The organism is Rhodanobacter sp. Root480 (assembly GCF_001426645.1).
Lineage (GTDB): Bacteria > Pseudomonadota > Gammaproteobacteria > Xanthomonadales > Rhodanobacteraceae > Rhodanobacter > Rhodanobacter ginsenosidimutans.
The window spans coordinates 1-112332 of sequence record NZ_LMEX01000001.1 but is presented as its reverse complement, the minus strand read 5'-3'; the positions used below and the strand labels follow the sequence as shown (position 1 = coordinate 112332).

Here is a 112332-nt window from a genome sequence, read left to right as displayed (position 1 = left end):
GTGGTGACCGCCACGCCAAACAGCATGGCCGCCGTGGCCGGCGTGCAGCCGGGCGATCGCATCCTGGCGGTCGATGGCGAGCCGGTGTCGACCTGGAGCGATTCCATGGCGGCGGTGGCCAACGCGCTGCTGGGCCGCCAACCGCTGCCGCTGACCGTACGCGACGCCGATGGTGCGCAACGCCAGCTGGTGTTGCCGCTCAATCAATTGCCCGCCGGGCAGGACGTGGGCCATTACCTCGACACGCTGGGCCTGAAACTGGCGCCGCCGCCGGCCATCGCCGCCACCGTGATGGCGGGCCAGCCGGCCGCGCTGGCAGGCATGCAGGGGGGTGACCGCATCGTCAGCGTCAACGGCAAGGCGGCAACGGATTTTTTGGCGTTCGGTGAGCTGGTGCAGAAGGAGGCGGCAACATCGCCCACGCTTGCGCTGGTGGTCAACCGGAACGGCCAACCGCTGAAGCTGGATGTCACCACCCGCTTCGAATCGCTGCAGGGCCAGCCGGCGCGCTGGGTGATGGGCGTGGGCTCGCCGGTAACCGAACTGGCCACCCTGCATTACGGCCCGCTGCGCGCGCTGGGTGCTTCGCTGGAAACCACCTGGCGCAACACCACGCAGACGTTCAGCATGCTGGGCAAGATGCTCACCGGCGAGGCGTCGACGAAGAACCTTTCCGGCGTGATCGGCATCGCCGAGGTGGCCAATGCATCGGCCAGCATGGGCCTGCCGTGGTTCCTGCAATTCCTGGCATTGGTGTCGCTGAGCCTGGCCATTCTCAACCTGCTGCCGATCCCGGTCTTGGACGGCGGCCACCTGCTGTATTACCTTGTCGAGTTGGTCAAAGGCAGTCCGGTCAGCGAACAGGTCATGATCGTCGGTCAGTACATCGGCCTGGCGCTGCTGTTCACCCTGATGGGGCTGGCGTTCTACAACGATATTCACCGCATGCTGCTGTCGTGACGCCAGCGCTTCACGACAAGCTCATGACCGCGGCACGCCACTGTGCGTGGCATCGCGACGGCGGACCTCGCGATGCACCACGGCCACGTGTCAGTACTTTCTCGAAGCGGGATTCGTCCTTAGCTTCACTGTTGATCGAGGTGGCCGCGCAGGCTGCCTCATCCAAATAACCCATCGGAATCGACGATGAAGCGTGTCGCCGCCCTGCTCCTGCTTGCCTCCCTCTCCGCCAACGCGTTCGCGTTCGCGCCCTTCGTGGTGTCGGACATCCGCATCGACGGGCTCAGCCGCATCGCGGCCGGCACGGTCTACAACTACCTGCCGGTGGACAAGGGCGACCAGATGACCAATGCGCAGGCCCAGCGGGCCATCCGCGCGTTGTACGACACCAAGTTCTTCACCGACGTGGAGCTCAGCCGCGAAGGCAACATTTTGGTGATCAAGGTGGTCGAACGGCCGTCGATCAGCAAGCTCACCTTGCGCGGCAACAAGGACATCAAGTCCGAAGACCTGAAGAAAGGCCTGAAGGAAATCGGCCTGGCCGAAGGCGAGACCTTCGATCGCCTGGCGCTGGACCGGGTCCGGCAGGAACTGATCCACCAGTACTACAACCGCGGCAAGTACAACGTGTCGGTGGAGCCGCATGTCACCCACCTGGATCGCAACCGGGTGGCGGTGGAAATCGAGATTCGCGAAGGCAAGGTGTCGAAGATCAAGGAAATCAACATCCTCGGCAACCACGCCTTTACCGACAAGGAAATCCGCAGCGACTTCGAATCGGGCACCACCAACTGGACGTCCTGGTATTCGAAGAATGACCAGTACTCGCGCGAAAAACTTTCCGGCGACATGGAAAAGCTGCAGTCCTATTACATGAACCGCGGCTACGCCGACTTCGGCATCGACTCCACCCAGGTGACGATCGCACCGGACAAACGCACGATGTACGTGGCCGCCGACGTGAAGGAAGGCGAGATCTACAAGGTCACCGCCGTGAAGCTGCTGGGCGACCTGATCCTGCCGGAATCCACGCTGCGCCACCTGGTCATCGTGGAACCGGGCGACACCTTCAACCGGGCCTTGGTGGAAGCCAGTACCGACGGCATCAAGGCACTGCTGGCCAACCTCGGCTACGCCTTCGCCAAGGTCACCTCGATTCCCAAGCTGGACAAGGAAAAGCGCACGGTCGACCTCACGCTGTACGTCGAACCGGGCCAGCGCGTGTACGTGCGCCGCGTGGTCTTCCAGGGCAATACCCGCACCGAAGACGGCGTGCTGCGCCGCGAGATGCGCCAGCTTGAAGGGACGTTCTATTCGCAGGCCGCCGTCGACCGCTCCAAGATCCGTCTGCAGCGGCTGGGCTATTTCAAGAAGGTGGACATCGACAAGAAGCTGGTCCCCGGCACCCAGGACAAGGTCGACGTGACGGTCAAGGTCGAGGAGCAGTCGGCCGGCAGCATGCAGTTCGGCGTGGGCTATTCGCAGTATTCGGGCATGATCCTGTCGGCCTCGGTGTCGCAGAACAACCTGTTCGGCAGCGGCGACAGCTTTGCGATCAGCGGTGAGCGCAGCAGCTACTACACCCGTTTCAACCTCAACTACTACAACCCGTACCTCACCGACAACGGTATTGGCATCGGCTACAACGCCACCTATTCCAAGACCGATTACGGCAATACCGAACTGGCCAACTACGAGACGAGCACCAAGGCGTTCTCCTCCTACCTGGGCGTGCCGCTCGGCGAAACCGACAGCTTGCGCCTGGGTCTTGGCATCAGCAGCAACCGCATCGTCACCAGCTTCTACAGCCCGCCGCAGTTCGTGGCATACCAGGACCAGCTCGGAAATCGCACCGAGCACGCCTGGACCGGCACGGTCGGCTGGAACCACGACACCCGCAACGGTTACTGGGCACCCACCCGTGGTGGCCTGCTGGCGGCGTCGGTGGATGTCGCCCTGCCCGGTTCGACCGCGAAGTACTGGAAGTTCTTTGCGCAGGCCAACCACTACTGGCCGGTCGGCCTGGGCTTCGTGCTGTACCTGGATGGCCAGGTCGGTTACGGCCAGAGCTACGGCAGGAACGGCATCAGCGACGCGCAGTTCGAAGCACTGAAAGCTGCCAGCGAGAAGGAAGATCCCACCCACGTCCTGACCGACGTGCGCAATGACTTCCCGTTCTGGCAAAACTTCTACTCCGGCGGCGTGCGCGACGTGCGTGGATTCCAGGACAACACACTGGGTCCACGCTCCTGCGTGGGCCCCCGCGCCACACAGAACCCCGACGGCACCTGCACCGGCGGCTACTACTCCTACGCACAACCGATCGGCGGCGCGTTCAAGGTGCTCGGCACGGCGCAGGTGTTCATCCCGCTGCCGTTCCTCAAGGACATCAACACGGCCCGCGTGTCCTGGTTCATGGACGTCGGCAATGCGTACAAGGATTACCAGAGCTTCGACGCCAAGCAGTTGCGCGCATCGACCGGTTTGTCGCTGCAGTGGCAGGCGCCGATCGGCCCGCTGATCATCAGCCTGGCCGTACCGATCCGCTCGCAGAAAGAGGACCACCACTACGAGGAGCGGGTCCAGTTCACCTTCGGGAGCCAGTTCTGATACCGGACCTCCCGCAAACGCTGGAAAGGAGCGCGGCGATGCCGCGCTTTTCCGTTTCGCGTCCCTCGCGCCTTCGGAGATGACCGTGAGCACGACCCCCAGCTACACCCTGGCCGAACTGGCCGAGCGCTTCGGCCTCGTACCGCATGGCGACGCGAGCGTGCGTGTCGACGGGGTCGGCACCCTGGCGGCGGCGGGACCGAGCCAGCTCAGCTTCCTCGCCAACAGCAAGTACACCGCCAAGCTGGCTGCCAGTGGCGCCGGCATCGTGGTCGTCCGCGCGGAAAACCTGTCCGAGTGCCCGGGCGCCGCGCTGGTCGCGGCCGACCCGTACCTGGCCTACGCGAAAATCGCGGCGCTGTTCGAACGTTTGCCGTCGGCGCCAGTGGGCATCCATCCCAGCGCGGTGGTCGCGCCAACGGCACGGGTCAGCCAGAGCGCCAGCATCGGACCGTGCTGCGTGATCGGCGACGACGCCATGATCGGTGACGGCGCGGTGCTGGGACCGCATTGCATCATCGGCGACGGCTGCACCGTGGGCGCGCATTCACGCCTGGTGGCGCGGGTGACGCTGGTGGTTCGCGTAACGCTGGGCCAGCGCGTGCTGATCCATCCGGGCGCGGTGATCGGCTCGGACGGTTTCGGCCTGGCGTTCGACCGTGGCGGCCCTGGTCCGGCCCATTGGGTAAAAATGCCGCAACTGGGTGGCGTGCGCATCGGCGACGACTGCGAGATCGGCGCCAACACCACCATCGACCGCGGCGCGCTGGAAGACACCGTGCTTGAGGAAGACGTGCGGCTGGACAACCAGATCCAGATCGCCCACAACGTGCACGTGGGCGCGCACACCGCGATGGCCGGCTGCGCGGCGGTGGCCGGCAGCGCGAAGATCGGCCGCTATTGCATGATCGGCGGCAACGCCGGCGTGCTTGGCCATCTGGAACTGGCTGATCGGGTTACCATTACCGCCAAGAGCCTGGTCACCCATTCGATCCACGAGCCGGGCGAATATTCATCTGGGGTACCGTTGCAGGAAAGCCGCCCATGGCGGAAGAATGCCGCGCGCTTCAAACACCTGGACGCGTACGCGCGCCGCCTGGCGGCGCTGGAAAAGGACAAGAATCATGAGTGAGAACACCCCGGCGATCACCTTGCCGGTGACTGTGGAACAGATCCAGAAGCTGTTGCCACACCGCTATCCGTTCCTGCTGGTCGACCGGGTCATCGAGATCGTGCCGGAAACCAGCATCGTGGCGTTGAAGAACGTCACCATCAACGAGCCCTTCTTCAACGGCCATTTCCCGAACCACCCGGTGATGCCCGGCGTGCTCATCATCGAGGCGATGGCGCAGGCCGCCGGCCTGCTGACCCAGCTCAGCAACCGCTCCAAGGGCCTGATCGAGGCGCCGCTGTTCTACCTGGTGAAGGTCGACAACGCGCGCTTCACCGCACCGGTGGTGCCCGGCGACCAGTTGCGTTTCGAAGTGACGCAAAAGCGCGTGATGCGCGGCATGGGCCTGTTCCTTGCGCGCTCGGTGGTGGATGGCAAGGAGGTAGCCTGCTGCGAACTGATGTGTGCGGCGAGGGCGGAGAAATGACCCAGCCCGCCTCGATCCATCCCACCGCCCAGGTCGATCCGGCCGCCGTCATCGGCGCCAATGTCGGCATCGGTGCGTACAGCGTGATCGGCGCGGACGTGCACGTCGGCGAAGGCACCGTGATCGGGCCGCATGTGGTGATCGAGGGCCCCACTCGCATCGGCCGCGACAATCGCATCGCCCAGTTCGCCTCGCTGGGCGGCGACCCGCAGGACAAGAAATTCGGCGGCGAGCATACCGAGCTGGTGATCGGCGACCGCAACCTTATCCGCGAGTTCGTCACCATCAACCGCGGCACCGGCGACGGCGGCGGCTTCACCCGCCTCGGCAACGACAACTGGGTGCTGGCCTACGTGCATATCGCGCATGATTGCCAGATCGGCAACAACGTGGTGTTTTCCAACTACTCGGCACTGGCCGGGCACGTGGAAATCGGCGACTGGACGATTCTTTCCGGCTATTCGGGCGTGCACCAGTTCTGCAAGGTGGGCGCCCACGCGTTCATCGGCATGGGCTGCCTGGTCGGTCATGACGTGCCACCGTTCGTCACCATGGCCAACGAGCAGCAGGGCCGCCCGCGTGGCATCAACAGCGAGGGCCTGAAACGCCGCGGCTTCGACGCGCCACGGATCGCCGCGATCAAGCGCGCCTACCGCACGCTGTACATGGCCGGCCTGTCGCTGCCCGAAGCGCGCGAGCAACTGGCCACGCAGGCCCGCGAAAGCGACGACGTGCGCGCCATGCTCGACTTCATCGACCGCAGCGAGCGGGCGCTGGCGCGATAAGCGCATCGCGCTTGTCGCGAAATCAAACACGCGCTCTTGCTCTGATTTGGAGGGGCGAAAATGCAAAACATCGACGCCTCTGCCCCAACCTTCGCCATCATCGCCGGCGAAGACTCCGGCGACCAGCTCGGCGCCGACCTGATCGAGGCCCTGCGCCGACGCTACCCGCAAGCACGCTTCGTGGGCATCGGCGGCGCGCGCATGCAGGCGCAGGGTTTCGAGTCCTGGCACGACATCCGCGAGTTGTCGGTGATGGGTTTCGTGGAGGTGCTGAAGCATCTGCCGCGGCTGCTTCGCCTGCGCCGCACGCTGGTTGCCCGCTTGTTGAAGACGCGGCCCGATGTGGTGATCGGCATCGACGCCCCGGACTTCAACCTCGCCGTCGAGCGCCGCCTGAAAGAGGCCGGATTGCGCACGGTGCATTACGTCAGCCCGTCGGTATGGGCGTGGCGGGAAAAGCGCGCCGCCCGGATCGGCCGCAGTGCCGACCGCGTGCTGTGCCTGTTTCCGATGGAGCCGGCGATCTACGCCAAGCACGGTGTCGACGCCCGCTTCGTGGGCCATCCGCTGGCCGACCGTTTTCCACTGGTGGCCGATCGGGTGGCTGCACGCGAGGCACTGCAATTGCCGCAGGAAGCGCCCGTGCTGGCGTTGCTGCCCGGCAGCCGCCCTTCCGAGCTGTCGCGACTGGGCCAGCTTTTCATCGACGCCGCGCACCGCGTGGCGGCCGCGATCCCGGGATTGCGTGTGGTGATACCCGCCGCCAACCCGCAGGTGCACGCCATGCTGAAGACCATGCTGGCCAACGGCACGCGCGATGAAACCGCACCGCTGCTGCTCGAAGGCCACGCCCACGAGGCGATGATGGCCGCCGACATGGTCCTGCTGGCCTCCGGCACCGCCACGCTGGAGGCGATGCTGGCCAAGCGGCCGATGGTGGTGGGTTATCGCGTGGCGCCGATGAGCTACCGCATCGCCCGCGCGCTGAACATGTTGAAGACCGACATCTTCACCCTGCCCAATATCCTGGCGCGCGCCGAAGGCTTGCCCGGTCTGCCCGTGCCTGAATTGATGCAGGACGACTGCACCGCGGAGAAACTCGCCGACGCCACCCTGGCGCTGTTCCGCGACAGTGAACGTCGCGGCGCCGTGGTGGCCGCCTTCGAGCACCTGCACCAGGCCTTGCGCGGCGACGACGCCCACCACGCCGCCGACCGCGCCGCCACGGCCGTGGCCGAGCTGCTGGAGCACGCGCATGCCCGTGCTTGAACGCCCCGCGCGCACGCGTGCCGCCACCCCGTTCTCGCGCCGCAAGGGCTATATCGCAACTACCCCGGGCCTGCTGGTGGCCGGTGTCGACGAGGCCGGACGCGGACCGCTGGCCGGTCCGCTGGCGGTGGCGGCGGTCATCCTCGATCCGTCGCGACCCATCAAGGCGCTGGACGATTCAAAGAAACTCACCGAAGTGAAGCGCGAGGCCCTGTATCCGCAGATCATCGAACGCGCGCTGGCCTGGTGCGTGGTGATGATCGAGGTGGAAGAGATCGACCGCCTCAACATCTTCCACGCCACCATGGCCGGCATGAGCCGCGCCGTGGCCGGGCTGAGCGTGGTTGCGCAGGAAGCATTCATCGACGGCAACCAACTGCCCAAGGATCTGCCCTGCCCCGGCCGCGCCATCATCGGTGGCGACGCACGCGTGCCGGCGATCAGCGCCGCATCGATCCTGGCCAAGGTCAGCCGCGACCGCCTGATGGTGGCGATGGAAGACGACTATCCGGGCTACGGCTTCGCCACACACAAGGGCTACGGCACCCCGTTGCACCTGGCCTCGCTGCAACAGCTGGGCCCGTGCCGCCAGCACCGGCGCAGCTTTGCCCCGGTGGGTCGATTGCTGCAACAGCCACTGCTCTGAGGGCTGGCGCCAGCACGGGCGCCGTTTGGCGCAAACCGCGCACATGTCAATCTTGCCGATGCGCAGGGCGCCCGGTAGCCTGCATGGATTCAGCGCGTAAGACTGCATGACCGTCCGCTACACCCACCTGCACCTGCACAGCGAATATTCGCTGGTCGATTCGACCATCCGCATCAAGGCGCTGGTCGGCGCCTGCGTGCGCGACGGCATACCCGCGGTGGCGCTGACCGACGACAGCAACATGTTCGCGCTGGTGAAGTTCTACAAGGCGTGCAACGCGGCCGGCATCAAGCCGATCGGTGGCTGCGACCTGTGGATCAGCTCGCCGGACGATCCCCGCCCCTGGCGCCTCACGCTACTGTGCCAGCACCACGCCGGTTATCTGAACCTGTCGCGGCTGGTCTCGCGGGCCTGGCGCGATGGCCAGCACGGCGGCCGCGCCCTGGTCGACGCCGCCTGGCTTACCGCGGAAACCACCTCCGGCCTGATCGCCCTGCTCGGCCGCGACAGCGAAATCGGCCGCATCGCGCAGAACCAGGGCACGTCCGCGGCCCTGGAGAAACTGCGCCCGCTGGCGCAACTGTTTCCCGACCGGCTGTACCTGGAACTGACCCGCTGCGGTCGCGAGGGCGAGGAAAACTGGAACACGCAGGCGCTGGCTCTGGGCGCCGGACTCAACCTGCCGGTGCTGGCCAGCAACGACGTGCGCTTCCTGAAGCAGGACGACTTCGAGGCGCACGAGGCGCGCGTGTGCATCAACCAGGGCCGCGTGCTGGCCGACCCCAAACGCCCGCACGACTACAGCGACCAGCAATACCTGAAAACCCCGGAAGAAATGGCCGCGCTGTTCGCCGACCTGCCCGAGGCGCTGGAAAACACCGTCGAGCTGGCGAAACGCTGCAACCTGGAACTGAAATTCGGCACCTACTACCTGCCCGATTTCCCGGTGCCGGGCGACCACGACCTGGACAGCTACATCCGCGAACTCGCGCGCGAAGGCCTGCAGCAGCGCCTGGCGCTGGCGCCGCTGGCCAACAATCACACGCGCGAGGATTACGACCAGCGGCTTGAGCGCGAGCTGGACGTGATCGTGAAGATGGGCTTCCCCGGCTACTTCCTGATCGTTTCGGACTTCATCCGCTGGGGCAAGGACAACGGCATTCCCGTCGGCCCGGGCCGCGGTTCCGGTGCCGGCTCGCTGGTGGCGTGGGCGCTGAAGATCACCGACCTGGACCCGCTGCAGTTCGACCTGCTGTTCGAGCGCTTCCTGAACCCCGAACGCGTGTCGATGCCCGACTTCGACATCGACTTCTGCATGGATCGCCGCGACGAGGTGATCGACTACGTCTCGCGCAAATACGGCCGCGACCGCGTCAGCCAGATCATCACCTACGGCTCGATGGCGGCCAAGGCGGTGCTGCGCGATTCCGGCCGCGTGCTCAGCATGGGCTACGGCCAGGTCGACAAGCTGGCCAAGCTGATCCCGCCGCGCCCGCTCGACCTCACCCTGTCCGACGCGCTGAACCGCTCGGAGAAGGCGAAGAAGGAACCCGAGCGCGTGGTGCGCGAGTTCTGCGACATCTACGAACAGGACGAAGACGCCCGCGCCCTGATCGACCTGGCGCTGAAGCTGGAAAACCTCACCCGCAACGCCGGCAAGCACGCCGGCGGCGTGGTGATCGCGCCGACCCCGCTGACCGATTTCGCCCCGCTGTATTGCGAGCCGGGCGGCGGCGGCGTGGTGACGCAATTCGACAAGGACGACGTCGAAGCCGTGGGCCTGGTGAAGTTCGACTTCCTGGGCCTGCGCACGTTGACCATCATCGACTGGGCGGTGAAGGCGATCAACGCGCGCCGCGCCAGGACCGGTGAAGAACCGCTCGATATCGCGGCCCTGCCGCTGGACGATCCGGCGCCGTACGAGCTGCTGAAAAAGGCGCAGACCGTCGCCGTGTTCCAGCTCGAATCCTCCGGCATGCAGCGCATGTTGAAGGACGCGAAACCCGACCGCTTCGAGGACATCATCGCGCTGGTGGCGCTGTACCGCCCCGGCCCGATGGACCTGATCCCCAGCTTCGTGGCGCGCAAGCACGGCCGCGAGGACGTGGAATACCCCGACCCGCGCGTCGAGCCGATCCTGAAAGAGACCTACGGCATCATGGTCTACCAGGAGCAGGTGATGCAGATGGCGCAGATCGTGGGCGGCTACACGCTCGGCGGCGCCGACCTGCTGCGCCGCGCGATGGGCAAGAAGAAAGTCGAGGAGATGGTCAAGCACCGCGCGATCTTCCGCGAAGGTGCGGCCAAGGACGGGCTCAGCGGCGAAAAGGCCGACGCCATCTTCGATCTGATGGAGAAATTCGCGGGCTACGGTTTCAACAAATCCCACGCCGCCGCCTATGCGCTGGTGTCGTACCAGACGGCCTGGCTGAAGGCGCACTACCCGGCCGAATTCATGGCCGCCACGATCTCCTCGGACATGGACAACACCGACAAGGTGGTGACCTTCCTGGACGAATCGCGCGCCATCGGCATCGCCGTGCAACCGCCGGACGTGAACGCGTCCGAGTACATGTTCGTCGCGGTCGAGCCAAAGACGATCCAGTACGGCTTGGGCGCGATCAAGGGCGTGGGCCAGGGCGCCTGCGAGGCGATCGTGGCCGAACGCGCCAATGGCGCTTACACCGACCTGGCCGACTTCTGCCGCCGCGTCGACCCCACGCGGCTGAACCGGCGCGTGCTGGAAGCGCTGATCCTCTGCGGATCACTGGATGCCCTGGCGCCCACCCGCGCCAGCCTGATCGCGCAGTTGCCCAATGCCATGAAGGCGGCCGAGCAGCACCTGCGCGACAAGCAGTCGGGCCAGAACGACATGTTCGGCGCGGCCATGGGCAATGCCACGCCCGTGCTCAAGGTCGAGCTGCCCGTCGTGGCCGAGTGGCCGCTGGAGCAGAAGCTGCAGGGCGAGCGCGACACCCTGGGGCATTATCTCTCGGGCCATCCCACCGACCCCTGGAAGGATGAGCTGGCGCAGCTCTCCACCTGCCCGCTGGGCGAGATCGTGGACCGCTACCAGCCGCCCAAGCCGCGCCGCAACGACGATGGCGACGGCAACCGTTTCCGCCGTGGCCCGGACACCCCATGGACGATCGCCGGCATGGTCGCCGCCGTGCGCAAGCGCGGCGACAGCGATGCGTTCGTGCGCATCGAGGACGGCAGCGGCAGCATCGAGGTGAGTTTCTTCGGCGAGCTGTACCAGCAGATCGCACCGCTGCTCACCCGCGACCAGATCCTGATCGTGGAAGGTGGTTTGCGCATCGACGACTTCTCTGGCGGCGGCTTCCAGTTGCGCGCCCGCAGCGCGCTTTCGCTGGCCGAGGCCTGCCACAAACACGCCCGCCTGCTGCGCCTGAAGCTCGACGGCATCAGCCCCGATTTCCCCGCCCAGTTGCAGCGCGTGCTCACCGGCTACCGCGGCGGCCGTGCCACCGTGATCCTGCACAACTACCGCAACGGCGCTGCCCAGGCCGACCTGGAACTCGGCGACGAGTGGCGCGTGGACGCCGTCCCCGACCTGCTGCGCGCCGTACGCGCCATGCCCGGCATCGAAGCCGTCCGCCTGCGCATCGTCAAGCAGCAGGACTGAGCGGCAAGCACCCGATCCCGTGTTTTGCAGCGACGCTTCACTCCCTCCCCTGCTTGCAGGGGATGAGGAGGGGTTCGCTCTTGATCTGAAAGCCGAGCACCCCTCCTGACCTCCCCTGCTTCGCAGGGGAGGAACCGATACATCACTTCTTGCCGCGCTCCATCATCGCCTTCAGATCGGCAAACGGATTCCCCGTGGCCGCAGGCGCCTCATCGACCGCCATCACCCCGCCGCGCACGTGGTCGATGTGCCTCGAATGCTCGTTGTCGTGGCAGTACACGCACAGCAACTCCCAGTTGCTGCCATCGGGCGGGTTGAAATCGTGGTCGTGGTTGCGGTGGTGGACGGTCAGTTCCTGCAGGTTGGCACGGGTGAATTCGCGGGCGCAGCGGCCGCACACCCAGGGGTACATTTTCAGCGCCCGCTCGCGATAGCCCAGTTCGCGCTGTTCGGCGTTGCGGCGGGCCTCGGCCACGATGCGGTCGAGCTTGGCGTTGTCGATGGCCATAAGGATTCCGGGGCGAAAATCGGGGGCTCCGACGATAGCGCAAAACCGGGCCGTGCCAGCATGTTGCCGGGGGTTGGACGATGAACGACGCCATACGGTCGCGTTCCCGTGAAAAGCGGCCATGGCGGTATACTGCGAGGCTATCGTTCATGAATGAAAACGGATGAATCCCAACTTCCTCGACTTCGAACAACCCATCGCCGAACTGGACGCGAAAATTGAGGAGCTGCGCCACGCCAGCGATGGCCAGGCGTTCAATATCGACGAGGAAGTCGGCCGTCTGCGCGAGAAGCTGAAGATCAAGACGGCGGAGATTTTCCGCAACCTCAACTCCTGGCAGACCACCCAGCTGTCGCGCCACCCGGCGCGGCCGTACACGCTCGACTACATCGGCGTGATCTGCGAGGAATTCCACGAGCTGGCCGGCGACCGCATGTATGCCGACGACGGCGCCATCGTGGGCGGCCTGGGCCGCATCGACGGCCGGCCGGTAATGATCATCGGCCACCAGAAAGCCCGCGACACCAAGGGCAAGATCAAGCGCAACTTCGGCATGCCGAGGCCAGAGGGCTATCGCAAGGCGCTACGCCTGATGAAGATGGCCGAGCGCTTCCAGCTTCCGCTGTTTACCTTCATCGACACCATGGGCGCCTATCCCGGCATCGGTGCCGAGGAGCGCGGGCAAAGCGAGGCGATTGCCCGCAATCTGCTGGAAATGGCCGAGCTGAAGGTGCCGATCATCTGCACGGTGATTGGCGAAGGCGGTTCCGGCGGCGCGCTGGCCATCGGCGTCGGCGACCGCACGCTGATGTTGCAGTACTCGACCTATTCGGTGATCACCCCGGAGGGTTGCGCTTCGATTCTTTGGAAGAGCCCCGATAAAATCAAGGATGCCGCCGAGGCACTGGGCATGACCGCCCCGCGCCTGCTGGAACTGGGCCTGGTCGACAAGGTGGTGCGTGAACCGCTGGGCGGCGCCCATCGCAATCCTCGCTCGATGGCGATCCGGCTCAAGGCCGTACTGCTGAACCAGCTCGACCAGCTGCAGGCGATGCCGACGACCGACCTGTTGGAACAGCGCTACAAGCGCCTGCGCGGTTACGGCGCGTATCAGGAATAGCCGTTCCGGGAAAGCGTTGCTCACGGATTAACTCCCACGAGCAGTACTGGGCGGCGTTACCATCGGCGCATCCTTCGACGGAGAACGTCATGGCCCACGACGCCGCCAAACTTGCCGTACTGATCGACGCCGACAACGCCCAGCCATCGCTGGCGGAAGGGCTGCTGGCGGAGGTGGCCAAGTACGGCACCGCCCACGTCAAGCGCGCCTACGGCGACTGGACCAGCCCGCAATTGCGTGGCTGGAAGGACCAGTTGCTGACCCAGTCGATCCAGCCGATTCAGCAATTCGGATACACCAGCGGCAAGAACGCCACCGACTCGGCGATGATCATCGATGCGATGGACCTGCTCTACACCAACCGCTTCGACGGCTTCTGCATCGTCTCCAGCGACAGCGATTTCACCCGGTTGGCCGGGCGCATCAGGGAATCGGGCCTGTTCGTCTACGGCTTCGGCGAACGCAAGACGCCGACGCCGTTCGTGGCCGCCTGCGACAAGTTCATCTACACCGACGTGCTGGCCAGCAGCGCTTCCACCGAAACCGAGGCAGCGCCGAAGCAGCGCTCGTCCAAGGAATTGCGCGGCGATACGCGCCTGGTGAACCTGCTGCGCAATGCCATCGAAGCCACCTCCGACGACGACACGGGCTGGGCGCAACTCTCGCGTGTCGGCCAGAACATCAACAAGCAATCGCCGGAGTTCGACTCGCGCAACTACGGCTACGCCAAGCTGAGCGGGCTGATCGGCGCCATCGGCCTGTTCGACGCCGAGGAGCGGCAGGTCGGCAACGGCAAGCACATCTACGTGCGGTCGCACGCCAGGAAATGAGCGACCCCCTGCAGCAACATCTCGCCGCCAGCCTGGCGGCGACCGAACCGGTGCCGCTGTGCGTGGGCTTCAGTGGCGGTGCCGATTCCACCGCCCTGCTGCACGCGCTGGCACAACTGCCACAGGCGCGTGCGAACGGCCTGCGGGCCTTGCACGTCAACCACGGTTTGCAGCACGACAGCGAGGCCTGGGCCGCGCATTGCCAGCGGTTCGGCGAGGCATGGGGCGTGCCTTGCGAGGTGGTGCGCGTGCAGGTCGAGGACGGACGTGGTGACGGGTTGGAAGCGGCGGCCCGACGCGCCCGTCACCAGGCGTTCGACGCGCACCTGCGCGAGGGTGAACGGCTGGTGCTGGCCCACCATCGCGACGACCAGGTGGAAACCGTATTGCTGAAACTCCTGCGCGGCGCCGGCCCGGACGGGCTGGGCGCGATGCGCACGTTGCGGCCGCTGGGTCATGCCCAATTGTGGCGGCCGATGCTGGACGTGCCGCGGGCGTCGCTGCGCACTTACGTCGAGGCGCACAGGCTGGCGTTCATCGAGGACCCCAGCAACGCCGACATCCAGCTGGCGCGCAACTACCTGCGCCACGAGATCCTGCCGCGACTGCAAGGTCATTGGCCGCAGGCAGCCGATTCGATCCTGCACAGCGCCGCCCTGAGCCGCGCCGCCGCCGATGCCTTGCGCTCGCAATGGCTGGGGGCACTGGAACGCCTGCGCGATCCGGCCACCGACAGCCTCGACGGCCAGGCCTGGCTGGCGCTCGTACCGGCGCTGCGCGATCCGCTGCTCGATCACTGGCTGCATGCACGCGGCCTGACCGCGCCCACCACCGCCCAGCGCCAGCAGATCGAACGGCAATTGCGCGAATCGCGCCCCGGAAAACTGCCCTGCATCCGCTGGCCCGGCACGGAGCTGCATATCTGGCGGGGACGTCTCTGGAGCGTGCCGCCAGCCACAGCCATCGACCCGCAATGGCAAACCGAGTGGCGCGGCGAGCCCCTGCACCTGCCCGACGGCGGTGAGCTGCTCCTGCTACAAGGTGCGCAGCTCGACCCGCCGATCACCGTACGCCTGCGTCGCGGTGGCGAACGGATCAAACCGGCGGGCGATGCGCACACACGCGAGCTGCGCGACCTGTTCCAGCAGGACATGATGCCGCCTTGGCGACGCCCGGCCTGTCCGCTGCTGTATGCCGGCGACGAACTGGTGGCCGTCGCCGACCGCTGGGCCAGCGCCCGCGGCGCGGCACTTTTCCAGCAAGCCGGTGGCCGGCCGCAGTGGCGACCCGGCCGCTGAAAGCCCACACGCGCCTGCGGCACAACCTCACGCCGATTGATTCCCTGCAGTCACTGCGTTAGCGTTGCGGGCCATGGCCAAGACCGCTCCCGCACCCGAAACACCGCCCGCCGCCGACTTCGAGCATTCGCTGGACGAGCTGGAGCAACTGGTGGCACGGATGGAAGGTGGCGAACTGAGTCTGGACGAATCACTCACCTCCTTCGAGCGCGGCATCGGCCTGTACCGCCACTGCCAGCAGTCGCTGGAGCAAGCCGAGTTGCGCGTGCGCCTGCTGCTTGATCCCGATGCCCCCGACAACGCCCAGCCGTTTGAACCCGAATCTTGAAGCGCTGATCCTGCGCGCCGAACAGGCGCTGGATCACCGCCTTCCACCCGCCGACCAATCCCCCGCCGACCTGCACCGCGCGATGCGCTACGCCGTGCTCGGTGGCGGCAAACGGCTGCGCCCGCTGCTGGTGTACGCCGCCGCGCAGGCACTGGGCGAAGACGGCCCGCAACTCGATGCGGCCGCCTGCGCGGTCGAACTGATCCACGCCTATTCGCTGGTGCACGACGACCTTCCCGCGATGGACGACGACGCGCTGCGCCGCGGCCGCCCCACCTGCCACATCGTGTTCGGCGAGGCGATGGCCATCCTGGCTGGCGATGCGCTGCAGGCGCTGGCGTTCGAAATTCTGGCCGAGGACACCACCCGCCAGACCAGCCCCGAGACCGGCATGGCCATGCTGCGCACGCTGGGCCGCGCCTGCGGTGCCGAAGGCATGGCCGGCGGCCAGGCGCTGGACCTTGCCGCCGTGGGCCAGCCGCTGACGCTGGCCCAGCTGGAGCACATGCATGCCTGCAAGACCGGCGCGCTGATCCGCGCCTCAGTGCAACTGGGTGCGCTGGCCGCGGGCGGCGATGCCGACGAGCTGCTGGCACTGGATGAATACGCCAGCGCCGTGGGCCTGGCGTTCCAGGTGCGCGACGACATCCTGGACGTTGAAGGCGAATCCACCGTGATCGGCAAGACCGCCGGCAAGGACGCGGCCGCCGGCAAACCCACCTTCCCCTCGATCATCGGCCTCGACGCCTCGCGCGCACGGCTGGCCGAGCTGACCGACGTCGCACTGCATGCCATCGCGCCGCTGGGCGAACGCGGGGCGTTGCTGGAAGAGCTGGCCCGTTACGCCGCCGAGCGCGCCAACTGACCACCGCAACGCCATCGTTCCGGCAAGAAAAAAGGCAGCCGGATGGCTGCCTTTTTTGGTCACCGCAAGTCGATCAGTACCAGTCGATCAACACCGGCAGATCACTTGATCAGGCGCAGCGTGAACGGGTAACGATAGGCCACGCCTTCGTTCGCCTTGATCGCGGCGATGATGGTGAACACCAGCCACGCGACAGCCAGCACCCCCAACAGCAAAATACCTATCAGTACGAACATCAATATCCACGATATAGCCGCGGCAATCATCACGGTGATGTTGAAATTCAACGCCTCCTTCGCCTGATCCGCAGCGAACGGCATGGTGTCTTTCTTCACCAGCCAGATCACCAACGGGCCAAGGAAACACAACCAGCCCGCAGTGACCAAACCCAGCAACGCGGAAAGATGCCCGAACATCGCCCATTGGCGCTGCTCGGCCGATGGTGCACCGCCCAGCGGTGGCTCACCGGACGGCGGCGGGTTGTCGGGCGGCGGGGGTATGACGGACTCGGGTGGAACGCTCATTGCGCATCTCCTTGGCGTCGACAGCGCCGGCCAATTGCCGGTGCCTTGAATGCTAGCAAGCCTTGAGGGGCTGTGCAGACATGTCGCGACGCGCCACGCAAACCATTCGGCCTATTCCCCCGCCACCGTCATCCGCTCCAGCAGGATCGAGCCGGTGAGGATGTGCGAGCGCGGGTCCACATCCGTGCCCACCGCCACGATGCCGGCGAACATGTCGCGCAGGTTCGCGGCGATGGTGATCTCCTCCACCGGGTAGGCGATCACCCCGTTCTCGACCCAGAAGCCGGCCGCGCCGCGCGAATAATCACCGGTGATCGTGGAGACGCCCTGGCCCATCACCTCGGTCACCAGCAGACCGGTGCCCAGGCGCTGAAGCATGCCCGCGAAATCGTGGCGCGACTGATCGACACTGCCCGGCTCCACCACCAGGTTGTGGATGCCACCGGCATTGCCGGTGGAGGCCAGTCCCAGCTTGCGCGCCGAATAGCTGCCCAGCACGTAGCGCGCCAGCACGCCGCCTTCGACCAGCGCGCTGTCGCACGTGGCCACTCCCTCGGCATCGAAATTGGCCGAACCCTGGCCACGCGGCAGCCGCGGCCGCTCGTTGATATCGAGCCAGGCCGGCATCACCGGCTTGCCCACGTGATCGAGCAGGAAGCTGGCCTGGCGATACAACGCACCGCCGCTCACCGCGCTCAGCAGATGACCGATCAGCCCGCGCGCCAGCTCCGGCGCGAACAGCACCGGGCACTGCCGCGTCGACAGGCTGCGCGCACCCACCCGCGCCAACGTGCGTTGGGCGGCCTTGTCGCCCAGGGCCCTGGCGCTGATGAAATCGCCGGCCGCGCGCACGCTGTCGTACCAGTAATCGCGCTGCATGCCATCGTCGTCGCCGGCAATCAGCGACAGCGACAGCGAATGCCGGGTGCCGCGCTCGCGCCCCACGAAACCATGCGAGTTGGCGTACACCGAAAGCCCCTGCCCGGCCTGCACGCCGGCGCCGTCGGAGTTGGTGATGCCGGCGTGGGCGCGACCGGCTTCCTCGATCGCGATACCCAGCTCGATCGCCTGCGCGGTGTCGATGTCCCACGGATGCCACGTGTCCAGGTCGGGAAAGGCATCGGCCATGCGCGCGGGATCGGCCAGGCCGGCGGCGGGATCTTCCTCGGTATAGCGGGCGATGGCGCAAGCCTGGTCCAGCGTGGCCTGCAGCGAATCGGGATGCAGGTCGGCGGTGCTGGCCGAGCCCTTGCGCTGGCCGAAATACACGGTGAGCCCGAAGCCGCGGTCGCGCGTGTGCTCCACCGTTTCCACCTCGCCCAGGCGCACGTTCACGCTCAGGCCGGTATCGATGCTGGCGGCCACCTCGGCCTGGCTGGCGCCGGCGGCACGGGCGCGGCGGATCACGTCCCCGGCCAGTTCGGCCAGGCGGTCCAGATCCTGCTGGCTGCTGTCGCGGGTGCTGCGATCCTGGCTGGTAACTTCGCTCACATCGGTTTCCTGCAATTTGAAGAGGGTAGAATGCACGGTTCGCAACCGCTCGACAGCCCGACATGGGGTCGACGCGGTCAAATGAAAAGCGCGCCAGCCGAAAGCAGGACACCGCCATGACTGTAGTCGCCGGCGTCTACCGCCACTACAAGGGCCAGCCGTATCGCGTGCTGGGCACCGCCCGCCACAGCGAGACGATGGAACCGTTGGTCGTCTACCAGGCGCTCTACGGCGAGCGCGGCCTGTGGGTACGACCGGCCGCGATGTTCAGCGAAATCATCGAGGTGAACGGCGCGCCGGTGGCACGCTTCGCCCTCGAACAAGCCGACACCTGACCCACCACAGGAATACACCGTGAGCCCCAGCCGCAGCCGCAACCAGACCGAACTGTCCGACGAGGACTACGGCCCCAGCCGCACCCAGCAACGCCGCGAGGCGCTGGCCACGTTGACCCTGGCCAGGCAGCTGGTGGAGCTGCCGCCCACCCGGTTGGCCAAACTGCAGCTGCCCGACGATGTGCGCGACGAAGTGGCCACCACCCGCCGCATCACCGCCCACATCGCACACAAGCGGCAACTGGCCTACCTGGCCAAGATCATGCGTCGGCATGGCGACGAGGCGTTCGAATCGGTGCGCGCCGAACTGGGTGAAAACCGCGATCGCCAACGCCAGGAAAAAGCCGCCATGCACCGGCTGGAAGCGCTGCGCGAGCAGTTGCTGGGCGAGGACGAGGGCGCGCTGTCGGCGCTGATCACGGAGCATCCCGGGCTGGACCGGCAGCACCTGCGTTCGCTGATCCGTCAGGCCCGCAGCGAGCGCGACACCAACAAGCCACCACGCGCCTACCGCGAGATTTTCCAGTTGCTGAAGGAATTGACGGCTGACGGTGATAGCGATTCTGTGCCCGACGAAGCCCTGTAGACACAGACTTTGTAGGAGCGGCTTCAGCCGCGATGCTGTTGCCTTGGAACCGGGACAACAGCGTCGCGGCTGAAGCCGCTCCTACAGGTGCGCGGTCGCCGGCCAGAAACCGCCGATACCCGCCACACCCTGCGCACCCACTGAGCGCGCCTCGTCCGCCATCGAAGAATCCATGCCGCCCAACGCATAGACCGGCAACGCGGCCGCTTCAGCCAACACCTGGAACGCGGGCCAGCCCAGCGACGCGGCGCCCGGGTGGCTGGCGGTGGCAGTCACCGGCGACAGCGTGGCGAAATCCGCGCCCAGCGTCACGGCACGCGCCAATTGCGACGCATCGTGGCAGCTCGCGCCGACCACGTGATGCCACGGCAGCGGCCGCCCTGCCAATGCAGCCAATCGCGCTGATTTCAGGTGCACACCGACACCCAGCGCACGCGCGCCGTCGATATCCTCGTTCAACAACAGTTGGGTGCCGTACCGTTCGGCCAGCGGCAACAAGTCCGCTGCCAATTCCCGCACCTCATCGCGCGGCCACAGCGGCAGGCGAAGTTGCAGCAGGCGTTCGCCGTGCACGATGGCGGCGGCCAGCTGTTCGCGCCAATGGTCGCGCTGCACCAGCGGCGCATCGGCCGGCGTGATGGGATAACTCTTGGGCAACCGCAACGCCTGCAGCAGCGGGCGATCGGCCGGTGCCAGTTGCGCCTGGTCGACGTCGATCGGCAATTGCCAGCGCAACGCCTGGCCTTCCAGTGATCGCGGCTCGCCGCGCCAGCGGGTGACACGCCAGGCATCGAGCAACAGCTCGTGGTGGTTGTAGCGCCAGGGAATGCGGATGAGCGGCGTGGCCTGTTCCACGGCCACGCCCAGTTCCTCGTCGAGTTCGCGCGCCAGCGCCGCCAGCGGCGTCTCGCCCGCTTCGAGCTTGCCACCGGGGAATTCCCAGGCGCCGGCCAGGTGCTTGCCCGGCGGGCGCTGGGCCAGCAGCAGCCGGCCATCGGCATCGATCAGCGCGGCCGCGACCACGTGCACGGCGGCGGCCCGGCTCAGCTGTTGCGCAGGTATTCGACCATGTCGAAGGCGTAGGCGTGCTCCGCATCCGCCGCGTGGTGCACGCGCGACACCTCGGTCCACTCGCTGAAATGCACGCCGGGGAAAAACGTGTCGGCACCATCGATCGCCGCGCCGACCCAGGTGAGGTACATGCGGCGGGCCTTGGGCATCGCCTCGGAAAAGACCTGGCCGCCGCCGATCACCATCAACCCGGTGCCGCAAAGCGCCTGCGCCTCTTCCACCGAGCGCACGGTGATCTGGCCCGGAAACGGTGCCTCGTGCTTGCGCGACAACACCAGGTTGGTACGGTCCGGCAGCGCACGGCCGATCGATACGGCGGTGTTGTAACCCATCAACACATGCTTGCCCACGGTCAGCTGCTTGAACCAGCGCAGGTCGTCCGGCAGGTGCCACGGCAACTGGCCGTTGCGGCCAATGGCAAAGTTCTCGTCGAGTGCCGCAATCAGCGATATGGCCATGAAGAAACTCCAGGATGCAAAAGTTTGATGATCGGGCAGGAGCCTGCGGCGGACACGGCGCGTGGCATCACCATTCTAGCGATGAACACGGCCCCGGTGACGCCGCGCGCCGGCTCGAATCGCTATACCGCCACCGGCGCCTTGATCGCCGGATGCGATACGTAATCCTCGATGACGATGTCCTCGTAACGGAAATCGCCCAGCTCGCGCACGGCCGGGTTCAATGCCAGCCGCGGCAGCGCCAGCGGCTCGCGCGTCAGCTGCAGGCGCGCCTGTTCGAGGTGGTTGTTGTACAGGTGCGCGTCGCCCAGCGTATGGATGAAGTCGCCCACCTGCAGGCCGCACACCTGCGCCACCATGTGGGTGAGCAAGGCGTAGCTGGCGATGTTGAACGGCACGCCCAGGAAGATGTCGCCCGAGCGCTGGTACAGCTGGCAGCTGAGTTTGCCGTCGGCCACATAGAACTGGAACAGCGTGTGGCAGGGCATCAAGGCCATTTTCGGCAGTTCGCCCACGTTCCAGGCGCTGACGATCAGGCGGCGAGAATAGGGATTGCGGCGGATCTCGTCGACCACCCAGCGGATCTGGTCCACCGCCTCGCCGTCAGCGGTAGGCCACGCCCGCCACTGCCGGCCGTAGACCGGCCCCAGATTGCCCTCGGCATCGGCCCACTCATCCCAGATGCGCACGCCGTGTTCTTTCAGGTAGCCGATATTGGTGTCGCCGCGCAGGAACCAGATCAGCTCGTGCACGATCGATTTCAGGTGCAGTTTCTTGGTGGTGACCAGCGGAAAACCTTCCGCCAGGTTGAAGCGCATCTGCCAGCCGAACACGCTGCGCGTGCCGGTGCCGGTGCGATCACTTTTTTCGGTGCCATGGTCGAGGACGTGGCGGAGCAGGTCGAGATAGGCGCGCATCGGGCAAGTATAGGTGGCGGCGCCCCTTACGCGAACCGCACGACCGCCCCGCGCCATTCCCGCACGGTCCGAACCGGGCTTAGACTCGGGCTTTTCCAACGACGAGAGCGACGCCATGGCGCAGTGGTACTTCAGTTACGGCAAGAACACCGAGCGGCTGGGCCCGTTCGACGATACCGCGGCGAAGGCGCAGGCCCGGCGCCAGCCCGACGGCTACTGCTGGAGCGAGGGTTTTGCCGAATGGAAGCCGATCCGCAGCGTGGCCGCGCTGGCCGATGAAGTCACCCTCGTGCCGCCGCCGATGCCGCCATCGATGAGCGGCAGCCGCGCGGACGAGATCGACTACCGCATCGTGGGTACCGACATGCAGTTCGTGGAGATCGAGCTCGACCCTGGCGAAAGCGCCATCGCCGAGGCCGGCGCACTGATGTACAAGGAGTCGGCGGTGCAGATGGATACCGTGTTTGGCGACGGCGCCAGCAGTGGCCAGTCCGGCGGCGGCCTGATGGACAAGCTGCTCTCCGCCGGCAAGCGCGTGGTCACCGGCGAAAGCCTGTTCACCACCGTGTTCACCCATCGCGGCCAGGGCAAGGCCAAGGTGGCATTCGCCGCGCCCTACCCCGGCACAGTGATGGCGATGAAGCTGTCCGACCACGGTGGCCGGCTGATCTGCCAGAAAGACGCGTTCCTGGCCGGCGCCCGCGGCGTGCAGTTGGGCATCTTCTTCCAGCGCAAGATCCTCACCGGCCTGTTCGGCGGCGAGGGTTTCATCATGCAGAAACTCGAAGGCGACGGCTGGGTTTTCGTGCACGCCGGCGGCACCGTGATGCAGCGCGAACTGGCGGCGGGCGAGCGGCTGGATGTGGATACCGGCTGCGTGGTGGCGTTCCATGACGGCGTCAGCATGGACGTCCATCCGGTAGGCGGCATCAAGAGCATGCTGTTCGGCGGCGAAGGCATGTTCCTGGCCACGCTGACCGGCCCCGGCACGGTCTGGCTGCAATCGCTGCCGTTCTCGCGCATGGCCGGCCGCATGCTGGCGGCGGCGCCGCAGGGTGGCGGTCAGCGGCGTGGCGAAGGTTCCATCCTGGGCGGTCTGGGCGACATCCTGGGCGGCGACCGCAACTTCTGACGCCACCCCTGAATGGGCTGAATGTGGGAGCGACTTCAGTCGCGATGCTTCTGCTCTGGAGCTTCAAAGCGAGAGCATCGCGACTGAAGTCGCTCCTACAATATTTTTTTGCGGCGAATCGCCTGTCAGGCGTTCGCCAACGGCAGCGTCGGGGCGCGGCGCGACATCGCGATCAGCACCACGCCGATGACGATCAGCGGCAGCGACTGCATCTGCCCCATCGTCACCCACGACGTGCCGAACAGGTAGCCGAGCTGCGGATCGGGCACACGCACGAATTCCACCGCGAAGCGGAAGCAGCCGTAGAGCAGCGCAAACAGCCCGGAGACCAGATAACGCGGCCGCGGCTTCAACGACACCAGCCACACGATGACAAACATCGCCACGCCTTCCAGCAGCATCTCGTACAGCTGCGATGGATGTCGCGGCAGGCCACCGTATTGCTGCAAGGTGGGCCACAGCGCGGGATGGCTGGTTGCATAGGCCACATCCTCCGCATGCGCATTGGGGAAAATCATGGCCCACGACAGCGTCGTGGGCTTGCCCCACAGCTCGCCGTTGATGAAATTGCCCAGCCGGCCCAGCCCCAGGCCGATCGGCACCAGCGGCGCCACGAAATCGATGGTGTCGAAGAAATGCAGGCTCTGCCGCCGCGACCACCACCAGCCCGCGGCCAGCACGCCCAGCAGGCCGCCGTGGAAACTCATGCCGCCGTCCCACACCTTGAACAGCGCCAACGGATCGCGCCAGATCCAGCCGATGCCACCCTCGTAATAGAACAGCATGTACCACACGCGCCCGCCCACGATCACGCCCATCATGCCGTAGAAAAACAGGTCGCCCAGCGCGTCGCGGGTCACCGGCAAACGGCCGTGCCGGCGGCGATACTCGCCCAGCACCGCCACGAAGAAGAACCCGAGCAGATACATCAGCCCGTACCAGTGGACCTGGACCGGACCAAGCTGAAAGGCAACCGGGTCGAACGCGACGATGTGGGGCTGGGACATGGCGGCCAGGCTGGCAAACAATTGCCTAGTGTAGCGGGCCGCGAATAGGCGGACACCCACTTACGAACCCCTTTTCCCGTGGCTAGAATCCGCCGAAGCAGACCGGTTCCACCGGGGGTGGGACGGATGGCAGGTTTGCGAGTTGCACCTTCGACCGGATCGCCGCGCCTGTCGCGGCGAAAGCCTTCACACGGAACGTACCAGGGGAAAACCGATGTCTCATCGCGTCATGCGGACGGCACTGTCCGCGTTTTGCCTGCTGCTGCCTGCCGTCGCTGCAGCGACCGACCTGATCCCGGTCGAGAACTTCGCGCGTCACGCGTTGCTGTCCATGCCGACGCTCTCGCCAGACGGCAAGCACCTGGCGGTAAACATGAACGAAATCGACGGCGACTCGCACATGTTGGCGGTCTACGACCTGGACGACATGACCCGGCCGATAAGCATGCTGCGCCTGCCCAAGTACGAGCTCGCCACCGGCATCACGTGGGTCAGCAATACCCGGTTGGTGGTGGAAAAAGGCAAGCAATACGGTTCGATCGACAAGCCGGTAAGAACCGGCGAAATCCTCGCCACCGATATCGATGGCAAGCATCAGGACTACCTGTACGGTTTCGAGAGCAAGTTCGGCACGCGGGCGGCGACGCGCGGTACCGACCGCGGCTGGGGTTTCGTCGATGGATTGCCTACACCTGTCAATGGCCACTTCTACATGGCTACGCAGAACTGGGACAACAATGACTACAGCACCCTGTATGACGTCGACGCAAGCCGAAATACCCGGAAACTGATCGGCAAGATCGGCGTGGGTGGATTGAGTTTCATGGTGGACGCCGCTGGGCAGGCCGTCTATGCGTACGGCCGTGACGACAGCTGGAATTATGTCGTCTATCGCCAGGGACCCCATGGCTGGCTCCAGTTGAGCGCGGCCACGATCGGGGGCAGCTTTACCCCGCTATTTCCCACCCCCGACGGGAAGCGTATCTACGCCAAATACGACGCTGGCGGTGGGCCGCTTTCACTGGTGGAACAGGACGAGGACGGCGGCAACCGCAAGACGCTCGCCAGCGACGCTTTCAGCAGCATCGGAAATATCCAGTGGACGGCTTTGCCCTACCGGCCGTTTGCCACGACACCCGCCACCGGCCTGCCGATGGTCACCTACATTGACGCCACCTCGCCAGAAGGCAAATTGCACCAGGCTCTCAGCCTGAAGTTCCCCGGCAAGCTGGTCAATTTCATCAACTACAGCGAGGACGGCGGCAAGCTGTTGTTTTCGGTCAGCAGCGACCGCGACCCGGGAACCTATTTCCTGATCGACACGCACGTCTACAAGGTAACCAAGCTGTTCGCCGTGGCGCCGTGGATCGACCCGACGAAAATGGCCGAGCGACGGCCACTGCATTTCAGGACTGATGATGGCGTCGAACTGGACGCCATTCTGACGATTCCCAACGGTGTCAATCCGCGCAACCTGCCGATGGTCCTGCTGCCACACGGTGGCCCGGTCGGGGTGCAGGACGACTGGTTCTACGACACCGACGCACAGTTCCTGGCCAATCGCGGCTATCTGGTGCTGCAGGTGAACTATCGCAGTTCAGGCGGCCGTGGCGCGGATTTTCTGGAGGCCGGCTACCTGAAATGGGGCACCCGCATCCAGCAGGATCTGATCGATGGCGTGAAGTGGGCGATTGCCGAGAAATATGCCGACCCTCAGCGCATTTGCGTTTACGGCGGCAGTTTCGGCGGTTACTCGGCGATGATGACCACCATCCGCGCGCCAGGCATGTTCAAGTGCGCCGTCGGCTACGCCGGCATCTACGACCTGGCCATGATGTACAAGAAGGGCGACATCAAGAGCAACGAGTCCGGTCGCAGCTACCTCAAGACGGTGATCGGCAAGGACGATGCCGACCTTGCCGCCAACTCCCCCGACAAACTGGCCGACAAGATCGACGTACCGGTGCTGCTGATCCACGGCGAGGACGACAAGCGCGCACCGTTCGCGCAAGCCAAGGCGATGCGCGCCGCACTGGATGCCGCGCACAAACCCTACGAATGGCTGAGCAAGCCTGGCGAAGGCCACGGTTTCTACGACGAGAAGAACAACATCGAGTTCTACAACCGTCTGCAGGCCTTTCTGGAAAAGCACATCGGCAAGGGCGCATGACCGATACGCCAGTCAGGTAAACCCGCCATGCCGCCATGGAGGCGTCTTGCCGGAGTCCGGCTCAGAGCAATACGGGCCGGTCCGGCAACTCGTCGGGATTGGCGCGGTCGGTGCCGGGAAAATGCTGCGCCAGCAAGACATTGGCGCGAGCGATGCCTTCGAGGCTGCCCTCGCGCCATCGCCCGCCGGCGTAGTGCTGCTGAATGCGCGCGCAGATCGCATCCCACTCGTCGGCCGCCATTGTCGCGGCGATGCCACGGTCTACGACGATCTCGATGCGGTGCTCGGCCATCAGCACGTAGAACAGCACGCCTGTATTGAGCTCGGTGTCCCACACCCGCAACTGCGCGAACAGCTGCCGGGCACGCATCGCAGCGTCGAGGCCCGCCAACACATCCAGCGGCGCCAGTCGCGACTCCACCACGAAACGGATTTCGCCCAGGTGGGTACGTTCGCCCTCGGTGATCGCTGCGGCCATATCGTCCAGCAACGCAGCCGGGAAGCGTCGACGCAACTGGAACCAGCCGCCGCACAGGTTTGCCCATAACCGCCGCACGCGCCCCATTACCAGCTCCCCGAAGAACCGCCGCCGCCGAAGCTGCCGCCACCGCCGCTGAAACCACCGCCACCGCCGAAGCCACCGCCACCAAAGCCGCCGCCACCGCCGAACCCGCCCCAGCCACCGTGGCCGATCGAGCGGGCCGCGCCGCCGGGCAGCAGCATCAGCAGGCCGCCGACGATCGCGCCGACGATGCCGGCGCCGATCGAGATCAGCAGCCACAGCAACCCGCCGACCAGCACCGCGCCCACCGGCGCGCGCAGCCACGACGGCGCACGCGCCAGCAGGTTGCGCAGGAACAGAGCGGCAAACAGGCCGACCATCAGGCCGCCCTGCAGGCCGAGGCCGGGCCGCTCGCGCTCGGCGTTGCCCTGCACCGGCGGAGGCAAGGGTTCGCCATCGATCAACTGGGTCAGCGCGCCGACCGCATCGCCGATGCCGCCGAAATAGTCGCCGGTACGGAATTTCGGCGCGATGTATTCGCGGATGATCCGCGCCGTGGCGGCGTCGGGGATGGCGCCTTCCAGGCCGTAACCCACTTCGATGCGCACGTGGCGGTCGTCCTTGGCGACCAGCAGCAGCACGCCGTCATCGGTGCCCTTGCGGCCGATCTTGTTGGCTTCGGCCACCGCCAGCGAGTAGCTCTCGATGTCCTGCTCGCCGGTGCTGCGCACCATCAGCACGACCAGTTGCGCGCCCTTGCTGCGCTCCAGCGCCACCAGTTGCTGATCGAGCTGGTCGACCTGCGCGGCCGTGAGTGTTCCGCTCAGGTCGGTGACGTGGCGCTTCAGTTGCGGCACGCTGTCGGCTGCCTGCAGCAGGAACGGCCACAGCACCAGCAGCGCCAGCACGGCGCACCAGCGCGGCGTGCGCAGGAAACCCATCAACGGGTGGCGGCAGGTGCCGGCGCCGTAGTGCCGAAATCAACCGTGGGCGCGGTGGAGATCGCCTTCTCGTTGTCCACGCTGAAGTTGGGCTTCACCTTGTAGCCGAACATCTTGGCGGTGAGGTTGTTGGGGAAGGTGCGGATCATGCCGTTGTATTGCTGCACCGCCTGCACGTAGCGGTTGCGTGCCACGGTGACCCGGTTCTCGGTGCCTTCCAGTTGCGCCTGCAGGTTCTGGAACAGGCCGTTGGCCTTCAGCTCGGGATAGTTCTCGCTGACCACCATCAGGCGCGACAACGCGCTGCCCAGTTCGCCCTGTGCCGCCTGGAACTGCTGGATCTTCTGCGGGTCGTCCAGCGAATCGGCGTTGATCTGCAGGCTGCCGACCTTGGCGCGCGCCTGGGTCACCTCGACGAACACCTTCTCCTCGTGCTGCGCGTATCCCTTGACCGTGTTGACCAGGTTGGGCACCAGATCGGCGCGCCGCTGATACTGGTTGAGCACCTCGGACCAGGCGGCCTTGACCGCCTCATCCTGCTTCTGGATCGCGTTGTAGCCGCAACCGGTGAGGCTGAAGGCGAGCAGCAGCAACACGAGAGGGCGAAGAAGTTTCATGGGCGGCTCCGGTCGGTGGAGGCGCCATTGCAGCATTACCGCCCGGCCCGCGCAAATCGACGCCAGCCGGGCCTCGGCAAGCCGGCTGTCACATCACGGCTCCTGCGCGGCGGCTATCACAGCTTGGCCGGCAGCGCCCCGGTCGGCAATCGTGGACATGCGCAACCGACGCCGCGGCCAGCCGCCCGCATCGAGCGCCGGCCAGCTGCGCACGATCGTCCGGACATGCGCCCCCGACGCGGTGAGCTGCGCCTCGGCCCAGCCGCCGGTGGCGCTGGCACCGGGTACCAGCGCCGCGGCGCCCTCGGCCTTGTCGGTGATGCTCCAGTTGACGTTGCTGATGTGGTTGGCCTTGAGGAAGGCCATCCACGCGGCGGTCTCGCCCTCGGCCACCGCGCCATCACCATTGGCGTTGACCGTGCCCCATTCGGTCACGAACAGTGGCACCCCCTTGTCAAGCGCCACCTGTGCCTTGTTCCGCAGCGCCGGGCCATGTGTGCCGGCGTAAAAATGCAGGGCGTAGGCGATGTTGGCGTAGCCGGTGATCGGATCGCTGGCGGCCACGTCCACATCCTGCGACCAGTGCGGCGTGCCCACCACGATCAGGTTGTCCGGGTCGATCGCGCGGATGGCGCCGATCACGGCTTCGGCGTACGGCTTCAGCGCGTCGTGCCACGAAACGTCCAGCGGCTCGTTGTAGATCTCGTAGATCACGTTGTCGCGATGGCCGTACGTGCGCGCCATGTCCTGGAAAAAGGCGATCGCCTGCGCGCGGTACTGCTCGGCATGGTGCGAGTGCCAGTCGATGATCACGTACATGTCGTTGGCGATCGCGGCGTCCACCACGGTCGCCACGCGCTGCCTGTTCGAGGCATCGGCCAGATAGCCGCCAGGCGCATCCACGCCCATGGCGGCGCGCACGATGCCGGCGTTCCAGTCTTTTTTCAGCCAGGCCACGGCCTGGGCGTTGTAGAAGCGCTCACCGCCCCAGCCGGTGTTGCTCCAGAAAAAGCTGTTGCCCGACACGCTGCCCGGCTGGCCGCCGATCAGCACCTTGTTGCCGTGGGTGGACAACGGCGCCACGGCGCCCTGCGCGGCAGCGGAAAGCAGCCACAGGCTTGCGGCAAACGCGGCCAAGGCCCCACGCAGACAGGGTTTTTTGCAAGCCATGATTTGTCCCCCTGCAACACGGTGCAACGCGGTCCCGCCGCGTGTCACCGCCTGTGTCTCAGCCGAAAAAGCGCGGCCCGAGCACCAGTACCCAGCTCAATACCACCAGCATCATCAGCACGAACACGGCCGCCGAGCCCATGTCCTTGGCCCTGCCGGCCAGTTCATGGATCTCCGGGCAGACCTTGTCCACCACCGCCTCGATCGCCGAATTGAGCAACTCCGCCGACAGCACCAGCAGCGGCGGGCCGACCAGCGCCAGCTTCTCGAGCGGCCCATGCCCCAGCCACAAGCCCAGCGGCACCACCACGATCGCCAGGCAGGCCTCCAGCCGGAACGAGGCCTCGTGCCGCCAGGCGGCCTTCAGGCCTTTCATCGACCAGCGGAAGGCGTTCCAGACTTGCCGTGGCCCGCGAAAACCTTCAGCAGCCATGTACGGCGTCCCCACTGCGCGATCGACCATCGGAAAGCTGTGGCCGGAACGCGGCCTCGCTGCTGAAACCATGGGGCATGGCGGATGAAACTCTCGGTCAGGTGGCGATGGCGCCGAGCGTCGATGATGCCACAGCAGGCCTGGTGCAACATTGAAAACCAGGCCGGATCGTCCACGATTTGCCCACGCTGTCACGCCGCAGTGCAGCTAGCGCCTGCGCCGAAGTGGGGTACCCTCGCCCGGTTGTGGTGCAGTACGGCCGCGCATGTACCTGTGCCTGCCGCACTGTTGTTTTGAATCGTGTACGGAATCGTCAATGGCAACCCAGAACCCCCCGGTTTCACAAACCCGCTCGTTCAGCACCGTCTTCCTGATCGAGATGTGGGAGCGCTTCGGCTTCTACGGCATGCAGGTGCTGATGGTCACCTACATGGTGAAGCGGCTGGGCTTCGTCGACAGCAAGGCGAACCTGGTGTGGGGCGCGGCGGCGGCGTTGATCTACGCCACACCGGCGATCGGCGGCTGGGTCGGCGACAAGCTGATCGGCACCCGCCGCACCATGTTGCTGGGCGCGGTGGTGCTGGCGTTTGGCTACGCGATGTTGTGGATTCCCTCGAGCCACCCGTATCTGCTGTATTGCTCGCTGGGCGTGATCATCGTGGGCAACGGCTTCTTCAAGCCCAACGCCGGCAATCTGGTGCGCAAGATCTACGAGGGCGACGACACCAAGATCGACAGCGCATTCACCATCTACTACATGGCGGTGAACATCGGCTCGACCATCTCGATGCTGCTGACGCCGTGGATCCGTGACTACGTGGGCGCCAAATACGGCGACGCCTGGGGCTGGCATACCGCGTTCGGCGTGTGCGCGATCGGCCTGCTGCTGGGGCTGATCAATTACTCGCTGATGCATCGCACGCTGGCGCACGTGGGCGCGCCCGCGGATGGCGAGCCGGTGAACTTCAAACGCCTGGGCGGCGTGCTGGCCGCCGGCGCGGTGATGGTGTTCATTGCCGCCTTCATCCTGCAAAGCGAGACGGTGGCGCGCGTGTGCGTGTATGCGGCCGGCGTGGCGATCCTGGGCATCTTCATCCACCTGATCCGCAGTAGCCAGCAGCACGAACGTGCCGGCCTCGTCGCCGCGCTGGTGCTGACCGTGCAGACGATCTTCTTCTTCATCTTCTACCAGCAGATGTCCACCTCGCTGAACCTGTTTGCGCAGAAGAACGTCGACCTGTCTTTCGACGTGTTTGGCCTGCACCTGTTCAACTGGATTCCCGAGCAGTTCCAGTCGCTCAACGCGATCTGGATCGTGCTGCTGAGCCCGGTACTGGTGCTGATCTACAACGCGATGGGCAAGGTGGGCAAGAATCCCGCCGTGGCGGTGAAGTTCGCCTGGGGTTTCGCGGCGGTGGCCGCCGGCTTTTTCATGTATGGCGTGGGCGCGAAGTTCGCCGTCAACGGCCAGATCTCGTCGTGGTTCATGGTGGGTGGCTACGGGCTGTATTCGCTGGGCGAACTGCTGGTCAGCGGCCTGGGCCTGGCGATGATCGCCCGCTATGTGCCGGCGCGCATGGGCGGTTTCATGATGGGCGCGTATTACGTCGCCTCGGGCATCGCACAATATCTGGGCAGCGTGGTGGCGAACTTTGCCAGCATCCCGCAGCATGTGGTCGATCCGATGGCGTCGCTGCCGATCTATACCAAACTGTTCAACCAGCTCGGCGTGGCGGGCGTGATCTGCACCTTGATCGCCTTGGCGATGCTGCCGTTGATGAAGAAATTGTCCGCCAGCCATTCCGAGGCGGCCAACAACAACGATCCGCTGCCTCCGGTTCACAGCGAAACGATTCCGCCCTCCCCCTGACCCATCAGCGAGCGCGCCGACCCATGCATCGACTGACCCAACGCGTCGGACCGTTCGCCCTCACCCGCACGCTGGCGTGGCTGCGCCTGTGCGCCATCGCGGGGCAATGCGTGGCAGTGCTGGTATGCGCGTGGTGGATGCAGTTGTCGATCCCGCTGTTGCCGCTGCTGATCGGCATCGGGCTGCTGGCGGTGTTTGCGGTTTTCGCCGCTTGGCGGTTGCGTCAGCCATGGCCGGTGCGCCAGGCGGAAACCATCGGCCACATCGCCTTCGACACGCTGGTGCTGGGCTACCTGCTTTACTTCACCGGCGGCGCCAGCAACCCGTTCATCACCTTGCTGCTGGTGCCGATCGCGCTGTCCGCCGCCGCGTTGTCCGCGCGGGCGATCGCAATGGTCTCCACGCTCGCCGGTATCGCCTACCTGGTGCTGCTGTACTGGCACGTGCCGCTGCCGACGGCGATGCACGAAAACGCCAGCGGACGGTTTTCGCTGCATGTGGCGGGCATGGGCGTGAACTTCGTGATCAGTGCGCTGCTGCTGGGCTTCTTCATCAACCGGCTGGCGAACGTGCTGCGCCTGCAGCAGCAGGAAGTGCAGCGGGTGCGCGAGCGTGCCTTGCGCGACGAAGGCATCCTGGCCATTGCCACCCAGGCGGCTGGCGCCGCGCACGAGTTGAACACGCCGTTGTCGACCATGCGCACGCTGCTGCCGGAATTGCGCCGCGAACACGCCGCCGACACCCCGCTCACCGACGACCTGGCGCTGCTGGAAGGCCAGGTGGATCGCTGCCGCACGATCCTGCGCGAGATGGTAGCGTTCGGCCAGGCGCAGCTGTCGCAGGAACCCGAGCGGCTGAGCGTGGCGAAATTCATCCACGGCTGCCTGGAGCGCTTCCAGTTGCTGCGGCCCGAGGCGGAGCTCGCCGTGCAACTGAACCCCGCCACCGCCGCCATCGTGCTGCGCACGCCGCCGGGCCTGCGCCACGCCTTGCTGAACCTGCTCAACAACGCCGCCGACGCGTCCGCGGTGCGCGAATCGCACAAGGTGGAGCTGGACGTGCACCACGAAAACCAGTGGTTGCAACTGAGCGTGCGCGACCACGGCCCCGGGTTCGTGGCAGCCGGCCAGCAGATGGCGCTGGGCATCTCGCAGAAACAGACCGGCCTGGGCATCGGCCTGGCGCTGGCCGAAGCCACCGCCGAGCGGCTCAACGGCGAACTCATCGCGCGCAACAGCGGGAATGGCGCCGAGGTGTGCCTGCGCCTGCCGCTGGCGGTGATCGCTGAAACGCCGTGATCCGCTGACCCACGCCATCGCGTCGCGCATCATTCGGCACCGGCAACCCCTTCCCGCGCCACACTTGCGGCAAAATGGCGGTACTGAATGGAGAACATGATGACCGAATCACCGAGCCCGCTGTCCGGCCGTCCGTTGTTGCTGGTCGACGATGACACCACCTTCGTCCGCGTGCTGGCGCGTGCGCTGGGATCGCGTGGCTTCGAGGTCATCACCGCCACCAGCTTCGACGAGGCCCGCGCGCTGGCGCGTCGGCATCATCCACGCTATTGCGTGCTCGACCTGAAGCTGGGCGAGGACAACGGCCTGCGCCTGATCCCCGAACTGCACACGCTGGTGCCGGACATCCGAGTATTGCTGCTGACCGGTTACGCCTCGATCGCCACCGCGGTGGAGGCGATCAAGCGTGGTGCCCACGATTACCTGGCCAAGCCGGTGGACGCCGACGCGGTCGTACGCGCCCTGCTCGACGGCGACAACGAAAGCGACGACAGCGACTTGCCCGATACGCCCGAACAACCGCTGGCACTGCGCCGGCTGGAGTGGGAACACATCCAGCGCGTGCTGACCGAATGCGACGGCAACATCTCCGAAACCGCCCGCCGGCTCGGCATGCACCGCCGCACCTTGCAGCGCAAACTGAGCAAGCACCCCGTGCGCGAACGCCCCGACCGCGACGACTGATTGTGGGAGCGACTTCAGTCGCGATGCTCCTGCTCTGGAGCTCCAAGGCAAGAGCATCGCGGCTGAAGCCGCTCCTACAAAAATCCGCGGCGGGCACCTTTCGTCATGCCCGCGCATCCCATCAACGTCCGCACCCCACTGCGACAACGCGCCATCTTTTGCGCGCGCGCCATCGGACTATCCTGAAACCCTAGACCCCCATCCAGAGTCCCGCTTGAACGCCATCCCGCTCGGTCTGTGCGCAGCCGCACTCGCGATCTCCACCAGCCCGGTGATGGCCAGCGACACCGTCACCGCAGCCACCACGCTGACACCGGTCTCGGTACACGCCAGCGACACCCAGGTGATGAGCGCCGAAAGCGTGCAGGTGCGGGTCGACCGGGCCCAACTGCAGCGGCAGAACGTCAGCGACAGCGCCGACGCACTGAAATACGCGCCGAACATGATCGTGCGCAAACGCTATATCGGCGACCCCAACGCCGTCATCAGCGGTCGCAACACCGGCACCCTGCAAAGCGCGCGCAGCCTGCTCTACGCCGACGGCCTGCTGCTTTCCAACCTGATGACCAACGGCTGGGATGGCGCGCCGCGCTGGGGCATGGTGGCACCGCAGGAGATCGGCGCGGTCGACATCCTGTACGGCCCTTACTCCGCGCTGTACCCCGGCAACTCGCTGGGCACCACGGTACTGATCCACACCATCCTGCCGAACCGCCTGATGGCCAGCGCCAGTTCGCAATTCTTCAGCCAGGATTACCGCGACGCGTACGGCGCCGGCGGTCACTACAACGGCCACCAGCTTTCCGCCACGCTGGGCAACCAGCAAGGCCGCTGGAGCTGGCTGCTATCGGTGAACCGGCTCGACAACCACGGCCAACCCATGCAGTACGCCACCGCCCGCGCCGGTGGCGACGCCGCCGTCGCAGTGCCGGTGACAGGCGCCACGAACGACCGCAACCCCAACGGGTCGCCGCGACTGGTCTATGGCGCCAACACCATCGAGCACACGGTGCAGACGCAGGCCAAGCTGAAGCTGGGCGTGAAACTTGCCGAGCACGTCGATGCCCTGTTCACCCTCGGCTGGTGGCACAACCGCGCCGACGACCGCACGCGCAGCCTGATCCGCAATGCGGCCGGCGAACTTGTCGACGAAGGCGTCATCAGCGCCAACGGGAAGACCTGGACCTTGCCATCCAGCGGTCTGGCACCGTCCTCCGCCAACGACTCCCACGCGCTCTACGGCATCGAACTCAATGGCAAGTTCGACAACGACTGGCGCTGGACGGCCGTCGCCAGCCACTACGATTTCCTGCGTTCGCAAAGCCGCAATGCGCTGACGCCGACCGATGCCGCTGGCACCGTGGCGGACAAGGGCGGCTCGGGCTGGGACACCTTCGACCTGCGCAGCTCCGGACCGGTCGGCGACAGCCACATGCTCTATGCCGGCGTGCATGGCGATCGCTATCTGCTGGATTCACGCGTGCGCAACAGCAGCCAGTGGTGGGCGGGCGCAGCCGACGGCCCGCAGGTCAGCCACTTCGCCGGCCGCACCCAGACGCGCGCGGCCTACCTGCAGGATGTGTGGGCGTTTGCGCCAGCCTGGGCACTCACCGTGGGTGGGCGGCTGGAACAATGGCGCGCCTATGGCGGCGTGCTGGGCAATGCCGACGGCAGCCTGCGTTACGCCAACCGCCAGCGCACCGACTTCTCACCCAAGGCCTCGCTGGCCTGGGATTTCGCCAGCGACTGGCAGTTGCGGCTGGCCTACGGCAAGGCGGTGCGCTACCCCACCGTATCGGAGCTGTTCCAGGGTTCGATCTCGGCCAATGCCATCGTCAACAACAACCCGGCGCTGCGCCCCGAGCGCGACCAATCCGCCGACCTCACCCTCACCCACCAGCTGGACAAGGGCCACTGGCGCGTGTCGCTGTACCAGGATCGCATCGCCGATTCGCTGTATTCGCAAACCGACATCACCGTGACGCCTACCGTCACCAGCGTGCAGAATATCGACCTTGTACGCTCACGCGGCATCGAGGGAGAGCTGGTGCTGACGGACGTCTGGACGTCCGGACTCGACATCTCCGCCAGCCTCGCACTCAACGACGCGAAGACCTTGCGCGACCGCCAGTTCCCGCGGGCCGAGGGCAACGACTTCCCGCGCATCCCCAGGCTGCGCGCCAACCTGTTCGCCGATTACCGCTTCGCACCCGGCTGGGACGCCTCGCTGGGCGTGCGACGCTCCGGCCGCCAGTACGGCACGCTGGACAACAGCGATTTCGTCGACACCTACGGCGCCGTCAGTGCGTTCACCGTCGCCGACGCCAAGCTGCGCTGGGCCTTCGCGCCGCACTGGACCGCTTCACTGGGCGTGGACAATCTCACCGATACTCATTACTGGGTTTACCACCCCTACGCTGGCCGAACCTGGTTCGGCGAGGTGCGTTGGGAGTTGTGAACACCGCTTCTGCTCCTCCCCCTGCAAGGCAGGGGGAGGTTGGGAGGGGGTAACGCTTTTGCCTCAAGATCAAGAGCGTTACCCCTCCCCAACCCTCCCCTGCTTGCAGGGGAGGGAGCAAAGCTCACCGCGAGGAAATCTGATGCGCCATCTGCTAGCCATCCTGCTGTGCCTGCTCTCGCCGTTGGCCCTCGCACACGACATGGGCCAGATGGCGAAAGCGCCGGAGCTGGGCGCCAGCGCCGCCTTCGACAGCCACGGCCGGTTGTGGGTGGTGGATGCAGTCGATGGCCACGTGCGACTGCGCCATTCCGACGATGACGGCCATAGCCTGAGCGCACCGATACTGGTGAACGCCCAGGCCGAACGCATCTACGCCGAAGGCGAGAACCGCCCCAAGCTGGCGTTCGGCCCACATGACGAAATCTACGTGAGCTGGTCGCAGCCGCGCGCCAAGCCATGGACCGGCTTCGTGCGGTTTGCCCGCTCGCTGGATGGCGGCGCGCACTTCTCCACGCCCATCACCGTGCACCACGACCGCGCCGAAATCACCCACCGCTTCGACGCGCTGGCGGTCGACGGCAAGGGCCGTATCGTGATCGCCTGGATCGACAAGCGCGACCTGCTGGCCGCGGAAGCCGCAAAAAAACCGTACCTTGGGGCGGCGGTGTATTACAGCTGGTCCGACGACGGCGGTGTCACCTTCGTTCCCGAGCGCAAGCTGGTCGACCAGAGCTGCGAATGCTGCCGCATCGCCCTGGCAACAACGCCGCAAGGTGACGTCGCCGCCTTCTTCCGCAGCATCTACGGCGACAACATCCGCGACCACGCCTACGCCGTGCTGACCACGCAGGGGCAAGCCGCAACCGCCACACGCGCCACCTTCAGCGACTGGCATATCGCCGGCTGCCCGCATCACGGCCCGGGCCTGGCCATCGGCGCCGACGGCACCCGCCATGCCGTGTGGTACGAGGCGAAGACCCAGCCCACGATCTGGTATGGCCAGCTCGACCCCGGCCGCCCGCCACACCATCGATTGGCCATCGCCACCGCCGGCGCCAGCCATGCCGATGTGGCGGTGCACGGCCACGATGTCTGGGTGGTGTGGAACCAGGTCAGCGCCGCCGGCTACTCACTGATGCTGCGCCATTCCACCGATAACGGCACGCATTTCGGCCCCGCCCGCGACATCGCCCAGAGCACCGTCGCCGTTGGCTCGCCGCAACTGCTGCAGAAGAACGGGCACGTATTCGCGGCATGGAACACCGCCGATGGCTTCCGCCTGATCGCCACGGAGTCGACACCATGAAACGCCTGCTGGCCCTCTTACTGCTGGTGATCCCCACCCTCGCCAGCGCCGCCTCGTTGCAACCGCTGGCGGGCACCGACGTGCCGGCACTGCTGCAACCACCCGCCCACGGCGAGCGCATCATCGCGCTCTGGTCATTGGATTGCGCCTATTGCGAATCCAACCTGGAAGCGCTGGCCACCTTGCAGCGTGCGCATCCGAAGTCGATCGAACTGATCACGGTGACTACCGACGACATCACCGCCCAGCGCCCGGTGATCGAAGCACGCCTGCGCAAGATGAAGATGGCCACCTACCCCGCCCGCGCCTACGCCGAAGCCAGCCCGGAACGCATCAATTTCCTGCTCGATCCGAACTGGGGTGGGGAAACCCCGCGGGTATTGGTGATCCGCGCCGACGGCAGCCGCACCGGCATCAGTGGCGCGCTGACGCCTGCGCAGTTGCAAAAGATTCGGTAAGTCGCACTACGGACGGCTTCAGCCGCAATGCTCTCGATGTTTGTGGGAGCGACTTCAGTCGCGATACTTTTGGGTTTGGTATGGCTTCAGAGCAAAAGCATCGCGGCTGAAGCCGCTCCCACAAAGCCCGCCGAACCATTCCGTCGTATTCTTGGAGGACGACTCTTCCTGCAGGAATACGTGCAATGGACAAGGTTTATCCCAGCGCCACGCAAGCCCTCGACGGCCTGCTGTTCGATGGCATGACGATCGCGGCCGGTGGCTTTGGCTTGTGCGGCATCCCCGAAAACCTGATCGGCGCCTTGCTGGAGGCCGGCACCAGAGACCTGACCATCGTCGGCAACAACGCCGGTGTGGATGATTTCGGCATGGGCCCGTTGCTGAAGACCCATCAGGTGAAGCGCGTGTACGCGTCCTACGTGGGCGAGAACAAGGAATTCGAGCGGCAGACGCTGGCCGGCGAGCTGGAGCTGCACCTCACCCCGCAGGGCACGCTGGCCGAGAAACTGCGCGCCGGCGGCGCCGGCATCCCCGGTTTCTACACGCGCACTGCATTCGGCACCAAGCTGGCGGAGGGCAAGGAGACGAAGGTGTTCGGTGACAAGGAATACGTGCTGGAGGAAGCCATCCATGCCGACCTGTCGATCGTGAAGGCGTGGAAGGGCGACGCCCACGGCAACCTGGTGTTCCGCGAGACCGCGCGCAACTTCAACCCGATGATCGCCACCTGCGGCAAGGCCTGCGTGGCCGAGGTGGAGCATCTGGTGCCGGTGGGTGAGCTGGACCCGAACAACATCCACGTGCCGGGCATCTACGTCGACCGCATTGTGCAGGGCGAGAAATACGAGAAGCGGATCGAGTTCCGCACCATTGCGGGCGTCGTCGCCGGCAAGGAAAACCCCACCCGCGTGGCGATGGCCAGGCGCGCGGCGCAGGAGCTGCGCGACGGCTTCTACGTGAACCTCGGCATCGGCATTCCCACGATGGTGGCCAACCATATCCCGGAAGGCGTCAGCGTCACGCTGCAATCGGAGAACGGCCTACTCGGCATCGGCCCGTTCCCCACCGAAGACCAGCTCGACCCGGACCTGATCAACGCCGGCAAGCAAACCATCACCACCCTGCCTGGCTCCAGTTTCTTCTCCAGTGCCGATTCCTTCGCGATGATCCGCGGCGGCCATATCGACCTGTCGATCCTGGGCGGGCTGGAAGTTTCCGCGCACGGCGATCTGGCCAACTGGATGGTGCCGGGCAAGATGGTGAAGGGCCCCGGCGGCGCGATGGATCTGGTCAGTGGCGTGAAGCGCGTGGTGGTGCTGATGGAGCACTGCGCGAAGGACGGCAGCCCCAAGATCAAGGATCAATGCGACCTGCCACTCACCGGCAAACAGGTGGTGGATCTGATCATCACCGACCTGTGCGTGTTCGAGGTGGCCAAGGGCAACGGGCTGACGCTGATCGAGCTCAACGGCGGCGTCACGCTGGAAGACGTGAAGGCGAAGACGGGCTGCGCGTTTACTGTTTCGCCATCGCTCCAGCGCTGAGGGGACGCGACGTCTGCTGTCGGGCTAGCCCGGCAGCGGATGCGGGAAGCGGATGCGGGCGATGTTCTCGTGACCCGGATGGGTCTGCAGCTCCAGCGGCCAGTCGAAGCGGTCGCTGATGCGCTGGGCGATGGCCAGCTCGAAGCCATGGCGGTCGGCGCCGTGCATCCGCTTGGGGTGGGTGTCATCCACCAGCTGCACCGACTCGTGGTTGCTGACACTGACCACGCCGGGCGTCACGGTGATCATGACGCGACCCTGTTCGGTCTGCTGGCAGGCGTTGCGGATCAACTGCCAGCACAGGACCGAGAACGCTCGTGAGGAGCCTTCCAGCGCGAACCGTGCGGGTTCTTCCAGTTCCAGTTCGATCGGTCGGCCAATCAGCAGTTCGCGGGCCGATTGCAGCTCCTGCTGCAACACGTCGTTGACCACGAAGCGTTCGTTGTCGATGACGGTATCGGACTCGCGCGCCAGGATCAGCAGGGCCTCGACCAGCACTTCCATCTCGCGCGTGGCGCGGCGAATGCGGCTAACCGAGCGCTTGCCGAAATCAGTCATGCCATCCTCGTCGGCAAGCATGTCCACCGACATCTTGATCACGGTGAGCGGGCTGCGCAGTTCGTGGCTGGCGTCGCGGGTGAAGTTGCGCTCGCGCTGGTTGTAGCCGGCGATGCGGGTGGCGAACCCGTGCAGTCCGCGCGCCAACGACGCCACGTCGGCGTCGGTATGAGTGGACAGCTTGTGCAATTGCAGCGCATTCGGGTCCGGCTGCTTCCCGTCCCAGCCGGCCACCAGTCGGGCCAGCGCACGTACCGGCCGCCATTCGCGGCGGGTGGCAAACCAGCCCAGCACGGTGGTGATGACGATGACGGTGACGACGGCGAGCGTTGGCGCCACGTCGTAGATGCCCATGATGCAGATGATCACGACGGCCACGAATTGCAGGCCGAACACCCAGGCGATGCGCCGGCGGAAGGCGCCCACCCGGTAGGTGGGCGTCGTTTTCACCCTTTCGTCCATTGACTTCGCCGTGTCGGTATCAAGCCGTCTGGGCGGACAGCGCCACCTCCGAATCGAGATCCGCGAGGCGGTAGCCGGCCGAATGAATGGTATGTAACAGGGGCCGTGGGAAGGGCTTGTCAATGACGCGACGCAAATTGTACAGGTGCGAACGCAAGGTGTCGGAGTCGGGCAAGGTGTCGCCCCAGATCTCACGCTCGATATCGCGGCGACTGACCACGCGGGGTGATTCGCGCATCAGGATCGCCAGCAGCTTCAGCCCGATCGGGGACACCACCAGTTCCTGGCCATCGCGGGTCAGACGCAGCGTGGCGGTGTCCAGGGTCATGTCGCCCACGGTGAGCACCTCGGTGGATACCTGGCGACGATCACGGCGGATCAGGGCACGCAGGCGCGCTTCCAGCTCGCGCACCTCGAACGGCTTCACCAGGTAGTCGTCGGCGCCCGCTTCCAGGCCAACCAGCTTGTCGTCCAATGTGTCGCGCGCGGTGAGCATCAGCACCGGCGTCGATTTCTGTGCCTCCTTGCGCAGCTTGCGACAGACCTCCAGCCCATCCAGCCCCGGCAGCATCAGATCGAGCACGATCACGTCATAGCTGTTGGACACCGCCAGGTGCAGGCCGCTGACGCCATCGGCCGCGTAATCCACGGAGTAACCACGGCGTTCAAGGAATTCGCCCACCATCTCGGCGATCTGGCGATTGTCTTCGACCAACAGGATCAACCCGGCTTGCTCGTCGTGTACGGTCATATAGTCGTCCTCGCGCGTCAGTGGTTTCACAAATGTGAAGATCTAAACGGTTGCCGGGTGAGGGATGCGTGAAATGGCGGTGGACGGCTCGGGCGCCGTTCAGGAACGAGGGGAATGCGGCGGTTCCAGCAAGGGGCGCAGCCCTTCCCACACGGTTTCCAGCACGGTCGGTTCCGCCGCCGCGACGGGGTGCAGGCCATCGTTTTGCATCAAGGCGGGGTCCATCGCGACGCCTTTCAGCAGGAACGGCACCAACGCCAGTTTCCGTTTCGCTGCCAGATCCGCGTAGACCGCACGCAAGCCGTCACGGTAGCGGGACCCGTAATTCACCGGCAATTCGATGCCCACCAGCAAGACCCGGACATGGCTTTTTTGCGCCATGACGATCGTCGCGTCGAGGTTGTCGCGCAGCGCAGTCAACGGCAAACCGCGCAGCCCATCGTTGGCGCCTAGCTCGATCACCAGCACGTGCGGACGATATTTCTGCAGCAGCGCCGGCAGGCGGTTGCGGCCGCTGAGCGAGGTCTCGCCGCTGATGCTGGCATTGACCGCGTGCCATTCCGGCACCATCTTGCCCAGACGCGCGTCCAGCAAGTGCACCCAACCGGCTTCGACCGGAATGTTGTGCGCGGCGGACAGCGAGTCACCCAGCACCAATACCGTTTTCGGCGTGGCGGCCTGCGCGCTGCCAACACCGATGCAGCAAAGCAGCACCCATACGCTCCATATCCTCCAACCAGGGCTTCGATGCATGAGTGATTCTTCCCATCCGCTTGTCGTGGCCTGCGATGTTAGCAAGTCGGTCGTTGGCCCCGAGGGCGCACTGGACATCCTGCGCGGGGTGAACCTGCAGATCCTTGCCGGCGAAAGCTTCGCCATCGTGGGCGCGTCGGGTTCGGGCAAAACCACCCTGCTCGGCCTGCTGGCCGGGCTGGATACGTCCAGCAGCGGCAGCATCCATCTGGACGGCCATGCGCTGGAATCGCTGGATGAGGAAGCGCGCGCCGATCTGCGCCGACGACTGGTGGGTTTCGTGTTCCAGTCGTTCCACCTGCTGCCGGCGCTCACCGCCGAGGAAAACGTGATGTTGCCGCTGGAACTGGAAGGCGCCGGCGATGCGCGGTCGCGCGCGCGTCAGGCGCTGGACGCGGTGGGGCTGACGTCGCGGCGGCGGCACTATCCGGCGCAGCTTTCCGGTGGCGAGCAACAACGCGTGGCGATCGCCCGCGCCTTCGTGCACGGCCCGCGCGTACTGTTTGCCGACGAGCCCACCGGCAACCTCGACCAGCGCACCGGCCACCACATCTGCGACCTGCTGTTTGCGCTGAACCGCGATCACCACACCACCCTCGTGCTGGTGACCCACGACGCCGAACTGGCAGCGCGCTGTGACCGCCGGATCGAACTCGAAGAAGGTCGCGTCGTGGCCGCAGGCGCCCACTCATGAGAATGCTGTGGCTGGCCTTGCGCAGCTTGCGACGGGAATGGCATTTGCCGGAATTGCGCACGCTGGCCGCGTCGCTGGTGCTGGCGGTGGTGGCGCTGGGCGTGGTGGCCACGCTGGCCGCACGGATCGAGCGCGGCATGCTGGCAGGCGCGGCCGAACTGATCGGTGGCGACATCGGGCTGTCCTCACCGCAGGCGTTGCCCCACAGCTATGCCGACGCGGCGCGCCAGCGCGGCCTGCAGGTCGCACACAGCGCCAGTTTCCCCAGCGTGGCGTTTGCCGGTGAGCAGACCCAACTGCTCGACGTGCTGGCAGCCGGGCCGCGATACCCGCTCCGCGGCACGCTGCAACTCGGCGATGCGGCGGGCCGCAGTCATGTAGGCCAGGCGCCTGCCCCGGGCCAGGTCTATCTCGATCACCGCGCGCTGGTGGCGCTCAACCTGAAAGTGGGGCAGCCACTGCAACTGGGCGGACGCGAGTTGACCATCGCCGCGGAACTCCAGCGTCAACCCGATGGCGGCCAGCTGCTGGCGTTGGCGCCACGGGCGCTGATGAATCTGGCCGATGCGCGCCAGGCCGGCCTGCTCGCTCCCGGCAGCCGCGCCCGCCACCGATTGTTGCTGGCGGGTGAACCAGGCGCGGTGGATGCTTGGCGCCAGCAAGTGCAGGCCTCCGCGCTGCCGCAAGGCGCCCAGCTGATCACGCCGGAGCAGACGCAGGAGCGCATGCGCACCTCGTTCGATCGCGCCGGAGCCTTCCTGCGCCTCACCGCCTTGCTGTCGGCGCTGCTGGCCGGCATCGCCATCGCGCTGTCGGCGCAACGCTATGCGCGGCGCAAGACCGCCGAAGTTGCCCTGCTGCGCGCCCTGGGTACGCCGCGCCTGCAGGTGATGGGTTTGTTGCTGGGCACCCTGGGTGCGCTGGCCATTCCGGCCACCGTGCTGGGGGCGGTGCTGGCTCTTGGTTTGTCGCAATTGGCGTGGCTGTTCGCCAGCACGCTGTTCGGTTCGGCGCCCACCTCATTGCCGCTGGCGCCGTCGTTCGCGGCAGCCGCCATGGGCCTGGCGGTGCTGGCAGGTTTTGCTCTGCCACCGCTGGCGCGTCTGGCCGAGGTGCCGCCGGTGGCCGTGTTTCGCCAGAGCGCCACGCGGAAAACGCGACGCTTCGATGCGCTGTACCTGATACCCGTGGTGGTAGCGCTGGGCCTGATCTGGGCGCAGAGCCAGTCGCTGACGCTGGCCGGCATCCTCGCCGCCAGCCTGCTCGGCGTGGCCGTGGTTGCCGCGCTGCTGGCGGCGTTGATGCTGTGGCTGGCGCGGCGCGTGGCGCCGGGCGCGCATCCGGGCCTGCGGCTGGGGCTGGCGGCATTGGCGCGGCGACGCACGCTGAGCCTGATCCAGGCCACCGCGCTCAGCCTCGGCATGTGCGCGCTACTGTTGCTGGCGATCGTGGCGCCGTCTTTGTTGCAGGGCTGGCGCCAGGAGCTGCCTGCCGACACACCGAACTGGTTCGCCATGAACCTGCAAGACGATCAGCGCGAGGGTTTTGCCCAGGCGCTGGAGAAGATCGGCGGCGAGAAGCTCAACATGATGCCGCTGGCCGTGGGCAAGCTCACCGCGATCAATGGCCGGCCGATCGATCAGGTGCACTTCGAGGACGAACGCGCCGACGACCGCGCGGATCGCCAGCTGCGGCTGTCATGGGCCGATGCCCTGCCGCCCAGCAACCAGGTGATCGCCGGACAGTGGCCGGGGCCGCATCCGGCGCAGGCCGAGGTGTCGGTCGATACGACGTGGCGCGACATGTTTGCGCTGAAGCTGGGCGATACGCTGCGCTTCGACATCGGCGAGGGCAGCATCGACGCGACGATAACCAGCATCCGCAAGGTCGACTGGAGTTCGTTCCGGGTCAACTTCTTCCTGATGCTGGATCCGGCCCACGCCGGCGATCTGCCGCATACCTGGCTGGCCAGCTTCTACCTGCCACCCGGCCACGCCGACGGACTGGCGAAACTGTCGCGCGATTACGGCAACCTCAGCCTGATCGACGTGGATTCGTTGCTCGACCGGGTGCGCGAGATCGTCGATCGCGTGGGCAATGCGGTGCGCTGGATTCTCGGTTTCAGCCTGCTGGCCGGCGCCCTGGTCCTGGCCGCCGCACTCGCCGCCAGCGCGGCGGAGCGCCAGCACGAAGCCGCGCTGTTGCGCACGCTGGGTGCCCGCCGCGCGCAGTTGCGGGTGGCGGCGGCCTGCGAATTCGCGCTGCTCGGGCTGATCGCCGGCCTCACCGCCGCGCTGGGCGCCGCCGGTGCGGGCTGGTGGCTGGGCCGCGCGGTGTTTCATATCGAGCACTTCACGCCGCCGCTGGCACCGCTGGCGCTGGCCGCCATCGTCGCGGCCGTAGTCGTGATGGCGCTGGGGCTGGTTGGCACGCGCAAGGTCAGTCGCACGCCACCGATGCGCTTGTTGCGGGAGGGGTGAGGTTTCCTCCCGCCCATGACACGCCCATCCACGGTCGCCGTTCGCCATGACGCCTGACGCTTCGCCACGACAATCGTGGCGCACTTGGTTGCGCGACGAATGGCTGTTGCTGCTGTTCGCTGTTTTCGCTGGCGCCCTGGCGCTGCTCGACCCTCGGCCTACCACCGACTACCAGCACTGGCTGCAGTGGCCCACGCTGACCGGGCTCGCGGGGTTGCTGCTGGCGATCCAGGGCATTCGCGACAGCGGTCTGGTGCAGCATGCCGCCGCGGCGGTGATGGCGCGGGCGCACTCGCTGCGCGGGCTTGGCCTGGGGTTGGTGGCCGCCACCGCCGTGTTGTCGATGGTGCTGACCAACGACGTGAGCCTGTTCCTGGTGGTGCCGCTGACGCTGGCGATCGGCACGATGTCGAACCTGCCCGTGCTGCGCATGGTGGTGCTGGAGGCGCTGGCGGTGAATGCGGGCTCCGCGCTGAGCCCGATCGGCAACCCGCAAAACCTGCTGCTGTGGCAGCACTCGGCGCTGAGCTTCGCGCAGTTCATCGCGGCGATGTTGCCGGCCGCCGCCGTGATGCTGGCGATGGTGGCATTGCTCACCGTGTTCTGGTTGCCACGCGGCCGGGTGGCGCTGACCACCGACCGACTCGACCGCACCCCGATTTCCGTCCGCCTCGGCGTGTGCTCCGCGCTGGCGCTGACCGGCATGGTGGTGCTGATGGAGCACGGCCACGCCCCGCTGGGCGCCGCCATTCTGCTGCTGTTGTTTGTGCTGGGCGCGCGCGCAAGCCTGCGGCGGATGGACTGGTTGCTGCTGCTGACGTTCGCGGCCATTTTCCTGGGACTGGGGCATTTCGCCGAATTGCCGTGGGTGCGCGGTGCCCTGCAAACCATGGATTTCAACCAGCCATTGACGGTTTACCTCGGCGCCATCGTGGCATCCCAGGCGATCAGCAACGTGCCGGCCACGGTCCTGTTGCTCGATCGCGCGCCGGATGCCATGGCCTTGGCGGTGGCGGTCAACGTGGGTGGCTTCGGCCTGGTGACCGGCTCGCTCGCCAACCTTATCGCGCTGCGCCTGGCGCGACAGCCGCACGGCCTGCGGCTGCTGCATGCGGTGTCGATTCCGTTCCTGCTGGTGGCGGCGCCGCTGGTGTATCTGACGTGGCACTGGCTGGGCTAGTCGGTGGCGAAACTGAGCGGCGCTTGAATGCACCTGTCAACGCGCATGGCGACCGCACGTTTTTTCTCCCCACCTACCGACGGAGATCCACCATGCATCGCAAGACACTGCTCGCTTCCGCGCTGACCCTGCTGATGGCCGGTTCCGCGTCGTTCGCCATCGCGCAAAACGCCCCAGCCACGACGCCTCCCGCTGCGACGACGCAGGGCACCACCGGTCACGGGCATGGCGTCCAGGCCATGCGCGACCATGGCAAGTATCGCCACGGCATGCAGCGCCATGGCTTCAACAAGGATCGCGGCGGCGTGATCGGCGACCTGCGCCAATTGGAGCGTTTGTACATGGAGTCCGGGCGCAGCAAGGAGCTGACCGCGGTGTACAACGACGTGCTGGCCAGGTCGCAGAACCCGCGCGTGCGCAATTACGTCTATCACCACCTGGCCCGCTTGCAGGCGCGTCCCGCCAACGTGGATCAGGCGATCACTACCTTGCGCAAGGGGCTGGACGAGAGCCTCGCCAACGAGGCGAAGATGCAGGCGACGAAGGAAAAAATGCGCGCCGAGTGGCAGTCGCGTCGCGCCCAGGGTGCCACGGCTCCGGCAACCGCCAAGTAACCCAAGACGACACCTGTCGTGAAACGCAACGCGCGAAGGGCAACCTTCGCGCGTTTTTTCATGATTGCCGTTCCGCCTATTTCGCGCGTTGCCACAGCTGCTCCTGCTCGGCCAGGCTGCACCTCGCAAACTCGACGCCATCGTCGGCCGCGAGTTGTTCCATCTGCCGGAACCGGCGCTCGAACTTGGCATTGGCGTGGCGCAACGCGCGCGGAAAATCCACGCCGGCGTGGCGCGCCAGGTTCACCATCACGAACAGCACATCGCCAATCTCGTCTTCCAGTCGCGCCGGGTCGGCGCCAGCGATGAACTCGGCGCGCACTTCCTCGATCTCTTCGCGCAGCTTGTCCAGCACCGGTTGCGGATCGGTCCATTCGAAGCCAGTGGCGGCCGCACGCTGCTGCAGCCGCTCTGCGCGTTTCCACGCGGGCAAGCCGTGCGGTATGCCGGCCAGCGCACTCGGATCGGAGGCGCGCCGGGTCACCCCATCAATCCCGTGTGGCGGCTTGCAGGCGCGCTGACCAGTCGACCGAACCATCGCCGACCGCCAGGAATTCCGGATTCAGCAGTGATTCGCCGCGGTTGTAGCGGAACGGCGCACCGGCCAGATCAAGCACCGCACCACCCGCCTCCTCCAGCACGCATTGCGCGGCGGCGGTGTCCCACTCGCTGGTGAGTCCAAGCCGCAGATAGACGTCCGCAGCACCCCGCGCCATCAGGCAGAACTTCAGCGAAGAGCCCATCGGCAGGCGTTCGTAATCGTCGCCCACCAACTGGCTCAGCAAGGCGTGCTCGGGGCCACCGTGCGAACGGCTGCCGGCAGCGGTGGCCGGCTGTGCCAAGGAGCGGGCGTGGATCGGTTGCCACGGTCCGTCGGCCTTCTGCTGCAGCCAGGCACCGGCGCCCCGCGCGGCCACGTAGAGATCACCGGTGACCGGCGCCAGCACCGCGCCCAGCACGCTCTGGTGGTTGTCGATCAGGGCGATGTTGACGGTGAACTCGCCGTTGCGCTTGACGAACTCGCGCGTGCCATCGAGCGGATCGACCAGCCAGTAACGCGACCATTGCCGGCGCTGCGACCAATCCGCCGCACGGGCTTCTTCGGACACGATGGGAAGCGGCAGATCGAGCTCGGCCAGCGCCGTGGCAATCACCTGCTGGGCGGCCAGGTCGGCGGCGGTGAGCGGCGACGCATCGGCCTTGGTCTGCACCGCGAAATCGCCGCTGTAAATCGCCATGATGGCGTCGCCGGCAGCGCGCGTGATGGCACCGACTTTCTGCGCCAACGAAAGCGCGATCATGACCGCTTGAACCGGCCAGCCAGGTACTCGTGCGCCATGTAGAGCGCGGCGATCGAACGCCCCTCGGTGACGTCGTCGCGACCGAGCAGGGTGTGCAATTCAGACATTTTCCAGGGCACCACTTCAGGCGGCTCGGGCTCGTCGCCAGGCAGCCGCTCGGGGTAAAGATCCTGCGCCAGCACCACATGCGCCATGTGCGTCATGTACGAGGGGGACAACGACAGGTTGTGCAGTATTTTCAGCTTGCGCGCGCCGTAACCGACCTCTTCCTTCAGCTCGCGGTTGGCGCCCTGCTCGGCGGTCTCGTCCTGGTCGAGGCGGCCTTTCGGCAGACCCAGTTCGTAACGGCCCACGCCGCCGCCGTATTCGCGGATCAGCAGCACGGTGTCGTCGTCCAGCATCGGCACGATGATCACCGCGCCCAGGCCGCCCCCTTTCAGGCGCTCGTAGGTGCGCCGCACGCCGTTGGAAAATTCCAGGTCGACTTGTTCGACCTGAAAACGGCCGTGGGTGACATCGCGCGTGGCGTGGATGATCGGCAGTTTCGGCATCCGCCCATTCTAGAAGCCCGCACCGCAGAAATCGAACGCCGCGCGACGTCAGCCGACGCGATTCAGAGGCGCAGCCGCTGCAGCGCCTGTGCGTGGATGGCCGGCGTGCCCGCCAGCACGCTGCGCGTATCGAGCGTCAACGGGGCGCCGTCCAGTTCGGTGAACACACCGCCGGCCTCGCGCACGATCACCGCCAGCGCCGCGATATCCAGGATATTCACGTCCGACTCGATCACCAGATCCAGCCCGCCGCGCGCCAGCAGGTGGTAGTGGCAGAAATCGCCGTAGCCGCGAATGCGGTTGCTGTCGCGGATCAACGCGCCCAGCGCATCCCAGCGCGCATCGCTTGTCAGCGTCTTGACGTTGCCGGTGGAGACTGATGCCTGCGCCATCGCCGACGTGCCCGCCACCTGCACCCGCACGCCATCCATCCACGCGCCGCCGCCGGCACTGGCCCACATCACCTCGCCGTAGATCGGCGCGCTGGACACGCCGAGGATCAGCTCATTGCCTTCCATCAACGCGATCTGGGTCGAGAAGAACGGCGTGCGCCGCACGAAGCTCTTGGTGCCGTCCAACGGATCGACCAGCCACATCAGGCCGCCGCGCTCGCCATCCAGGCCGTATTCCTCGCCGTAGATGGACGCCTGCGGCAACGCCGCCTGCAAGATCTTGCGGATCGCCTGCTCCGCCTCGCGGTCGGCGATGGTGACGGGGGTGGCGTCTTCTTTCAGTTCCACCGCCACGCCCTGTTGCCAGTAGTGGCGAATGACCTCACCGGCGGCGGCAGCAGCTTCCTTGGCGGCGGCAAGCGCCTGAGCGAGTGTTGCGGAATCCATGTTGTTTCCTGTTCGTGGAAAATCTATTCAGATGGCCAGGCCGCCACGGCGGTCGACATGTACGGCACCGTCGGCACCGACGGTGCCCCATCGATGCAGCAACTGGCGCAATGCGCGATCAGGACCATGCGGCTGCAATGTCGCCTGCAATCGCCAGCCGAGCAGATTGCCCTCCAGATGGCCGTGCCCGCGCAGCGGCCCGTCGCCGTAGCTGCGGAATTGTGCCTTGATCCACCCGTCGCGCGCCTGTGCCTGCAGCTGCCAGTCGCCCAACGCCACCTCGTCGTTAGCACCTTGGATCGTGGCATTGCGCCAATGTGCCGTGCCCTGCAAATCCATGGGCCAGCCGTTTTGCAGCAGCGCACGGTCGACTGACAATTGTACTTCGCCGCGCGGTGGGCCGATGCTGGTCAGCCAGCTTTGCCAAGGCGCGCCCAATGCCACACGTGCCCGTACGTTCCGCCAATCGTAGGTGTCCGATGAAATCCTGCGCACATTGCCACTGAAATCCAGCTGCGGCCCGGCGATGTCGATCTGCAGACGCACATCGCCCCACAGCGCGCGGCGCGACAGTTGCCATTGCACACGCCCCAGATCGTGGCCTTCGCGATCGCGCCACTGCCCTGCGTTGCCCTGCCACACCGAACCGGTAACCTGCTGCAATTGCATGCCATGCAGTTGCGGCGCGATCAGCGCCACCGCCCAACGCGCAGGGAAAAACCACAGCAGCACCGCCACGGCCAGCAGCACGACGCCGAAGCCAAGCAGGATTTTCCGCAGATACGTCAAGGCGCTTCCAGATGAAAAGCCGCAACACTTGAGTGATCACGGCGCAGGGCCGATGATAACCGGATGACTCACCCCGCAAGCGGCAACGTCGCACTGGCCACACGCGACCTGAAACATGTGTGGCACCCCTGCACCCAGATGCAAGACCACGAAAGCGTACCGCTGGTACCGATCGTGCGCGGCGAAGGTGCCTGGCTGATCGACGCCGAAGGCCGCCGATATCTCGATGGCATCAGCTCGTGGTGGACCAACATCTTTGGCCACGCCAATCCCCGCATCGCCGCCGCGCTGGCCGACCAGGCAAGCACGCTGGAGCACGTCATCTTCGCCGGCTTCACCCACGAACCGGCGATTGAGCTGGCCGAGAAGCTGGTCGCCATTACGCCGGCCGGGCTGGACAAGGTGTTCTTCGCGGACAACGGCTCCTCGGCGGTGGAAGTCGCGCTGAAGATGAGCTTCCATTATTGGCTCAACCAGGGCCACGGCGAGAAGACCCGCTTCATCGCGCTCAGCGGCAGCTACCACGGCGAAACGCTGGGCGCGTTGTCGGTGAGCGATGTGGCGCTGTACCGCAAAACCTATGCGCCGTTGCTGCTGACGCCATTCCTGACACCTTCGCCGGATGCCTACGAAGGCGAGCCAGGTGAAAGCCCGCAGCAGACGGCCGCCCGCCGCTTGCGCGAGTTGCGCACGCTGCTGGAAAGCCACGCGCACGAAACCTGCGCGGTGATCGTCGAGCCGCTGGTGCAGTGCGCCGGCGGCATGCGCATGTACCACCCCGATTATCTGGTCGGCCTGCGCGCGCTGTGCGATGAGTTCTCGGTGCACTTCATCGCCGACGAGATCGCCGTGGGCTTTGGCCGCACCGGCAGCCTGTTCGCCTGCGAGCAGGCGGGCGTGTCACCGGATTTCATGTGCCTGTCGAAAGGGCTCACCGCCGGCTTCCTGCCGCTCTCGGTGACACTCACCACCAACGACGTCTACGACGCGTTCTATGCCGAATACAGCGCCGGCAAGGCGTTTCTGCATTCGCACAGCTACACCGGCAACCCGCTGGCCTGTCGCGTGGCGCTGGAAACCCTGGCGATCTTCCGCGACGAGCCCGTACTTGATCGCAACCGGGTGCTGGCCGCCCATCTGGCACAACGACTGGCCCCGCTGCGCGACCATACGCATGTGGCTGATGTGCGCCAGACCGGCATGATCGCCGCGGTGGAGCTGGTGGCCGACAAAGCCACCCGCCGGCCGTTCGACAGCAAGGAGCGGCGCGGCATGCGCGTCTACCTGCATGGTTTGCAGCAGGGTGTGTTGCTGCGGCCGCTGGGCAACGTGGTGTATTTCATGCCCCCTTATGTCGTGACGGAACAGGAAATCGATTTGCTGGTCGATACCGCGATCGCCGGTATCGAACGTGCCGTGGCAGGCTGACTCACTCGTTCGCGGATCGCTCCCATGCGCACCATTCGTATCCACGTTGATGTACCGCTGATGGCCGGCGCCGAGCTGACCTTGCCGGCGCAAGCCGGTGAACACGTCGCGCGCGTACTGCGTCTGGTTGCCGGCGATCCGTTGACTTTGTTCAACGGTGACGGCAGCGACTACCCGTCCACCATCGAGCGCACCGGCAAGCGCGAGGTCGTGGTGCGCGTGGCCGCTGGCCAACCGGCGGGGACGGAATCACCGCTGCGGCTGACACTGGCGCAGGCGGTGGCGCGTGGCGAGAAGATGGACCTGATCATGCAGAAAGCCACGGAGCTGGGCGTGGCGCGGATCGTGCCGCTGCTGACGGAGCGTTCGGAGGTGAAACTCGATGCCGCCCGTGCGGAAAAGCGCCTGGCCCATTGGCGTTCGGTGGTCGCCAGCGCCTGTGAACAGAGCGGACGGGCGCGACTGCCGGAGGTCCTCGGCGCACAACCGCTGCAGGCCTGGCTGGATCAGCTGACCGACGACGGCGCGCTGCGCCTGGCGCTGTTACCCGAAGGCACGCAAAACGCGCGCGATCTCCGTTTCGGGCCGGCTGGTGGCTCGCTGGTGATCGGTCCCGAAGGCGGCCTTGGTGAGCGCGATATACAGGCCCTCACGGCGCACGGTTTTGCCGGCCTGCGCCTCGGCCCGCGCATCCTGCGCACAGAAACGGCGGGAATGGCGGCACTTGCGGCGTTGCAGGCACTGCACGGCGACGCCTGACGCCTCAATCGTCGGAATCAGCCCATGACGACGGCGCGGACGCGGAGTCCATGCGTTCGAAGTCGACGTGGTCTTCGGTCGTCTCATCCGACCCCACGGCATCAACCTGCTGCAGCAAGGCCAGAAGTTCCGCCTCGATGCCTTCCATGTCCGGGATCACCGCGACATCGTCACGCACCAGCACCCGGGCACGGATACCCGGCGGCAATTGGGTGCCGTCGTGGGTCGGGATGATCAGCTCGGCGTTGAGCGTGGTAAGGCGCGGGAAACCCTGCGTGACCAGCGCCATGAACGGCATCTGCGCATTGCCACCCAGTGTCTTCAGCACGGCAACGCGGGAACTGAGTTCGGCGTCGCCCTCTTCCGCGCCACAAAGCCGGGTGAACGACACCAGCGGTACCCGCCAGCCACGCCAGGCAATGCGCCCGAGCAACCACGCCGGCGCACCGGCTACCGACTCCGCCTCGGGCAGGGTGATGACTTCGGCCACGGTGGCGTTGGGCAACAACAAGCGCATATGGCCAACCGGCACCAGGATGCAGCGGATTTCGCGCGGCAGCGGATCACTCATGGATACACCTCGATCAGGTGCGCCGCCAACTCATGCGGGGCACCGGAAAAACTGACCAGTCGCTCGGCAAAAATGCTGCCGACCATATCGGAATACTGTACGTCGGACGCGGCTTCGACCCAGACCTCGCCACCCAGATCGTGTACGGCCTGGGCGCCGGCAACCGCGTCGGTGGAGCTTCCGGCGAACACGATCGACACCACGTCGCGCCCGAAAATAGTGGCGACCGTGCTGAAATTGGCATCGATCGAGGACTCGTTGCCGGCATCGGGCTCGTTGGCCTGCACGGTTATCGCGCCGTCGCGGCGCAACGAAACCTGGGACGCCGCCGGCACCACCAACAACTCGCCGGGCACGGCATGGTCACCGTCGGTTGCCAGCCGGACGGGCAATGGCCCGCCGCCGACCGACAGCACTTCCATCAGCCCCGATATCGATTGCGCACCCAGGTGCTGGGTGAGCAGAAACGTCGATCGCGTGGGTGCCGCCAACGCCGAAAGGAATTCGCACACCGAATCCAGCCCGTCAGCCGCCGCCCCCAGCAACACGACCCGATGCAGACGGCGAGTGTTGTCGTCCAGGTGCATCTCGCTGTCCTGCGAGTAGGGCTGCGGCGCCACCGCCTCTTCCATCGTCAGCAACTGCAGGCTCATCACCGGCTCGGTGGCCGGTGCCGCGTGCTCGACCTCGGGTGAAAGGAATTCGGCTGCAGTCTGTTTCACCACGCCAAAATCCGTGGCGGATACCGTGGCGGGCGCCGGCGCGGGTGCGACGGGAGCGTCATCGTCCAGCAAGGCCCAGCTGTCGGGCGCACTCACCACGGTGGGTGCCGGGGCTTTTTCGGAGACAGGTGCAGCATCACCAGCCAGGGACAGGTCCGACGGCAGGTGATCGAAATCGAAACTCGTGGCCGCTGCGGCAACCCGTTCGGTACCGACGCTGTCCTCGGCGGCGGGTTCATCCACGGCGTCGGAGGCCTCGGCCGCTTCGCCAGCCACATCGCCGAACTCACCATCGTGCAATGCCGGTGCGTTTTCGAAATAACGCAGGCCCGAGCCGAATTCGTCCTCGCCCGTCGACAAGGCATCGGAGGCCAGCATGGCCTCGAGCTCGGCTTCGAGGCTGTTGGAATCGGCGCTCTCGGGCCCATCGATGCCCTGATCGATCGATGCGGGCTCGTCGAAAGCCAGGTCACCGTCGGTCTCCGTCGCGCTGGATACGGCCGTCGTGACGGCCTCTTCAGCGGCAGGAACCGTGTCGTCCGTGAGCTCGGCGCTTTCGGCCACCGACGGGGCCGCAGCGGGCACGACCAGGCTGGCGGCGGTGAGCGGCCGCGGCGGGTCGACATCGGCGGAGGCCATGACCTTGGCCGCCAGATGGCGCGCCCAGCGGGCGCGATCCCACCCTTCAAGCGCGCGGCTGGCCTGGCCGTCATTGAAAACCACGCGCGGCGTATCGCCGTCGATCACGTCATAGAGGCGATCAAGCGCGTCGTCGTTCTCGTCGTCGAGATTCACCACCACGACCTCGGCCCCGCTTGCCATCAACAGGTCGCGGTTGAGGCTGGCCATGCTGCCTTCGTGCACGATCCGCGCGCCATGCTCCTGCAGTGCCAGGCGCAACTGGCCGCCCAGTTCGCCATCGCCGAAAAGCAATGCGATCCCCGGGCCGGATTCAGTCATGGGCCGGCTCCGACGCGTGCAGCTCCAGCACCTCGCCGATCTGCGTCAGCAGGTCGGCCTCCTGGTACGGCTTGCCGAGATAACGCTCCACACCGATGTCGAGTGCCCGCTGGCGGTGTTTGTCGCCGCTGCGCGAGGTGATCATGATGATCGGCACGCCGCTGAGGCGCGGGTCGGCCTTCATCAGGGTCGCCAGCTCGTAGCCGTCCATGCGTGGCATCTCGATATCCAGCAGCATCAGATCAGGGACGCGCTCGTGCAGTTTCTCGACCGCATCGACACCGTCCTTGGCGGTGCTGACCTCGTACTCATGACGTTCGAGCACGCGGCTGGTGACCTTGCGCATGGTGATGGAATCGTCCACCACCATGACCAGCGGCCGCACCCGGACTTCCTCGATGACCGGCGCCTGCAGGGCACTGAGCCCCTCTGCCAGACGCTGCTCGCGACGTGTGATGCCGTGGCGGACCAGCGGCGCCAGATCCAGAATGATCAGCACCGAGCCATCGCCCATGATGGTGGCGCCGAGCAGACCGGGCACCGAACTGATCTGCGGGCCCACCGACTTGACCACGATTTCGTGGGAGCCCAGCACCGCGTCGATCCGGATGGCCGCACGCAAGTCACCGGCACGGGTAAGCAGCAAGGGCTGCTGCTCGCCCTCGGGCGGCAACCCGGGCGGCAGCCCGAGCAGTTCGGCCAGATCGTGGATGGCGTAGGACTCATTGCCATGGGAGAACGTGGGCTCGCCCTGCTCCAGCAGCGTCGTCATCTCATCGGCGTCAATCCGTGCGACACCCTGGACCGACGTCATCGGGATGGCGAACGTGGCCTCGCCGATGCGTACCAGGATTGCCTGCGTCACCGCCAGGGTGAACGGCAGGCGCAGTACGAACGTGGTGCCCTTGCCCGCGGTCGATTCGATCGACAACGAGCCGCCCAGTTGCTTGATCTCGTTGGCCACCACGTCCATGCCGACGCCGCGGCCGGCCAGCTGGGTGATCTTGCCCGCAGTGGAGAAACCGGCCTGGGTGATCAGACCCAGCAGTTGATCGTCGCTGGGGTTGGCGTCGGCACGAAGCAGCCCGCGCTCGATGCCACGGGCGCGGATCGCCTCGCGATCGAGGCCGCGGCCATCGTCGCTGACGCGCACTACCACCTCGGTCGCCTCGCGTGCCACCCGGATATGCACCGCGCCTTCGGCCGGCTTGCCGACCTTGCGTCGTTCGTCCGGCGTTTCGATGCCGTGCGCGATGGCATTGCGCAACATGTGCTCGAACGGCGCCTTGATGCGGTCGAGCAGGTTGCGATCCATTTCGCCGTGCGCACCGTCCACATAGAGCTGCGCGTGCTTGCCTTCTTCCTGGGCGGCCTGGCGGAGGGTGCGGCGCAGGTTGGGAACCATGGTGTCGAACGGCAGCATGCGGGTACGCAGCAGACCATCCTGCAGGTCGGTGCTGACACGCGACTGCTGGATCAGCAGGGTTTCGGCCTGGCGCGTCAGTTCGTCCAGCGTGCTCTGGATGGAGACCAAGTCGGACACCGACTCGGCCAGCGCGCGGGAATACTGCTGCAGCTGGGAATAACGATCGAGCTCGAGCGGATCGAACACGGTGGTGAGGCCCGCCTCGCGATGCTCGCGCTGGAAGCGCGCGATGATCTGCGCCTCGGTCTCGATTTCCAGCATGCGCAACTGGCTGCGCAAGCGGGCCACGGTCTGTTCCAGCTCGACCAGGTTGAAGCGGTAGCCGGCAACCTGCTGCTCCAGCCGCGAACGGTAGATGGCCACTTCGCCGGCATGATTGACGAGGCTGTCCAGCAGGTCGGCGCGAACGCGGATCTGTTCCTGCGTCGAGCGGACTTCTTCTTCCACCTCGGGCAACAGCCCCGGCAGATCGCCGTCTGGTGTCCGTTCACCGGACGCCGCCACCGGCGACGCCGGCGCCGCCGTCTCGGGCATCGCAATGGCTGCCAGCACGTCGTCGTTGGTGAAACCTTCCTCACCGGCGAGCGCCAGCAGCCGGTCGATCATCGCCTGCGGGTATTCGATCGTCTGGCGATGCGCCACCTGCTGCACCATCGCGTTGAGCTGGTCGAAGCTGGATTCCAGCGCGCCGATCAACGAGGCGGTGCCAGACGCGTCGACCGGCTTCTCCAGCAGTGTCTCGATCGCGTGGGCCAGATCGCCGATCGACCCCAGGCCCGAGATGCGCGCGCCGCCCTTGAGCGTATGCAGGTCGCGCTGAAGCTCGCCCACGTAGCCAAGTTCAGTCGGCTCGGCGCGCCACTGCGCCAGCACGTCATCGGCGTGATCCAGGATTTCATGTGCCTCATCGAGGAACACTTCGAGCAAGTCGTCATCGAGGGCATTGGCGGCGGGCGTCTCATCGGCGCCGCCTTCCACGGTTGTGGATACCGCACCGGCATCGACGGCGTGGGTCGTCTGCCGCGCCAATGCAGCAGCCTCCGACGCCTCGCGCTCGGCGAGTTCGCGTGCCTCACGCGCACGGCGTCCGGCCGCTTCGCGCTCGGCGGCTTCACGTTCAGCCGATGCACGCGCTTCGGCCTCGCGCTGCTCCGCAGCTTCACGCTCGGCGGCTTCGCGTGCAGCAGCCTCACGCTCGACGGCCTCCAGCTCCGCGGCAAGCTCCTCGGCCAGCCCGGCGTCGTCCAGGTCGTCTTGCTGCGCGTCGATGGCGGCGTTCTCGTCGTCCATCCGCACGGCATCGTCGACGGGAGCGTCTTCGATATCGCTGTCGCGGGTTTCCCCTGGTTCGAACGCATCCAGCGCCGCCATCAACTCGCTGGCAAACGTCTCGTGGTGCGCATCGTCGGCATCGGCCGCAGGCTCGGCGCCGTCAACAAAGGCGGCAGCCGGCGATGCCTCCGACAATGTCTCGTCGGCAGGTGTCTCGTCGGCGATGGCCGGTGCTTCGTCGTTGTCGACCGGCATCGCGTCCAGTTCGTACGACGGCGTCCAGGCGTCCAGATCATGCTCCGCACCCAATGCCGCGGCATCTTCCAGGTCGTCGGGGCGGGACTCGTACACCACGTGGGCAACCTGCGACTCGGAGTACAAGTCGCGCATGGCCACGATCTCGTCGACCAGCGCATCCACGACGGGCAACTGCGGATCGGCCGCGTCGAATTGCTCCATCACGGTATCGACTACGTCGGCGGCCTCGCCCAGAAGGCGGATGCCTTCGCTGGACAACGGCACATCGGCGGCGCGCAGGCGCTTGAGCAAACCCTCCAGCGGCGACAACACCTGCATCAGCAAGGCGATGTCGACCATGGCGATGGCCCCGTGCAAGGTATGCACGGCGCGCAGCAGTTCTTCGCCCACCCGCAGTTCGGTGCCCGCGCGTTGGATGGCGCCGCGTATCGTCTGCAGATACTGGGCCACTTCGCTGCGCAGGATCTCCAGCAGAACCGGGTCCACCGGCGGCATCACCGGCAACGGCAACGCTTCAACCGGTTCGACGTCATCGTCCGGCGCGCCTGCCAACGTGTGGGCATCGGTGATGCCGGCCTGCGGAATCGCTGCCGCATCCGCGTCCATGCGCGGCACGCGGCGGCGTACGACCCGGCGAACCGTTTCGGTAACAACCGACGGATGGCCCTCGACCCGCGCGCCCTCCTCGCCAGCGGCCAGTCGTTCGGCCACGTCCATGATGGCGCCGAGCGGTGCTTTCAGCGCGCCTTCGCCCTTGAGCGCGGCCAGCAACTGCGGCAGCGCATCGATGGCCCGGCGCACCATCGCCTGCACGCCTTCATGCGGTTCGATGCTGTTGTCGAGCACGCGGTTGAGCGTGCTTTCGACCTTCCATGCGAACTCGCCGAGCACGCTGGCGCCAACCAGCCGGCCCGAACCTTTCAATGTGTGGAACGAGCGGCGGATGGCCGTCAGTGAGGACAACTGCGATGGATCGTCCAGCCAGACCTTTTCGGCCTCGGTGAGGTTGTCGATTTCCTCCTGCATCTCCTCCAGGAAGATTTCGCGGATATCGTCATCGATGCCTTCGGCGTTGGCATTGAAGCCGGCGGTGGCCGCCAGCGGATCGGTGACCGGAACCTGCTCGACGATCTCCTCTTCGATTTCGACCCAGTCCTCGTCGGAAGCGCTTTCGGCCGACTCGGGTTTCAGGGATTCGGTTTCAGCCAGGCGCAGGCCATCGATATCCTGCGCGGAGCGCGGCGAGGATGTGTCTTCGCCGATGATCAGCTCATCGATGCTGTCGCCCGGATGCACGCTCACCGATTCGGAGAGCTCGACATGTTCGTCGTTCGTCGGCAATGCATCGGCGGCCACCGGCGGCGGGGTCTCGGGCAATTCGCGGGCAGCCGGCGGCGGCCAGTAACCCAGCAGGCCCAGACTGTGCTCGGCGACATCAAGGATATGTTCCAGGCCACCGCGATGTTCGCGGGCAGCCTCGAGGTAATACTCCAGCGCGGCCAGCGCATCGGCCAGGTGATCCATCTGCGCGCCATCGGGCACGCGTCGATCGAGCAGCAGCTCATTGCCGATGAAGCGGCTGATGCCTTCGGCCAGCTCGGCGGGGCGTGCCGTGGACAGCATGCGCAATGCACCGGCCACCTCATCCATCAACGCCGGGCTGCCGGCAAGATGCTCGTGCTGCCAACCGGATTCGCTGAACGCCACGATCGCGTCTTTCACTTTGCCGGTGTTGCTGATCGCTTCCTGCATCAACGCCACGACGATGCCCATGGCCTCGCTGCGGGGAACGCCGACCACACCTTCGTCGCCTTCCGTCACACCCTCGGCGCCAAGGCTTTCGATGTGGTCGTCCAGCGATGCCTCGACATAGAGCAGCGCGCCGGCAACATCGAGCAACGCGGCCTCGTCGGCACTGCGCATGTGATTGGCGATCTCGTCGAGAACCTGTCGCTGCTCGACAACCATCCGCCGCGGCACCGCGAGCGCCAGCATGCCGAGGGTGTCGCCGACACGCTCCAGCACTTCGCCCTGTGCAGCCAATTGGGCCGGGTCACCATCCACCTGGCGCAGGAACAGATCCAGCGCTTCCTTCACCCGCAACAAATCATCTTTCAGCGCGCGCGACACGGAGTCGAGCAAGGCGCGGTTGTGGCCGGCCATCGATCCGCGCGCGTGCTCCAGTTCGCTGGCGTCAGGCACCTGACGATCGAGCGCGTACGTGGATTGCAGCAGCTCCATCTGCGGGCTGCGCTGCGGCGATTGCGCCACCAGATAGAGCAGCTGGCACGCCAGTTCGTCGGCGTCACCACCACGCAGACTGTCCTCGCCGTGTTCGACCAGCTCGCGGATATTGCGATCGACCTTGCCGATCAGCTGGCGGATTTCGGTCGTACGGTTCTTGAACAAGCCTTGCCCAAGGCCCTCCAGTACTCCCGCCGCGATCCACCACAACCGGCGACCGTGCACGTGATAGCAGCGCGCGGCAATTTCCAGCAGCGTGGTGCGCATGCCGGCCAATTGGCGCGTCGGATCCTCGCCACGGAACCAGCCCAGCAGCTGTCGCTGGAAGCGAAGCCGCAGCGCGGTCAATTCGCCACGACGCGCCTCGGCATGCGACTCGCTCATGGCGGCGGGCGCCTGCTCCGGCAGGAAGGCGTCGAGATTGGGATGGAACAGGGCCGACTCGGACAGCGGCGGTTTCCCGATGGCCGCGCGCAGGTCGTTGAGCAGCGGCAGCAACACCACCGGCACGTCACGATGTCCGCCGGACAGGCGCTCGAGATAGTCCGGCAACTGCATCAGGCCACGCATCAATACGGCGTAGGCGTCTTCGCGATTGGCAACCTGGTCGTCAAGCAGCGCGCGGGAAACCTCTTCCATCTCGGCCGCCGCCATGGCGGCGCCATGCAGCTCCACCATTTGCAAGGTGCCACGCACCTGATGCAACTGGTCCACGCACGAACGCATGACGCTGCGATCGGCGGGATTTTCGACATGGGTCGCCAACGCGTCACGGGCGCTGGACAGTGCTTCGTCCAGCTGGGGCTTGACCCACTGCAGCGTGGTGAAATCGATGTGGTCTTGAAGTCTCATGCGCCTCTCTCAGCGGTTGCGCAGCGATGCATTACGCCACCAGCGAGAATGCCCCCCTTCAAAGTGCTCATGTCAATCCGGCAACTTGAAATGCGCCACCGAGCGGCGAAGATCGCTCGCCAACTGCGCCAACGTACCGATGGAATCCGCTGTCTGGCTGGCGCCTTGCGATGTCTGCGAGGTGATTTCCTGGATCGCATTCATCGATACCGAAATATCGGTGGCCGCCGCCGACTGCTCCCTTGCCGCCGTGGAAATGCTCTGAATCAGTGCGGACAGATCGTGCGAAACGCGCTCGATGTCACCCAGCGCGCTGCCTGCGTCCTCCGCCAGTCGCGCACCGGCGACCACCTCGGCGGTGGTCTGCTCCATCGAGTTCACCGCTTCGTTGGTATCGGACTGAATCGTCTGCACCAGCGTCTCGATACGCTTGGTGGCGCTGGTGGAGCGTTCGGCCAGTCGCTGCACTTCGTCCGCCACCACCGCGAAACCGCGACCGGCCTCACCGGCTGAGGCGGCCTGGATGGCTGCGTTCAATGCCAGGATGTTGGTCTGTTCGGCAATGTCGTTGATCAGTTCCACGATCGAGCCGATCTCCTGCGAGGATTCGCCCAGCCGCTTGATGCGCTTGGAGGTCTCCTGGATCTGGTCGCGGATGGAGTCCATGCCGGAGATCGTTTCGCGTACCACCTCGGCGCCGTGCGAGGCGATTTTCACCGAGCGCTCGGCCACGTCGGCCGACTCGGCCGAATCGCGCGACACGTTGTCCATCGAACTCACGATCTGGTTGATCGCCGAGGTCGCGGTGCTGATCTGCTGTGCCTGCTGCTCGGCCGCGTTCGCCAGCTGGCGGGCGGTGGTCTGCGTTTCCTGCGCCGAGGACGACACCTGCTCGGAGGTCTCGTTGATCGTGGTCACCAGGGATCGCAGCTCGTCGATGGCGTAGTTCACCGAGTCGGCGATGGCGCCGGTGATGTCCTCGGAAACGGTGGTCTTGACGGTGAGGTCACCCTCGGCGAGCGATCCCATCTCATCCAGCAGGCGCATGATCGCCTCCTGGTTGCGCTGGTTCAGCTCGGTACTCTCGGCGAAGCGGCGGCGCTGGTCGCGCACCAGGCTGACCACCAGCAACAGCGCGAAGGCCACCGCGCCAATCGCTGCCAGCAGGCCCCACCACACGTTCGGGAACAGCCTGCGCAACGGCAATTTGCCGATCTGCTCGGAGAGGTCGTTGGCGCGCAACAGCACGGTCTGCGAATCCAGCGATGCCTGGTTGCCGGCGTGCTTCACGTCCGCGATGTTGCTGGCGGCAGCGACCAGCCGTGACAGCGGATCGGCCAGCTTTTCCCAGCTGGCATCCATGTCGGAAAGGATCTTGCGCGCATTGGCGTCGCTGACCGGTTTTACGCCGCTGCCGCTGTTGCCCTCGAGCAACCCCTTCAACACGGTGCCGTAGAGCTGGGCGTCACGGGCGAGTCCGTCGGCCGCGGATTGGGCGGTGGAACCGCCCTGCAACACTTCCTGCACACGGCGGATGATGCGGTCAGCAGAGAGCATCTGGCGCGAAGTGCCCAGCATCTGCTCGGAGCTGCCGTTGCGCTGCTGCAGGATGTTGACCACCTGCTCCATGCTGGAGTTGAGCAGCGGTATCTCGCGCGACAGCGTGGCGGCGCGCTGGGCCGAATCGAGCACCACGGACTTGTTGGACAGGATCTTGCCGATATCGGCGTCGAGCTGGCTCCAGGAATGGCTCAACGCGGTTACCGCGCGACCGGACGGCGTGGTGTCGTTGTTGCCGTAGGCACGCATGCCACCGGCGGTATCGCCTTTGCTCAACCGTTGCACCGCCGAATCGATGGCGTTGCGCGTGCTTTCCAGTTCCTTGAACGAATCGACGTTGCCGTCGGCGGACTCAAGCGCGAATTTCGCAGTCTGCTGCGACAGCACCTGGATCTGCGTGGTCAGCGCGATCGCTTGCCGATCCTCGCCGTTGCGCTGGTTGAGCAGGAAAAAGTCCACCGCCGCAAAACCGATCGCCGCCAGCAGCATGACGATAAGGAGGGTGTAACCCCGTTCCCTGCTAACGCCCCCTGTAGTGCTCATGTTCACCTCACCCGTCTGCGCTTCTGGCAGCGCCGCTCGTGGCGGCGCTCAGCGGAGCAGTTGCCCCTGATTCCGGTCCCAACCGATCCCGGTCCTTCTTGTATTCGATGTGACGCGTCAGGCCGCGGCCTGTCGAAAATCCGGTGCGCGCACCAGTCGGTTCATGCTGAAAACCGCCAACTGCTGCTCCCCCACGCGACCATCGACGAAACGAACAAGGCGCGGATCGTCCTCGTTCATCGCCTGAGTCCGTTGTTCCTGGTCGACCGTACGCTGGCCAAACACCTCGTCCACCAGCAGCGCCACGTTGCCGCCGTTCTGGCGCACGATCAGCAGGCGCGTACGGTCGGTATGCAGCGTGCGTTCGCCGAACAGGAAGCGGGCGAAGTCAATGACGGGTACCAGGTTGCCGCGCACGTTGGCGACGCCGAGCAGCCATGGCTGCGTGCCCGGCACCGGCGTAAGCAGTGGCACCGCCAGCAGTTCGCTGATCTCGTCGATGCCACTGACCAGCAGACGCGAGCCCACCCGGAAGCCGATGCCGCGCCAAAGCCCCGGCGCCTCCAGCGTGTCGGGCGAAGCCGAGGCGTGCGCCAGCGACTTCCGCTCGAAATGGGCAAGTATCTCGAAAGGCGTGAGGTTGACCGCCTGGTTCATGCCGCCCCCGGCAGCAACCCGCTGATGCTGGCCAGCAGCTCTTTTTCATTCACCGGCTTGGTGATGAAGGCCCGCGCACCCTGGCGCAGCCCCCACACGCGATCGGTTTCCATCGACTTGGTGGTGATCATCACGATCGGGACGCCGGCCGTGGCCGGGTCGCGGGTGAGGATGCGGGTGGCCTGGAAGCCGTTCATGCCGGGCATGATCACGTCCATGATGACCAGGTCGGGCAGCTCGGCCCTTACGCGTTCAATGCCGTCTTCGGCGGTGCTGACCGCGATGACGGTATAACCGGCGCGCTCGAGCAACGTGGTGAAGACACGCACGTCGGTCGGCGAATCGTCGATGATGAGAATAGTTGCCACAGAACCCCCTGGATCTCTGCAGTCAGCCGGCGGTATGCGCTGAGCCGACGTGGCTATGGATGGCACCCAGCAGTTCGTCGCGCGTGAACGGCTTGGTCAAATACTGTTCCGCGCCCACGATGCGGCCGCGAGCCTTGTCGAACAGACCATCCTTCGAGCTCAGCATGATGACCGGGGTGCTGCGGAATTGCGGATTGTTCTTGATCAATGCACAGGTCTGATAACCATCCAGCCGCGGCATCATGATGTCGACGAAGATGATCGCGGGTTTCTGATCGGAGATCTTGGCCAATGCCTCGAATCCGTCCACCGCGGTCAACACTTCGCAACCTTCCTTCTTGAGCAAGGTTTCCGCGGTGCGGCGGATGGTCTTGGAGTCATCGATCACCATGACCTTCAGTCCAGCGAGGCCGTTAACGCTCACGTTCAAATTCACTCAAGCTCCCCCTGTGGCGCACCGAGCTCAGCATGGACCTTGATGGCAAGCAACTACTATGCCGCTGGGGTACATGCACAAATTCAGCAAAGATAAGGCCGCTCGAAAACAGGCTTTCGGGCAATGCCTCTCGCGCATTGCTGTTTACCGCCTGCTCGCCGAGACTGTCAAGCAATGATGACAGAGCGCTCCGCTCGGCGATGTCGAGTGTGACGCAAATCGGCAGCATGTGGCGGTGAGCGGCAGGCAACGCACACGGCAGGGCCGGAATCGCTTGTGGCGATGGCGTGGTCTCGGCGACCATTCACGCATGACATGGCGACCGCGGGCCACTCGGTCCGCCATACCCGCCACGGAGAAATACGATGACGCTTTCGGTCGCGGTGCTGATGGATCCCATCAGCACCATCAAGGTCGCCAAGGACACCAGCTTCGCGATGCTGCTCGAGGCGCAGCGTCGCGGGCACTCGCTGCTCTACTTCGAGCAGGCCAGCCTGGCCCTGCGCGACGGCGTGCCGTGGACGCGACTGGCTGCCTTGCAGGTACGCGACGATCCGCGCGACTGGTACACGCTGGGCGAGCCGCAATGGCGCGACCTGCGCGACATCGATGTCGTACTGATGCGCAAGGACCCGCCGGTGGATGCTCAGTTCATCAACGACACCCTGGTGCTCGAAGTTGCCCAGCGCGCCGGCGTCACCGTAGTGAACAAGCCGCAGGCGCTGCGCGACTGCAACGAGAAACTGTTCGCGATGGATTTCCCCCAGTGCATCGTGCCGACCCTGGTGGCGCGCGACGCCGACGAACTGCGCCGCTTTGCCGCCGAACACGGCGAGGTGGTGTTGAAGCCGCTCGACGGCATGGGTGGCCGGGGCATCTTTCGGGTCAAGGCGGGCGACAGCAACCTCAACTCGATGCTGGAAACCCTGCTCGGCGGCGATGCCCACGGTGCCGGCCGACAGCTCACCATCGCGCAGAAATACATTCCGGAAATCACTGCCGGCGACAAACGCATCCTGGTGGTCGACGGCGAACCCGTGCCGTATGCGCTGGCGCGCATACCGCAAGGTAACGAGTTCCGCGGCAATCTCGCCGCCGGCGGGCGTGGCGAAGGCGTGCCGCTGTCCGAGCGCGATCGCTGGATCGTGGCGCAGGTGGCGCCCGAGCTTCGCCGGCGCGGGCTGCTGTTCGTCGGCCTGGACGTGATCGGCGACTACCTCACCGAAATCAACGTGACCTCGCCCACCTGCGTGCGGGAGCTTGATCACCAGTTCGGCCTCAATATCGCCGGCCAGTTGTTCGATGTCATCGAGCAGCGCGTTGCCGGAACGCGCGCCGCGTGAATGCCGTCACCGTCAACGAGACGCCGAACGCGATCGGCGCCACCATGCTGTTTTCGCTGTTGCTGCACGGCGTGCTGTTGCTGGGCATCACGTTCCACTTCACCAAACCCACGCCCGCGCTGCCGACGCTGGATGTGACGCTGGTCAACGTGGCCAACCAGCGGGCGCCGGACCAGGCGGACTTCCTGGCCCAGGCCAACAACAGCGGCGGCGGTGTGAGCGATCGGGCCGCACGGCCGTCGCAGCGGCACTCCGGCGCGCTATCCAAGCCCGACCCCGGCACGGCGGCCAAGGCGACGGAGGCGACCACACCCGCTCCGCGCGACGCCACGCCCACGCACATGGTCACCACCACCGGCACCAGCGCGTTCGCGGTGACCAGCGATTCGGCGCAGACCAAGGTCGCGCCGCAACCGCAGACACAGACCGCCGCCGACCTGCAACGCCAGCAGACGATGGCGCAGCTGGCCGCCGAGCTGCGCGAGCAGACCGAGGCGCTGGCGAAGCGGCCGAAGAAGAAATTCATCTCCGCCAGCACTCGCGAGTACGTCTACGCCAGCTACATGCGCGGATGGTCCGACCGGGTGCAGCGCGTGGGCAACCTCAACTACCCGGAGCAGGCGCGCGAGCGCAAGCTGTACGGCGACCTGGTGCTCACCGTGGGCCTGCGCCGCGACGGCAGTATCAAGACGATCGAGGTGATCAAGAGTTCGGGGCATCCGCTGCTGGATGCCTCGGCCGAACGCATCGTGCGGCTGGCGGCGCCTTTCCCGGCCCTGCCCAGGGACGCCGCCGTGGACGAGCTGTACATCACGCGCACCTGGCAGTTCCTGCCGGGCGACGTGCTGCGCAATCACTAGAACCGGCATGGCGGTCACTTCCCGTTCGCACGTTATTCGGCGCGCCGGGCTTACAATGAGCACATGAGTACGCCTGCCGCCGACATTCTCACCGGCCATTTCCTGATCGCCATGCCGAACCTGGCCGATCCGCCGTTTTCGCGCGGCGTGGCCCTGCTGTGCCAGCACGACGAGAACGGCGCGGTCGGCCTGCTGGTGAACCGCCTGTCCGAGTACCGGTTGGGCGACGTGCTGGCGCAAATGAAGCTCGACTGCGTCGATATCGAAATGGCCGATTCACCGGTATTGATCGGAGGCCCCGTGCAACAGGAGCGCGGTTTCGTGCTGCATCGCGAAACCGGCAACTGGGAGTCGAGCTACCGCGTCAGCACCGAGTGGTCGATCACCACCTCGCGCGACATCCTGGTGGCGATCGCCGCCGGCGAAGGTCCGCGGCAGGCGGTGATGGCGCTGGGCTATGCCGGCTGGGAAGCGGGGCAGCTGGAGCAGGAGCTGCTGGACAACGCCTGGCTCACCGCCGAAGCCAGCAGCCACATCCTGTTCGAGACGCCACTGGAAGACCGCTGGACCGCAGCCGCCGCTCTGGTTGGCGTGGACCCGCGTCAGCTTTCCATGTACGCAGGCCACGCATGAGTTGCGCGCTGGGTTTCGACGTCGGCAGCCGCATCATCGGCGTCGCCGTCGGCAACACGATCACCAGCAGCGCCCGCGCCGTGGCCACCGCGCAAGTGCGCGACGGCAACATCGAATGGCATGTCATCGACACGCTGCAAAAGACCTGGCTGCCGGACACCTTCGTGGTCGGCCTGCCCTTGACGCTCGATGGCGCCGAACAACCGGCCAGCCGCGGTGCGCGCCGGTTCGCCACGCAATTGCATGAGCGCTACGGCGTGCCCGTGGTCCTTGTCGACGAGCGACACAGTTCGCAGGAAGCGGCGCGCCGCTTCGCGCATGCCCGCTCCGTCGGCCTGAAACGTCGCCGGCACGCCGACGACATCGATGCCGAGGCCGCCGCCGTCATTCTGGAGCACTGGCTCCTCGAACCGCCGGTTCCGGCCACCGCCGAACCACGCTGATCCCGCCCACCTGTCGACCCGATTCCATGAGCCCTCGCCTGCGCCACCTCACCACCCTGGAACACCTTCCCCGCATCAGCATCGAGCGCCTGCTCGATCGGGCTGAAGCCCTGCGCGACGCCTGCGCACACGGCACCCGAAAGCTGGACGTGCTGGCCGGGCGCACCGTGCTCAACCTGTTCTTCGAACCCTCCACCCGCACCCGCACGTCGTTCGAACTGGCCGCGCGCCGGCTGGGCGCGGACGTCATCAATTTCGACCTGAGCTTTTCGTCCACCAGCAAGGGCGAGGAGTTGTACGACACGCTGCATACGCTGGAAGCCATGCACCTGGATGCGATCATCGTGCGGCACAAGGAAGCCGGCACGCCCGACGCACTCGTACGCCACGCGATGAGCGGTGTCTCGGTGGTCAACGCCGGCGACGGCAACCGCGCCCACCCCACCCAGGGCCTGCTCGATGTACTCACGATCCGCCAGCACCGGCCGGATTTCGAGAACCTGGTAGTGGTGATCTGCGGCGACATCAAGCACTCGCGCGTCGCGCGCTCGGACATCCACGCGCTGACCGTGCTGGGGGTGAAGGAAATCCGCCTGTGCGGCCCCGCGGGCCTGATGCCGGCGGCAGACGAATTCCCCCACTGCCGCTATTACAACGACTTCGACGCCGCGATCGAGGGCGCCGATGTGTCGATCATGCTGCGCCTGCAGAAAGAGCGCATGGCCAGCGTGGATTTGCCCGATGAGGCCGCGTACTTCAACCACTACGGGTTGGACACACGCCGTCTGGCGCGTGCCGCCAAGGGCTGCCTGGTGATGCATCCCGGGCCACTCAACCGGGGCATCGAGATCGCGTCGGAAGTGGCCGATGGGGCGCAGTCGCGCATCCTCGAACAAGTGGGCAACGGCGTGTTCGTGCGCATGGCCGTGTTGTGCGAAGTGCTGGCCCGCTGAGAAAGCATCCGGCGGTACGTGATGGCGCGCGCCGCCGCTTCGGTGTTGCGATGCGGCACGGGTGGAAACGGGCATAATAGCCGCGCTTTCCACCTATCCATCAGGGGTTTCATCATGCGATCGACGATGCGCTTCATCGCGCTGGGTTTGGCCGGCTTCATGCTGGTGGCCTGCTCGCACAAGGACAAGAACGCACCGCTGGCTTTCGTACCTGCCGACACGCCGTATGCGGTGGCCAACCTGGCGACGCTGGACGATGACACCCGCACCGCCCTGCTGACCCAGGCCGACGCGCAGTTGCCGGCCCAACTGGCCCAGCTCAATGCCATGGCTGACGACATGGCCGCCAAGGATCCGGATACCGCGCGCCTGCTGCGCGCGTTCGGCACCGAGCTGAAAGGCCAGACCATCGAAACCTTTGCCGCACACGCCGGCATCGACGTGAAGGGCCGTGCCGCGTTTTACGGCCTGGGCCTGGCTCCGGTGCTGCGGTTCGACCTCAGCGACCCGGCGATGTTCGAGGGGTTCGTCACCCGGCTCGAAACCGCCTACGGCAAGAAACTCGATACCGCGCAGGAAGACAAGCAGGCTTATCGTCGCCACGTTTCCACCGCGTCGGGCACCGAGGTGATCCTGGCCATCGTCGGCAAGCAGGCCGTCATCGCCCTGCTGCCCGACACGGCGACACCGAGCCTGCTGCGTCAGGCGCTGGGCCTGGATCGGCCGAAAAAGAGCCTGCAGGATGATGGCCGCCTGAAGACCCTGGCCAAGGCCAAGGGCTACAAGGACTGGCTGGTCGGCCAGCTGGATCTGACCCGCGCCCTGCCGCTGCTGGCCAGTGGCAACGACCCGTTGTTCGGCGCCATCGAGAAGGCCCGGGCCAAGGCCGAGTCGGCCAAGACCGGTGAACCGGTGGCCAACCAGTTGCAGACGCCGCCCAGCTGCGCCATCGACGCGGCGCGCATCGCCGCCCGCGTGCCTGCGATGAGCTTTGGCTACACGCGGCTCGACCCGAAACACCAGGATGCCCGCTTCGACATCGCGTTGGCACCTGACATCAGCGAGGCCTTTGCCAAGCTCAAGGTGGATCTGCCAGGTCTGGGCACGGCCGGCACCGCGCCGTTCGACCTCAGCATTGCGCTGCCGGTCATGTCCTTGCGCACGTTCTGGTCGGCACAGGCCGATGCGGTAGCCGCCAAGCCATTCACCTGCCCCAAGCTGACCGATCTCAATGACGAGTTCGCCAAGCTCGGCGCCGCCATGCAGCAGGCAGCCATTCCGCCGTTCGGCGACATGCTCGGTTTGCGGGTGGCGCTGGACACCATGGTGGCCGCGAAAAACACCTCGCTGCCGACCTTCAGCGGACGCTTTGTGCTGGCCACCTCCAACCCCACCGGCCTGCTCGCCACCGGCCAGATGATGGTGCCGTCGCTGGCGCGGCTGAAACTCGCCGCGGACAGCAAGCCGGTACCGCTGCCGCAGGACCTGGCGAACATGGTGGGTCAGCCGGCGTGGCTGGCCATGAATCCGCATGCACTGGCCATCGGCATCGGTGCCGGCGAAGACGCCAAGCTCGCCGAAACCCTGAACACGCCGGTGGGCGACGCCGGGCGCATGCTGCGCATGCACCTGAACGGCGCGATGTACCTGAGCTGGCTGCAACTGATGGAGGACAAGGCCGACAGCCTGGCCGCCGCAACTGCGACCATCAGTCGCGGCGACGACTCCTCGCTGGGTGCCGACAACGATGACGCGGCAACCGAGGCCGCCGCCAACGCGGCTCGTTCCAAAGCCCAGTTCGCCGTCATGAAGGCCCAGGCCGAGCGCGTCGACAGTATCGACGCGGAAATGCACGTCGACGACGATGGCATGGTGATCACTAGCCAGACCGTCCTGAAATAGCCGCTTTCCGCCGCCCGGCGCCGCCTTTGGCGCCAGTGCGGCCGGACCGGTCGACTTCCGCGCCGCAGGCTCTAAGATGAGCACTACTTCTTCAGGAGCTCATCATGCAAAGCGGCAATCCGGCCATCAACAAGAACACCTTCCTGGACGCGGCCAGCGGCGCTCTGGTTGCCCATGACGACAGCACCATGACGATCAACGGCACGGTCAACAAGACCGGGCTGCTGCTGATCCTGGTGCTGGTCGGGGCGATGTACAGCTGGAGCCGTTTCAGCGGCCCGGAGAGTGCGCCCGCGCTCTATCCGCTGATTCTCGGCGGCGCGATCGGCGGCCTGATCCTGGCCCTGGTCACCACCTTCAAGAAAACCTGGGCGCCGTTCACCGCACCGCTGTACGCGTTGGTGGAAGGCGTCTTCATCGGCGCGCTGTCGGCCATTTTCGAAGTACGTTTTCCCGGCATCGTGATGCAGGCCGTCGGCCTCACCTTCGGCACCATGGCGGCGCTGCTGCTGGCGTACCGCAGCGGGCTGATCCGCGCCACCGAGAAATTCAAGCTGGGCGTGGTCGCGGCCACCGGCGGCGTGCTTCTTCTCTATCTCGCCAATTTCGTGATGGGCTTCTTCGGCCACTCGATGGATTTCATCAGCGGCAACAGCACCCTGGGCATCGGCTTCAGTATCGTGGTGGTGATCATCGCCGCACTGAACCTGGTGCTTGATTTCGACCTGATCGAAACCGGCGCCCGGTCGGGCGCGCCGAAGTACATGGAGTGGTACGGCGCGTTCGCGCTGGTGGTGACGCTGGTCTGGCTGTATCTGGAATTGCTGCGCCTGCTGTCGAAACTGCAGTCGCGCAATTGATCCCGTAACGGCAGGAAAACATGCACGTAACTCTCTCTTCGCGTCGGTGATCGCGGGCTGAACCGGAGCTTTTCGTGCCCACGCGAGGTTCACGGCGCGGCTGTTGCCATGTGCTCACGGACGCCGGGATGTTGGCGACCGGCTGTCATATCGACAGATCCCCCCCACCGCAGGAGAGAGCCCATGCGTAACCAGTCCATGATTCGTCGCACCGTGTTGGCCGCTGGCCTGACCGCCGCATTTGCGCTGATTCCGCTCAGCCAGGTCGCGGCACAGGATGCCAGCGCCAACGACTCAATGCAGCACAGCAACCAGACCGTGCCGGACAAGGCGGCCGATGCCTGGATCACCACCAAGGTCAAATCCGAGTTCGGCACCAGCAAGACCGTGAAGGCGACCGACATATCGGTCACCACCGTTGATGGCACGGTCTCCCTCAGTGGCACCGTCGGTTCGGCGCAGGAAAAGCTGGACGCGGTTCGCGTGGCCAAGTCCGTCAAGGGCGTCAAGAGCGTGGATGCCAGCGGCATAACGGTGAATGCGTCGGCTGGCCAGTAAAACAACAGCTGTCGTCAGCTGTGGGGCCGCGGTGATGCGGCAAAAAAAGGGAGCCCTCACGGCTCCCTTTTTTTGGCAAGCAGTCTGCGAAGTTCAGCGATTCAGCAGATTGCTGCCCGAGCCGAGGTTGTTCGGGTCGCGGTCCTCCTCCAGCGCCACGCCGTCGAGCCCCTGCGCGAGGGTGTGCGCATCGCCACCTTGCGCCAGCTTGATGCGCAAACGCACCTCGTTGGCACTGTCGGCATAGCGCAATGCGTCCTCGTAGGAAATCTCGCCGGCTTGATAAAGCTCGATCAGGCTCTGGTCGAAGGTCTTCATGCCGAGCAAGGTGGATTCCTTCATCACCTCCTTCAGCTTGTGGATGTCGCCCTGGCGGATGTAGTCCTGCACCAGTGGCGTACCCAGCAGTATCTCCACCGCCACCCGCCGCGACTTGCCGTCGGGCGTGGGAATCAGCATCTGCGCCACGATGCCTTTCAGGTTGAGCGAAAGATCCATCAGCAACTGCTGGCGGCGGTCTTCCGAGAAAAAATGCAGGATGCGATCCATCGCCTGGTTGGCGTTGTTGGCGTGCAGGGTGCACAGCACCAGATGGCCGGTTTCGGCGAACGCGATCGCGTGGTCCATGCCTTCGCGCGTGCGGATTTCGCCGATCATGATCACGTCCGGCGCCTGGCGCAGCGTGTTCTTCAGCGCGTTGTCCCAGCTGTCGGTATCGATGCCGACTTCTCGCTGGGTGATGATGCAGCCCTCGTGCTTGTGCACGTATTCGATCGGGTCCTCGATGGTGATGATGTGGCCGGTCGAGTTGGCATTGCGGTAGCCGATCATCGCGGCCAGCGAGGTCGATTTGCCCGAGCCGGTGGCGCCCACGAAAACGATGATGCCGCGCTTGGTCATCGCCAGCTGCTTGATCACCGGTGGCAGGTTCAATTCCTCCGGCGTGGGGATCTTCGACTCGATCCGGCGCAACACCATGCCCACGCAATTGCGCTGGTAGAAACACGAGACACGGAAGCGGCCCACGCCCTGCGCGGAAATCGCGAACTGGCATTCGTGGGTTTTCTCGAACTCCTCGCGCTGCCCCGGCGTCATCACGTTCAACACCATGTCACGCGCCTGCTGCACCGACAGCGGGCTCTGCGTGATCGGCACGATGCGCCCCTGCACCTTCATCGACGGCGCCACACCGGCGGTGATGAAAAGGTCCGATGCCTTCTTGTGCACCATCAGTTTCAGGAACGAGGTGAAATCGAAATCGCTCATGGCTGTACCCCGGGAATCGGGAATCGGGAGTGGGGAATCGGAAAACCGGCATCCGCCGCAAATTGGTATCCGGGGGCAGGAACGTTCAAGCCACGAGCGCGTGAAGCACGGTGCTTTTCAACGATTTCCGATTCCCGATGCCCGATTCCCGGCCTCACTTGAAACTGTCCTTGTTCTTCGCATACCCCTGCGCCTGCTGGCGTGACACCACGCCGCGCTTGACCAGGTCGAGCAGGCACTGGTCGAGGGTCTGCATGCCGAACTGCTGGCCGGTCTGGATCGACGAATACATCTGCGCCACCTTGTCCTCGCGGATCAGGTTGCGGATGGCCGGGATGCCCACCATGATCTCGTGCGCCGCGATACGGCCTCCACCCACCTTCTTCAGCAGCGACTGCGAGATCACCGCGCGAAGGCTCTCCGACAGCATCGAGCGCACCATGGGTTTTTCGCCCGCGGGGAACACGTCGATGATGCGGTCGATGGTCTTGGCCGCGGAACTCGTGTGCACGGTGGCAAACACCAAGTGGCCGGTTTCCGCCGCGGTCAGCGCCAGCCGGATGGTTTCCAGATCGCGCAATTCGCCGACCAGGATGTAGTCGGGATCCTCGCGCAGCGCCGAGCGCAGCGCCTCGTTGAAACCGTGCGTGTCGCGATGCACCTCGCGCTGGTTGACCAGGCACTTCTGCGAGGTATGCACGAACTCGATCGGGTCCTCGACCGTCAGCATGTGGCCGTATTCGGTCTTGTTGATGTGGTCGACCATCGCCGCCAGCGTGGTGGACTTGCCCGAGCCGGTCGGCCCGGTCACCAGGATCAGGCCCTGCGGCTGCTCGATCAGCTCCTTGAAGATGCGCGGGCAGCCCAGATCCTCCAGCGTCAGCACTTCGGACGGAATGGTGCGGAACACGGCGCCGGCGCCGCGGTTCTGGGTGAACGCGTTGACGCGGAAACGCGCCAGGCCGGGAATCTCGAACGAGAAGTCGGTCTCGTAGAACTCCTCGTAATCGCGCCGCTGCTTGTCCGACATGATGTCGTAGATCAGCGAGTGCACTTCCTTGTGTTCCAGTGCCGGGATGTTGATGCGGCGGACGTCGCCGTCGACGCGAATCATCGGCGGCAGGCCCGCGGAAAGGTGCAAATCCGAAGCCTTGTTTTTCACCGAGAACGCAAGCAGTTCGGCAATGTCCATCTATCGTTCCCCTCAAAACCGATCGTCTGGATGCATGGATTGGTGCCGCATGAAACGGGGGCGAAGTTCACCGGGGCGACCCTCGCCAGCGCAGACGCCGGCGCGATCCGACAACCGGGTACCCCTTCCCCTTGCGACCGCTTCGATACTACTCGCGCAAGCCGCTGCGCGGCCACTGTTTCCCGGGTGGACATTGCAAACTTTCGACGCAGTTTGCACGTGGCGCCAGGGTAGCCGTCCGACGACGCCAGCATGCCGGCCGTTTTCCCCGCCATGGCCGGCTCGGTTAGGCTAGGCAGCCCGGCGTGCAAAACCGGGCAGCCGCCACTTCAAGCGTTTCGGTATAGATGTACAGATCTCACTTTCGGCGCGACGCACCGCCGGGAGCGGTCATCGGCAACAAGGCAAAAAAGGCGCCTGCAGCAGGCATCGCGGCAAGGCCCATCAACGAGGATTTTCATGACACAGATTGCTTTCATCGGCGGCGGCAACATGGCGCGCAGCCTGATCGGCGGATTGTTGAAGCATGGCGCTGCCCCGGGCGACATCAACGTTGCCGAGCCCATGGCCGCGGCCCGCGAGGCGTTGACGCGCGACCTGGGCGTGACCTGCCATGGTGACAACAAGGCCGCCGCAGCCGGCGCCGATGTGGTCGTGCTGGCAGTAAAACCCCAGGTCATGCCGGCCATCCAGGGCGACCTGCGCGACATCCTGCAGACCAAGTCACCCCTGCTCATCTCGATCGCTGCCGGCGTGCGCATCGACCAGCTTGAACGCTGGTTTGGCGCTTTGCCGATCGTGCGTTGCATGCCCAATACGCCCGCGTTGATCGGCGCGGGCGCCACCGGGCTGTACGCCAATGCGGCGGTCAGCGCGGCGCAAAAGGCCAAGGCGCAGGAAGTTCTGGGTACCGCCGGCGTCACCCGCTGGATCGACGATGAGGCCCTGATGGATACGGTCACGGCATTGTCCGGCTCGGGCCCCGCGTATTTCTTTGCCATGGTCGAGGCGATGGAAGCCGCGGCCGTGGCGCAGGGCCTGCCGCGCGACGCAGCGCGCGCGCTGGCCGCACAGACCTGCCTGGGCGCCGGCCGCATGCTGACGGAAGGCGGCGAAGACGCGGCCACCTTGCGCCAGCGCGTCACCTCACCCAACGGCACCACGCAGGCCGCGCTGGAGAGCTTTGCCGCCGACGGTCTGCCCCTCATTGTGGCCAATGCCATGGGCGCGGCCAGGAAGCGCGGCGTCGAACTTGCCGCCAGCCTGGATGAGCCAACGTGAGCTACCTGCTGAATGCCCTGGGCCTGCTGATCGAACTGGCCTTCAATGCCGCCGTCACCCTGCTCCTGCTACGAGTGCTGGCCGAAGCCTGCCGGGCGGATTTCCACAATCCGCTGAGCCAGTTCGTCTATCGCTACACCAACCCGGTACTGGCGCCAGTGCGGCGGGTGATCCCCAACTGGCGGCGGATCAACCTGGCCGCCCTGCTGCTGGCATGGCTGGCGATGCTGCTGAAACGCTGGGTGTTGTTCGCGGTGACGGGCATGATGCCCGGAGTGGCCGGGTTGCTGGTTTTGTCGCTGGCCGAGCTGCTCGATTTCGCGCTGATGTTCTACCTGATCCTGGTTTTCGCGTGGTCGTTGCTGAGCATGTTCGCGGTCGACCAGCGCCATCCGGTGCTGCGGTTGCTGGATGCCATCGTGGCGCCGTTGATGCGGCCGCTGCGCGGGCGGCTGGTCGTGGGCATGATCGATTTCGCGCCGATGGCGGTGATGATCGCTCTGCTGCTGGCGCGCATGCTGATCGCCGCGCCACTGCTGGATCTGGGCATGCGGCTGGCATTGGCGCGTTGAGCTTTACCTGATGCCGGCGCCTGATTGAAGCCGGTTCAGCGGAGCGCCCATGCGGTGATGATGCGATGGATTTCGTCCAGCCCATCGAACAACGCGGCTGGCCCCGGCTGCAGAATGATCGGCGACTTGATCTCGTACAGGTCGCCGGTCTGCACCGCGGGAATCGCGTCCCAGCCCGCTCGTGCCGCGACTTTCTGCGGCCGGAAACGCTTGCCGCACCATGAGCCGAGGATGATATCCGGCGCGCGCCGCACCACCTCGTCGCCGTTGGGCAGGATGCGCTGTTTGGCCAGCGGCTCGCGGGCCAGCTCGGGGAAACAGTCGTCACCGCCGGCGATGCCGATGATCTCGGCGACCCAACGGATGCCGGTGATGATGGGCTCGTCCCATTCCTCGAAATACACTTTCGGCCGCCGCGGCAAGCTGGCGACGGCAGCGCGGATATCGGCCAGGTGCTGCTCCGCCTGCTGTGCATACGCCTCGGCTTTGGCGGCCGCGCCCACCATCGCGCCCAGCCGGCGGATATAGGCGAGGATGCCGTCCACGCTGCGATGGTTGCTGATCCACACCTCGACACCCGCCTTGATCAGCTCGCGCGCGATGTCGGCCTGGATGTCGGAGAAGCCGATCGCCAGGTCGGGCTCCAGCTTCAGGATCTCACCGATTTTCGCGCTGGTGAAAGCCGAAACCTTGGGCTTTTCCCGCCGCGCCTGCGGTGGACGCACGGTGAAACCGGAGATGCCGACGATGCGGTGCGCCTCGCCCAACGCGTAGAGCACCTCGGTAGGTTCCTCGGTAAGGCAGACGATGCGTTGGGGGTAGGCGTCGGGCATGTATGGCGTCAGACACATGGCGTGCAGCGGCATGGCCCGGGTCGTCAGCATCCCAGGACCGTCACGGTGACCTTGCGCTGATGCGGGTGCGTCCGATGCTCCCACAGGTAGATGCCCTGCCAGGTGCCCAACCGCAGGCGACCGCCGCCAACGGGCACAGTGAGGCTTACCCCGCTGAGGATCGAACGGATATGCGCGGGCATGTCGTCCGGGCCCTCCGCGTCGTGGCGGAACATCGGATCACCATCGGGTACGACGCGCGCCATCCAGCGCTCCAGGTCGCCGCGTACCGAGGGATCGGCGTTTTCGCAGATCAACAACGAGCAACTGGTGTGCGCCGTGAACACCTGCGCGATACCCTTCTGCACGCCGCTGGCGGCCACCAGGTCGGCTACGTCGCGAGTGATCTCGCTGAAACCGCGGCCACGGGTCGCGACCGTGAAGCCGTTCTGGTCGACCAGCCGACCGGGTTGGGCGCCGCCGTTCATGGGTACAACAGGCGATGGGTCCAGGTCTGGCCGTGGCGGTTCCAGCGCACGCGTTCGTGCAGGCGGAATTCCGCGCCGTACCAGAACTCCAGCGTGTCGGGCTCGACCACGAAGCCGCCCCAGTGCGGCGGGCGGCTGACGTCGCGGCCGGCGAATTCCTGTTCGTAGCGTTCCACCCGCTGCTCGAAAGTCTGTCGATCAGGCAGCGTTTGCGATTGCAGCGACGCCCAGGCACCGATCTGGCTGCCGCGCGCGCGGGTGGCGAAATAGGCGTCGGATTCTTCGTCCTGCAATTTGCGGGCATGGCCTTCCACGCGCACCTGCACACCGTGGCGGATCTGCTTCCAGTGAAAGCACAACGCCACCTGCGGGTGCGCTTCCAGTTGGGAGCCCTTGTCGCTCGCGTAATTGGTGAAGAAGCGGAACCCGCGCTCATCCACGCCCTTGAGCAGCACGATGCGTGAAGCCACGCGGCCGGAAGCATCCACCGTGGCAAGGTTCATCGCGGTCGGCTCGGGGTCGCCGCTGGCCCGGGCCTCCTCCAGCAACTGCTGGAAAATGTGCAACATCTCGGAATTAAGCATGGCTTTTGAAACTTTTCCTTGAATCGTGGCCCGCGCGCGCCATCATGGGGCAGATGGATACCTCACATATTAGCTCAATCCCCCCCCCAGCCCGCGCCACACGGCGGGGATCCGCCGCCCGCTGCACGGTGCTGCCGCACGTCACGGCGCGGTACGAATGAAGGCTCTCGCGGACACCCAGAACGAGGCACTTGCCGGCCACTTGCTGGATCACTACGCCGGCCGCATCGCCCGTTCGCGGCGGCCATACGTGCTTGCGCTTTCCGGCCTGCAGGGCAGCGGCAAGAGCACCCTGGCGCGGGTGATGAAGGCACAGGCCGAGGCGCGCGGCTGGGCCACCGAAGTGCTTTCGCTGGACGATTTCTACTACGCCCGCAGCGAACGCGAGGCGTTGTCCCAACAGGTGCATCCGCTGCTCCGCACGCGCGGCGTGCCGGGCACCCACGAGATCGAGTTGCTGATGTCGGTGCTGGCGGCGCTGCCGCATGCGTCGGACAAGCTGCCGGTAACCCATCCGCGTTTCGACAAGGGCCGCGACACCCGTTTTCCACCGTCGCGCTGGCCGCGCATCAAGCGCGCGCCGAAGTTGGTGATCGTGGAAGGCTGGGCGCTGGGCATCCGGCCGCAGGCGCAATCGGCGCTGCTCCCCCCGATCAACGACCTGGAACGCCGTGAAGACGCCGACGGAAGCTGGCGCCGCTGGGTGAACAAGCAATTGCGCAGTTACCAGCCGCTATGGCGCAAATTCGACGCGCTGATCGTGCTGCAGGCACCGGACTGGAACATCGTGCGCCGCTGGCGCGGCCAGCAGGAGGAGGATTTGATGGCCCGCCATGCGCCGCTGGCGATGGATGCGGACGCCATGGATCGCTTCCTGTCGCACTTCGAACGACTGAGCCGCCACGCCCTGGCCACCCTGCCCGCGCTGGCCGACAGCTGCGTGGAGTACGACGACGAGCGCCACGTCACCGGCCTCAGCCACGATTGAGCCCGCGCTTTCGGGGCTCGGGACAGGGTTGCCTGCCCCGCCCCGAACATCCCGCCGAATCAGTCGACGACGAAGTTGACCTTCATGTTGACGCGCCACTCGGTCACCGTGCCGTCGTCCCTGGTAACCACCTTGATCTCGTTGACCCAGGCGCCCTTGATGTTCTTGACCGACTCCGCCGCCTTCTTCAAACCGTGCTGCACGGCGTCTTCCACGCCCTTGCTGGACGAAGCGTTGATTTCAATGACCTTGGCTACCGACATGGCGTCAATCTCCGATTGAATCGTGCAAGCGGCACGATGCGCTCCCCCATCCTGAAGCCCGAGTCTGGCCCGCGCTCCGTGCGGGTGACAAGCCGCATTGCAAAATCACCTTACGTTGACGCTTCAACCTGCACGGCGGTGCCGTAGGCAAGCACTTCGGTAACACCCTGGCCCACGTCGTTGGCGTCATAGCGCATCCCCACCACGCCGTTGGCACCCATCGCCGCGGCGTGCTGCAGCATCAGCTCGTACGCTTCCTCGCGTGCCTTCTCGCACAGCTCGGTATAGATCGAGATATTGCCGCCCACGATGGTCTGCAATGCCGCACCGATATTGCCGACCACGCTGCGCGAACGCACCGTGATGCCGCGCACGATGCCCAGCGAACGCACGATGCGGTAGTCGGGAATGTCGTTGGTGGTACTGACCTGATGATGCGGAACGGTGCTGGCCATGACGGTTCTCCGTAGTGGGTCACTTGTCGAGCAACGCAGCGTAGCCGGCACGCGAATCCGGCCATTGCGGCACCCAGCCGCTGGCGCGCAAGCGGGCATTGCCGAGCCGCTTGCTGCCGACACCGGCCGGCGCCGGCCCCTCGGCCGGCAAGGGTGCGCCGGCCAGGCGGGCCAGATGATCGTAAAGCACAGCCAGCGGCAACGGTGTGTCATCCACGCCCAGGTACAGCGACTGCGCCGCGGGGAGCGTCAGCAGATGCGTGATCGCGGCTGCGGCATCGTCGACGTGGATGCGGTTGGCCCAGTGCGGATGCTCACGCGGTACCTGCACCTGCCCGGCGCGCAGCCGTTCGACCAGTTGCAGCCGACCCGGCCCGTACAAACCAGCCAACCGCAGCGTTACCGACGAAACGGGCTGCGCCGCGAGCCAATGCTCGGCGTCCATCAAGGCCTTTCCATTGAAGCCCGGCGGCGCCGGCGCGGTGGTTTCATCCACCCACTCGCCGCCGTGCGCGCCATAAACCGCCGTGGACGAAACAAACAGCACCCGCCGCAGCGCGTCGGCGTCCAGCGCCTGCAGCAGATGCCGCAAGCCGTCAACGAAGGTGGCGCGATAGGCCGCCTCGTCGCGCCGGTCGGGCGTGGGCAGGTAGACCAGCCGGGTGATTCCGGACGGCAGGTCGCGCAGCGTTTCGGCTTGGCGCAAATCGGCGCGCAGCCAATGGATGCCGCTGGTGTCACCGACCGGCGGCGTCCGCCGCAGCGCCCAGACACGGTCGCCACGGCCCAGCAGTTGCCGCGCCACGCGCAAGCCCAGATCGCCACAACCAGCCAGTAAAACGCGTTCGATCATATCAGCTTCTGCTGCTAAAGTTCACGGATGAATCCGTCGTCCAGCCTCTTTCTCATCGGCCCCACCGGCGCGGGAAAAACCTCCGTCGGGCGGCGGCTGGCCAGTCATTATGGCCTCTCGTTCATCGACCTGGATCAGGAGATCGAGCGACAGACCGGCGTGGACATCCCCACCATCTTCGAGATCGAGGGCGAGGCGGGTTTCCGCCAGCGCGAGGGCCTGCTGCTGGATGCCATCACCGCCCGCGGCGACATCTTGCTGGCCACCGGCGCCGGTGCCGTGCTGGACCCGGCAAACGCCGACAGGCTGGCCACGCGTGGCTTTGTGGTGTGGCTGCAGGCCAGCATCGGGCAACAACTGGAACGGCTGGAGCGCGACACCCATCGGCCACTGCTGGCCGGCACGGATCGCCGCGCACGGCTGCAGTCAATGGCGGAAATCCGCGAGCCGCTGTATCGCCAGATGGCCGACCTCGCCATCCCCGGCGGCAGCACCACCGTCGCCACGGCGGGCGACCGCTGCATCGATCTGATCAACCACCACTGGCAGCGCCAACCCATCAGGCCATCGCAAACCGCATGAACGATTCGCACCCCACCACCACGATTGACGTTGCCCTCGGCGAGCGCCGCTACCCGGTCTGGATCGGGCACAACCTGCTCGCCGACCGCGACCGCTGGCGCGCCATGCTGCGCGGCCGGCATGCGTTGGTGATCAGCAACACCACCGTCGCGCCGTTGTACCTGCAGCGCGTGACGCAGGGGCTGGAGGGGTTGGATTGGTCATCGTTCCTGCTGGACGACGGCGAATCGCACAAATCGTTTTCCAACGTGGAGCGCGCGCTGCAGGCACTGGCCGACCTGGGTGCCACCCGCGATGCCTGCGTGATCGCGCTGGGCGGCGGCGTGGTGGGTGACCTGGCCGGCTTCAGCGCCGCGTGCTGGATGCGCGGCATCGACTTCATCCAGATGCCGACCACGCTGCTGGCGATGGTGGATTCCTCGGTGGGCGGGAAGACCGGCGTCAACCTGCCCGCGGGCAAGAACCTCGTCGGTGCCTTCCACCAGCCGCGCGCCGTGGTAGCCGACATCGACACCCTGGCCAGCCTGCCCGAGCGCGAATACAGTGCCGGCCTGGCCGAAGTGGTGAAAGGCGCCGCGATCGGTGATGTACCTTTCTTCGAATGGCTGGAAGAACACGCCGACGCCTTGATGGCCCACGACACCGCGCTGGTGATCGAAGCCATCGCCCGCAAGGTGCGCTACAAGGCCGGCGTGGTGTCCCGCGACGAAACCGAACAGGGCGAGCGCGCCTTGCTCAACTGGGGCCACACCTTCGGCCATGCGCTGGAAACCGCCGGCCACTACACCACCCTGCTGCACGGCGAAGGCGTGGCAGTGGGCATGGTGCTGGCCGCGAAGATGTCCGAGCGGCTGGGCATGAGCGAGGCGGTCGACCGCGAACGGCTGCAGCGCCTGCTGCAGCGACTGGGGTTGCCCACGACGGTGCCCGCCGGCATGGACCCGCAGCACCTGCTGGAGCTGATGCGGCTGGACAAGAAGAACGCCAACGGCCAGCTGCGCCTGATCCTGTGGCGCGGTATCGGCAAGGCCGAAATCGTCGGTGGCGTGGATGAAACCGAGGTACTGGCCGTGCTGCAGGCGGCCATGCCGGCCTAGCGCGGCGTCGGGCAGGTCGGCAGTGCGATAAACTCCGCGGTCCGGCAACGCGCCTTGCTCCATTCTGGAAACCATGCGCCTCTACCTGCAAACCGTGCCCGTCAACGCCGACGCGCCACGCTATGTCCAGATCACGCTGGAGCAGGACCTGCTCGGCGGCTGGACGCTGTACCGCGAATCCGGCACGCAGGGTGGCCGCGCCACGCTCAAGCGCGAGCAATATCTGGAGCGCGACGAGGCCATTGCCGCCTTCGAGAAAACCCGCGACGCGCAACTCAAGCGCGGCTTCCGCCTGATGTTCAGCCAAGGCCAGGAAGGCCCCTACGGACGTTGAAATGACCGACGCGTTGAAAAACGACCGCTTCCTGCGCGCGCTGCGCCGCGAAGCCACCGACACCACGCCCATCTGGGTGATGCGCCAGGCCGGCCGCTACCTGCCCGAATACCGCGCCACCCGCGAACGCGCCGGCAGCTTCATGGGGCTGGCGCAGAACCCCGAATTCGCCTGCGAAGTGACGCTGCAGCCGCTGGAACGGTTCGATCTCGATGCGGCGATCCTGTTCTCCGACATCCTCACCATTCCCGACGCGATGGGCCTGGGCCTGTCGTTTGCGCAAGGGGAAGGCCCGCAGTTCGCGCATCCCGTGCGCACGGCGGCCGATATCGCGAAACTCGCGGTGCCCGACATGGACGGCGAACTGCGCTACGTGATGGACGCCGTGCGGCTGATCCGGCAGGAGCTGCACGGCCGCGTGCCGCTGATCGGCTTCTCCGGCAGCCCGTGGACGCTGGCCTGCTACATGGTCGAAGGCCGTGGCTCGAAGGACTTCGCCACGCTCAAGAGCCTGTGCTGGAACGAGCCGAAACTCGCCCACCAACTGCTCAACACCCTGGCCCGCTCCGTTGCCGCCTACCTGATCGCGCAGGCTCACGCGGGCGCGCAGGCGTTGATGATTTTCGACACCTGGGGCGGCCTGCTCGGCCCGGCCCCGTTCCGCGAATTTTCGCTGCGCTACATGACCTCGATCGTGGCCGCATTGAAAGCCGACCCGGCTTCGCGCGACTTGCCCGTGACGCTGTTTTCCAAGGGCGCCGGCCAGCATCTCGCGGAAATGGCCGACAGCGGCTGCGCCGCGCTCGGCGTCGACTGGACGATGGACCTGGCCGACGCACGCCGTGCCGTAGCCGGCAAGGTCGCGCTGCAAGGCAACCTCGATCCGGCCGTGATGCGCGCCAGCCCCGAGGTGATCCGCCGCGAGGTACGCGCCGTGATGGACAGCTACGGCAACCATCCCGGCCATGTGTTCAACCTGGGCCACGGCATCACGCCCGAGGTCGAGCCCGAGCACGTCAAAGTACTGGTCGATGAAGTGCACGCTTACGGACGCACGCTGCGCCGCTGAACATCTTCCAGGGAGCACACCATGGTGTGGCTGGTCACCAAATACCTGATCACCGCCGCCGTCGTGGTGCTCGTCTCCGAAGTCGCCAAACGCAGCGACCGCCTCGGCGGCCTGATCGCCGCGCTGCCACTGGTCACCGTGCTGGCGCTGATCTGGTTGCAGGTCGAGCGCCAGCCGCAGGTGAAAATCGCGAACCACGCCTGGTACACCTTCTGGTACGTGGTGCCGACGTTGCCGATGTTCCTGGCGTTTCCAGTGTTGTTGCCACGGCTCGGTTTCTGGCCAACGCTGCTGTCGTGCGTGGTGATCACGCTGGTGTGCTTCTGGCTGTTTGCGCTGCTGGTGCGGCGGTTCGGCATCGAACTGCTTTAAGACCTGACTGGCATCGTGGGATAACCCATCGCAGGCTCGCCGCTCACCACGCCTGGCGCGTGTAAGGCGGCTTTGAGTGAGTCGCCTTTTGGCAGCCTCGCTCCCGCCCCGTACAATCATCGTTTTCCCCACTGATCCAAGCGCCGGCTCTGCCCGCGCCATCGAGCACACCCATGGAAAAGAGTTTCGAGCCCGCCCAGATCGAGTCGACGTGGTATGCGCGCTGGGAAGCCAGCGGCGCGTTCAAGCCGTCGGGCCAGGGCGAGCCGTATTGCATCCTGCTGCCGCCGCCGAACGTCACCGGCACGCTGCACATGGGACACGCGTTCCAGCAGACGGTGATGGACATGCTGGTGCGCTATCAGCGCATGCGCGGCATGAACACGCTGTGGCAGGTGGGCACCGATCACGCCGGCATCGCCACCCAGAAGATCGTGGAGAACCAGCTCGCCGTCGAGGAAAAGACCCGGCACGACCTGGGCCGCGAGGCCTTCATCGAGCGGGTGTGGAAATGGAAGGAGGAGTCCGGCTCCACCATCACCAACCAGATGCGCCGCATCGGTGCCGCCGCCGACTGGTCGCGCGAGCGCTTCACCATGGATGAAGGCCTTTCGGCCGCCGTGCGCAAGGTGTTCATCGACTGGTATCGCGCCGGCCTGATCTATCGCGGCAACCGGTTGGTGAACTGGGACCCGGTACTGGGCACGGCGGTGTCGGATCTTGAAGTGAACAATGTCGAGCGGGACGGCCACATGTGGTCGATCCGCTACATGACCACCGATGGCGCCGCCTCGCTGGTGGTGGCCACCACGCGTCCGGAAACGATGTTGGGCGACGTCGCCGTGGCCGTGCATCCGGAGGACGAGCGCTACGCCCACCTGATCGGCCAACAACTGCACCTGCCCCTGACCGGCCGGCAGATTCCGGTGATCGCCGACGACTACGTTGATCGCGAATTCGGCACCGGCTGCGTGAAGATCACGCCCGCGCACGACTTCAACGATTACGCGGTGGGCCAGCGCCACAAACTGGCGCCGATCGAGATTTTCACGCTGGACGCGAAGGTCAACGACAACGCGCCGGCGAAATACCGCGGGCTCGATCGCTACGACGCACGCAAGGCGGTGCTGGCCGACCTCGAAGCCGCCGGCCTGCTGGTCGGGACCAAGCCGCACAAGCTGCAGGTGCCCGTGAGCCAGCGTTCCGACGCGGTGATCGAGCCGATGCTGACCGACCAGTGGTTCGTCGACCTCACCTCGGAGACGCTGGCCGATGGACGTCCAGGCGGCCGCAAGGCGATCACCGAACCTGCGCTGGATGCCGTGCGCTCGGGCGAAATCAAGTTCGTGCCCGAGAACTGGAGCACCACCTACACGCAATGGCTGGACAACATCCAGGACTGGTGCATCAGCCGCCAGCTGTGGTGGGGCCACCGCATCCCGGCGTGGTACGACGAGGCCGGCAACATCTTCGTGGGCGAGGACGAGGCCGACGCGCGCGCCAGCGCCACCACCGCACCGGTTGGTGCGCTGCGCCAGGACGAGGACGTGCTGGACACCTGGTTCTCCTCGGCGCTGTGGCCGTTCTCCACCCTGGGCTGGCCGGCCGATGGCCCGGTGAAGAACGAGCGCGGCGAAATCGTCGCCAACTGGGAACAGGACAAGATATTCCTGCCCAGCGCGGTGCTGGTCACCGGCTTCGACATCATCTTCTTCTGGGTCGCCCGCATGGTGATGGCGACCAAGTATTTCACTGGAAAAATTCCGTTCCGCGAGGTCTACATCAACGCCATCGTGCGCGATGCGGAAGGCCAGAAGATGTCCAAGTCCAAGGGCAACACGCTGGACCCGCTGGACCTGATCGACGGCATCGCGCTGGAGCCACTGGTGGAGAAATCCACCAAGTCCCTGCTGATCCCGCAGGTGCGCGCCAAGGTCGAGAAGCGCATCCGCAAGGACTACCCCGACGGCATCCCCGCGATCGGCACCGACGCGCTGCGCTTCACCTTCGCCGCGCTGGCCAGCTACAGCCGCACGATCAACTTCGACATCAAGCGCGCCGAAGGCTACAAGGCGTTCTGCAACAAGTTGTGGAATGCGGCGCGGTTCGTGTTGATGAATCTGCCCGAGGGCCAGATCGCCGCTCCCCAAGGCCTGCCCGCTACCGAGGCGGAGCGGTGGATTCTCACCCGCCTGAAGCAGACGCTGGCCGAGGTCGAGCAGCACTTCGTCAGCTACCGTTTCGACCATCTGGCGCAGGCGTTGTACGAGTTTGTGTGGAACGAGTACTGCGACTGGTTCCTGGAGCTGTCCAAGCCTGCGTTGAATGGCGATGATGCCGCTGCCGCCGCTTCCACCCGCCACACCTTGCTGGTGGTGCTGGAATCGGTGTTGCGCGCGCTGCATCCGGTGATCCCGTTCATCACTGAAGAAATCTGGAAGGATGTGGGACCAAAGCTCGGCCTCACCGAGGAAAGCCTGATCCACCGGCCGTGGCCGAAGGCCGACGACATCGCGGCGGATCACGCGGCGACGGGCGAGATCGAGTGGTTCAAGAACGTGTTGTCCGGCATCCGCAAGATCCGTTCGGAAATGAACATCTCGCCGGCCAAGACCATCCCGCTGCTGTTCGCCGACGGTGACGCCAGCGACCACGCGCGGGTGACCAAGTTCGCGGCGCAGATCAGCTTCCTCGCCCGTACCGAAACGCCGCAATGGATCGAAGCCGGCGCCGACGAACCGGCTTCGGCTGCCGCTGTGGTGGGCGCGCTGCGGGTGATGATTCCGCTGGCCGGGCTGATCGATCTGGAAGCGGAGAAGGTGCGCCTGGCCAAGGAGATCAGCCGCATCGAAGTCGAAATCAGGAAGTGCGAGGGCAAGCTGGGCAATGCCAACTTCGTGGCCAACGCCCCGGCCGAAGTCGTCGCCCAGGAGCGCCAGCGCATCACCGACTGGAACACCACGCTGGGCGCTCTGCGCGAGCAGGCGCAGAAGCTGGGCGGCTGAGCTCCCCTCCCCCGCTTGCGGGGGAGGGGCTGGGGGAGAGGGGCTTTTCGCGCCAGGCAGCAGGAGCGGAAGCGCCCTCGCCTATTTCTCGATATGGCTTGCAGCCAGATCGAGCGCCATCACGATCGCCTCTTCGCGTCCGTTACGTGCCGGGTAGTAGCGCGGCCGCCGACCGATCTCGCGAAACCCGATCGACGCGTACAGTGCCCGGGCATCGGCATTGGACGGCCGCACTTCCAGAAACACGCGCTCGGCGCCGTTCCAGCGCGCGCTGTCCAGCAGCCTGCGCAACAGGTAACGGCCCAGGCCCTGGCCGCGCCGTTGCGGGCTTATGCAGATGTTCAGCACATGCGCCTCGCCCGCGCCCATCGAAAGGATGCCGTAGCCCGCAGTGACGTCGTCCACGACCAGCACCCAGCACGGATAGCCAGCCTTGAGGCAATCGGCAAAGACGCCCGGCGACCAGGGGAATTCATACGAGGCCAGCTCGATCTCGCCAACAGCGACAAGATCGTCCGCCGTCATCGTGCGCATCCGGGCCGAGGGATGAGCGAGCGCGACCACGACGTCAGCCCGTGACGCCAGCCAGCGCACGGTGCAGCGTGCGCACTGCGGTCCACAAGCGCCGCTTGGAGGCTGCGTGCGACAGCACCTGCGACGGCTCGTCGACCAGCACGATCTGCGCGCGCTGCATCACCTCGGCCGGCAGGCTCCGACCCAACGCGTGGGCCTGGGTTTCACCGAACACCAGATAAGCGCGCGCCGCTGGCGGTGCCTCCGCCAATTCGCCCGCTGCATTCACGCTGACCCGCGCGGCACGCGCCAGCCAGGCACCACAGGCACCGAACGTGCGTCCCAGCAGGTCGAGCTCGCGCGTGGCGCAGCCGCCCGGCAAGACCACCACGCAGGCACCTGGCGCATCGTCGCCCTGCACCGGCGGCGCAGCCGTGATGTCTTCTTGCGTAGCCAGCGGCGTGGGCGCGGCGCGGCGTACCCACGGCACCATGCCCAGCGCGCGCAACACCCGCGCACGATGGACGGCGTCGACATGGCTCGCGGCCGCGTTCATGCGTTGCCGCGGCGTCCCCGCCGCCGGTGCTCGGCCAAACCCCACAGCGTCATTACCGGGCCGGACAACAGGTAAATCGTGAACCCCGCCAGCAATACCCGCGGCGTGTCCAGAATCAGCAGCGCCAGCAACAGCACCGCACCGACCATCCAGCCGAACGGTACCCGCTGGCGATCGCCGGTCGGCAGCGACTTGAAGCTGTAATAGCGAAACCGGCTCACCATCAACAAACCGGTAATCACGGCGATGAACGGCACCACGAAGCACAGCTCGGCACCCGGCACGTCGAATTTCTCCATGCTCCACACGAATGACATGCAGACACCGGCCGCAGCGGGGCTGGCCAGCCCCTGGAAATAGCGCTTGTCGATCACGCTGACCTGGGTATTGAACCGCGCCAACCGCAAGGCGGCGCAGGCGGCGTAGATGAAGGCAGCGGCCCAGCCCAGCTTGCCCCACAGCGGGCCGAAATCCTTCAGCGCGGACAACGACCACGTGTACAGCACCAGCGAAGGCGCCAGGCCGAAGCTGATCAAGTCGGACAGCGAGTCGTACTGCACGCCGAATTCGCTCTGGGTGCCGGTCATTCTCGCCACCCGGCCATCCATGCCATCGAGCACAGCGGCGAAGAACACCGCCACTGCCGCATCGGAATAGAACCCGCTGATGCTGGCGATGATCGCGTAGAACCCGGCGAACATTGCCCCGGTGGTGAACAGGTTGGGCAACAGGTAGATACCCCGGTGCCGCGGCGCGCGGACTGGCATTTGCTCGCTCATGAATCAAACCGTGACAGGATGCGCGAAGTGTAAACCATCGCTTGAGTCCCGATCGCCGGAGTGATAACAAGGACGGGCTGCGTATCTCATCCAGGGGACACTCCATGCAACGTTCGTTGATCGCCGTGGCGCTGATGCTGCTGACGCCGCTGGCCGTGGCGCAGGTCTACAAATGGACCGACAGCCAAGGCACCGTGCATTACTCGCAGACCGCACCGGCCTCCGGTGTCGATTTCAAAAGGATAAAGACGGTCGAATCCGCCGCGGCGCCCGCGCAAGACCCGCAGGCGCAAACGCCGGCAGCTACCACCGAAGCACAGCCCGCCCCGGCGTCCAGCCAGCCGATCGCGGACACACCCGCCAACCGCAAGACGCTTTGCGACTCCCTGCAGAACAATCTGAAGATGCTCAAGGGCACCGGCCCGGTGGTGATGCAGCAGGCCGGAAAATCGACGGCGCTGGACGATACCCAGCGCAAGCAGCAGATCGCGGCGGACGAAGCGCAATATCAGCAATATTGCCAGGCCAACTGATTTACGTTCACCCCCATCGGCGCGCCTTTCAAACGCGCCGGCGGAAAACCCGCATTCACGCTGCATAGCGGCTTCCAGCGCGGTCTGACGGCTATAATCGGCGCCTTTCCCCTCCGCCGGATCCACTCGCATGCGCCTCAGCCAATTCCACCTGGCCACCGTCAAGGAAATCCCTGCCGACGCCGAAATCGCCAGCCACAAGCTGATGCTTCGCGCCGGCATGATCCGGCGGCTGGCCTCCGGCCTGTACACCTGGTCGCCGCTGGGGCTGCGCGTGTTGCGCAAGGTCGAAAACGTGGTGCGCGAGGAAATGAACCGCGCCGGCGCGATCGAGCTGCTGATGCCGTCGGTGCAGCCGCGTGAACTCTGGGAAGAAACCGGCCGCTGGGAGAAATTCGGCGGACAGCTGCTGAAAATCAAGGATCGCAAGCAGCAGGAGTTCTGCTACGGCCCCACGCATGAGGAAGTCATTACCGACTTTGCCCGCAACGAGCTGAAAAGCTACAAGCAGCTGCCGGTCAATTTCTACCAGATCCAGACGAAGTTCCGCGACGAGATCCGCCCGCGCTTCGGTGTAATGCGCGCGCGCGAATTCCTGATGAAGGACGCTTATTCCTTCCACCTCACGCAGGAATCGCTGGCCGCCACCTATGCGGTGATGTATCAGGCATACACCCGCATTTTCACCAGGCTCGGGCTGAGTTTCCGCGCGGTGCAGGCGGATACCGGTGCGATTGGCGGCAATGCCAGCCACGAGTTCCAGGTGCTGGCCGATTCGGGTGAGGACGCCATCGCGTTTTCCGACGGTTCCGATTACGCGGCCAATATCGAGAAAGCAGAAGCGCTGGCGCCCACCAGTGAGCGCCCGGCCGCCACGACGGCGTTGCAGCAAGTGGCTACGCCCACCCAGAAAACCATCGAGGACGTCGCTGCGTTCCTCGGCGTCTCACCCGAGCGTTGCGTGAAAACCCTGCTGCTGCGCGGACGCGACGGGCTCGTCGCGTTGTGCCTGCGTGGCGACCACCAGGTCAACGAGGTCAAGGCGGCGAAGCTCGACAAGCTGGGTGGCGAATCGATACTGGCGAGCGAGGAAGAAATTCTCGCCGCCGTCGGAACCCGCCCGGGCTTCATCGGGCCGGTGAAACTGCCTGATTCGATTCCGGTCATTGTCGACCGCGACGCCGCCGTGCTCGCCGATTTCGTTTGCGGCGGCAATGCCGACGGCACCCATTACACGGGCGCCAACTGGGAGCGTGATGCGCGCATCACCCGCATCGCCGATATCCGCAATGTGGTCGAGGGCGATCGTTCACCCGATGGCGAAGGCATCCTGCATATTGCGCGGGGTATCGAAGTAGGCCACGTATTCCAGCTCGGCACGAAATACGCCGAAGCACTCGACGCCGTGGTGCTGAATGACCAGGGCAAGACGCAGGTAATGACCATGGGCTGCTACGGCATTGGCGTGAGCCGCATCGTGGCGGCGGCCATCGAGCAGCGCCACGACGACGCCGGCATCGTGTGGCCCGAAGCGATGGCGCCATGGCGTGTCGCGGTTTGCGTAATCAACCCGAAGCACCTGCCGGCGGTAAGCGAAGCGGCGCAGGCGCTCTATGAAGCACTCAATGCACGCGGCATCGAAACCGTGCTGGATGACCGCGGCCTGCGTCCCGGCGGCATGTTCGCCGACATGGAATTGATCGGCATTCCGCACCGGGTGGTGATCAGCGACCGCGGCCTCACCGCGGGCACGCTTGAATATCGCGGGCGTACCGAAACCGAGAGCCGGGCCATTACCCAGGAACAGCTATTCGACCTGCTTGGCTGATTCGCGCAGCGGGTACAAAGTACCTGTCACGACAGCACACGAATGCCGCCCCGTTATCGGGCGGCGGCCGCAAATTAACTACACGGCAATGCATTACGGCTCCCCCCGGACCACGTGAAACCGATGTGATCGAGTTAATCGTCACGGGGGACGCGTGCAGCTAATGGGCGCCTGCTTTGCATTCAATTTTCTTTTCGTGGAGAATCATGCAGTGGCACTTCGTTTGTTCCACCCCGTTGCAGCCAATTCCACATTACTGATAACCACTCCCGGAGTTCCCCATGGCCGTCGATATCAAGAACCTCAACCATAACCAGCTCAACGAACTGATCAGCAAGGCACAAACGCGCCAGACGGAGCTGCGCAAGGAAAAGGTGGTCAAGCTGCGCGAGAAAGTCCACGCGCTGATCAAGGCCGAGGGTTACAGCTTCGAGGACATTTTCGGCCAGAGCCGCGGAAAGTCCCGTCGCACCGGTCCGGTGGCACCGAAATACCGCAACCCCGCCGACCCGGCCCAGACCTGGTCCGGCCGCGGCAAGCGCCCGCGCTGGTACAACGATGCCTTGAAGGCGGGCAAGAAGGAAAAGGATCTGGCGATCTGATTCGTTTCTGGCGCTTGCGCGGCAGGCATGTAGCGAACAATGCCCTCGTGCCGCGGTTGAAAGTATCAAACCCGCATGCGTCCCGGACGCATGCGGTTTTTTTGTGATGCGCGATATATGGAGCACTCCCAAAGAAAGTCTCCTCTTTCCTTGGGAAGAGGATTGAGGAGAGGGTGCTCGCGGGGAAGTGGGTGACGGGGCTTTTCGATACCGTGGGAGGTTTGGTTGGGGCTTCCCCGCGGCGTGGCCCCCTCTCCCCTGCCCTCTCCCCGCAGGGGAGAGGGCATTACGGTGTTTCTGGGGTGCTGAGGTTTGGCTAGGTCGTCAAGCCGAGCTGCGCGGCCAGGTCAGAGCATGCCGGTTTCGAGTTTCGCGGCGTCCGACATCATCGAGTGACTCCAAGGCGGATCGAATACCAGATCCACGTCCGCCTCGATAATGGTGGGGATCATCTCCAGCTTGGTGCGCGCGTCATCCACCAGGATGTCGCCCATGCCGCAGCCGGGTGCGGTCAAGGTGAGTTTCACGTAGACCTTGCGATCGCCTTCGGCGGTCTGCTCCAGGCTGAGGTCGTAAACCAGCCCAAGGTCGACCACGTTTACCGGGATCTCCGGATCGAACACGGTGCGCAACTGGTCCCAGGCCAGTTTCTCAACGTCCTCGTTGGTGGCGTCGGCAGCCACTTCGATCGCCTCCGGTGGCGGCTTGCCCAGTGCATCGGCATCGTCGCCCGCAATACGGAACAGGTTGCCGTCGACATAGACCGTGAAACTGCCGCCCAGCGCCTGCGTGATGTAGCCGATCTGGCCGGCCGGCAAGGTGATCACCTCACCCTGCGGCACCATCACCGCGTTGCAATCACGCAACAGGGTGAAAGGTTCGCTGCTCAAACTGAAACCACTCATACCACTGTCCAACCCGAATCAATGGGCGCGACAAGACACCGCGCCGGCGCTCTATTATGCCGCCCGTCGCCCCGGGCTGCTTGTTCCAGATCAAGCGAGAGCCAGTCAGCCGCCCGCGACGGGCGTGGCTCTTCGCGCTCGCGTTATGATCGGGGCTTTACCCGGGGAATCAATGTGACCGCCATTCTTTCGCGCCCGTCGCATTCATGAGCGTGCATTCCGTTTTCCGCGCGCTGTTCGCCCTCGTCTGCGCTGCCATGCTGGGACTCGCGGCCGGCGCCGTGTGGATGGTGGCCGCTCTCTACGCGGGCCACGCCACGTCCTGGCTGGCGTTGCCGTTTGCCGTGGTGCTGGCATGGACCATACGGCACTGGGTGCAGTCGCCGGGCCGCTTTGCGGCGTTACTTGCCGCGCTCGCCGCACTGCTGGCGGCGCTGTACGTCAATGTGCTGATGGCTGGTGCGCTGGTTGCCGCCAACATGGGCATGGGTATCGTCGATGCACTGCGCACGGCGGGCGCCGGCATGCTGCTGCAACTGGCACGGATGGGCTTCTCGGCGGCTGATGCCGGTTGGTACCTGGTCGCCGCCGGGCTGGCTGCGGTACTCGCAAGCCGGCCCCGGCGGAGCAACTGACGCATCGGCACTGGTGAGGAAAACCACTTCCCGTGGTTTTCCTCGATCGCATCACGCGCGCTCAGTCGTCCAGCGATTTCAGCTCGTTCACCAGCTGGCCCGCGGCAGCCTGGCCATCGCCGTACAGCATGCGGGTGTTGTCAGCGTAGAACAGTGCATTCTCGATGCCGGCAAAGCCGGTGCCCTTGCCACGCTTGATCACGATCACGTGTTTCGCGGCGCTGACGTCGAGAATCGGCATGCCGTAGATCGGCGAAGCCGGGTCGGTTTTGGCCAACGGGTTCACCACGTCGTTCGCGCCGATCACCAGCGCCACGTCGGTGGCGGGGAATTCCGGGTTGATCTCGTCCATGTCGGCAATCAGGTCGTAGGGCACGCCCGCCTCGGCCAGCAGCACGTTCATGTGCCCGGGCATGCGGCCGGCCACCGGGTGAATGGCGAATTTCACCTTCACCCCGCGCTTGATCAGCAACTGGGCGAACTCCCATACCTTGTGCTGCGCCTGCGCCACCGCCAGGCCGTAGCCGGGCACGATCACCACGCGCTCGGCGTAGGCCATCATCACCGCCGCATCGCTGGCCTCGACCGGCTTTTGCGCGCCCTCGATCGCCTGCGCCTCGCCACCGGCCGCACCGAAACTGCCGAACAGCACATTGCCGATCGAACGGTTCATCGCCTTGGCCATCAACTGGGTCAGCAAGGTGCCGGCCGCGCCGACCACCATGCCGGCGATGATCATCGCCTCGTTGCCCAGCACAAAACCCTCGAACGACACGGCCAGGCCGGTGAACGCGTTGTACAGCGAGATCACCACCGGCATATCGGCGCCGCCGATCGGCAACGTCATCAGCAGGCCGAACAGCAACGCCAGCACGAAGAAAAGTGCGATCAGAGGCCCGCTGACATGGCCGGACGCCAGTACCACGCCCACCACAACCGCGGCGGCCAGCAGCAGCATGTTCACCACGCGCTGGCCGGGGAACACGAAGCGCTTGTCCATCCACCCTTGCAGCTTGGCGAAAGCGACCAGCGAACCGGAAAAACTCACCGTGCCGATCAAGGCACCCAGCACGCCCAGCGACAGCTCCACCGGCGACAGCATCGGCGGCAGACCGTTTATCGCCCAGCTCTCCGGCTGCAGCGGCGAGGTATTCGGCACCACGTGCAGCAGCCCCAACGCACGCGCGTAGCCGATCAGCTCGACCGCGCCGATGGCCGCCGCCGCGCCGCCGCCCATGCCGTTGTACAGAGCCACCATCTGCGGCATCGCCGTCATCGCCACGCGCCGACCGGTCCACCACGCGGCGCTGACGCCAATAAGCACGGCGGCAACAATCAGGCTGCGGTTGTGCATGTCTGGCAGGAAGAACGTCGCCAGCACCGCCAGCAGCATGCCCACACCGGCCCACACGATGCCGCCGCGCGCCGTGCGCGGCGAGCTCATGCGTTTCAGCCCCAGGATGAACAGCAGCGCGGCGAGGAAATAACACGCCTTGATCAAGGTCGGCAGCAGGCTCATCCCTGATCTCCCTTGCCGGCGCCCGGCTTGCTCGACTTGAACATCTCCAGCATGCGCTCGGTCACCACGTAGCCACCCGCGGCATTGCCGGCGCCAAGCAGCACGCCCACGAAGCCGATGGTTATCTCGAACGGGGTCTGTGCATGACCGAGCGCGATCATCGCGCCCACCAGCACGATGCCGTGGATGAAGTTGGAGCCGGACATCAACGGCGTATGCAGGATCACCGGCACCCGCGCGATGATTTCGTAACCGCAGAACGCGGCCAGCATGAAGATGTAAAGTGCCAGGAAACCGTCGATCATGACCCCACCCTGTCAGGAACTTGGTTCACGCATCATACGGTTGTCCGTCAACCGGCGCGAGCTTGGCGCGTTCAAGCTATGGAGTCGAACGATGGAGCCCGAAAATGCAGCACGCGACGACACGGGCGCGCCAGCCATGAATACGGCGGTCGACGCGCTTGGCGCGGACATGGTGCTCGATGAGGCGACACCGGCCACGCTGGACGCGTTCCTGGCGCAGGTCGAGCGCCGCGCGTTCCGCATGGCCGAGATGCAGTTGCGTCACCGCGAAGACGCCATGGACGCGGTGCAGGACGCGATGCTGCGGCTGGTGAAGCACTACCGGGACAAGCCCGCCGCAGAATGGGCGCCGCTGTTCTGGGGCATCCTGCGGCGGCGCGTGGTCGACCTGCAGCGGCGGCGCAAGGTGCGCTCGATCGTGGTGGGCTGGCTCGGCGGCGGCCACGACAAGGATGGCGACGAACTCCCGGTATGGGAGCCCGCTGACCAGAACCCAGGCCCGCTCGACCGGCTGCACGACGTGCAGTCCTATGCAGACATGGCCGCCGCGGTGAACACCTTGCCGAGGCGCCAGCGCGAAGCTTTCATGCTGCGCATGCTGGAAGGCCTCGACGGCAAGGAAACGGCGCAAGCCATGGGCTGCAGCGAAGGCAGCGTGAAAACCCATCTGTCGCGCGCCATGCACACCTTGCGCGACCAACTGGAGAACTGGCGATGAACATGCCCGACACCGAGTCCACCCGGCCTGGTGATCGATCCGGCAGCCTGGCGGGCGACCTGTCCGACCAGCGGCTGCAACAGCGCGCCCGCGAGCTTTACCGCGAAGCTGGCCGACGCGTCGACCCGGCAACCGCCGGGCGCTTGCGCGCGGCCCGCCGGCAGGCGCTGGAGACGGCAGGCAAGCCATCGCACCAGGTCAGCCGCTGGCTGATTCCGTCCGGCGCCGTGGCGGTGATCGCCCTGGCGTCGCTGATGCTGTGGCAACCGTTGCCGCAAGGCAGCAACCGGCCAGCCACCACCGTCGAGGCAGCCACCGACCTCGACAACGAGTTGCCGCCGGATGCCGACAAGACCGATCCGGTGCTCTACCAGAACCTCGATTTCTACACCTGGCTGGCTGCTGCCGACCACCACCCGACGACGCGCTGAGTCATGAAACCACTACTCCGCATCGCACTCTCCCTGCTGCTGGCCGGCGCGCTTGGCAATGCCTTTGCCGCCCCACCGCAGGACGACGCGGGTACGCCGCCGCCATCCTGGAGCAGCCTTTCCGCCGCCCAGCGCGACGTGCTGGCACCGCTGCAGCAGGAGTGGGACAGCTTGTCGCCACGCAAACGGGCGCACATGCTCCGTCGCGCCGAACACTGGGCCACGCTGCCACCGGAAAAGCGCGCGGAAATCCGCGAGCGCATCGCCCGTTGGCAGCAGATGACACCCGAGCAGCGCCGGCAGGCCCGCGCCAACATGCGCGAGTTCCACAAGATGCCGCGCGAGCAGCGCGAACAACTGCACGCCACGTTCGAGCATTTCCAGAGCCTGCCGCCGCCGCAGCGCGAGCGCCTCATACGCGAGTGGCGCGCGCTGACGCCGAAACAGCGGCTGGAATGGCGCGAACCGACGGCGCCCGCGGCGCAACCGCCTTCATCGGACCAACCGTCGCCACCATCACATCCGCAGTGATGGTCTGACCGAACCGGAAGCCGCGACCTCATCGTCGCGGCGAATCACCCGGCCTACCGCACGACACTCACGCCGTGAAACGGGCCTCGCCGGCGTGGCTCACGCAGCTCTTGGCCACCAGCTCATCCTCGAAATCCGGTGCCAGCGCGCCGTCACGCAGCAGCAGCTCGCCAAAGTTGAAGACGTTGCGCGCGTACATTTCCGAGGCGTGCAAAGGCGCACCGGCCGGCAGGTTGAGCGGCCCCAGGATCACCACGCCAGCGTGCTCCACCCGCTGGCCCGGCTGGGTGAGTTCGCAGTTGCCACCGCCTTCGGCGGCGAGATCCACGATCAGCGCGCCCGGCTTCATGCCCTCGACCATCGCCGCGCTGAGGATCTTCGGCGCCGGTCGGCCCGGCACCGCGGCGGTGGTCACGATCACGTCGATGGATTTCAGGTGCTCGGCCAGGGCCTGCTGCTGCGCGGCGCGTTCCTCCGCCGACAACTCGCGCGCGTAACCGCCGCTGCCAGCGGCGCTGACACCCAGCTCCAGGAACTTCGCGCCCAGCGACTCCACCTGTTCGCGGGTTTCCGGGCGCACGTCGTAGCCTTCCGTTTGCGCACCCAGCCGGCGTGCCGTGGCGATCGCCTGCAACCCCGCCACGCCGGCACCGATCACCAGCACTTTGGACGGCCGGATGGTGCCGGCGGCGGTGGTCAGCATCGGGAAGAATTTCGGCGAGGCCTCGGCTGCGATAAGCATGGCCCGGTAACCTGCCACCGCCGCCTGCGAACTGAGCACGTCCATCGCCTGCGCCCGCGTGGTTCGCGGCAGCAGTTCCAGCGAAAAGGCGGTCAGCTTGGCGTCGACGAGTTGCGCGATGCGCGCGGATGCGCCGTGCGGGCGCAACTGACCCACCACTACACTGCCCGGCCGCAACTGCGCCAGCGCCGCATCGTCAGGCGGCAGCACGCAGGCCAGCAGATCCGCTTGCGCCAGCACCGCGGCCGCGTCGGCGAATTCCACGTCCGCATAGGCCGCATCGGGAAAACCGGCGGCGCGCCCCGCATCATGCTGCAGCAGGATACGTACACCGCGGGCCCGCCATTTCTTGGCCATCTCCGGCGTGATCGCCACGCGTCGTTCCCCTGCGGCGGTTTCACTCAAGGCGGCTACGGTCATCGACATCGGACGTTCCCTGCTGGAGAGTTGGGTTATCTTAGCGTGCCCATGGGCGCAGTTGCCTGGCGTGTGATGTCCCTGCCGCCGCCGACGCTCCCGCTGTCTGCATGGATATAGCCGGTGTCGCTACCCCGCGAAACGTCCGAAGACCTGCTGACCCTGGCACGCGAGGCGCGTGACCGGGCCTACGCGCCGTATTCGAAGTTCAAGGTAGGTGCGTCGCTGCTTACCCGTGATGGCCGTCCATTCCAGGGCTGCAACGTGGAAAACGCCGCCTACGGCCTGTGCAACTGCGCCGAGCGCACCGCCCTTTTCAACGCGGTGGCGGCCGGCTGCCAGCCCGGCGACTTCGCCGCGTTGGCCGTGGTTACCGATACCGATGGTGTGGCCAGCCCCTGCGGCGCCTGCCGCCAGGTGATGGCCGAACTGTGCGATGCGCGGATGCCGGTGCTGCTGGCCAATCTGCGCGGCGACATGTCGGAAACCACGGTGGATGCACTGCTGCCGGGCGCGTTCACGTTGTCCCGGTAATTGCTTGGCTTCCAGCGCATCCACTCCTAGCATGGGCGTTCCCGCATCATCGAGTTCCCCATGCTTTCCGGACTGACACTGTTGCAACAACGCCACTCCGTCCCCGCGCCGCAACTGGGCGCGCCCGCTCCCGATGAAGCCACCTTGCGCACCCTGCTTGAGGCAGCGGTGCGGGTGCCCGACCACGGCAAGCTGGTGCCGTTTCGCCTGATCCGGTTGCAGGGTGAGGCGAAGCTGCAATTCGGCGAAAAGCTGGTGGCGCTGTCGCTCGCCAAGCATCCGGACATCTCCGACGCCAAGCTCGACAAGGATCGACGGCGCTACCTCTTTGCGCCGCTGGTGATCGTGGTGGTGGCGAATATCGACACCCACGCCAAGGTGCCCGTCATCGAGCAGCAGCTGTCCGCCGGCTGCGTGGCGCACAACCTGCTGCTGGGCACCCATGCGCTGGGTTTCGGCGCGCAGTGGCTCACTGGCTGGGCTGCCTACGACCGCGATGCCGCCGCCATCCTGGGCCTGGCCGACAACGAACAGGTGATCGGTTTCGTCCATATCGGCACGCCGCAGGCGGACATCGCCGATCGCGACCGGCCCGCGTTGGACGACCTGCTCAGCACATGGACAGCGTGATGCCGTCCACCGTCCACCTGGTGGACGGCAGCCTCTATGTCTTTCGCGCCTGGCATTCCATGCCGGACGAGTTTTTCGATGCCGACGGGCAATCGATCAACGCCGTGCACGGGTTCACCCGCTTCCTGTGCGAACTGCTGGAACGGGCGCAGCCGGACCACATCGCGGTGGCGTTCGACGCTTCGCTGACCAGTTCGTTCCGCAACACGATCTACCCCGCCTACAAGGCCAACCGCGAACTGCCGCCGCCGTCGCTGGAGCGCCAGTTCGTGCAATGTCGCGCGGTGACCGAGGCGCTCGGCATCTGCATGATGATCGACCACGCCTACGAAGCCGACGACCTGATCGGCAGCACCGCCTGGAACCTGCGCATGCAGGGCTGGCGCAGCGTCATCGTGTCGGCCGACAAGGATTTCGGCCAGTTGCTGGGCGAACACGACGAACAGTGGGACTACGCGCGCAACCTGCGCTGGGGTCCGGGCGGTGTGCATGAAAAGCTGGGCGTGCACCCGCATCAGGTCGCCGACTACCTGGCGTTGTGCGGCGACGCGATCGACAACATCCCCGGCGTGCCGGGCGTGGGTGCGAAAACCGCCGCGGCGCTGCTCACCCATTTCGGAAGTCTCGACAACCTGCTCGACCGCATCGACGAGGTGGCCTTCCTGCGCTTGCGCGGCGCGGCCAGCTGCGCCGTCAAGCTGCGCGAACACGCGGAGAACGCGCGTACTTACCGGCGGCTGACGCGGATCGCGCTGGACGCACCGGGCATGACCACGACGGAAGCGCTGCGACGGCAACCGGCCGATCCCGCCGTGCTGGAAGCGCTGTGCGAGCAGTTGCGGTTCGGCGCCTTCACCCGCAGCCGCCTGCGTGCCCTGCTGCGCTGATGCCACGGTTGTTGCCCGCGCCGCGCGGTATCACCATGGCGGTATCTCTTTGACAGGCGACAACGATGACCCCAGCTGAAAATGTGCCGGCCGACGCGCATGCTCCCGTGGAAACCCTGTGCGAAGGCCGCTGGCTCAGCCTGCGCAAGCGTGGCCGCTGGGAGTACGCCGAGCGCAACAACCCCGGCGGCGCAGTGATCATCCTGGCGGTGACGCCGGAGGACAAGGTGCTGTTCGTCGAGCAGTACCGGGTGTCGATCCTGCAAAACACCATCGAGATGCCGGCCGGCCTGGTCGGCGACCTGCCGGACCAGGCCGATGAAGGCGCGCTGTTGGCCGCCCAGCGCGAGCTGGAAGAGGAAACCGGCTACCGCTGCCAGCGCGTGGAGTTCATCCACACCGGTCCGTCGTCCTCGGGCATGAGTACCGAGATGATCGCGTTCGTGCGCGCGTGGGAGTTGGAAAAAGTCGGCCCTGGCGGTGGCGACGAAACGGAAAACATCGTCGTCCACGAAGTACCGCGGCGCGACGCCGGTGCCTGGCTGTTCGCGCGCGCCGCCGAAGGTTATTCGATCGACCCCAAGCTGTTCGCCGGCCTGTGGTTCATCGAGCACGGCGCCCCGGCCACCGAAGCGGCGAACAAAAAGAGCTAAAGATTTTCGACGGATTGCCGCCATGAGTATGCCGACCCACATCGGCGCCCCCTCACAGATGGATCCGTCCCCATGAAAATTCTGCTTGCCTCCGCTCTGCTGTTGCTGTCGCCGCTGGCTGCCCATGCCGCCTGCTCGCCCACCGATTTCACGATCACCGAGTTCAAGCCGCAGGTTCCCGGTTCCGGCTCCTCCATGCGCCTGCGCCTCGCCGGCGAGCTGGCCAACCACTGCGCCACCGCCTCGGCAGCCCAGATCCGGATCGAAGCGAAGGACGCCAGCGGCAAGGTGCTGCAGAGCAAGGAAGGCTGGCCGGCCGGCACGTCCAACATTGCCCCGGGCGAAACGGCCAAGTTCGACCTCGGCCGCCTGTTCCGCTACCAGTCGGACATGGACACCTACACCGTCAGCATCATCAACGTGCGCACCTGGTAAGCACCAGCCGGGATCGCCGCCGCGCATGCGGCGGCCTCCCCCGGTGATACGAACGATGACAATCGCACCGGCGTAACCGCCATCCCCCCGTAGAAAAGAACACCGCCCGGCGATGACGCCGAGCCGCCTCGCTGCGCCCGGCCACCGCTGAAAACGGGCGGTGCCGGCGTGCGGCGTGCATCGTCGTGGGTGCGGCTAAAGAATCCGGCGGCGTGGCCGATCATGGGTATATCGACTTGTTCTGGCTTTGTACGGATGGACACTCACCTATGAAAATACTATTTGCCGCCACTGCCTTGTTTCTGCTGCCGATGGGTGCGCATGCGGCCTGCGCCGTCAAGGATTTCGCTATCGCCAACTTCTCGCCGGCCATGACCAGCGTGGGTTCGTCCACGCGCATCACCCTGCGCGGTGACCTGGTCAACCATTGCGCCGAAGCAGCCGCGGGGCAGATCCGCATCGACATCAAGGACGACAAGGGCAACGTCCTGCAGAGCAAGGACGTGTGGCCCGCCGGCACCGGCAACATCGGCCCGGGCGACAAGGTCAGCTTCGACGTGGGCCGCCTGTTCCGCTACAAGGACGGCATGAGCGCGTTCACCGCCACGATCACGGACGTGCGCATCTGGTAAGTCTTCAAAGCGCACCGATGGAAACGAAAAAGGCTCCGAAAGGAGCCTTTTTTATGCCCGCCATCCCATGACCCACTGACGGATGGATGCGCGGCCCGCCACGCGGGCGCCCGCTCAATGCAGTACGAACAGCTTGTCGAAGCCGGCCACGCGCAAGGTGCCGCGCAGTTCGGTACCGGCGTTGACGATGCGGATGTCGGCCTTGTCCGCGCCGGCATGCTCGCGCAGCAGAAGCAGCATGCCCAGCGCGGAGCTGTCCATGCTGCTCACTTCGCTGAAGTCGATGACATAGCTGCGGGCGACACCGTCGCGCAGGCAGGCGTCGTGGAATTCACGGTGGATACTGAAGTCGAAGCGCTCGCCCAGTTGCAGGGTGAGGCAATCGTTGTCGCTGTCGTGGTGGACGATCATGGTGGGTTCCTCAGAATAGCTCGATCTCGCCGGCGTCCATCGAGCTTTGCAAGGCCGGGCCGCGCGAACGCAGCCGGGCTTTCTCGCGCTGGATGGCCAGGCGGCTGCGCAGGCGCTGCGCGTGGGCCTGCAGCACTTCGGCGTCGTCCGGCCCGCAGGCCAGCTCTTCGATGTCGCGGGTGCACTCGGCGGTGACTTCCTGCAGCTCCATCAGGCGCGTGCGGGTCTGGTTGATCAGCTGGCTGAGGATGTCCTCGAACTGCAGCGAGCGGATGGTGGTGGACACGTCGCTGCCCAGGCCACGGCTGATTTCGACGACCTGGTCGGCCACGGCGCTGGTACGCGCGTCGCTCTCGGTGACGTGCGCCATCATCGCGTCGATGCCGCCCTTGGCCGACAGCGCCACGTTCAGATCCTGCGAGGCCATGGTGCCCACCAGCCCGCGCAGCTGCTCCATCGCGGCGCGCGCACGCTCCACGTGGCTGCCGATCTGCTCGTTGAACTGGTTGGAGTTGCTGGCCAGGTTGCGGATCTCGCCGGCGACCACCGCGAAACCGCGACCGGATTCGCCCGCGCGCGCCGCCTCGATCGCCGCGTTCAGCGCCAGCAGGTTGGTTTCTTCGGCAATGGTGTTGACGTTGCGCAGCAGGCCGAACACGGCGTCCATTTCCTTGGCCATGCCGTCGATGCGGTAGACGATGCGCAGGCTCTCGCGCGACATCTGCACGATCATGCCCACGAAATGCTGCAGCAGGTCGGCAGTGCGCGCCGCGAAATCCTGCACCGAGACACCACCCTCCTGCCCGCCGATGATCTGTTTCAGCAGCGACTGCTGCAGCGCGGTCTTGTTGGACAAGCCGTCGAAGCCGCCGCCGAGTTCGAGCACGGCATCGCGCAGCAGGTCCAGGCCCTGGTGCAGCTCGCGGGTGGCGTGGCCCAACTCGTCCACCACTGCGCCGCGCATGTCATCCAGCGCCTCGCGCACGGGCTCGATGTTGCCGGGCGCCGCCGCGGGCACCTGTTCAGTGTTGCGTGTCCGGCTTTCGATGATCCACACGATGGTGAGAAGCACGATCAGCAACGGCGCCAGCCAGGCTTCGCGCACGAACAGGGCAAGCAGCAAGGCAACCGCACTGGCAAGCCCGCCGTAGACGGGATATTTGGTGGCGCTGGGGGCAGTGAAAAGCATGAGTGACGATCCGCAGGTCAGGCGCTCGTGGCGCTTACGTGAGTTTGGCGCGTCAGCGCAAGCAGGCGCGCGGCAATATGGTCCAGCGGCTGCATTTCGCTAGCCGCACCGAGCTTCCAGGCCGAACCGGGCATGCCCCAGACGACCGAGCTTTCTTCATCCTGCACCAGGGTGGTGGCGCCAGCCTGATGCAATTCCAGCAGGCCGCGCGCGCCATCGTCGCCCATGCCGGTAAGCAGCACCGCGACCGTGGCCGCCCCGGCGCTGGCCGCCAGCGAACGGAACAGCACGTCCACGCTGGGCTTGTGCCGGTTCACCGCCGGGCCGTCGTGCAAACGGCACACGTAGCGCGCGCCGTCCCACATCACCAGCAGGTGGTGGCTGCCCGGCGCGATGTAGACATGGCCGCTCTGGATGGGCTGGCCGTCGCGGGCCTCGCATACGCGCATCGCCGAGCAGCGGTCCATCCGCGCCGCGAAGGGGCCGCTGAACGCCGCCGGGATGTGCTGGGTCACCAGGATCGGCGGCGCATCCGGTGGCATCGCTTCCAGCAGCACGCGCACCGCTTCGGTGCCGCCGGTGGATGCGCCCACCGCGATCAGCGGGCTGCCGCCACGGGTACCCGCGGTCTGCGCGCGCGGCAGCACGGCGTCGGCCGACAGGCGTGGCGGCACGTCCAGCTTGCGCACGGCGGTGCGCGCGCGCGGCCGCGTGGTGGCCGCCATCTTCACCTTGTGGCAGATCTCCTGCGCGCTTTCGCCGAAGCGGCTGGCCAGGTCGCTGTCGGGCTTGGCGAAGAAATCCACCGCGCCCAGTTCCAGCGCACGCAAGGTCACGTCCGCGCCCTCGACGGTCAGCGACGACACCATCACCACCGGCATCGGTCGCAGCCGCATCAGGTTCTCCAGGAAGGTGAGGCCGTCCATGCGCGGCATCTCGACGTCCAGGGTGAGCACGTGCGGGTTCAGCTGCTTGATCTTCTCGCGCGCGATCAACGGATCGGCAGCGGTGCCGACCACCTCGATCGCCGGATCGCAGGCAAGCATGGTCGACATCAGCTTGCGCACCAATGCGGAGTCATCGACCACCAGAACACGCACTCTTTCCATGTTGTCCATCACCCTGCCGTAATCCAAACCCTGTCGCATGCGACAGCACTGTCAATCCGCGTGCCTGCCGCCGCGGTCGCTAGAACAACTCGACCTCACCCTTTATCGGATCATTTGCCAAACGCTTGAGGTAACCGCGCTCGTCGGCCACCAGCGCCACATCGTCGCGGCGGCGCAACTGGCGTACCCGCACGCGGCCACTCTGCGGAAAAAACTGCACCTGGCGGGGGTAGATGTCGCCCAGGTCGGAGGCGCACAGATTGAGCTTTTCGACTTCGATGTAGCGCTGCACGAACTCGATGTTGCGCTGCCCCACATCGCTGAGCTGGGCCAGCACACGGCCGCCGCCGAAAATCTTCACCTGCAGGTCGGCGCGCTGGCCGCCGGCATTGAGGACACCGTTGATCAGCTGCTCCATCGCGTCGCTGCCGTAGCGCGCCGCGCGGCTGATGGTGGACGACCAGCCATCGCGTTCGCCCAGCGGCTCGGGCAGCATGAAATGGTTCATGCCGCCGATACCCCGGCGCGCGTCGTGGATGCAGGCTGATACGCACGAACCCAGCACCGTGGTGACGAGCTCTTCCTGGGTGCTGACATACAGCTCGCCGGGCAGGACCTTCACCGTCATGCACGCGCTGACCGGGTCCCAGTAGCGACGCAGATGTTCGAAACCGGGAAGCGCACGCGGCGGCGGCGCCGTGGGTTTCGCGAAGGTCGAAATATTCATCCGCGTTTCCGGTAGACCGTGCGGCCAATCAGTTCGAAATCGTCGTTGATGCCATGCAGCGATTCGGAATGACCGAGAAAAAGGTAACCACCCACCGGCAATAACTGCGCGTAGCGGCGGAACAGGCGCTGCTTGGTGGGCTGATCGAAATAGATCACCACGTTGCGGCAGAAAATGGCATCGAACGGCCCACTCATGGGCCAGTCATGCAGCAGGTTCAGCGGCTGGATCGTCACCAGCTCGCGCAGCTGCGGATGCACGCTGGCGAGGCCTTCGTACTCGCCGGTGCCGCGCAGCAACCAGCGACGGCAGCGCTCCGCGCTGATGCCGCCGAGGCGGTCCAGCGGATAGACGCCCCTGCGGGCGGTGGCCAGTGCCTGCGGCGACAGGTCGGTGGCCAGGATCTTCGCGTCCAGCGTGCTGTTGTTGCGCGCGAGGGCCTCGGCCAGCACCATCGCCAGCGCGTACGGCTCCTCGCCGCTGGAACACCCGGCCGACCAGATGCGCAAGCGGTCACCGGCACGCTGCTTGTGTGCCAGCCACGCGGGAAGCAGCTCGTTCTCCAGCAGTTCGTAGTGATGCACTTCGCGAAAAAAACTGGTGACATTGGTGCTGATGGCGCTGGCCAGTTCACCCAGTTCGCTCTGCGGGTCATGCCGCAACACGTCGCAATACTCGGCAAAACCCTTCAGGCGAAGGGCGCGAAGCCGCCGCTGCAGGCGACCTTGCACCAGCTGATGCTTGTGGTCGCCCAGCGAGATGCCGCAGTGCTCCAGCACGAAACGGCGCAGAAACTCGAACTCCGCGGTTTGCAGCACGGGGCCATTGCTGCCCGCCGCAGCCGGATCATTCTTAGCCGGGGCGGACAACACGCTCACTCAGAACTCCTTCCAGGCACCGCTTGCATTGCCGGCGTCGGCGGTCGCCGGCGACGTTTTCGATGCGGGCGCATTGCGCATGGCGGCGAACACGGCCTCGGTGGCCACCGCCACTTTCTGCGTGCGCGCCTGTGCCGCGGCGGCGTCCACGTCGTCGCCGTCCTCGCTCAGGTGAAAGAAGCCGACCTGGCGGCTCAGTTCGCCGGCCTGCTCCTGCATCGCACGGGCGGCGGCCGAGGCCTCTTCCACCAGCGCGGCGTTCTGCTGGGTCATCTCGTCCATCTGCATGACGGCGTTGTTGACCTGGTCGATGCCGGCCGACTGCTCCTGGCTGGCCGCGGCAATCTCGGCCACGATGTCGGTGACCTTCTTCACGCTGTCCACGATCTCGGCCAGCGCCTTGCCGGACTGGTCGACCAGCTCGGAGCCGCTGCGCACCTTCTCGGCACTGTCGGCGATCAGCCCCTTGATCTCCTTGGCGGCGCCGGCGCTGCGCTGCGCCAGGCTGCGCACCTCGGTGGCGACCACGGCGAAGCCGCGACCCTGCTCACCGGCGCGCGCCGCTTCCACCGCGGCGTTCAACGCCAGCAGGTTGGTCTGGAAGGCGATCTCCTGGATCAGGCCAACGATGTCGGCGATCTTGTTGCTGGAGGCATTGATTTCGCCCATCGCCAGGATCGCGCGACTGGCCACTTCGCCGCCGCGCTCGGCCTGCTCGCGGGCACCGCGGGCCAACTGGTTGGCATGGCTGGCGTTCTCGGCGTTCTGCTTCACGGTGGAGGTCATTTCCTCCATCGACGAGGCGGTTTCTTCCAGGCTGGATGCCTGCTCCTGGGTACGCTGGCTGAGGTCGTCGTTGCCGCGGGCGATTTCCTGCGCGGCGGTATTGACCGCCTCGGAGCCCTGGCGCACCTCACCCACGATCGCACTGAGGCGATCGTCCATGGTGCGGAACGCATTCAACAGCTTGCCCAGTTCGTCGTTGCGACCCACCTCGATATCGTGACCGAGGTTGCCGTCGGCGATGGCATGCGCCACTTCCACGGCGCGCCGCAGCGTGCCGGTGATCGAGCGGATCAGCAGCACCCCGACGATCAACGCCACCAGCAAGCCACCGCCAAGCGCGGCCAGCGTAAAAGCCCGCACCGTCTGGTAGCGGCTCACCTGTCCGTCGTAGATGCTCAGCGCCGTGGCCTGCTGCGCCTGCATGATCTTGGCCAGCGTGGCCTGGCGCATCAGCATCAGCGGGCGCACCTGCATGTTGAGCAGGTCGGGCGAGGCCTCGTCCTTCTCGGCGAACGCGTCCAGCAGATCCTTGCTGTTCGACTCCAGGTCGGCGTCGGTCGAGGTCCAATCCTTGTACAGCTTCTCGATTTCCGGGCTCTTGGGCAGCGCGGCGAGCTTCTTCTTCAGCTCGGCGATCTCGGCCTGCGACTTGGTGAAGTCGTCGATCTTCTGCTTCATCTGGTCGGGCTGGCTCATCAGCGACGCCGCCTCGCCCAGCGCGATGTACGACATCAGCGAGCGCTGCGTGATGGTGGCCACCAGGTTCGCCGGCACCATCTGGTCGTGATAGATCTCGCGCGTGCCGTTGTTCTGCATCTGCATGGCGCCGAGGCCGATGATCGCGCCGCCAATCAACATCGCGCCAAGCATGCCGAGCACGCCGATGAGGCGGGTCCTGACGCTCAGCGTGGGCATCTTGGTAAAGCGTGCCATGAATGTTTTTAGCTTCATTTTCTATCCCCGGGGTCAGGCGGCAACTTCGACGTCACGGACGTCCGGCATGGCGGCGTCCAGCGTTTCGACGTCTTCAGGACGCATCAGTTTTTCCACATCCAGCAGCATCACCATGCGTTCCACATGGGTGGCCAGGCCTTTCAGATAGCGGGTGTCCACCACCACGCCCATGTCGGGCACGGGCTTGATCGCGGCCGGGTCGATGTCGACCACGTCGGACACAGCGTCAACGACGATGCCGAACAGACGCTCTTCCACCGCCACGATGATCACCACGGTGTTGTCGCCGAAGCTCTCGCGTTCCAGCCCGAAACGCAGGCGCAGATCCATGATCGGCACGATCGCGCCGCGCAGGTTGAGCACGCCAAGCAGATGTTCCGGGGTTTGCGGAATGCGCGTCACCCGTGACCAGCCGCGGATCTCGCGTACGGCCAGAATGTCCACGCCGTATTCCTCGCCGGCGAGAGTGAAAGTGAGCTGCTGCAACGTTGTTGCCGCGTCCTGGTTGTTTTCGTGCATGGCCTGCTACCTGTTGACGGACGCCTGCAGACGTCCTGCTGCCCTGACTTTGTCGGCGCTTGAAGGGGAAACTTGAGCGGGGCCGGAATGGCGCCGCTCCGGTTCAAAACGAGTATTCGCTCCAGATACCGGCTTCATTGCTGCGCCGGATCTCGCCGTTGTCGCGACGCAGGGCGTTGCGCTTGAACGCCAGCGCCAGCCGCAGACGCTTCACCGGTTGCCACTGCACGCCGGCGTTGGCGTACATCGCGCGGCGCGAGGGATCGTTCAGGCGCGTGGGCTGGGCCCGGTCGTAACGGGCGAACACGCTCCATTGCGGCGCCACCTGCACGCTGCCCCAGGCCGACCAGCTGCCGTTGCGCTCGCTGTTCACGCTGTACAGCGTGGTCCAGTTGCTGGCGTAGCTGTAGCGCATGCCCAGGCGCCAGACGTCACTGGCATAGGCTGCCAGCAGGTCGAGCCGGCGCGCGGTGTGGTAAAGCGGCCGCGCATCCGCGCTGGCGGCAAGCTGGCCATCGAAGCCGCCCAGCGCCAGCATCGTGTGTTCGCTGGTATGCCACGTCACCATCGCCTCGACGTCGGCGCGGCGGCCGTGGGTGGGGTGTTTGTAGCCGCCGCCCGTCACCACGGACACGGCGTAATCCACCTTCGGCGCCAGCACGCCTGTCAGGTGCACGCCCCAATCGGCGGCGCTGTCGATCTTCTGGATCGAGGTGCCGATGGGGTCGATGTAGCGGTAGCCGTACCACTTGCTGGTCAGCGCCAGCGCGGGCATGTCGTCCACGCCCACGCGCAAGCGGGTGCCGCCGTCCCACTGCCGCTGCACATAGGCGTGCTTCAGCCATACGTCCGGGTCGCGCTCGCCGCGCAGCCAGTTCACGTCGGTGGTGACATGGACCGACCACGCGGGGTCGAACGCGTAATCCGCATCCAGGTACAGGCGCTTCAGATCGACGTCCCACGCACGGGTGTCGGTACCCGCCGCGTGGTCCTGTTTCTGCAGCTGACTGATATCGGCAAACACCTTGCCGCCGAAGCTGAAATCGCCGGCGCTGGCGGCTGGGGTGGCCAGCGCGAATGCGCTACCGAGCGCAAGCACCGGCATCGCGTGCCGGGCCGACATCCAAACAGAATTCATGGTTATTTCCGTGGAAAAGGAGAAGGGAGCGGCAGCGTGCCGCTCCCGGGGATAGCTGCGGGGACGAGGCCCTAGAACTCGGTCCAGTCGCCCGGGGCCACCAATGCTGCGGTGCGCACCGGCATGGCCTTGGTCACGCGACGCGGCTGCGCCCGCGCAGGGCGAGCGGATACGGGCGCCGGGGCGGCAGGTGCCGCCTCGTCCGGGGTCAAGTGGAAGAACGTCATCTGCTGGCGCAATTCGTTGGCCTGCTCCTGCATCGCGCGGGCGGCGGCGGAGGCTTCCTCCACCAGGGCCGCGTTCTGCTGGGTKACTTCRTCCATCTGCATCACCGCGCGGTTGACCTGGTCGATGCCGCTGGATTGCTCCTGGCTGGCAGCGGCGATCTCGGCCACGATGTCGGTGACTTTCTTGACGCTGTCCACGATGCCGGTCAGCGNTCCATCTGCATCACCGCGCGGTTGACCTGGTCGATGCCGCTGGATTGCTCCTGGCTGGCAGCGGCGATCTCGGCCACGATGTCGGTGACTTTCTTGACGCTGTCCACGATGCCGGTCAGCGCCGCGCCGGACTCGTCGACCAGCGCACTGCCCGCTTCCACCCGGCGYACGCTTTCGCTGATCAGCCCCTTGATCTCCTTCGCCGCCGCGGCACTGCGCTGCGACAGRTTGCGCACCTCGCTGGCGACCACGGCGAAGCCGCGGCCCTGCTCGCCGGCGCGCGCCGCTTCCACGGCRGCATTCAAGGACAGCAGGTTGGTCTGGAACGCGATCTCGTCGATCAGGCCCACGATGTCGGCGATCTTGCGGCTGGAGGCGTTGATCTCGCCCATGGCTTCGACCGCCCGCGCCGCCACTTCACCGCCGTGTTCGGGTGGCACATCAACTCGCCGATCAGCTCGCGCCGGATCACGNGTCTGGAACGCGATCTCGTCGATCAGGCCCACGATGTCGGCGATCTTGCGGCTGGAGGCGTTGATCTCGCCCATGGCTTCGACCGCCCGCGCCGCCACTTCACCGCCGTGTTCGGCCTGCTCGCGCGCGCCGCGCGCCAGCTGGTTGGCGTGGCTGGCGTTCTCGGCGTTCTGCTTCACGGTGGAGGTCATTTCCTCCATCGAGGCGGCGGTTTCTTCCAGGCTGGACGCCTGCTCCTGCGTGCGCTGGCTGAGGTCGTCGTTGCCCTTGGCAATCTGGTGCGCCGCCGTGCTGACTGCCTGCGAACCGTGCTGCACTTCGCCCACGATGGTGGTCAGCCGCAGCCGCATCCGCGCCAGCGCGTCGAGCAGGCTGCCGCTGGCGAAGGTCCTTTCATCGTCGATGACCAGGTCGCCATCGGCGATGCGCGAGGCCATCTTCACCGCGAAATCCGGCTCGCCACCGATGCTCTGCCGGATGCTGCGCATCGNTTTCATCGTCGATGACCAGGTCGCCATCGGCGATGCGCGAGGCCATCTTCACCGCGAAATCCGGCTCGCCACCGATGCTCTGCCGGATGCTGCGCATCGACAGCCACACCAGCAGGATCACCAGCAAGGCCACCAGGCCCGCCTTGGCCAGGTTCATCATCAACGAGTGCTGGAACTGCGCATCGATATCGTCGAAATAGGCGCCGGCCGAGAAATTGAGGTCCCACGGCTTGAACAACTGGCTGTAGGTGATTTTGTCCTTGCCGCTGCCGTCCGGCATGATCTGGGTATAGCGGATCAGGGTGTGTCCGTTCTTCAGGTTGCCCTCCACCATCAGGCGATAGTGCGGCTTGCCCTTGGCATCGGTTTCCTTGGCAATGCTCTGGCCGACCAGCTTTTTCTTCAGCGGATGCATGCGCATGGTCAGGCCGGTATCGAAGGCAAAAATGTAGCCGGTGCCTTCGTCCCACTGCATGTCCTCGATCTGTCGCAATGCCAGACGCTTGGCTTCGGCAGCGCTGAACTCGCCGGCGGCTGCCCGCTTATCGTAAGCCGTAGCCACCGAGATGGCCGATTCGATCTCGCTGCGCAAGGTGCGCTCCAGCCCTTCCATCTGCCGCGTACGGCTCTCGAAGGCATTCATCACGGTAAGGCCAACCAGCCCCGCGATCACCACGACAACCACCAGAGCCACCCGTGCATTGAGGCTCATGCGATTGAACGACCAACGTTTCAACGAAAACATGTTGTAAATCCAAAGATGATGAAAAAAGTCAGGTGCGGCGAGCGACGACACTCGGCAACGCGCACATCAAAATTCTGTCCACTCGCCGGCCATGGCCGGCCGCATCACATCAGGGCGGGCCGCCACTTGGCGTCGCGGTGGTACCGCGGTTTCCGCCACACGCTTGGGCGGAGCTGCCTCAGGTGTCGTCCGCTCGGTTTTGTCCACCCGGAAGAACGTCATCTGCTGGCGCAATTCGTTGGCCTGCTCCTGCATCGCGCGGGCGGCGGCGGAGGCTTCCTCCACCAGGGCCGCGTTCTGCTGGGTGACTTCATCCATCTGCATCACCGCGCGGTTGACCTGGTCGATGCCGCTGGATTGCTCCTGGCTGGCAGCGGCGATCTCGGCCACGATGTCGGTGACTTTCTTGACGCTGTCCACGATGCCGGTCAGCG

111 protein-coding genes and 4 pseudogenes (1 of these 115 only partly in view) are annotated in these 112332 nt (G+C 65.8%); 60 read left to right on the top strand and 55 right to left on the bottom strand.

Annotated features, from left to right (window positions below; translation table 11 throughout):
• The 8 genes from rseP to dnaE form a co-directional block, all read left to right on the top strand.
• A protein-coding gene (rseP, locus tag ASD22_RS00570) for an RIP metalloprotease RseP (protein WP_056077527.1) crosses the window boundary here: on the top strand, positions 1–960 show its 3' portion. 387 nt of this gene lie to the left of the window's left edge; only the last 960 of its 1347 coding nucleotides appear in the window; the start codon falls outside the window, past its left edge; it ends in the stop codon at positions 958–960.
• Between the two features lie 186 nt (positions 961–1146).
• Positions 1147–3570, top strand: a complete 2424-nt coding sequence (gene bamA, locus ASD22_RS00565; protein ID WP_056077524.1) for an outer membrane protein assembly factor BamA — start codon at positions 1147–1149, stop codon at positions 3568–3570.
• Between the two features lie 79 nt (positions 3571–3649).
• A complete protein-coding gene (gene lpxD, locus ASD22_RS00560; protein WP_056077521.1) occupies positions 3650–4702 on the top strand; it encodes a UDP-3-O-(3-hydroxymyristoyl)glucosamine N-acyltransferase in 1053 nt (350 codons plus the stop codon).
• The gene (gene fabZ / locus ASD22_RS00555; protein WP_056077519.1) at positions 4695–5168 is read left to right on the top strand and encodes a 3-hydroxyacyl-ACP dehydratase FabZ; all 474 of its coding nucleotides are present in this window, start codon (positions 4695–4697) and stop codon (positions 5166–5168) included. Before lpxD ends, fabZ begins: the two co-directional genes overlap by 8 nt.
• Positions 5165–5953, top strand: a complete 789-nt coding sequence (gene lpxA, locus ASD22_RS00550) for an acyl-ACP--UDP-N-acetylglucosamine O-acyltransferase (protein ID WP_056077516.1) — start codon at positions 5165–5167, stop codon at positions 5951–5953. Before fabZ ends, lpxA begins: the two co-directional genes overlap by 4 nt.
• A gap of 60 nt (positions 5954–6013) precedes the next feature.
• A complete protein-coding gene (lpxB, locus tag ASD22_RS00545) occupies positions 6014–7222 on the top strand; it encodes a lipid-A-disaccharide synthase (RefSeq protein WP_056077513.1) in 1209 nt (402 codons plus the stop codon).
• The gene (gene rnhB / locus ASD22_RS00540) at positions 7209–7868 is read left to right on the top strand and encodes a ribonuclease HII (RefSeq protein WP_156458301.1); all 660 of its coding nucleotides are present in this window, start codon (positions 7209–7211) and stop codon (positions 7866–7868) included. Before lpxB ends, rnhB begins: the two co-directional genes overlap by 14 nt.
• A gap of 106 nt (positions 7869–7974) precedes the next feature.
• Complete coding sequence (gene dnaE, locus ASD22_RS00535; protein ID WP_056077508.1) at positions 7975–11514, top strand: DNA polymerase III subunit alpha; 3540 nt, start codon at positions 7975–7977, stop codon at positions 11512–11514.
• A gap of 142 nt (positions 11515–11656) precedes the next feature.
• On the opposite strand, the gene ASD22_RS00530 is transcribed toward dnaE, so the two are convergent.
• Positions 11657–12022, bottom strand: coding sequence for a YajD family HNH nuclease (locus tag ASD22_RS00530; RefSeq protein ID WP_056077507.1), 366 nt, complete (start codon positions 12020–12022; stop codon positions 11657–11659).
• Between the two features lie 163 nt (positions 12023–12185).
• Here ASD22_RS00530 and ASD22_RS00525 point away from each other — a divergent pair, with 163 nt between their 5' ends.
• The 5 genes from ASD22_RS00525 (at position 12186) to ASD22_RS00505 (ending at position 16463) form a co-directional block, all read left to right on the top strand.
• On the top strand, positions 12186–13142 hold the full coding sequence (locus tag ASD22_RS00525; RefSeq protein ID WP_056077504.1) for an acetyl-CoA carboxylase carboxyltransferase subunit alpha: 957 nt from the start codon (positions 12186–12188) through the stop codon (positions 13140–13142).
• Positions 13143–13231: 89 nt separating this feature from the next.
• Positions 13232–13972, top strand: coding sequence for an NYN domain-containing protein (locus tag ASD22_RS00520; RefSeq protein ID WP_056077500.1), 741 nt, complete (start codon positions 13232–13234; stop codon positions 13970–13972).
• Positions 13969–15270, top strand: a complete 1302-nt coding sequence (gene tilS, locus ASD22_RS00515) for a tRNA lysidine(34) synthetase TilS (RefSeq protein WP_056077497.1) — start codon at positions 13969–13971, stop codon at positions 15268–15270. The genes ASD22_RS00520 and tilS overlap by 4 nt, the downstream gene beginning before the upstream one ends.
• Before the next feature lie 73 nt (positions 15271–15343).
• Positions 15344–15598, top strand: coding sequence for an exodeoxyribonuclease VII small subunit (locus ASD22_RS00510; RefSeq protein ID WP_056077494.1), 255 nt, complete (start codon positions 15344–15346; stop codon positions 15596–15598).
• A complete protein-coding gene (locus ASD22_RS00505; protein WP_056077489.1) occupies positions 15558–16463 on the top strand; it encodes a farnesyl diphosphate synthase in 906 nt (301 codons plus the stop codon). Before ASD22_RS00510 ends, ASD22_RS00505 begins: the two co-directional genes overlap by 41 nt.
• 101 nt (positions 16464–16564) lie before the next feature.
• Here ASD22_RS00505 and ASD22_RS00500 read toward each other — a convergent pair whose 3' ends face one another.
• Together ASD22_RS00500 and pmbA are read right to left on the bottom strand one after the other, a co-directional pair.
• On the bottom strand, positions 16565–16918 hold the full coding sequence (locus tag ASD22_RS00500; protein ID WP_255357409.1) for a DUF4870 domain-containing protein: 354 nt from the start codon (positions 16916–16918) through the stop codon (positions 16565–16567).
• Positions 16919–17098: 180 nt separating this feature from the next.
• Positions 17099–18478, bottom strand: coding sequence for a metalloprotease PmbA (gene pmbA / locus ASD22_RS00495; protein ID WP_056080710.1), 1380 nt, complete (start codon positions 18476–18478; stop codon positions 17099–17101).
• A gap of 116 nt (positions 18479–18594) precedes the next feature.
• Between pmbA and ASD22_RS00490 the strand changes: the two genes are divergently transcribed.
• Both ASD22_RS00490 and yjgA read left to right on the top strand, forming a co-directional pair.
• A complete protein-coding gene (locus ASD22_RS00490) occupies positions 18595–18813 on the top strand; it encodes a DUF1653 domain-containing protein (RefSeq protein WP_056080707.1) in 219 nt (72 codons plus the stop codon).
• 19 nt (positions 18814–18832) lie between these two features.
• Positions 18833–19399, top strand: a complete 567-nt coding sequence (yjgA, locus tag ASD22_RS00485; protein WP_056077480.1) for a ribosome biogenesis factor YjgA — start codon at positions 18833–18835, stop codon at positions 19397–19399.
• An 81-nt stretch (positions 19400–19480) separates the two neighbouring features.
• Here the strand turns inward: yjgA and ASD22_RS00480 are convergent, their stop codons facing one another.
• The 3 genes from ASD22_RS00480 to ASD22_RS00470 form a co-directional block, all read right to left on the bottom strand.
• Positions 19481–20428: a Nudix family hydrolase gene (locus tag ASD22_RS00480; protein WP_056077478.1), complete on the bottom strand. Its 948-nt coding sequence runs from the start codon at positions 20426–20428 to the stop codon at positions 19481–19483.
• A 14-nt stretch (positions 20429–20442) separates the two neighbouring features.
• Positions 20443–20928: a dihydrofolate reductase gene (locus tag ASD22_RS00475; protein WP_056077476.1), complete on the bottom strand. Its 486-nt coding sequence runs from the start codon at positions 20926–20928 to the stop codon at positions 20443–20445.
• A 122-nt stretch (positions 20929–21050) separates the two neighbouring features.
• Positions 21051–21845: a thymidylate synthase gene (locus ASD22_RS00470; protein WP_056077471.1), complete on the bottom strand. Its 795-nt coding sequence runs from the start codon at positions 21843–21845 to the stop codon at positions 21051–21053.
• Between the two features lie 115 nt (positions 21846–21960).
• On the opposite strand from ASD22_RS00470, the gene ASD22_RS00465 reads away from it, so the two are divergent.
• Positions 21961–22977, top strand: coding sequence for a TIGR00266 family protein (locus ASD22_RS00465; protein WP_056077468.1), 1017 nt, complete (start codon positions 21961–21963; stop codon positions 22975–22977).
• A gap of 125 nt (positions 22978–23102) precedes the next feature.
• Here ASD22_RS00465 and lgt read toward each other — a convergent pair whose 3' ends face one another.
• Positions 23103–23984 (bottom strand): prolipoprotein diacylglyceryl transferase, encoded by an 882-nt coding sequence (gene lgt / locus ASD22_RS00460; RefSeq protein ID WP_056080704.1) that lies wholly within the window; start codon positions 23982–23984, stop codon positions 23103–23105.
• Positions 23985–24198: 214 nt separating this feature from the next.
• On the opposite strand from lgt, the gene ASD22_RS00455 reads away from it, so the two are divergent.
• Positions 24199–26154: a S9 family peptidase gene (locus ASD22_RS00455; RefSeq protein WP_235577461.1), complete on the top strand. Its 1956-nt coding sequence runs from the start codon at positions 24199–24201 to the stop codon at positions 26152–26154.
• A 61-nt stretch (positions 26155–26215) separates the two neighbouring features.
• On the opposite strand, the gene ASD22_RS00450 is transcribed toward ASD22_RS00455, so the two are convergent.
• The 5 genes from ASD22_RS00450 to ASD22_RS00430 all read right to left on the bottom strand — a co-directional run bounded on the left by ASD22_RS00450 (position 26216) and on the right by ASD22_RS00430 (position 29817).
• Entirely contained in the window at positions 26216–26719 is a 504-nt protein-coding gene (locus ASD22_RS00450; protein WP_056077461.1) for a TPM domain-containing protein, read from the bottom strand.
• Positions 26719–27597 carry a TPM domain-containing protein gene (locus ASD22_RS00445; RefSeq protein WP_056080699.1) on the bottom strand — a complete coding sequence of 293 codons (879 nt, stop codon included), beginning with the start codon at positions 27595–27597 and terminating at the stop codon, positions 26719–26721. The genes ASD22_RS00450 and ASD22_RS00445 overlap by 1 nt, the downstream gene beginning before the upstream one ends.
• Positions 27597–28214 carry a LemA family protein gene (locus ASD22_RS00440; protein WP_056080696.1) on the bottom strand — a complete coding sequence of 206 codons (618 nt, stop codon included), beginning with the start codon at positions 28212–28214 and terminating at the stop codon, positions 27597–27599. The genes ASD22_RS00445 and ASD22_RS00440 overlap by 1 nt, the downstream gene beginning before the upstream one ends.
• A gap of 93 nt (positions 28215–28307) precedes the next feature.
• A complete protein-coding gene (locus tag ASD22_RS00435) occupies positions 28308–29384 on the bottom strand; it encodes a glycoside hydrolase family 5 protein (RefSeq protein ID WP_082520074.1) in 1077 nt (358 codons plus the stop codon).
• Between the two features lie 58 nt (positions 29385–29442).
• A complete protein-coding gene (locus tag ASD22_RS00430; RefSeq protein WP_056080693.1) occupies positions 29443–29817 on the bottom strand; it encodes a diacylglycerol kinase in 375 nt (124 codons plus the stop codon).
• 316 nt (positions 29818–30133) lie between these two features.
• Here ASD22_RS00430 and ASD22_RS00425 point away from each other — a divergent pair, with 316 nt between their 5' ends.
• The 7 genes from ASD22_RS00425 (at position 30134) to ASD22_RS17120 (ending at position 39438) form a co-directional block, all read left to right on the top strand.
• Entirely contained in the window at positions 30134–31687 is a 1554-nt protein-coding gene (locus tag ASD22_RS00425; protein WP_056077455.1) for an oligopeptide:H+ symporter, read from the top strand.
• A gap of 23 nt (positions 31688–31710) precedes the next feature.
• Positions 31711–32985: an ATP-binding protein gene (locus ASD22_RS00420; RefSeq protein ID WP_056077450.1), complete on the top strand. Its 1275-nt coding sequence runs from the start codon at positions 31711–31713 to the stop codon at positions 32983–32985.
• 99 nt (positions 32986–33084) lie between these two features.
• Complete coding sequence (locus ASD22_RS00415; RefSeq protein WP_056080690.1) at positions 33085–33669, top strand: response regulator transcription factor; 585 nt, start codon at positions 33085–33087, stop codon at positions 33667–33669.
• Between the two features lie 214 nt (positions 33670–33883).
• Complete coding sequence (locus tag ASD22_RS00410; protein WP_056077447.1) at positions 33884–36127, top strand: TonB-dependent receptor; 2244 nt, start codon at positions 33884–33886, stop codon at positions 36125–36127.
• A gap of 142 nt (positions 36128–36269) precedes the next feature.
• The gene (locus ASD22_RS00405) at positions 36270–37436 is read left to right on the top strand and encodes a sialidase family protein (protein WP_056077444.1); all 1167 of its coding nucleotides are present in this window, start codon (positions 36270–36272) and stop codon (positions 37434–37436) included.
• On the top strand, positions 37433–37894 hold the full coding sequence (locus ASD22_RS00400) for a hypothetical protein (RefSeq protein WP_056077441.1): 462 nt from the start codon (positions 37433–37435) through the stop codon (positions 37892–37894). The genes ASD22_RS00405 and ASD22_RS00400 overlap by 4 nt, the downstream gene beginning before the upstream one ends.
• 185 nt (positions 37895–38079) lie before the next feature.
• A complete protein-coding gene (locus ASD22_RS17120; protein ID WP_056077439.1) occupies positions 38080–39438 on the top strand; it encodes a 3-oxoacid CoA-transferase in 1359 nt (452 codons plus the stop codon).
• A gap of 24 nt (positions 39439–39462) precedes the next feature.
• Here the strand turns inward: ASD22_RS17120 and ASD22_RS00390 are convergent, their stop codons facing one another.
• From ASD22_RS00390 to ASD22_RS00380, 3 genes are all read right to left on the bottom strand, one after another.
• The gene (locus tag ASD22_RS00390; protein ID WP_056077436.1) at positions 39463–40458 is read right to left on the bottom strand and encodes a HAMP domain-containing sensor histidine kinase; all 996 of its coding nucleotides are present in this window, start codon (positions 40456–40458) and stop codon (positions 39463–39465) included.
• Between the two features lie 19 nt (positions 40459–40477).
• Positions 40478–41209, bottom strand: coding sequence for a response regulator transcription factor (locus ASD22_RS00385; RefSeq protein WP_007079979.1), 732 nt, complete (start codon positions 41207–41209; stop codon positions 40478–40480).
• Positions 41210–41308: 99 nt separating this feature from the next.
• A complete protein-coding gene (locus ASD22_RS00380) occupies positions 41309–41962 on the bottom strand; it encodes an arylesterase (RefSeq protein WP_056077433.1) in 654 nt (217 codons plus the stop codon).
• Here ASD22_RS00380 and ASD22_RS00375 point away from each other — a divergent pair.
• The 4 genes from ASD22_RS00375 to ASD22_RS00360 all read left to right on the top strand — a co-directional run bounded on the left by ASD22_RS00375 (position 41961) and on the right by ASD22_RS00360 (position 46930).
• Positions 41961–42656, top strand: coding sequence for an ATP-binding cassette domain-containing protein (locus ASD22_RS00375; RefSeq protein ID WP_056077430.1), 696 nt, complete (start codon positions 41961–41963; stop codon positions 42654–42656). The genes ASD22_RS00380 and ASD22_RS00375 overlap by 2 nt on opposite strands.
• Positions 42653–45136 carry an FtsX-like permease family protein gene (locus ASD22_RS00370; protein ID WP_056077428.1) on the top strand — a complete coding sequence of 828 codons (2484 nt, stop codon included), beginning with the start codon at positions 42653–42655 and terminating at the stop codon, positions 45134–45136. The genes ASD22_RS00375 and ASD22_RS00370 overlap by 4 nt, the downstream gene beginning before the upstream one ends.
• Positions 45137–45182: 46 nt before the next feature.
• Positions 45183–46316, top strand: coding sequence for an SLC13 family permease (locus tag ASD22_RS00365; RefSeq protein WP_056077424.1), 1134 nt, complete (start codon positions 45183–45185; stop codon positions 46314–46316).
• Between the two features lie 92 nt (positions 46317–46408).
• Positions 46409–46930: a hypothetical protein gene (locus ASD22_RS00360; RefSeq protein ID WP_056077421.1), complete on the top strand. Its 522-nt coding sequence runs from the start codon at positions 46409–46411 to the stop codon at positions 46928–46930.
• Positions 46931–47006: 76 nt separating this feature from the next.
• Here ASD22_RS00360 and ASD22_RS00355 read toward each other — a convergent pair.
• From ASD22_RS00355 to ASD22_RS00335, 5 genes and pseudogenes are all read right to left on the bottom strand, one after another.
• A pseudogene (locus ASD22_RS00355) lies at positions 47007–47396 on the bottom strand (MazG nucleotide pyrophosphohydrolase domain-containing protein); the annotation flags it as partial.
• A 22-nt stretch (positions 47397–47418) separates the two neighbouring features.
• On the bottom strand, positions 47419–48231 hold the full coding sequence (cysQ, locus tag ASD22_RS00350; protein ID WP_056077418.1) for a 3'(2'),5'-bisphosphate nucleotidase CysQ: 813 nt from the start codon (positions 48229–48231) through the stop codon (positions 47419–47421).
• The gene (nudE, locus tag ASD22_RS00345) at positions 48228–48782 is read right to left on the bottom strand and encodes an ADP compounds hydrolase NudE (protein ID WP_056077415.1); all 555 of its coding nucleotides are present in this window, start codon (positions 48780–48782) and stop codon (positions 48228–48230) included. The genes cysQ and nudE overlap by 4 nt, the downstream gene beginning before the upstream one ends.
• A gap of 62 nt (positions 48783–48844) precedes the next feature.
• On the bottom strand, positions 48845–49621 hold the full coding sequence (locus ASD22_RS00340) for an inositol monophosphatase family protein (protein WP_056077412.1): 777 nt from the start codon (positions 49619–49621) through the stop codon (positions 48845–48847).
• Between the two features lie 27 nt (positions 49622–49648).
• The gene (locus ASD22_RS00335; RefSeq protein ID WP_056077409.1) at positions 49649–50410 is read right to left on the bottom strand and encodes a type II secretion system protein N; all 762 of its coding nucleotides are present in this window, start codon (positions 50408–50410) and stop codon (positions 49649–49651) included.
• 63 nt (positions 50411–50473) lie between these two features.
• On the opposite strand from ASD22_RS00335, the gene ASD22_RS00330 reads away from it, so the two are divergent.
• Positions 50474–51838: an adenosylmethionine--8-amino-7-oxononanoate transaminase gene (locus ASD22_RS00330; RefSeq protein ID WP_056077406.1), complete on the top strand. Its 1365-nt coding sequence runs from the start codon at positions 50474–50476 to the stop codon at positions 51836–51838.
• A 24-nt stretch (positions 51839–51862) separates the two neighbouring features.
• Positions 51863–52597, top strand: coding sequence for a 16S rRNA (uracil(1498)-N(3))-methyltransferase (locus tag ASD22_RS00325; protein ID WP_056077404.1), 735 nt, complete (start codon positions 51863–51865; stop codon positions 52595–52597).
• Between the two features lie 4 nt (positions 52598–52601).
• On the opposite strand, the gene ASD22_RS00320 is transcribed toward ASD22_RS00325, so the two are convergent.
• From ASD22_RS00320 to ASD22_RS00290, 7 genes are all read right to left on the bottom strand, one after another.
• Positions 52602–53168: a chemotaxis protein CheW gene (locus ASD22_RS00320; protein ID WP_056077400.1), complete on the bottom strand. Its 567-nt coding sequence runs from the start codon at positions 53166–53168 to the stop codon at positions 52602–52604.
• Positions 53165–54850 carry a chemotaxis protein CheB gene (locus tag ASD22_RS00315; RefSeq protein ID WP_056077397.1) on the bottom strand — a complete coding sequence of 562 codons (1686 nt, stop codon included), beginning with the start codon at positions 54848–54850 and terminating at the stop codon, positions 53165–53167. Before ASD22_RS00315 ends, ASD22_RS00320 begins: the two co-directional genes overlap by 4 nt.
• Entirely contained in the window at positions 54843–60902 is a 6060-nt protein-coding gene (locus ASD22_RS00310) for an Hpt domain-containing protein (RefSeq protein WP_056077395.1), read from the bottom strand. The genes ASD22_RS00315 and ASD22_RS00310 overlap by 8 nt, the downstream gene beginning before the upstream one ends.
• A 72-nt stretch (positions 60903–60974) precedes the next feature.
• Positions 60975–63005, bottom strand: a complete 2031-nt coding sequence (locus ASD22_RS00305; protein ID WP_056077392.1) for a methyl-accepting chemotaxis protein — start codon at positions 63003–63005, stop codon at positions 60975–60977.
• Positions 63006–63122: 117 nt separating this feature from the next.
• The gene (locus ASD22_RS00300; RefSeq protein WP_056077388.1) at positions 63123–63662 is read right to left on the bottom strand and encodes a chemotaxis protein CheW; all 540 of its coding nucleotides are present in this window, start codon (positions 63660–63662) and stop codon (positions 63123–63125) included.
• Positions 63659–64030, bottom strand: a complete 372-nt coding sequence (locus ASD22_RS00295; protein ID WP_007079997.1) for a response regulator — start codon at positions 64028–64030, stop codon at positions 63659–63661. The genes ASD22_RS00300 and ASD22_RS00295 overlap by 4 nt, the downstream gene beginning before the upstream one ends.
• Positions 64031–64052: 22 nt before the next feature.
• Positions 64053–64466 carry a response regulator gene (locus tag ASD22_RS00290; RefSeq protein WP_040669960.1) on the bottom strand — a complete coding sequence of 138 codons (414 nt, stop codon included), beginning with the start codon at positions 64464–64466 and terminating at the stop codon, positions 64053–64055.
• A gap of 365 nt (positions 64467–64831) precedes the next feature.
• On the opposite strand from ASD22_RS00290, the gene gshB reads away from it, so the two are divergent.
• From gshB to ASD22_RS00250, 8 genes are all read left to right on the top strand, one after another.
• Entirely contained in the window at positions 64832–65809 is a 978-nt protein-coding gene (gshB, locus tag ASD22_RS00285; RefSeq protein WP_056077385.1) for a glutathione synthase, read from the top strand.
• 44 nt (positions 65810–65853) lie between these two features.
• Positions 65854–66669 (top strand): energy transducer TonB, encoded by an 816-nt coding sequence (locus ASD22_RS00280; RefSeq protein ID WP_056080686.1) that lies wholly within the window; start codon positions 65854–65856, stop codon positions 66667–66669.
• A 63-nt stretch (positions 66670–66732) separates the two neighbouring features.
• Positions 66733–67302 carry a YqgE/AlgH family protein gene (locus ASD22_RS00275; RefSeq protein ID WP_056077382.1) on the top strand — a complete coding sequence of 190 codons (570 nt, stop codon included), beginning with the start codon at positions 66733–66735 and terminating at the stop codon, positions 67300–67302.
• A complete protein-coding gene (ruvX, locus tag ASD22_RS00270) occupies positions 67299–67745 on the top strand; it encodes a Holliday junction resolvase RuvX (RefSeq protein WP_056077378.1) in 447 nt (148 codons plus the stop codon). Before ASD22_RS00275 ends, ruvX begins: the two co-directional genes overlap by 4 nt.
• Positions 67746–67771: 26 nt before the next feature.
• Complete coding sequence (locus ASD22_RS00265) at positions 67772–68698, top strand: aspartate carbamoyltransferase catalytic subunit (RefSeq protein ID WP_056077374.1); 927 nt, start codon at positions 67772–67774, stop codon at positions 68696–68698.
• Positions 68699–68812: 114 nt separating this feature from the next.
• Entirely contained in the window at positions 68813–70600 is a 1788-nt protein-coding gene (locus tag ASD22_RS00260; protein WP_056077370.1) for a hypothetical protein, read from the top strand.
• 104 nt (positions 70601–70704) lie between these two features.
• Positions 70705–71460, top strand: a complete 756-nt coding sequence (locus ASD22_RS00255; protein ID WP_056077366.1) for a Bax inhibitor-1/YccA family protein — start codon at positions 70705–70707, stop codon at positions 71458–71460.
• Positions 71461–71643: 183 nt separating this feature from the next.
• Positions 71644–72018, top strand: a complete 375-nt coding sequence (locus ASD22_RS00250; RefSeq protein ID WP_056077362.1) for a BON domain-containing protein — start codon at positions 71644–71646, stop codon at positions 72016–72018.
• 93 nt (positions 72019–72111) lie between these two features.
• On the opposite strand, the gene ASD22_RS00245 is transcribed toward ASD22_RS00250, so the two are convergent.
• Positions 72112–73284: a PilT/PilU family type 4a pilus ATPase gene (locus ASD22_RS00245; RefSeq protein WP_056077359.1), complete on the bottom strand. Its 1173-nt coding sequence runs from the start codon at positions 73282–73284 to the stop codon at positions 72112–72114.
• Between the two features lie 154 nt (positions 73285–73438).
• Entirely contained in the window at positions 73439–74476 is a 1038-nt protein-coding gene (locus tag ASD22_RS00240) for a type IV pilus twitching motility protein PilT (protein ID WP_056077357.1), read from the bottom strand.
• Between the two features lie 459 nt (positions 74477–74935).
• On the opposite strand from ASD22_RS00240, the gene proC reads away from it, so the two are divergent.
• Both proC and ASD22_RS00230 read left to right on the top strand, forming a co-directional pair.
• A complete protein-coding gene (proC, locus tag ASD22_RS00235) occupies positions 74936–75757 on the top strand; it encodes a pyrroline-5-carboxylate reductase (protein ID WP_056077354.1) in 822 nt (273 codons plus the stop codon).
• The gene (locus ASD22_RS00230) at positions 75754–76329 is read left to right on the top strand and encodes a YggT family protein (RefSeq protein ID WP_056077351.1); all 576 of its coding nucleotides are present in this window, start codon (positions 75754–75756) and stop codon (positions 76327–76329) included. Before proC ends, ASD22_RS00230 begins: the two co-directional genes overlap by 4 nt.
• 35 nt (positions 76330–76364) lie before the next feature.
• Here the strand turns inward: ASD22_RS00230 and ASD22_RS00225 are convergent, their stop codons facing one another.
• Genes ASD22_RS00225 through pdxH form a run of 3 tightly spaced genes read right to left on the bottom strand, consistent with a single transcriptional unit; the run spans position 76365 to position 78234 of the window.
• Positions 76365–77162 (bottom strand): ABC transporter substrate-binding protein, encoded by a 798-nt coding sequence (locus ASD22_RS00225; RefSeq protein ID WP_056080683.1) that lies wholly within the window; start codon positions 77160–77162, stop codon positions 76365–76367.
• Between the two features lie 44 nt (positions 77163–77206).
• Positions 77207–77650 carry a secondary thiamine-phosphate synthase enzyme YjbQ gene (locus tag ASD22_RS00220; protein ID WP_056077347.1) on the bottom strand — a complete coding sequence of 148 codons (444 nt, stop codon included), beginning with the start codon at positions 77648–77650 and terminating at the stop codon, positions 77207–77209.
• Positions 77647–78234, bottom strand: coding sequence for a pyridoxamine 5'-phosphate oxidase (pdxH, locus tag ASD22_RS00215; RefSeq protein ID WP_056077344.1), 588 nt, complete (start codon positions 78232–78234; stop codon positions 77647–77649). Before pdxH ends, ASD22_RS00220 begins: the two co-directional genes overlap by 4 nt.
• Before the next feature lie 157 nt (positions 78235–78391).
• Here pdxH and ASD22_RS00210 point away from each other — a divergent pair, with 157 nt between their 5' ends.
• Complete coding sequence (locus ASD22_RS00210; protein ID WP_056077340.1) at positions 78392–79222, top strand: hypothetical protein; 831 nt, start codon at positions 78392–78394, stop codon at positions 79220–79222.
• A 59-nt stretch (positions 79223–79281) separates the two neighbouring features.
• On the opposite strand, the gene ASD22_RS00205 is transcribed toward ASD22_RS00210, so the two are convergent.
• From ASD22_RS00205 to ASD22_RS00195, 3 genes are all read right to left on the bottom strand, one after another.
• Positions 79282–79485: a dodecin family protein gene (locus ASD22_RS00205; RefSeq protein ID WP_007080015.1), complete on the bottom strand. Its 204-nt coding sequence runs from the start codon at positions 79483–79485 to the stop codon at positions 79282–79284.
• 110 nt (positions 79486–79595) lie between these two features.
• Entirely contained in the window at positions 79596–79940 is a 345-nt protein-coding gene (locus ASD22_RS00200) for a YbjQ family protein (RefSeq protein WP_056077337.1), read from the bottom strand.
• A 19-nt stretch (positions 79941–79959) separates the two neighbouring features.
• Entirely contained in the window at positions 79960–80793 is an 834-nt protein-coding gene (locus ASD22_RS00195) for an SDR family oxidoreductase (protein ID WP_056077334.1), read from the bottom strand.
• Positions 80794–80820: 27 nt separating this feature from the next.
• On the opposite strand from ASD22_RS00195, the gene ASD22_RS00190 reads away from it, so the two are divergent.
• The 6 genes from ASD22_RS00190 to ASD22_RS00165 all read left to right on the top strand — a co-directional run bounded on the left by ASD22_RS00190 (position 80821) and on the right by ASD22_RS00165 (position 87252).
• On the top strand, positions 80821–81375 hold the full coding sequence (locus tag ASD22_RS00190) for a shikimate kinase (protein ID WP_056077331.1): 555 nt from the start codon (positions 80821–80823) through the stop codon (positions 81373–81375).
• Positions 81372–82472 (top strand): 3-dehydroquinate synthase, encoded by a 1101-nt coding sequence (gene aroB / locus ASD22_RS00185; RefSeq protein WP_056077328.1) that lies wholly within the window; start codon positions 81372–81374, stop codon positions 82470–82472. Before ASD22_RS00190 ends, aroB begins: the two co-directional genes overlap by 4 nt.
• A 73-nt stretch (positions 82473–82545) precedes the next feature.
• Positions 82546–82806: a WGR domain-containing protein gene (locus ASD22_RS00180; protein WP_056077325.1), complete on the top strand. Its 261-nt coding sequence runs from the start codon at positions 82546–82548 to the stop codon at positions 82804–82806.
• 1 nt (position 82807) lies between these two features.
• On the top strand, positions 82808–83875 hold the full coding sequence (hemE, locus tag ASD22_RS00175; RefSeq protein WP_056077322.1) for a uroporphyrinogen decarboxylase: 1068 nt from the start codon (positions 82808–82810) through the stop codon (positions 83873–83875).
• A 21-nt stretch (positions 83876–83896) separates the two neighbouring features.
• Positions 83897–84247 (top strand): DUF3147 family protein, encoded by a 351-nt coding sequence (locus ASD22_RS00170; protein ID WP_056077320.1) that lies wholly within the window; start codon positions 83897–83899, stop codon positions 84245–84247.
• 173 nt (positions 84248–84420) lie between these two features.
• Entirely contained in the window at positions 84421–87252 is a 2832-nt protein-coding gene (locus tag ASD22_RS00165) for a valine--tRNA ligase (RefSeq protein WP_056077318.1), read from the top strand.
• 81 nt (positions 87253–87333) lie between these two features.
• Here ASD22_RS00165 and rimI read toward each other — a convergent pair whose 3' ends face one another.
• The 3 genes from rimI to ASD22_RS00150 are packed head-to-tail and all read right to left on the bottom strand — an operon-like array spanning position 87334 to position 89100.
• Positions 87334–87777 carry a ribosomal protein S18-alanine N-acetyltransferase gene (gene rimI, locus ASD22_RS00160; protein ID WP_235577460.1) on the bottom strand — a complete coding sequence of 148 codons (444 nt, stop codon included), beginning with the start codon at positions 87775–87777 and terminating at the stop codon, positions 87334–87336.
• 43 nt (positions 87778–87820) lie between these two features.
• On the bottom strand, positions 87821–88321 hold the full coding sequence (locus tag ASD22_RS00155; protein ID WP_056077316.1) for a hypothetical protein: 501 nt from the start codon (positions 88319–88321) through the stop codon (positions 87821–87823).
• The gene (locus ASD22_RS00150) at positions 88318–89100 is read right to left on the bottom strand and encodes a phosphatidylcholine/phosphatidylserine synthase (protein WP_056077313.1); all 783 of its coding nucleotides are present in this window, start codon (positions 89098–89100) and stop codon (positions 88318–88320) included. The genes ASD22_RS00155 and ASD22_RS00150 overlap by 4 nt, the downstream gene beginning before the upstream one ends.
• A 104-nt stretch (positions 89101–89204) precedes the next feature.
• Between ASD22_RS00150 and ASD22_RS00145 the strand changes: the two genes are divergently transcribed.
• The 3 genes from ASD22_RS00145 to ASD22_RS00135 all read left to right on the top strand — a co-directional run bounded on the left by ASD22_RS00145 (position 89205) and on the right by ASD22_RS00135 (position 92063).
• Complete coding sequence (locus tag ASD22_RS00145) at positions 89205–89633, top strand: DUF4124 domain-containing protein (protein WP_056077310.1); 429 nt, start codon at positions 89205–89207, stop codon at positions 89631–89633.
• A gap of 130 nt (positions 89634–89763) precedes the next feature.
• Positions 89764–91461, top strand: a complete 1698-nt coding sequence (locus ASD22_RS00140) for a proline--tRNA ligase (protein WP_056077307.1) — start codon at positions 89764–89766, stop codon at positions 91459–91461.
• 281 nt (positions 91462–91742) lie between these two features.
• Positions 91743–92063, top strand: a complete 321-nt coding sequence (locus ASD22_RS00135) for an H-NS histone family protein (RefSeq protein WP_056077304.1) — start codon at positions 91743–91745, stop codon at positions 92061–92063.
• Between the two features lie 347 nt (positions 92064–92410).
• On the opposite strand, the gene sufT is transcribed toward ASD22_RS00135, so the two are convergent.
• A complete protein-coding gene (gene sufT, locus ASD22_RS00130; RefSeq protein WP_056077299.1) occupies positions 92411–92968 on the bottom strand; it encodes a putative Fe-S cluster assembly protein SufT in 558 nt (185 codons plus the stop codon).
• 206 nt (positions 92969–93174) lie between these two features.
• Between sufT and ASD22_RS00125 the strand changes: the two genes are divergently transcribed.
• Positions 93175–93603 (top strand): hypothetical protein, encoded by a 429-nt coding sequence (locus ASD22_RS00125; protein ID WP_056077297.1) that lies wholly within the window; start codon positions 93175–93177, stop codon positions 93601–93603.
• 61 nt (positions 93604–93664) lie between these two features.
• Here ASD22_RS00125 and ASD22_RS00120 read toward each other — a convergent pair whose 3' ends face one another.
• Both ASD22_RS00120 and ASD22_RS00115 read right to left on the bottom strand, forming a co-directional pair.
• A complete protein-coding gene (locus tag ASD22_RS00120; RefSeq protein ID WP_056077295.1) occupies positions 93665–95122 on the bottom strand; it encodes an NAD(P)(+) transhydrogenase (Re/Si-specific) subunit beta in 1458 nt (485 codons plus the stop codon).
• Positions 95119–95427, bottom strand: coding sequence for an NAD(P) transhydrogenase subunit alpha (locus ASD22_RS00115; RefSeq protein WP_056077291.1), 309 nt, complete (start codon positions 95425–95427; stop codon positions 95119–95121). The genes ASD22_RS00120 and ASD22_RS00115 overlap by 4 nt, the downstream gene beginning before the upstream one ends.
• Positions 95428–95563: 136 nt before the next feature.
• Here ASD22_RS00115 and ASD22_RS00110 point away from each other — a divergent pair, with 136 nt between their 5' ends.
• Genes ASD22_RS00110 through ASD22_RS00100 form a run of 3 tightly spaced genes read left to right on the top strand, consistent with a single transcriptional unit; the run spans position 95564 to position 97107 of the window.
• Positions 95564–96145: an RNA polymerase sigma factor gene (locus ASD22_RS00110; RefSeq protein ID WP_056080677.1), complete on the top strand. Its 582-nt coding sequence runs from the start codon at positions 95564–95566 to the stop codon at positions 96143–96145.
• On the top strand, positions 96142–96576 hold the full coding sequence (locus ASD22_RS00105; RefSeq protein ID WP_200945306.1) for a hypothetical protein: 435 nt from the start codon (positions 96142–96144) through the stop codon (positions 96574–96576). The genes ASD22_RS00110 and ASD22_RS00105 overlap by 4 nt, the downstream gene beginning before the upstream one ends.
• 3 nt (positions 96577–96579) lie before the next feature.
• Complete coding sequence (locus ASD22_RS00100) at positions 96580–97107, top strand: DUF3106 domain-containing protein (RefSeq protein ID WP_056077289.1); 528 nt, start codon at positions 96580–96582, stop codon at positions 97105–97107.
• A 67-nt stretch (positions 97108–97174) separates the two neighbouring features.
• Here the strand turns inward: ASD22_RS00100 and ASD22_RS00095 are convergent, their stop codons facing one another.
• Positions 97175–98275 (bottom strand): NAD(P) transhydrogenase subunit alpha, encoded by a 1101-nt coding sequence (locus tag ASD22_RS00095; protein ID WP_056077286.1) that lies wholly within the window; start codon positions 98273–98275, stop codon positions 97175–97177.
• 114 nt (positions 98276–98389) lie between these two features.
• Between ASD22_RS00095 and cdd the strand changes: the two genes are divergently transcribed.
• The 6 genes from cdd to ASD22_RS00065 all read left to right on the top strand — a co-directional run bounded on the left by cdd (position 98390) and on the right by ASD22_RS00065 (position 102037).
• The gene (cdd, locus tag ASD22_RS00090; RefSeq protein WP_056077283.1) at positions 98390–98800 is read left to right on the top strand and encodes a cytidine deaminase; all 411 of its coding nucleotides are present in this window, start codon (positions 98390–98392) and stop codon (positions 98798–98800) included.
• Between the two features lie 60 nt (positions 98801–98860).
• Positions 98861–99430 (top strand): nitroreductase, encoded by a 570-nt coding sequence (locus ASD22_RS00085; protein WP_056077280.1) that lies wholly within the window; start codon positions 98861–98863, stop codon positions 99428–99430.
• Positions 99430–100317 carry a 5'-3' exonuclease H3TH domain-containing protein gene (locus tag ASD22_RS00080; protein ID WP_235577459.1) on the top strand — a complete coding sequence of 296 codons (888 nt, stop codon included), beginning with the start codon at positions 99430–99432 and terminating at the stop codon, positions 100315–100317. Before ASD22_RS00085 ends, ASD22_RS00080 begins: the two co-directional genes overlap by 1 nt.
• 65 nt (positions 100318–100382) lie before the next feature.
• Positions 100383–100970, top strand: a complete 588-nt coding sequence (locus tag ASD22_RS00075; protein WP_056077273.1) for an NUDIX hydrolase — start codon at positions 100383–100385, stop codon at positions 100968–100970.
• Positions 100971–101042: 72 nt separating this feature from the next.
• Positions 101043–101405 (top strand): hypothetical protein, encoded by a 363-nt coding sequence (locus tag ASD22_RS00070; RefSeq protein WP_056077270.1) that lies wholly within the window; start codon positions 101043–101045, stop codon positions 101403–101405.
• Between the two features lie 269 nt (positions 101406–101674).
• A complete protein-coding gene (locus tag ASD22_RS00065; RefSeq protein WP_056077267.1) occupies positions 101675–102037 on the top strand; it encodes a hypothetical protein in 363 nt (120 codons plus the stop codon).
• A 114-nt stretch (positions 102038–102151) separates the two neighbouring features.
• Here the strand turns inward: ASD22_RS00065 and ASD22_RS00060 are convergent, their stop codons facing one another.
• The 13 genes and pseudogenes from ASD22_RS00060 to ASD22_RS00005 all read right to left on the bottom strand — a co-directional run.
• Positions 102152–102448, bottom strand: a complete 297-nt coding sequence (locus ASD22_RS00060) for an STAS domain-containing protein (RefSeq protein WP_056077265.1) — start codon at positions 102446–102448, stop codon at positions 102152–102154.
• Between the two features lie 10 nt (positions 102449–102458).
• Positions 102459–103637 carry a methyl-accepting chemotaxis protein gene (locus ASD22_RS00055; RefSeq protein ID WP_056077263.1) on the bottom strand — a complete coding sequence of 393 codons (1179 nt, stop codon included), beginning with the start codon at positions 103635–103637 and terminating at the stop codon, positions 102459–102461.
• 17 nt (positions 103638–103654) lie between these two features.
• Complete coding sequence (locus ASD22_RS00050) at positions 103655–104746, bottom strand: chemotaxis response regulator protein-glutamate methylesterase (protein ID WP_082520147.1); 1092 nt, start codon at positions 104744–104746, stop codon at positions 103655–103657.
• Positions 104747–104825: 79 nt separating this feature from the next.
• A complete protein-coding gene (gene cheD, locus ASD22_RS00045; protein WP_056077254.1) occupies positions 104826–105473 on the bottom strand; it encodes a chemoreceptor glutamine deamidase CheD in 648 nt (215 codons plus the stop codon).
• On the bottom strand, positions 105470–106351 hold the full coding sequence (locus tag ASD22_RS00040; RefSeq protein ID WP_235577458.1) for a protein-glutamate O-methyltransferase: 882 nt from the start codon (positions 106349–106351) through the stop codon (positions 105470–105472). The genes cheD and ASD22_RS00040 overlap by 4 nt, the downstream gene beginning before the upstream one ends.
• Positions 106352–108070, bottom strand: coding sequence for a methyl-accepting chemotaxis protein (locus tag ASD22_RS00035; protein ID WP_082520071.1), 1719 nt, complete (start codon positions 108068–108070; stop codon positions 106352–106354).
• 33 nt (positions 108071–108103) lie between these two features.
• Complete coding sequence (locus tag ASD22_RS00030; RefSeq protein ID WP_056077249.1) at positions 108104–108610, bottom strand: chemotaxis protein CheW; 507 nt, start codon at positions 108608–108610, stop codon at positions 108104–108106.
• 103 nt (positions 108611–108713) lie between these two features.
• Complete coding sequence (locus ASD22_RS00025) at positions 108714–109748, bottom strand: hypothetical protein (RefSeq protein ID WP_156458912.1); 1035 nt, start codon at positions 109746–109748, stop codon at positions 108714–108716.
• A gap of 71 nt (positions 109749–109819) precedes the next feature.
• Positions 109820–110187, bottom strand: a pseudogene (locus tag ASD22_RS00020) (methyl-accepting chemotaxis protein); the annotation flags it as partial.
• Position 110188: 1 nt separating this feature from the next.
• Positions 110189–110661, bottom strand: a pseudogene (locus ASD22_RS16960) (methyl-accepting chemotaxis protein); the annotation flags it as partial.
• Position 110662: 1 nt separating this feature from the next.
• A pseudogene (locus ASD22_RS16955) lies at positions 110663–111152 on the bottom strand (methyl-accepting chemotaxis protein); the annotation flags it as partial.
• Between the two features lies 1 nt (position 111153).
• On the bottom strand, positions 111154–111766 hold a 613-nt coding region (locus ASD22_RS16950), incomplete at its 3' end, for a cache domain-containing protein (protein WP_235577564.1).
• Positions 111767–111964: 198 nt separating this feature from the next.
• On the bottom strand, positions 111965–112332 hold a 368-nt coding region (locus ASD22_RS00005; protein ID WP_235577457.1), incomplete at its 5' end, for a methyl-accepting chemotaxis protein.

Bases quoted from the DNA above. Each gene is read 5' to 3' on its own strand.
- ASD22_RS00510 (WP_056077494.1), top strand. From the start codon at position 15,344: ATGGCCAAGACCGCTCCCGCACCCGAAACACCGCCCGCCGCCGACTTC.
- ASD22_RS00025 (WP_156458912.1), bottom strand. From the start codon at position 109,748: ATGAATTCTGTTTGGATGTCGGCCCGGCACGCGATGCCGGTGCTTGCG.
- ASD22_RS00375 (WP_056077430.1), top strand. From the start codon at position 41,961: ATGAGTGATTCTTCCCATCCGCTTGTCGTGGCCTGCGATGTTAGCAAG.
- ASD22_RS00470 (WP_056077471.1), bottom strand. From the start codon at position 21,845: ATGCGCGCCTATCTCGACCTGCTCCGCCACGTCCTCGACCATGGCACC.
- ASD22_RS00030 (WP_056077249.1), bottom strand. From the start codon at position 108,610: ATGCACGAAAACAACCAGGACGCGGCAACAACGTTGCAGCAGCTCACT.
- ASD22_RS00095 (WP_056077286.1), bottom strand. From the start codon at position 98,275: ATGTCGATGACCGTAGCCGCCTTGAGTGAAACCGCCGCAGGGGAACGA.
- ASD22_RS00085 (WP_056077280.1), top strand. From the start codon at position 98,861: ATGCTTTCCGGACTGACACTGTTGCAACAACGCCACTCCGTCCCCGCG.
- ASD22_RS00450 (WP_056077461.1), bottom strand. From the start codon at position 26,719: ATGGGGCGCGTGCGGCGGTTATGGGCAAACCTGTGCGGCGGCTGGTTC.
- ASD22_RS00145 (WP_056077310.1), top strand. From the start codon at position 89,205: ATGCAACGTTCGTTGATCGCCGTGGCGCTGATGCTGCTGACGCCGCTG.
- ASD22_RS00465 (WP_056077468.1), top strand. From the start codon at position 21,961: ATGGCGCAGTGGTACTTCAGTTACGGCAAGAACACCGAGCGGCTGGGC.
- ASD22_RS00180 (WP_056077325.1), top strand. From the start codon at position 82,546: ATGCGCCTCTACCTGCAAACCGTGCCCGTCAACGCCGACGCGCCACGC.
- ASD22_RS00520 (WP_056077500.1), top strand. From the start codon at position 13,232: ATGGCCCACGACGCCGCCAAACTTGCCGTACTGATCGACGCCGACAAC.
- aroB (WP_056077328.1), top strand. From the start codon at position 81,372: ATGAACGATTCGCACCCCACCACCACGATTGACGTTGCCCTCGGCGAG.
- cheD (WP_056077254.1), bottom strand. From the start codon at position 105,473: ATGAATATTTCGACCTTCGCGAAACCCACGGCGCCGCCGCCGCGTGCG.
- ASD22_RS00400 (WP_056077441.1), top strand. From the start codon at position 37,433: ATGAAACGCCTGCTGGCCCTCTTACTGCTGGTGATCCCCACCCTCGCC.
- ASD22_RS00365 (WP_056077424.1), top strand. From the start codon at position 45,183: ATGACGCCTGACGCTTCGCCACGACAATCGTGGCGCACTTGGTTGCGC.
- ASD22_RS00405 (WP_056077444.1), top strand. From the start codon at position 36,270: ATGCGCCATCTGCTAGCCATCCTGCTGTGCCTGCTCTCGCCGTTGGCC.
- lgt (WP_056080704.1), bottom strand. From the start codon at position 23,984: ATGTCCCAGCCCCACATCGTCGCGTTCGACCCGGTTGCCTTTCAGCTT.
- ASD22_RS00385 (WP_007079979.1), bottom strand. From the start codon at position 41,209: ATGACCGTACACGACGAGCAAGCCGGGTTGATCCTGTTGGTCGAAGAC.
- ASD22_RS00420 (WP_056077450.1), top strand. From the start codon at position 31,711: ATGCATCGACTGACCCAACGCGTCGGACCGTTCGCCCTCACCCGCACG.
- ASD22_RS00255 (WP_056077366.1), top strand. From the start codon at position 70,705: ATGCAAAGCGGCAATCCGGCCATCAACAAGAACACCTTCCTGGACGCG.
- ASD22_RS00280 (WP_056080686.1), top strand. From the start codon at position 65,854: ATGCTGTTTTCGCTGTTGCTGCACGGCGTGCTGTTGCTGGGCATCACG.
- ASD22_RS00415 (WP_056080690.1), top strand. From the start codon at position 33,085: ATGACCGAATCACCGAGCCCGCTGTCCGGCCGTCCGTTGTTGCTGGTC.
- ASD22_RS00260 (WP_056077370.1), top strand. From the start codon at position 68,813: ATGCGATCGACGATGCGCTTCATCGCGCTGGGTTTGGCCGGCTTCATG.
- ruvX (WP_056077378.1), top strand. From the start codon at position 67,299: ATGAGTTGCGCGCTGGGTTTCGACGTCGGCAGCCGCATCATCGGCGTC.
- lpxD (WP_056077521.1), top strand. From the start codon at position 3,650: ATGACCGTGAGCACGACCCCCAGCTACACCCTGGCCGAACTGGCCGAG.
- ASD22_RS00305 (WP_056077392.1), bottom strand. From the start codon at position 63,005: ATGAGCACTACAGGGGGCGTTAGCAGGGAACGGGGTTACACCCTCCTT.
- ASD22_RS00310 (WP_056077395.1), bottom strand. From the start codon at position 60,902: ATGAGACTTCAAGACCACATCGATTTCACCACGCTGCAGTGGGTCAAG.
- ASD22_RS00190 (WP_056077331.1), top strand. From the start codon at position 80,821: ATGAATCCGTCGTCCAGCCTCTTTCTCATCGGCCCCACCGGCGCGGGA.
- ASD22_RS00390 (WP_056077436.1), bottom strand. From the start codon at position 40,458: ATGGACGAAAGGGTGAAAACGACGCCCACCTACCGGGTGGGCGCCTTC.
- ASD22_RS00050 (WP_082520147.1), bottom strand. From the start codon at position 104,746: ATGGAAAGAGTGCGTGTTCTGGTGGTCGATGACTCCGCATTGGTGCGC.
- cysQ (WP_056077418.1), bottom strand. From the start codon at position 48,231: ATGATCGCGCTTTCGTTGGCGCAGAAAGTCGGTGCCATCACGCGCGCT.
- ASD22_RS00110 (WP_056080677.1), top strand. From the start codon at position 95,564: ATGAATACGGCGGTCGACGCGCTTGGCGCGGACATGGTGCTCGATGAG.
- ASD22_RS00250 (WP_056077362.1), top strand. From the start codon at position 71,644: ATGCGTAACCAGTCCATGATTCGTCGCACCGTGTTGGCCGCTGGCCTG.
- ASD22_RS00245 (WP_056077359.1), bottom strand. From the start codon at position 73,284: ATGAGCGATTTCGATTTCACCTCGTTCCTGAAACTGATGGTGCACAAG.
- ASD22_RS00445 (WP_056080699.1), bottom strand. From the start codon at position 27,597: ATGGGTTTCCTGCGCACGCCGCGCTGGTGCGCCGTGCTGGCGCTGCTG.
- ASD22_RS00370 (WP_056077428.1), top strand. From the start codon at position 42,653: ATGAGAATGCTGTGGCTGGCCTTGCGCAGCTTGCGACGGGAATGGCAT.
- ASD22_RS00115 (WP_056077291.1), bottom strand. From the start codon at position 95,427: ATGATCGACGGTTTCCTGGCACTTTACATCTTCATGCTGGCCGCGTTC.
- ASD22_RS00170 (WP_056077320.1), top strand. From the start codon at position 83,897: ATGGTGTGGCTGGTCACCAAATACCTGATCACCGCCGCCGTCGTGGTG.
- ASD22_RS00075 (WP_056077273.1), top strand. From the start codon at position 100,383: ATGACCCCAGCTGAAAATGTGCCGGCCGACGCGCATGCTCCCGTGGAA.
- ASD22_RS00430 (WP_056080693.1), bottom strand. From the start codon at position 29,817: ATGGCTGCTGAAGGTTTTCGCGGGCCACGGCAAGTCTGGAACGCCTTC.
- nudE (WP_056077415.1), bottom strand. From the start codon at position 48,782: ATGCCGAAACTGCCGATCATCCACGCCACGCGCGATGTCACCCACGGC.
- ASD22_RS00205 (WP_007080015.1), bottom strand. From the start codon at position 79,485: ATGTCGGTAGCCAAGGTCATTGAAATCAACGCTTCGTCCAGCAAGGGC.
- ASD22_RS00055 (WP_056077263.1), bottom strand. From the start codon at position 103,637: ATGCTTTTCACTGCCCCCAGCGCCACCAAATATCCCGTCTACGGCGGG.
- ASD22_RS00380 (WP_056077433.1), bottom strand. From the start codon at position 41,962: ATGCATCGAAGCCCTGGTTGGAGGATATGGAGCGTATGGGTGCTGCTT.
- ASD22_RS00325 (WP_056077404.1), top strand. From the start codon at position 51,863: ATGCGCACCATTCGTATCCACGTTGATGTACCGCTGATGGCCGGCGCC.
- ASD22_RS00100 (WP_056077289.1), top strand. From the start codon at position 96,580: ATGAAACCACTACTCCGCATCGCACTCTCCCTGCTGCTGGCCGGCGCG.
- ASD22_RS00065 (WP_056077267.1), top strand. From the start codon at position 101,675: ATGAAAATACTATTTGCCGCCACTGCCTTGTTTCTGCTGCCGATGGGT.
- tilS (WP_056077497.1), top strand. From the start codon at position 13,969: ATGAGCGACCCCCTGCAGCAACATCTCGCCGCCAGCCTGGCGGCGACC.
- ASD22_RS00315 (WP_056077397.1), bottom strand. From the start codon at position 54,850: ATGACTGAATCCGGCCCGGGGATCGCATTGCTTTTCGGCGATGGCGAA.
- ASD22_RS00425 (WP_056077455.1), top strand. From the start codon at position 30,134: ATGGCAACCCAGAACCCCCCGGTTTCACAAACCCGCTCGTTCAGCACC.
- ASD22_RS00455 (WP_235577461.1), top strand. From the start codon at position 24,199: ATGTCTCATCGCGTCATGCGGACGGCACTGTCCGCGTTTTGCCTGCTG.
- ASD22_RS00035 (WP_082520071.1), bottom strand. From the start codon at position 108,070: ATGGCACGCTTTACCAAGATGCCCACGCTGAGCGTCAGGACCCGCCTC.
- ASD22_RS00240 (WP_056077357.1), bottom strand. From the start codon at position 74,476: ATGGACATTGCCGAACTGCTTGCGTTCTCGGTGAAAAACAAGGCTTCG.
- ASD22_RS00505 (WP_056077489.1), top strand. From the start codon at position 15,558: ATGCCCCCGACAACGCCCAGCCGTTTGAACCCGAATCTTGAAGCGCTG.
- ASD22_RS00150 (WP_056077313.1), bottom strand. From the start codon at position 89,100: ATGAGCGAGCAAATGCCAGTCCGCGCGCCGCGGCACCGGGGTATCTAC.
- rimI (WP_235577460.1), bottom strand. From the start codon at position 87,777: ATGACGGCGGACGATCTTGTCGCTGTTGGCGAGATCGAGCTGGCCTCG.
- ASD22_RS00360 (WP_056077421.1), top strand. From the start codon at position 46,409: ATGCATCGCAAGACACTGCTCGCTTCCGCGCTGACCCTGCTGATGGCC.
- sufT (WP_056077299.1), bottom strand. From the start codon at position 92,968: ATGAGTGGTTTCAGTTTGAGCAGCGAACCTTTCACCCTGTTGCGTGAT.
- ASD22_RS00195 (WP_056077334.1), bottom strand. From the start codon at position 80,793: ATGATCGAACGCGTTTTACTGGCTGGTTGTGGCGATCTGGGCTTGCGC.
- ASD22_RS00060 (WP_056077265.1), bottom strand. From the start codon at position 102,448: ATGATCGTCCACCACGACAGCGACAACGATTGCCTCACCCTGCAACTG.
- ASD22_RS00080 (WP_235577459.1), top strand. From the start codon at position 99,430: ATGCCGTCCACCGTCCACCTGGTGGACGGCAGCCTCTATGTCTTTCGC.
- ASD22_RS00210 (WP_056077340.1), top strand. From the start codon at position 78,392: ATGAAGGCTCTCGCGGACACCCAGAACGAGGCACTTGCCGGCCACTTG.
- proC (WP_056077354.1), top strand. From the start codon at position 74,936: ATGACACAGATTGCTTTCATCGGCGGCGGCAACATGGCGCGCAGCCTG.
- fabZ (WP_056077519.1), top strand. From the start codon at position 4,695: ATGAGTGAGAACACCCCGGCGATCACCTTGCCGGTGACTGTGGAACAG.
- ASD22_RS00330 (WP_056077406.1), top strand. From the start codon at position 50,474: ATGACTCACCCCGCAAGCGGCAACGTCGCACTGGCCACACGCGACCTG.
- dnaE (WP_056077508.1), top strand. From the start codon at position 7,975: ATGACCGTCCGCTACACCCACCTGCACCTGCACAGCGAATATTCGCTG.
- ASD22_RS00120 (WP_056077295.1), bottom strand. From the start codon at position 95,122: ATGAGCCTGCTGCCGACCTTGATCAAGGCGTGTTATTTCCTCGCCGCG.
- ASD22_RS00340 (WP_056077412.1), bottom strand. From the start codon at position 49,621: ATGGATTCCGCAACACTCGCTCAGGCGCTTGCCGCCGCCAAGGAAGCT.
- ASD22_RS00490 (WP_056080707.1), top strand. From the start codon at position 18,595: ATGACTGTAGTCGCCGGCGTCTACCGCCACTACAAGGGCCAGCCGTAT.
- hemE (WP_056077322.1), top strand. From the start codon at position 82,808: ATGACCGACGCGTTGAAAAACGACCGCTTCCTGCGCGCGCTGCGCCGC.
- ASD22_RS00155 (WP_056077316.1), bottom strand. From the start codon at position 88,321: ATGAACGCGGCCGCGAGCCATGTCGACGCCGTCCATCGTGCGCGGGTG.
- ASD22_RS00220 (WP_056077347.1), bottom strand. From the start codon at position 77,650: ATGAACGGCGGCGCCCAACCCGGTCGGCTGGTCGACCAGAACGGCTTC.
- ASD22_RS00300 (WP_056077388.1), bottom strand. From the start codon at position 63,662: ATGAACCAGGCGGTCAACCTCACGCCTTTCGAGATACTTGCCCATTTC.
- rnhB (WP_156458301.1), top strand. From the start codon at position 7,209: ATGCCCGTGCTTGAACGCCCCGCGCGCACGCGTGCCGCCACCCCGTTC.
- ASD22_RS00135 (WP_056077304.1), top strand. From the start codon at position 91,743: ATGGCCGTCGATATCAAGAACCTCAACCATAACCAGCTCAACGAACTG.
- ASD22_RS00275 (WP_056077382.1), top strand. From the start codon at position 66,733: ATGAGTACGCCTGCCGCCGACATTCTCACCGGCCATTTCCTGATCGCC.
- ASD22_RS00440 (WP_056080696.1), bottom strand. From the start codon at position 28,214: ATGAAACTTCTTCGCCCTCTCGTGTTGCTGCTGCTCGCCTTCAGCCTC.
- ASD22_RS00475 (WP_056077476.1), bottom strand. From the start codon at position 20,928: ATGGCCATATCGCTGATTGCGGCACTCGACGAGAACTTTGCCATTGGC.
- ASD22_RS00320 (WP_056077400.1), bottom strand. From the start codon at position 53,168: ATGAGTGATCCGCTGCCGCGCGAAATCCGCTGCATCCTGGTGCCGGTT.
- ASD22_RS00265 (WP_056077374.1), top strand. From the start codon at position 67,772: ATGAGCCCTCGCCTGCGCCACCTCACCACCCTGGAACACCTTCCCCGC.
- ASD22_RS00140 (WP_056077307.1), top strand. From the start codon at position 89,764: ATGCGCCTCAGCCAATTCCACCTGGCCACCGTCAAGGAAATCCCTGCC.
- ASD22_RS00165 (WP_056077318.1), top strand. From the start codon at position 84,421: ATGGAAAAGAGTTTCGAGCCCGCCCAGATCGAGTCGACGTGGTATGCG.
- ASD22_RS00530 (WP_056077507.1), bottom strand. From the start codon at position 12,022: ATGGCCATCGACAACGCCAAGCTCGACCGCATCGTGGCCGAGGCCCGC.
- lpxA (WP_056077516.1), top strand. From the start codon at position 5,165: ATGACCCAGCCCGCCTCGATCCATCCCACCGCCCAGGTCGATCCGGCC.
- ASD22_RS00125 (WP_056077297.1), top strand. From the start codon at position 93,175: ATGAGCGTGCATTCCGTTTTCCGCGCGCTGTTCGCCCTCGTCTGCGCT.
- bamA (WP_056077524.1), top strand. From the start codon at position 1,147: ATGAAGCGTGTCGCCGCCCTGCTCCTGCTTGCCTCCCTCTCCGCCAAC.
- ASD22_RS00525 (WP_056077504.1), top strand. From the start codon at position 12,186: ATGAATCCCAACTTCCTCGACTTCGAACAACCCATCGCCGAACTGGAC.
- ASD22_RS17120 (WP_056077439.1), top strand. From the start codon at position 38,080: ATGGACAAGGTTTATCCCAGCGCCACGCAAGCCCTCGACGGCCTGCTG.
- lpxB (WP_056077513.1), top strand. From the start codon at position 6,014: ATGCAAAACATCGACGCCTCTGCCCCAACCTTCGCCATCATCGCCGGC.
- ASD22_RS00435 (WP_082520074.1), bottom strand. From the start codon at position 29,384: ATGGCTTGCAAAAAACCCTGTCTGCGTGGGGCCTTGGCCGCGTTTGCC.
- ASD22_RS00105 (WP_200945306.1), top strand. From the start codon at position 96,142: ATGAACATGCCCGACACCGAGTCCACCCGGCCTGGTGATCGATCCGGC.
- gshB (WP_056077385.1), top strand. From the start codon at position 64,832: ATGACGCTTTCGGTCGCGGTGCTGATGGATCCCATCAGCACCATCAAG.
- pdxH (WP_056077344.1), bottom strand. From the start codon at position 78,234: ATGCTTAATTCCGAGATGTTGCACATTTTCCAGCAGTTGCTGGAGGAG.
- ASD22_RS00070 (WP_056077270.1), top strand. From the start codon at position 101,043: ATGAAAATTCTGCTTGCCTCCGCTCTGCTGTTGCTGTCGCCGCTGGCT.
- ASD22_RS00200 (WP_056077337.1), bottom strand. From the start codon at position 79,940: ATGGCCAGCACCGTTCCGCATCATCAGGTCAGTACCACCAACGACATT.
- ASD22_RS00225 (WP_056080683.1), bottom strand. From the start codon at position 77,162: ATGCCCGACGCCTACCCCCAACGCATCGTCTGCCTTACCGAGGAACCT.